Annotated in this window: 101 protein-coding genes, 2 tRNA genes, 1 pseudogene and 1 riboswitch (1 of these 105 cut by a window edge); of the genes and pseudogenes, 62 read left to right on the forward strand and 42 right to left on the reverse strand. The window is 71.8% G+C overall.

The genetic code is table 11. From position 1 onward, the window contains the following. The 5 genes from ACFZAT_RS19695 to ACFZAT_RS19715 all read right to left on the reverse strand — a co-directional run. Positions 1–996 carry the 5' portion of an FG-GAP-like repeat-containing protein gene (locus ACFZAT_RS19695; RefSeq protein WP_391265618.1) on the reverse strand. Its footprint begins 666 nt before the window's first position, so 996 of the gene's 1,662 nt are visible here — the first part of the coding sequence; the start codon lies at positions 994–996; its stop codon lies off the left edge, out of view. A 95-nt stretch (positions 997–1,091) separates the two neighbouring features. Further along, positions 1,092–2,852 carry an FG-GAP-like repeat-containing protein gene (locus tag ACFZAT_RS19700; RefSeq protein WP_391265619.1) on the reverse strand — a complete coding sequence of 587 codons (1,761 nt, stop codon included), beginning with the start codon at positions 2,850–2,852 and terminating at the stop codon, positions 1,092–1,094. A 176-nt stretch (positions 2,853–3,028) separates the two neighbouring features. After that, positions 3,029–4,771, reverse strand: a complete 1,743-nt coding sequence (locus tag ACFZAT_RS19705) for an FG-GAP-like repeat-containing protein (protein ID WP_391265495.1) — start codon at positions 4,769–4,771, stop codon at positions 3,029–3,031. Positions 4,772–4,951: 180 nt separating this feature from the next. Then, positions 4,952–5,635: a TetR family transcriptional regulator gene (locus ACFZAT_RS19710; RefSeq protein ID WP_391265496.1), complete on the reverse strand. Its 684-nt coding sequence runs from the start codon at positions 5,633–5,635 to the stop codon at positions 4,952–4,954. Next, positions 5,632–6,615, reverse strand: coding sequence for a fatty acid desaturase (locus ACFZAT_RS19715; RefSeq protein WP_391265497.1), 984 nt, complete (start codon positions 6,613–6,615; stop codon positions 5,632–5,634). The genes ACFZAT_RS19710 and ACFZAT_RS19715 overlap by 4 nt, the downstream gene beginning before the upstream one ends. A 334-nt stretch (positions 6,616–6,949) precedes the next feature. Here ACFZAT_RS19715 and ppc point away from each other — a divergent pair, with 334 nt between their 5' ends. Further along, positions 6,950–9,679 carry a phosphoenolpyruvate carboxylase gene (gene ppc / locus ACFZAT_RS19720; RefSeq protein WP_391265498.1) on the forward strand — a complete coding sequence of 910 codons (2,730 nt, stop codon included), beginning with the start codon at positions 6,950–6,952 and terminating at the stop codon, positions 9,677–9,679. Between the two features lie 95 nt (positions 9,680–9,774). On the opposite strand, the gene ACFZAT_RS19725 is transcribed toward ppc, so the two are convergent. The 7 genes from ACFZAT_RS19725 to ACFZAT_RS19755 all read right to left on the reverse strand — a co-directional run bounded on the left by ACFZAT_RS19725 (position 9,775) and on the right by ACFZAT_RS19755 (position 15,190). Beyond that, positions 9,775–10,245: a hypothetical protein gene (locus tag ACFZAT_RS19725; protein ID WP_391265499.1), complete on the reverse strand. Its 471-nt coding sequence runs from the start codon at positions 10,243–10,245 to the stop codon at positions 9,775–9,777. A gap of 54 nt (positions 10,246–10,299) precedes the next feature. Further along, positions 10,300–10,893, reverse strand: a complete 594-nt coding sequence (gene pth / locus ACFZAT_RS19730) for an aminoacyl-tRNA hydrolase (protein ID WP_391265500.1) — start codon at positions 10,891–10,893, stop codon at positions 10,300–10,302. 104 nt (positions 10,894–10,997) lie between these two features. Then, positions 10,998–11,585, reverse strand: a complete 588-nt coding sequence (locus tag ACFZAT_RS19735; protein ID WP_391265501.1) for a 50S ribosomal protein L25/general stress protein Ctc — start codon at positions 11,583–11,585, stop codon at positions 10,998–11,000. A gap of 205 nt (positions 11,586–11,790) precedes the next feature. Continuing rightward, positions 11,791–12,765 (reverse strand): ribose-phosphate diphosphokinase, encoded by a 975-nt coding sequence (locus ACFZAT_RS19740; RefSeq protein ID WP_073968578.1) that lies wholly within the window; start codon positions 12,763–12,765, stop codon positions 11,791–11,793. A 120-nt stretch (positions 12,766–12,885) separates the two neighbouring features. Then, on the reverse strand, positions 12,886–14,334 hold the full coding sequence (gene glmU / locus ACFZAT_RS19745) for a bifunctional UDP-N-acetylglucosamine diphosphorylase/glucosamine-1-phosphate N-acetyltransferase GlmU (RefSeq protein ID WP_391265502.1): 1,449 nt from the start codon (positions 14,332–14,334) through the stop codon (positions 12,886–12,888). A 107-nt stretch (positions 14,335–14,441) separates the two neighbouring features. After that, positions 14,442–14,514 (reverse strand) — tRNA-Gln (locus ACFZAT_RS19750). A gap of 7 nt (positions 14,515–14,521) precedes the next feature. Then, complete coding sequence (locus tag ACFZAT_RS19755) at positions 14,522–15,190, reverse strand: hypothetical protein (protein WP_391265503.1); 669 nt, start codon at positions 15,188–15,190, stop codon at positions 14,522–14,524. A gap of 155 nt (positions 15,191–15,345) precedes the next feature. Between ACFZAT_RS19755 and ACFZAT_RS19760 the strand changes: the two genes are divergently transcribed. Next, positions 15,346–16,665 (forward strand): histidine kinase, encoded by a 1,320-nt coding sequence (locus tag ACFZAT_RS19760; RefSeq protein ID WP_391265504.1) that lies wholly within the window; start codon positions 15,346–15,348, stop codon positions 16,663–16,665. Positions 16,666–16,718: 53 nt separating this feature from the next. Here ACFZAT_RS19760 and ACFZAT_RS19765 read toward each other — a convergent pair whose 3' ends face one another. Both ACFZAT_RS19765 and ACFZAT_RS19770 read right to left on the reverse strand, forming a co-directional pair. Next, positions 16,719–17,243 (reverse strand): SUKH-3 domain-containing protein, encoded by a 525-nt coding sequence (locus tag ACFZAT_RS19765; RefSeq protein ID WP_391265505.1) that lies wholly within the window; start codon positions 17,241–17,243, stop codon positions 16,719–16,721. Positions 17,244–17,251: 8 nt separating this feature from the next. Beyond that, positions 17,252–17,785: a YwqJ-related putative deaminase gene (locus ACFZAT_RS19770; protein WP_073968573.1), complete on the reverse strand. Its 534-nt coding sequence runs from the start codon at positions 17,783–17,785 to the stop codon at positions 17,252–17,254. 304 nt (positions 17,786–18,089) lie between these two features. On the opposite strand from ACFZAT_RS19770, the gene ACFZAT_RS19775 reads away from it, so the two are divergent. From ACFZAT_RS19775 to ACFZAT_RS19785, 3 genes are all read left to right on the forward strand, one after another. Continuing rightward, positions 18,090–19,067 carry an HNH endonuclease gene (locus tag ACFZAT_RS19775; RefSeq protein ID WP_391265506.1) on the forward strand — a complete coding sequence of 326 codons (978 nt, stop codon included), beginning with the start codon at positions 18,090–18,092 and terminating at the stop codon, positions 19,065–19,067. A 5-nt stretch (positions 19,068–19,072) separates the two neighbouring features. Next, complete coding sequence (locus ACFZAT_RS19780) at positions 19,073–21,493, forward strand: SUKH-4 family immunity protein (protein ID WP_391265507.1); 2,421 nt, start codon at positions 19,073–19,075, stop codon at positions 21,491–21,493. A gap of 196 nt (positions 21,494–21,689) precedes the next feature. Further along, complete coding sequence (locus tag ACFZAT_RS19785; protein WP_391265508.1) at positions 21,690–22,634, forward strand: cellulose-binding protein; 945 nt, start codon at positions 21,690–21,692, stop codon at positions 22,632–22,634. Between the two features lie 7 nt (positions 22,635–22,641). On the opposite strand, the gene ACFZAT_RS19790 is transcribed toward ACFZAT_RS19785, so the two are convergent. Then, a complete protein-coding gene (locus ACFZAT_RS19790; protein ID WP_391265509.1) occupies positions 22,642–23,097 on the reverse strand; it encodes a MarR family transcriptional regulator in 456 nt (151 codons plus the stop codon). Between the two features lie 149 nt (positions 23,098–23,246). Here ACFZAT_RS19790 and ACFZAT_RS19795 point away from each other — a divergent pair, with 149 nt between their 5' ends. After that, positions 23,247–24,704, forward strand: coding sequence for an MFS transporter (locus ACFZAT_RS19795; RefSeq protein ID WP_391265510.1), 1,458 nt, complete (start codon positions 23,247–23,249; stop codon positions 24,702–24,704). A gap of 18 nt (positions 24,705–24,722) precedes the next feature. On the opposite strand, the gene ACFZAT_RS19800 is transcribed toward ACFZAT_RS19795, so the two are convergent. The 3 genes from ACFZAT_RS19800 to ACFZAT_RS19810 are packed head-to-tail and all read right to left on the reverse strand — an operon-like array spanning position 24,723 to position 26,721. Continuing rightward, the gene (locus ACFZAT_RS19800; protein ID WP_391265511.1) at positions 24,723–25,592 is read right to left on the reverse strand and encodes a haloalkane dehalogenase; all 870 of its coding nucleotides are present in this window, start codon (positions 25,590–25,592) and stop codon (positions 24,723–24,725) included. A 35-nt stretch (positions 25,593–25,627) separates the two neighbouring features. Continuing rightward, positions 25,628–26,032, reverse strand: a complete 405-nt coding sequence (locus ACFZAT_RS19805) for a pyridoxamine 5'-phosphate oxidase family protein (protein WP_391265512.1) — start codon at positions 26,030–26,032, stop codon at positions 25,628–25,630. Further along, positions 26,029–26,721 (reverse strand): NAD(P)H-binding protein, encoded by a 693-nt coding sequence (locus tag ACFZAT_RS19810; RefSeq protein WP_391265513.1) that lies wholly within the window; start codon positions 26,719–26,721, stop codon positions 26,029–26,031. The genes ACFZAT_RS19805 and ACFZAT_RS19810 overlap by 4 nt, the downstream gene beginning before the upstream one ends. 75 nt (positions 26,722–26,796) lie before the next feature. On the opposite strand from ACFZAT_RS19810, the gene ACFZAT_RS19815 reads away from it, so the two are divergent. The 4 genes from ACFZAT_RS19815 to mfd all read left to right on the forward strand — a co-directional run bounded on the left by ACFZAT_RS19815 (position 26,797) and on the right by mfd (position 34,880). Then, positions 26,797–27,387: a TetR family transcriptional regulator gene (locus ACFZAT_RS19815; protein WP_391265514.1), complete on the forward strand. Its 591-nt coding sequence runs from the start codon at positions 26,797–26,799 to the stop codon at positions 27,385–27,387. Between the two features lie 360 nt (positions 27,388–27,747). After that, a complete protein-coding gene (locus ACFZAT_RS19820) occupies positions 27,748–28,536 on the forward strand; it encodes an ATP-binding cassette domain-containing protein (RefSeq protein ID WP_391265515.1) in 789 nt (262 codons plus the stop codon). Next, positions 28,533–31,112, forward strand: a complete 2,580-nt coding sequence (locus ACFZAT_RS19825; protein WP_391265516.1) for an FtsX-like permease family protein — start codon at positions 28,533–28,535, stop codon at positions 31,110–31,112. Before ACFZAT_RS19820 ends, ACFZAT_RS19825 begins: the two co-directional genes overlap by 4 nt. A gap of 237 nt (positions 31,113–31,349) precedes the next feature. Further along, complete coding sequence (gene mfd / locus ACFZAT_RS19830) at positions 31,350–34,880, forward strand: transcription-repair coupling factor (protein ID WP_391265517.1); 3,531 nt, start codon at positions 31,350–31,352, stop codon at positions 34,878–34,880. Here the strand turns inward: mfd and ACFZAT_RS19835 are convergent. Together ACFZAT_RS19835 and ACFZAT_RS19840 are read right to left on the reverse strand one after the other, a co-directional pair. Continuing rightward, positions 34,858–35,397 (reverse strand): GNAT family N-acetyltransferase, encoded by a 540-nt coding sequence (locus ACFZAT_RS19835; RefSeq protein WP_391265518.1) that lies wholly within the window; start codon positions 35,395–35,397, stop codon positions 34,858–34,860. The genes mfd and ACFZAT_RS19835 overlap by 23 nt on opposite strands. Before the next feature lie 34 nt (positions 35,398–35,431). Beyond that, positions 35,432–36,001 carry a WHG domain-containing protein gene (locus tag ACFZAT_RS19840; protein ID WP_391265519.1) on the reverse strand — a complete coding sequence of 190 codons (570 nt, stop codon included), beginning with the start codon at positions 35,999–36,001 and terminating at the stop codon, positions 35,432–35,434. 112 nt (positions 36,002–36,113) lie between these two features. Here ACFZAT_RS19840 and ACFZAT_RS19845 point away from each other — a divergent pair, with 112 nt between their 5' ends. Both ACFZAT_RS19845 and ACFZAT_RS19850 read left to right on the forward strand, forming a co-directional pair. Further along, entirely contained in the window at positions 36,114–36,980 is an 867-nt protein-coding gene (locus ACFZAT_RS19845; protein ID WP_391265520.1) for a hypothetical protein, read from the forward strand. Positions 36,981–37,132: 152 nt separating this feature from the next. Next, on the forward strand, positions 37,133–37,891 hold the full coding sequence (locus tag ACFZAT_RS19850; RefSeq protein ID WP_391265521.1) for a DUF1524 domain-containing protein: 759 nt from the start codon (positions 37,133–37,135) through the stop codon (positions 37,889–37,891). A gap of 66 nt (positions 37,892–37,957) precedes the next feature. Here ACFZAT_RS19850 and ACFZAT_RS19855 read toward each other — a convergent pair whose 3' ends face one another. Continuing rightward, positions 37,958–38,731: an SDR family oxidoreductase gene (locus tag ACFZAT_RS19855; RefSeq protein ID WP_391265522.1), complete on the reverse strand. Its 774-nt coding sequence runs from the start codon at positions 38,729–38,731 to the stop codon at positions 37,958–37,960. Positions 38,732–38,809: 78 nt separating this feature from the next. Here ACFZAT_RS19855 and ACFZAT_RS19860 point away from each other — a divergent pair, with 78 nt between their 5' ends. Next, positions 38,810–39,448, forward strand: a complete 639-nt coding sequence (locus ACFZAT_RS19860; protein ID WP_391265620.1) for a TetR family transcriptional regulator — start codon at positions 38,810–38,812, stop codon at positions 39,446–39,448. 66 nt (positions 39,449–39,514) lie between these two features. Here ACFZAT_RS19860 and ACFZAT_RS19865 read toward each other — a convergent pair whose 3' ends face one another. Further along, a complete protein-coding gene (locus ACFZAT_RS19865) occupies positions 39,515–40,393 on the reverse strand; it encodes a DUF4352 domain-containing protein (protein WP_391265523.1) in 879 nt (292 codons plus the stop codon). A gap of 219 nt (positions 40,394–40,612) precedes the next feature. On the opposite strand from ACFZAT_RS19865, the gene ACFZAT_RS19870 reads away from it, so the two are divergent. The 17 genes from ACFZAT_RS19870 to ACFZAT_RS19950 all read left to right on the forward strand — a co-directional run bounded on the left by ACFZAT_RS19870 (position 40,613) and on the right by ACFZAT_RS19950 (position 59,580). Continuing rightward, a complete protein-coding gene (locus ACFZAT_RS19870; protein ID WP_391265524.1) occupies positions 40,613–42,742 on the forward strand; it encodes an N-6 DNA methylase in 2,130 nt (709 codons plus the stop codon). 122 nt (positions 42,743–42,864) lie between these two features. Then, positions 42,865–43,458 (forward strand): hypothetical protein, encoded by a 594-nt coding sequence (locus ACFZAT_RS19875; RefSeq protein WP_391265525.1) that lies wholly within the window; start codon positions 42,865–42,867, stop codon positions 43,456–43,458. Further along, positions 43,455–44,987, forward strand: coding sequence for a protein kinase (locus ACFZAT_RS19880; RefSeq protein ID WP_391265526.1), 1,533 nt, complete (start codon positions 43,455–43,457; stop codon positions 44,985–44,987). Before ACFZAT_RS19875 ends, ACFZAT_RS19880 begins: the two co-directional genes overlap by 4 nt. Positions 44,988–45,091: 104 nt before the next feature. After that, positions 45,092–46,060 carry a glycosyltransferase gene (locus ACFZAT_RS19885; protein ID WP_391265527.1) on the forward strand — a complete coding sequence of 323 codons (969 nt, stop codon included), beginning with the start codon at positions 45,092–45,094 and terminating at the stop codon, positions 46,058–46,060. 14 nt (positions 46,061–46,074) lie between these two features. Beyond that, positions 46,075–46,440: a GtrA family protein gene (locus ACFZAT_RS19890; RefSeq protein WP_391265528.1), complete on the forward strand. Its 366-nt coding sequence runs from the start codon at positions 46,075–46,077 to the stop codon at positions 46,438–46,440. Positions 46,441–46,512: 72 nt separating this feature from the next. Beyond that, a complete protein-coding gene (locus ACFZAT_RS19895) occupies positions 46,513–46,959 on the forward strand; it encodes a hypothetical protein (protein ID WP_391265529.1) in 447 nt (148 codons plus the stop codon). Positions 46,960–47,090: 131 nt separating this feature from the next. After that, complete coding sequence (locus tag ACFZAT_RS19900; protein WP_391265530.1) at positions 47,091–47,747, forward strand: SurA N-terminal domain-containing protein; 657 nt, start codon at positions 47,091–47,093, stop codon at positions 47,745–47,747. A 33-nt stretch (positions 47,748–47,780) separates the two neighbouring features. Next, a complete protein-coding gene (locus tag ACFZAT_RS19905) occupies positions 47,781–48,755 on the forward strand; it encodes a nucleoside triphosphate pyrophosphohydrolase (RefSeq protein WP_391265531.1) in 975 nt (324 codons plus the stop codon). Positions 48,756–48,764: 9 nt separating this feature from the next. Then, the gene (locus ACFZAT_RS19910) at positions 48,765–50,135 is read left to right on the forward strand and encodes a cytochrome P450 (protein WP_391265532.1); all 1,371 of its coding nucleotides are present in this window, start codon (positions 48,765–48,767) and stop codon (positions 50,133–50,135) included. Between the two features lie 106 nt (positions 50,136–50,241). Beyond that, positions 50,242–51,291, forward strand: a complete 1,050-nt coding sequence (locus ACFZAT_RS19915) for a transglycosylase family protein (RefSeq protein ID WP_391265533.1) — start codon at positions 50,242–50,244, stop codon at positions 51,289–51,291. Between the two features lie 285 nt (positions 51,292–51,576). After that, a riboswitch (cyclic di-AMP (ydaO/yuaA leader) is annotated at positions 51,577–51,745 on the forward strand. Positions 51,746–51,749: 4 nt separating this feature from the next. After that, positions 51,750–52,460, forward strand: a complete 711-nt coding sequence (locus ACFZAT_RS19920; RefSeq protein WP_391265534.1) for a transglycosylase family protein — start codon at positions 51,750–51,752, stop codon at positions 52,458–52,460. A 299-nt stretch (positions 52,461–52,759) separates the two neighbouring features. Next, the gene (gene eno / locus ACFZAT_RS19925) at positions 52,760–54,040 is read left to right on the forward strand and encodes a phosphopyruvate hydratase (protein ID WP_018104074.1); all 1,281 of its coding nucleotides are present in this window, start codon (positions 52,760–52,762) and stop codon (positions 54,038–54,040) included. 92 nt (positions 54,041–54,132) lie between these two features. Continuing rightward, entirely contained in the window at positions 54,133–54,603 is a 471-nt protein-coding gene (locus tag ACFZAT_RS19930; protein ID WP_073864850.1) for a septum formation initiator family protein, read from the forward strand. 70 nt (positions 54,604–54,673) lie between these two features. Further along, positions 54,674–55,213, forward strand: coding sequence for a DUF501 domain-containing protein (locus ACFZAT_RS19935; protein WP_391265535.1), 540 nt, complete (start codon positions 54,674–54,676; stop codon positions 55,211–55,213). 13 nt (positions 55,214–55,226) lie between these two features. Next, entirely contained in the window at positions 55,227–56,168 is a 942-nt protein-coding gene (locus tag ACFZAT_RS19940) for an exopolyphosphatase (RefSeq protein ID WP_391265536.1), read from the forward strand. A 414-nt stretch (positions 56,169–56,582) separates the two neighbouring features. Next, entirely contained in the window at positions 56,583–57,968 is a 1,386-nt protein-coding gene (locus ACFZAT_RS19945; protein ID WP_073968545.1) for an NAD(P)/FAD-dependent oxidoreductase, read from the forward strand. Between the two features lie 307 nt (positions 57,969–58,275). Further along, positions 58,276–59,580, forward strand: a complete 1,305-nt coding sequence (locus tag ACFZAT_RS19950; RefSeq protein ID WP_391265537.1) for a class I SAM-dependent methyltransferase — start codon at positions 58,276–58,278, stop codon at positions 59,578–59,580. Positions 59,581–59,657: 77 nt separating this feature from the next. Here the strand turns inward: ACFZAT_RS19950 and ACFZAT_RS19955 are convergent, their stop codons facing one another. The 3 genes from ACFZAT_RS19955 to ACFZAT_RS19965 form a co-directional block, all read right to left on the reverse strand. Continuing rightward, positions 59,658–62,186: an FtsX-like permease family protein gene (locus ACFZAT_RS19955; RefSeq protein ID WP_391265538.1), complete on the reverse strand. Its 2,529-nt coding sequence runs from the start codon at positions 62,184–62,186 to the stop codon at positions 59,658–59,660. Between the two features lie 79 nt (positions 62,187–62,265). Beyond that, positions 62,266–63,036 (reverse strand): ABC transporter ATP-binding protein, encoded by a 771-nt coding sequence (locus ACFZAT_RS19960; RefSeq protein WP_073968542.1) that lies wholly within the window; start codon positions 63,034–63,036, stop codon positions 62,266–62,268. A gap of 208 nt (positions 63,037–63,244) precedes the next feature. Then, positions 63,245–64,273, reverse strand: coding sequence for a substrate-binding domain-containing protein (locus tag ACFZAT_RS19965; protein ID WP_391265539.1), 1,029 nt, complete (start codon positions 64,271–64,273; stop codon positions 63,245–63,247). A gap of 221 nt (positions 64,274–64,494) precedes the next feature. On the opposite strand from ACFZAT_RS19965, the gene ACFZAT_RS19970 reads away from it, so the two are divergent. From ACFZAT_RS19970 to ACFZAT_RS20015, 10 genes are all read left to right on the forward strand, one after another. Beyond that, complete coding sequence (locus tag ACFZAT_RS19970; protein ID WP_391265540.1) at positions 64,495–66,231, forward strand: ABC transporter substrate-binding protein; 1,737 nt, start codon at positions 64,495–64,497, stop codon at positions 66,229–66,231. Positions 66,232–66,363: 132 nt separating this feature from the next. Next, entirely contained in the window at positions 66,364–67,359 is a 996-nt protein-coding gene (locus ACFZAT_RS19975; RefSeq protein WP_391265541.1) for an ABC transporter permease subunit, read from the forward strand. Then, positions 67,356–68,252 (forward strand): ABC transporter permease subunit, encoded by an 897-nt coding sequence (locus ACFZAT_RS19980; RefSeq protein WP_391265542.1) that lies wholly within the window; start codon positions 67,356–67,358, stop codon positions 68,250–68,252. Before ACFZAT_RS19975 ends, ACFZAT_RS19980 begins: the two co-directional genes overlap by 4 nt. Positions 68,253–68,288: 36 nt before the next feature. Then, positions 68,289–69,230 carry an oligopeptide/dipeptide ABC transporter ATP-binding protein gene (locus tag ACFZAT_RS19985; protein WP_391265543.1) on the forward strand — a complete coding sequence of 314 codons (942 nt, stop codon included), beginning with the start codon at positions 68,289–68,291 and terminating at the stop codon, positions 69,228–69,230. Continuing rightward, positions 69,215–70,123: an ATP-binding cassette domain-containing protein gene (locus tag ACFZAT_RS19990; protein ID WP_391265544.1), complete on the forward strand. Its 909-nt coding sequence runs from the start codon at positions 69,215–69,217 to the stop codon at positions 70,121–70,123. The genes ACFZAT_RS19985 and ACFZAT_RS19990 overlap by 16 nt, the downstream gene beginning before the upstream one ends. Then, a complete protein-coding gene (locus ACFZAT_RS19995; RefSeq protein ID WP_391265545.1) occupies positions 70,120–72,543 on the forward strand; it encodes a glycoside hydrolase family 2 protein in 2,424 nt (807 codons plus the stop codon). Before ACFZAT_RS19990 ends, ACFZAT_RS19995 begins: the two co-directional genes overlap by 4 nt. Before the next feature lie 259 nt (positions 72,544–72,802). Further along, a tRNA-Leu gene (locus ACFZAT_RS20000) sits at positions 72,803–72,888 on the forward strand. Between the two features lie 230 nt (positions 72,889–73,118). After that, positions 73,119–73,724, forward strand: a complete 606-nt coding sequence (locus ACFZAT_RS20005) for a DUF664 domain-containing protein (RefSeq protein WP_391265546.1) — start codon at positions 73,119–73,121, stop codon at positions 73,722–73,724. A 113-nt stretch (positions 73,725–73,837) separates the two neighbouring features. Continuing rightward, positions 73,838–74,710 carry a Bax inhibitor-1/YccA family protein gene (locus ACFZAT_RS20010; RefSeq protein ID WP_391265547.1) on the forward strand — a complete coding sequence of 291 codons (873 nt, stop codon included), beginning with the start codon at positions 73,838–73,840 and terminating at the stop codon, positions 74,708–74,710. An 84-nt stretch (positions 74,711–74,794) separates the two neighbouring features. Next, positions 74,795–75,112 (forward strand): hypothetical protein, encoded by a 318-nt coding sequence (locus ACFZAT_RS20015; protein WP_391265548.1) that lies wholly within the window; start codon positions 74,795–74,797, stop codon positions 75,110–75,112. 77 nt (positions 75,113–75,189) lie between these two features. On the opposite strand, the gene ACFZAT_RS20020 is transcribed toward ACFZAT_RS20015, so the two are convergent. The 3 genes from ACFZAT_RS20020 to ACFZAT_RS20030 form a co-directional block, all read right to left on the reverse strand. Continuing rightward, positions 75,190–76,014: a hypothetical protein gene (locus tag ACFZAT_RS20020; RefSeq protein ID WP_391265549.1), complete on the reverse strand. Its 825-nt coding sequence runs from the start codon at positions 76,012–76,014 to the stop codon at positions 75,190–75,192. A gap of 245 nt (positions 76,015–76,259) precedes the next feature. Further along, positions 76,260–77,480 (reverse strand): acetyl-CoA C-acetyltransferase, encoded by a 1,221-nt coding sequence (locus ACFZAT_RS20025; protein WP_266534619.1) that lies wholly within the window; start codon positions 77,478–77,480, stop codon positions 76,260–76,262. Between the two features lie 215 nt (positions 77,481–77,695). Beyond that, positions 77,696–78,796 carry a GDSL-type esterase/lipase family protein gene (locus ACFZAT_RS20030; protein ID WP_391265621.1) on the reverse strand — a complete coding sequence of 367 codons (1,101 nt, stop codon included), beginning with the start codon at positions 78,794–78,796 and terminating at the stop codon, positions 77,696–77,698. Positions 78,797–78,960: 164 nt separating this feature from the next. Here ACFZAT_RS20030 and ACFZAT_RS20035 point away from each other — a divergent pair, with 164 nt between their 5' ends. After that, positions 78,961–80,367, forward strand: coding sequence for a cystathionine beta-synthase (locus ACFZAT_RS20035; protein ID WP_391265550.1), 1,407 nt, complete (start codon positions 78,961–78,963; stop codon positions 80,365–80,367). Between the two features lie 329 nt (positions 80,368–80,696). On the opposite strand, the gene ACFZAT_RS20040 is transcribed toward ACFZAT_RS20035, so the two are convergent. Beyond that, positions 80,697–81,542 carry a helix-turn-helix domain-containing protein gene (locus ACFZAT_RS20040; RefSeq protein WP_391265551.1) on the reverse strand — a complete coding sequence of 282 codons (846 nt, stop codon included), beginning with the start codon at positions 81,540–81,542 and terminating at the stop codon, positions 80,697–80,699. A 139-nt stretch (positions 81,543–81,681) separates the two neighbouring features. Here ACFZAT_RS20040 and ACFZAT_RS20045 point away from each other — a divergent pair, with 139 nt between their 5' ends. Then, positions 81,682–82,443, forward strand: coding sequence for an SDR family NAD(P)-dependent oxidoreductase (locus tag ACFZAT_RS20045; protein ID WP_391265552.1), 762 nt, complete (start codon positions 81,682–81,684; stop codon positions 82,441–82,443). 3 nt (positions 82,444–82,446) lie between these two features. Here ACFZAT_RS20045 and ACFZAT_RS20050 read toward each other — a convergent pair whose 3' ends face one another. After that, positions 82,447–82,872, reverse strand: coding sequence for a hypothetical protein (locus ACFZAT_RS20050; RefSeq protein WP_391265553.1), 426 nt, complete (start codon positions 82,870–82,872; stop codon positions 82,447–82,449). Positions 82,873–83,115: 243 nt separating this feature from the next. On the opposite strand from ACFZAT_RS20050, the gene ACFZAT_RS20055 reads away from it, so the two are divergent. The 3 genes from ACFZAT_RS20055 (at position 83,116) to ACFZAT_RS20065 (ending at position 85,335) form a co-directional block, all read left to right on the forward strand. After that, positions 83,116–83,706, forward strand: a complete 591-nt coding sequence (locus ACFZAT_RS20055; RefSeq protein WP_391265554.1) for a SigE family RNA polymerase sigma factor — start codon at positions 83,116–83,118, stop codon at positions 83,704–83,706. After that, positions 83,699–84,385, forward strand: a complete 687-nt coding sequence (locus ACFZAT_RS20060; RefSeq protein ID WP_391265555.1) for a hypothetical protein — start codon at positions 83,699–83,701, stop codon at positions 84,383–84,385. Before ACFZAT_RS20055 ends, ACFZAT_RS20060 begins: the two co-directional genes overlap by 8 nt. A gap of 104 nt (positions 84,386–84,489) precedes the next feature. Further along, positions 84,490–85,335, forward strand: coding sequence for a MurR/RpiR family transcriptional regulator (locus ACFZAT_RS20065; protein ID WP_391265556.1), 846 nt, complete (start codon positions 84,490–84,492; stop codon positions 85,333–85,335). Positions 85,336–85,386: 51 nt separating this feature from the next. Here ACFZAT_RS20065 and ACFZAT_RS20070 read toward each other — a convergent pair whose 3' ends face one another. The 4 genes from ACFZAT_RS20070 to ACFZAT_RS20085 all read right to left on the reverse strand — a co-directional run bounded on the left by ACFZAT_RS20070 (position 85,387) and on the right by ACFZAT_RS20085 (position 87,549). After that, a complete protein-coding gene (locus tag ACFZAT_RS20070) occupies positions 85,387–85,761 on the reverse strand; it encodes a hypothetical protein (RefSeq protein ID WP_391265557.1) in 375 nt (124 codons plus the stop codon). A 101-nt stretch (positions 85,762–85,862) separates the two neighbouring features. Continuing rightward, entirely contained in the window at positions 85,863–86,318 is a 456-nt protein-coding gene (locus tag ACFZAT_RS20075) for a roadblock/LC7 domain-containing protein (RefSeq protein WP_391265558.1), read from the reverse strand. Positions 86,319–86,356: 38 nt separating this feature from the next. Further along, entirely contained in the window at positions 86,357–87,145 is a 789-nt protein-coding gene (locus tag ACFZAT_RS20080) for a transcriptional regulator (RefSeq protein ID WP_391265559.1), read from the reverse strand. After that, positions 87,142–87,549 carry a hypothetical protein gene (locus tag ACFZAT_RS20085; RefSeq protein ID WP_391265560.1) on the reverse strand — a complete coding sequence of 136 codons (408 nt, stop codon included), beginning with the start codon at positions 87,547–87,549 and terminating at the stop codon, positions 87,142–87,144. The genes ACFZAT_RS20080 and ACFZAT_RS20085 overlap by 4 nt, the downstream gene beginning before the upstream one ends. A 234-nt stretch (positions 87,550–87,783) precedes the next feature. Here ACFZAT_RS20085 and hutU point away from each other — a divergent pair, with 234 nt between their 5' ends. From hutU to hutI, 4 genes are all read left to right on the forward strand, one after another. Then, entirely contained in the window at positions 87,784–89,445 is a 1,662-nt protein-coding gene (hutU, locus tag ACFZAT_RS20090) for a urocanate hydratase (protein WP_391265561.1), read from the forward strand. A 62-nt stretch (positions 89,446–89,507) separates the two neighbouring features. Continuing rightward, the gene (locus ACFZAT_RS20095; protein ID WP_391265562.1) at positions 89,508–90,770 is read left to right on the forward strand and encodes an allantoate amidohydrolase; all 1,263 of its coding nucleotides are present in this window, start codon (positions 89,508–89,510) and stop codon (positions 90,768–90,770) included. Further along, positions 90,761–92,146, forward strand: a complete 1,386-nt coding sequence (locus ACFZAT_RS20100; RefSeq protein WP_391265563.1) for a formimidoylglutamate deiminase — start codon at positions 90,761–90,763, stop codon at positions 92,144–92,146. The genes ACFZAT_RS20095 and ACFZAT_RS20100 overlap by 10 nt, the downstream gene beginning before the upstream one ends. A gap of 71 nt (positions 92,147–92,217) precedes the next feature. Continuing rightward, the gene (gene hutI / locus ACFZAT_RS20105) at positions 92,218–93,390 is read left to right on the forward strand and encodes an imidazolonepropionase (protein WP_391265564.1); all 1,173 of its coding nucleotides are present in this window, start codon (positions 92,218–92,220) and stop codon (positions 93,388–93,390) included. An 88-nt stretch (positions 93,391–93,478) separates the two neighbouring features. Here the strand turns inward: hutI and ACFZAT_RS20110 are convergent, their stop codons facing one another. After that, positions 93,479–94,375 carry a SigB/SigF/SigG family RNA polymerase sigma factor gene (locus tag ACFZAT_RS20110; RefSeq protein ID WP_391265565.1) on the reverse strand — a complete coding sequence of 299 codons (897 nt, stop codon included), beginning with the start codon at positions 94,373–94,375 and terminating at the stop codon, positions 93,479–93,481. Positions 94,376–94,662: 287 nt separating this feature from the next. Between ACFZAT_RS20110 and ACFZAT_RS20115 the strand changes: the two genes are divergently transcribed. Beyond that, positions 94,663–95,031, forward strand: a complete 369-nt coding sequence (locus ACFZAT_RS20115) for an anti-sigma factor antagonist (protein WP_391265566.1) — start codon at positions 94,663–94,665, stop codon at positions 95,029–95,031. 256 nt (positions 95,032–95,287) lie between these two features. Then, a complete protein-coding gene (locus ACFZAT_RS20120) occupies positions 95,288–95,797 on the forward strand; it encodes an ATP-binding protein (RefSeq protein WP_391265567.1) in 510 nt (169 codons plus the stop codon). Between the two features lie 90 nt (positions 95,798–95,887). Here the strand turns inward: ACFZAT_RS20120 and ACFZAT_RS20125 are convergent, their stop codons facing one another. After that, positions 95,888–97,384 (reverse strand): oligopeptide:H+ symporter, encoded by a 1,497-nt coding sequence (locus ACFZAT_RS20125; protein WP_391265568.1) that lies wholly within the window; start codon positions 97,382–97,384, stop codon positions 95,888–95,890. A 425-nt stretch (positions 97,385–97,809) separates the two neighbouring features. Here ACFZAT_RS20125 and ACFZAT_RS20130 point away from each other — a divergent pair, with 425 nt between their 5' ends. Together ACFZAT_RS20130 and ACFZAT_RS20135 are read left to right on the forward strand one after the other, a co-directional pair. Continuing rightward, positions 97,810–98,487 carry a response regulator transcription factor gene (locus tag ACFZAT_RS20130; RefSeq protein ID WP_018104033.1) on the forward strand — a complete coding sequence of 226 codons (678 nt, stop codon included), beginning with the start codon at positions 97,810–97,812 and terminating at the stop codon, positions 98,485–98,487. Between the two features lie 54 nt (positions 98,488–98,541). After that, positions 98,542–99,807, forward strand: coding sequence for an ATP-binding protein (locus ACFZAT_RS20135; protein ID WP_391265569.1), 1,266 nt, complete (start codon positions 98,542–98,544; stop codon positions 99,805–99,807). A 54-nt stretch (positions 99,808–99,861) separates the two neighbouring features. Here the strand turns inward: ACFZAT_RS20135 and ACFZAT_RS20140 are convergent, their stop codons facing one another. Continuing rightward, positions 99,862–100,398 (reverse strand): GtrA family protein, encoded by a 537-nt coding sequence (locus tag ACFZAT_RS20140; protein WP_391265571.1) that lies wholly within the window; start codon positions 100,396–100,398, stop codon positions 99,862–99,864. 97 nt (positions 100,399–100,495) lie between these two features. On the opposite strand from ACFZAT_RS20140, the gene ACFZAT_RS20145 reads away from it, so the two are divergent. From ACFZAT_RS20145 to ACFZAT_RS20155, 3 genes are read left to right on the forward strand one after another with little or no spacing between them, the layout of a single operon-like run. Then, on the forward strand, positions 100,496–101,695 hold the full coding sequence (locus ACFZAT_RS20145) for a 5-(carboxyamino)imidazole ribonucleotide synthase (RefSeq protein ID WP_391265572.1): 1,200 nt from the start codon (positions 100,496–100,498) through the stop codon (positions 101,693–101,695). Then, complete coding sequence (gene purE / locus ACFZAT_RS20150; RefSeq protein WP_018104029.1) at positions 101,692–102,225, forward strand: 5-(carboxyamino)imidazole ribonucleotide mutase; 534 nt, start codon at positions 101,692–101,694, stop codon at positions 102,223–102,225. Before ACFZAT_RS20145 ends, purE begins: the two co-directional genes overlap by 4 nt. 11 nt (positions 102,226–102,236) lie before the next feature. After that, entirely contained in the window at positions 102,237–103,433 is a 1,197-nt protein-coding gene (locus tag ACFZAT_RS20155; RefSeq protein WP_391265573.1) for a membrane dipeptidase, read from the forward strand. A 21-nt stretch (positions 103,434–103,454) separates the two neighbouring features. Here ACFZAT_RS20155 and ACFZAT_RS20160 read toward each other — a convergent pair whose 3' ends face one another. Both ACFZAT_RS20160 and ACFZAT_RS20165 read right to left on the reverse strand, forming a co-directional pair. Then, the gene (locus ACFZAT_RS20160; protein ID WP_391265574.1) at positions 103,455–103,814 is read right to left on the reverse strand and encodes a VOC family protein; all 360 of its coding nucleotides are present in this window, start codon (positions 103,812–103,814) and stop codon (positions 103,455–103,457) included. Between the two features lie 54 nt (positions 103,815–103,868). Beyond that, positions 103,869–105,212, reverse strand: a complete 1,344-nt coding sequence (locus ACFZAT_RS20165) for a nucleotide sugar dehydrogenase (protein ID WP_391265575.1) — start codon at positions 105,210–105,212, stop codon at positions 103,869–103,871. 175 nt (positions 105,213–105,387) lie between these two features. On the opposite strand from ACFZAT_RS20165, the gene ACFZAT_RS20170 reads away from it, so the two are divergent. Then, on the forward strand, positions 105,388–106,545 hold the full coding sequence (locus ACFZAT_RS20170; RefSeq protein ID WP_391265576.1) for an acyl-CoA dehydrogenase family protein: 1,158 nt from the start codon (positions 105,388–105,390) through the stop codon (positions 106,543–106,545). 134 nt (positions 106,546–106,679) lie between these two features. Further along, the gene (locus tag ACFZAT_RS20175; protein ID WP_391265577.1) at positions 106,680–108,260 is read left to right on the forward strand and encodes a protein kinase; all 1,581 of its coding nucleotides are present in this window, start codon (positions 106,680–106,682) and stop codon (positions 108,258–108,260) included. 6 nt (positions 108,261–108,266) lie between these two features. Here ACFZAT_RS20175 and ACFZAT_RS20180 read toward each other — a convergent pair whose 3' ends face one another. The 3 genes from ACFZAT_RS20180 to ACFZAT_RS20190 are packed head-to-tail and all read right to left on the reverse strand — an operon-like array spanning position 108,267 to position 110,304. Beyond that, complete coding sequence (locus ACFZAT_RS20180) at positions 108,267–108,938, reverse strand: DNA alkylation repair protein (protein ID WP_391265578.1); 672 nt, start codon at positions 108,936–108,938, stop codon at positions 108,267–108,269. Then, positions 108,935–109,435 (reverse strand): hypothetical protein, encoded by a 501-nt coding sequence (locus ACFZAT_RS20185; protein ID WP_391265579.1) that lies wholly within the window; start codon positions 109,433–109,435, stop codon positions 108,935–108,937. Before ACFZAT_RS20185 ends, ACFZAT_RS20180 begins: the two co-directional genes overlap by 4 nt. Before the next feature lie 26 nt (positions 109,436–109,461). Next, positions 109,462–110,304: a helix-turn-helix domain-containing protein gene (locus ACFZAT_RS20190; RefSeq protein ID WP_391265580.1), complete on the reverse strand. Its 843-nt coding sequence runs from the start codon at positions 110,302–110,304 to the stop codon at positions 109,462–109,464. A gap of 324 nt (positions 110,305–110,628) precedes the next feature. On the opposite strand from ACFZAT_RS20190, the pseudogene ACFZAT_RS20195 reads away from it, so the two are divergent. The 4 genes and pseudogenes from ACFZAT_RS20195 to ACFZAT_RS20210 form a co-directional block, all read left to right on the forward strand. Continuing rightward, a pseudogene (locus ACFZAT_RS20195) lies at positions 110,629–111,126 on the forward strand (DUF5753 domain-containing protein); the annotation flags it as partial. Continuing rightward, on the forward strand, positions 111,123–111,335 hold the full coding sequence (locus tag ACFZAT_RS20200) for a DUF397 domain-containing protein (protein WP_391265581.1): 213 nt from the start codon (positions 111,123–111,125) through the stop codon (positions 111,333–111,335). The pseudogene ACFZAT_RS20195 and the gene ACFZAT_RS20200, both read left to right, overlap by 4 nt. Then, the gene (locus ACFZAT_RS20205) at positions 111,332–111,790 is read left to right on the forward strand and encodes a hypothetical protein (protein WP_391265582.1); all 459 of its coding nucleotides are present in this window, start codon (positions 111,332–111,334) and stop codon (positions 111,788–111,790) included. The genes ACFZAT_RS20200 and ACFZAT_RS20205 overlap by 4 nt, the downstream gene beginning before the upstream one ends. Continuing rightward, a complete protein-coding gene (locus ACFZAT_RS20210) occupies positions 111,783–112,268 on the forward strand; it encodes a hypothetical protein (protein WP_391265583.1) in 486 nt (161 codons plus the stop codon). The genes ACFZAT_RS20205 and ACFZAT_RS20210 overlap by 8 nt, the downstream gene beginning before the upstream one ends. The last annotated feature ends 78 nt before the right edge of the window (positions 112,269–112,346 follow it).

Raw genomic sequence — 112,346 nt, forward strand, 5'->3', positions numbered from 1 at the left:
CAGGCCGCCGGCCTTGGTGCGGACCAGGACCATGTGCTTGCCCCAGTCCGGGTTGCCGCCCTCGCCGACGAACAGAGCTGCCCCGTTCCGGCCCGTGCTACTGGCCTCGCGCGCCCTGAAGGTGCCGTCGCCGATGGAGTGGTACACGTAGCTGTCGCCGTTCGGCCTGCGCGTGACGAGGTCGCCCAGGCCGTCGCCGTCGAGGTCGTCGACGCCGACGATCTGGTTGTAGACGTCCCAGCCGTAGCCGACCTTCACGCGTGCCTTGAAGGGCTTCGCCGCGTCGCCGGTGCCCGCGTAGAAGTACACGTCACCGGCGGGCGTGCGGGTGATGATGTCGCCCAGCCCGTCGCGGTTGACGTCGTTGGTGCCCACGATCTGGTCGTAGACGTTCCAGCCGTAGCCCACCTTGACGCCCGCCTTGAAGGGCGCGCTCTTCACCGAGCCGGTGGAGATGTAGACGTAGGTGTCACCGGAGGGCGTACGTGCGATCAGGTCGGCGCGGCCGTCGCCGTCCAGGTCGCCGGGGGCGACGACCTTGTTGTACTTCTGCCAGCCGTTGCCCGACCAGGTGGCGCGACCGGTGCCCTTCTCGCCCGTGCTCCGGAAGAGCGAGAGCTTGCCCGAGACCGACAGTCCCAGGATCTCCGGCTTTCCGTCGCCGTCCAGGTCGCCCGGCGTGATGATGTCCTTGAACATCTCGTGCGGGTCGGCACTGTCGATGTCGTACGGGTGTGTGCCGTACGACTTCGTCGAGGTGTAAAGGATGCCGTCCAGGTCGCGGTACAGCATGTTGCTGACACCGTCCCCGTCCAGGTCGCGCAGCGGCTTGGCCGGGACGACGGAGGACGGGGACTGCGCACCCGGCGTACCCGACGCCGGGCCATCGGCCGAGGCCGGGGCCGCCAGCAGCATGCCGGCGGTGAGAACGAGTGCGGTGCAGGCCGCTGTTCGGCTCGCGCGCTTCGGGCGCACGGCGGAACGGCCGGGTTCCACAGAATTCAAAGCCCCCCCTGGGGTGACAGCGCCCCGCCCCCGCGGGTGCGGGGACGGGGCGCGGTGAGTTGCCGCGATCACGCGGTCATACGGGCCTAGTACAGGCCGTTGTAGATGTCCCAGCCGTAGCCGATCTTGACGCGCTGGGCGATCGTGCCGGTGCCGGTGGACGAGTAGCGGTACACGTCGCCCTTGCCGTCGACGCCCACGAGGTCGGCCTTGCCGTCGCCGTCGAGGTCGCCGGGGGCGGCGAACTGCTTGTAGATGTCGTAGCCGGTGCCGATCTTGGAGCGGGCCGAGAGCGGCTTGGCGGCGTCGCCGGTGCCCTTGTAGAGGTAGAGCGTGCCGTCCGTCGCGCGGGCCACGACGTCCGCGATGCCGTCGCCGCTGAGGTCCCCGGCGCCGACGATCTTGTTGTACGTGTTGAAGCCGTAGCCGACCTTGACCTTGGCCGCGAACTTCGTACCGAGGCCGTTGCCCTTGTACAGGTACAGGTCGCCCTTGGTGTCGCGGGCCAGCACGTCGCCCTTGCCGTCACCGCTCAGGTCGCCGGGGCCGGTCAGGCTGTTGTAGACCTGCCAGCCGGAGCCGATCTCCTCGGCGCCGACCCAGAGGGTGCCGTTGTAGACCTGGAGCAGGTCGCCCCAGCCGTCGCTGTCCAGCGAGGAGGCCAGCGACAGGCTCACCTGGTTCCAGCCGGTGTCCGAGCTGTCCAGCTGACGCGGGAAGAAGTTCTGGTTGTTCCGGCTCTGGTACCAGTACAGGCTGCCGCCCGTGGTACGCGCCTCCAGCTCCTGCTTCCCGAAGGCCGGGTTGCCGCCCGCGCCGGCGATGAGCGCCGCCGCGTTCCAGCCCGTCCCGCCTTCGACGCGCGGCCTGAAGGAGCCTTCGCCCGCGGAGAAGTACGTGTAGAGCGTGCCGCCCGGCTTACGGGCGACGATGTCGCCCAGGCCGTCGCCGTCGATGTCGTCGAAGCTGATCAGCTGGTTGTAGATGTCCCAGCCGTAGCCGACCTTGACGCGCGCCTTGAAGGGCTTCGCGGCGTCGCCGGTGGCGGCGTAGAAGTAGACGTCACCCGCCGGCGTGCGGGCGATGATGTCGCCCAGGCCGTCGCCATTGAGATCGTTGGCGCCCACGATCTGGTCGTAGACGTTCCATCCGTAGCCCACCTTGACACCGGCCTTGAAGGGCGCGCTGTCCACGTTGCCGGTGGAGATGTAGACGTAGACGTCGCCGGAGGGCGTACGCGCGAGCAGGTCGCCGCGGCCGTCGCCGTCCAGGTCGCCGGGGGCGGAGACCTTGTTGTACTTCTGCCAGCCGCTGCCCGACCAGGTGACGTAGCCGGTGCCGTCCGCGCCCCAGCTCTGGTAGAGCGAGAGCGTGCCCGACGCCGACAGCGTCAGGACCTCGGCCATGCCGCCGCCGTCGAGGTCGCCCGGCGTGATGATGTCCTTGGGCGTCTCGAACTGGTCGTCGCTGTTGATCGTGTACGGGTGCGAGTCCGAGGTGCCCGTGACGGCGTACGTGGTGCCGTCCAGACCCCGGTACAGCATGTCGCCGACGCCGTCGCCGTCCAGGTCGCCGCGCGGCTCGGCCGGGACGACGGAGGACGGGGACTGCTTGCCGGGCACGGAGGCGGCGCCGGACTTCTTCTTCGCCGCGCGCTTCGGCAGGCTGAGCGTCGGCTGACCGCCGCGCTCGGCGGTGTGCTGCGCGGTGGCGCCGCTCGGGGCGGGCGCCGAGTCATCGGCCGAGGCCGGGGCCGCCAGCAGCATGCCGGCGGAGAGCACGAGTGCGGTGCAGGCCGCTATCCGGCTCGCGCGCTTCGAGCGCGCGACGGAACGGCCGGGTTCCACAGAAGTCAAAGCCCCCCCAGGGGTGAAGTGGTGGAACCGGGGCAAACGCTTTCACGGGCACGGTACGTGCAGGGTGAAGCGTTCCCGGGATGTGCCCAGACTCTACAACGCCCCGCCCCCGCGCGGGCGGGAACGGGGCGTCGTGGTCCGGCGGCCGGACCGGCCTGGGCCAGGTTCTAGTAGAGACCGTTGTAGATGTCCCAGCCGTAGCCGATCTTGACGCGCTTCTCGACCTGGCCGGTGCCGGTGGACGAGTAGCGGTACACGTCGCCCTTGCCGTCGACGCCGACCAGGTCGGCCTTGCCGTCGCCGTCCAGGTCGCCCGGGGCAGCGAACTGCTTGTACGTGTTGTAGCCGTAGCCGAGCTTGACGCGGGCCTTGAGCGGCTTGGTGGCGCTGCCCGTGCCCTTGTACAGGTACAGGTTGCCCTTGGTGTCGCGGGCCACGACGTCCGCGATGCCGTCGCCGCTGAGGTCACCGGCGCCGACGATCTTGTTGTACGTGTTGAAGCCGTAGCCGACCTTGATCCTGGCCGCGAGCTTGGTGCCGAGCCCGTTGCCCTTGAACAGGTACAGGTCGCCGGACTTGGTGCGGCCGAGCAGGTCGCCCTTGCCGTCGCCGCTCAGGTCGCCGGGGCCCACGAGGGCGGTGTAGCCGCTCCAGCCGCCGCCGAGGCTCGAACCCTGGTTGTAGAGCGTGCCGTCGTACGTCTCCAGCAGCTCGGCGTAACCGTCGTTGTCGAGCGACGACGGGAAGTTGATGCTCGCCCCGGCCCAGCCGCCGCTGTCGCTCGCCTGGATGCGGGCGCTGAGCTTCCCGTTGTTCTTCGCGTAGTACCAGTAGAGCGTGCCGCCCTTGGTACGGGTCATCAGCTCGTTCTTGCCGAAGTCCGGGTTGCCGCCCTGGCCCGCGAAGAGGGACGCGGCGTTCCAGTCGGTGCCGCCCTCCTCCCGCTTGAGGAAGGTGCCGTAGCCGGTGGACTCGTAGAAGTACAGCGTGCCGCCGGGCGTACGGGCCATCAGGTCGCCCAGGCCGTCGCCGGTGTAGTCGTCCGTGGCGATGATCTGGTTGTACGTGTCGTACCCGTACCCGGCCTTGACACGGGCCTTGTACGGCGACGAGGCCTTTCCGGTGCCCGCGTAGTAGTAGAGGTCACCGGCCGGCGTACGGGTGTAGAGGTCACCGATCCCGTCGCCGTTGACGTCGCTCGCGCCGACGATCTGGTCGTACGAGCCCCAGCCGTAGCCCACCTTGACGCCGGCCTTGAAGGGCGCCCCGCTGACGTTGCCGGTGGCCGCGTACAGGTAGATGTCGCCGGACGGCGTACGGGCGAGCAGGTCGCCGCGGCCGTCGCCGGTCAGGTCACCGGCGGCGACGACCTTGTTGTACTTCTGCCAGCCGGTCCCGGACCAGTCCGCGTAGCCGGCGGTGCTGGTGCCCAGGAGCTGGTGGATCGAGAGCTTGCCGCCCGCGGACAGGGTGAGCAGCTCGGGCGTGCCGTCGCCGTTCAGGTCGCCCGGCGTGATGACGTCCTTGAGCCGCTCCTCGTAGTCACCGGTGTTCACGGTGAACTCGTAGGAGTCCGCCCCGTTCGCCGGAATGAGGTAGTAGTGCCCGTCGATACCGCGGTACAGCGTGTCGCTGTAGCCGTCGCCGTCCACGTCGAAACGCGGCAGGGCGGGAACGACCGCCGCCTGCGCGCCTTCCACGCCCGCCGCCCGCGACTTCTTCTTCGCGGTGGGCGCGGGCAGGGTCAGCGTGGGCTGCGCGTCGAGGGCGGGGACGCGGGGCTGGGTGGCGCGGTGCGGCGCGGGCGCCGCGTCATCGGCCGAGGCCGGAGCGGCCAGCAGCATGCCGGCCGAGAGAACGAGTGCGGTGCAGGCGGCGAGCCGCCGCGCACGCTTCGAGCGTGCGGGCATGGCGCGGCCGGGTTCCACAGAAGTCAAAGCCCCCCCAGGGGTCACGTGGTGGAACCGGGAGAACGGCCTTCACAAGTGCGTCACGCGCAGGGTGAGGCATTCCCGGGATGTTCACAGACTCTACAACTGTGACTGCCGGGACTGAAGTGGTTTACCGATGAAACAAGACTGCTTCGGCTATCAGCTCTTGCGGTGCCCTATCAGCCGCGGCTTCGACTCCAGGTTCTCCAGGCCGTGCCAGGCCAGGTTCACCAGATGGGCCGCGACCTCCGCCTTCTTCGGCTTGCGCGCGTTCACCCACCACTGGCCGGTCAGCGCCACCATGCCCACCAGCGCCTGCGCGTACAGCGGGGCCAGCTTCGGATCGAAGCCCCGGGCCTTGAACTCCAGGCCGAGGATGTCCTCGACCTGGGTCGCGATGTCGCTGATCAGGGAGGCGAAGGTGCCCGTCGACTGGGCGACCGGCGAGTCCCGGACCAGGATGCGGAAGCCGTCGGTGTACGTCTCGATGTAGTCGAGGAGCGCGAACGCCGCCTGCTCCAGGAGCTCCCGGGGGTGCCCCGCGGTCAGGGCGCTGGTCACCATGTCCAGGAGCTGGCGCATCTCCCGGTCCACCACGACCGCGTACAGCCCCTCCTTGCCGCCGAAGTGTTCGTAGACGACCGGCTTCGACACCCCCGCGCGGGCCGCGATCTCCTCGACCGACGTGCCCTCGAAGCCCTTGTCGGCGAACAGGGTGCGACCGATGTCCAGCAGCTGCTCGCGGCGTTCCTTCCCGGTCATCCGCACCCGGCGGGCCCGCCGGGACGGTGCACGGGTGTTCTCGCTGCCTGCGCTGGAGTCGGTCGCCACATCGTCCATCATGCCGCGTCGGCCGCCGCGCGGTTGCGCCGGGACTCGATACGGGCCTCGTCCGGCCAGCGCACGTCGTACGCCCAGCCGGCCTGCTCGAACCAGCGGATGAGGCGCGCGCTCGAATCGATCTGACCGCGCATCACACCGTGCCGGGCGCTCGTCGGGTCCGCGTGGTGCAGGTTGTGCCAGGACTCGCCGCAGGACAGGACCGCCAGCCACCACACGTTGCCGGACTTGTCGCGGGACTTGAAGGGGCGCTTGCCCACCGCGTGGCAGATCGAGTTGATCGACCACGTCACGTGGTGCAGCAGCGCCACCCGTACCAGCGAGCCCCAGAAGAACGCCGTCGCCGCACCCCACCACGACATCGTCACCAGGCCCCCGACCAGCGGGGGGATCGCCAGCGAGATGATCGTGAAGGTCATGAAGTGACGCGAGATCCGGCGGATCGCCGGGTCCTTGACCAGGTCCGGCGCGTACTTCTGCTGCGGGGTCTGCTCCTCGTCGAACATCCATGCGATGTGGGCCCACCACAGGCCCTTCAGCAGCGCCGGCAGCGTCTCGCCGAACCGCCACGGCGAGTGCGGGTCGCCCTCCGCGTCCGAGAACCGGTGGTGCTTGCGGTGATCGGCCACCCAGCGCACCAGCGGACCCTCGACGGCCAGCGAACCGGCCACCGCCAGGGCGATGCGGAGCGGCCGCTTCGCCTTGAACGAACCGTGCGTGAAGTACCGGTGGAAGCCGATCGTGATGCCGTGGCAGCCGATGTAGTACATCGCCACCAGCAGACCCAGATCGAGCCAGCTCACACCGCGGCCCCAGGCCAGCGGCACCGCCGCCACCAGGGCCACGAACGGCAGGACGATGAACAGCAGGAGCGCGATCTGCTCGATCGACCGCTTGTTGTCCCCGCCGAGCGTGGCGGAGGGAGGAGCCGGGTCACCGGCCGCCGGGGCGGCGGCCTCGATCACATCGGGGCTGGTCTTCATGGGGAGTCCCCTGGGGGTGAGAACGGGACGGACAACCGGGTTACGCACCCGTAACCTACGGCCTCGTAAGTATGGCAGCGCGAAGGCCCGCCCACGAGAGGACGAAACACCGCGCACAGACGCGCGAATACCGGGTAGACACACACCGCGTACCCCGGCCGGGCCCCTACCCGACACGGAGGCCCGACCGGGGCGCGAACAGCACCGAAAGCACGGACACCTATCCTGGAGAGGTCGGACAGCGCGGTCCGCACCCTGCTTTCCGGGGTGGCGTCGGCATCCGCCGACCGCGGTCCCGGGTCCCGTGCACCACCACTGCAAGGAGCCGCACACTGTGAGCAGTGCCGACCAGACCCCCGCCGCCAGCCCCGAGCTGCGCGCCGACATCCGCCGCCTCGGCGACCTCCTGGGCGAGACCCTGGTACGCCAGGAGGGTCAGGAACTCCTCGACCTCGTCGAGCGCGTCCGCGCCCTGACCCGCACCGACGGCGAGGCCGCGGCCGAGCTCCTCGGCGACACCGGCCTGGAGACCGCCGCCAAGCTCGTCCGCGCCTTCTCCACCTACTTCCACCTGGCCAACGTGACCGAACAGGTCCACCGCGCCCACGAGATGCGCGACCGCCGGTCCGCCGAGGGCGGCCTCCTCGCCCGCACCGCCGACCGGCTCAAGGACGCCGACCCCGAGCACCTGCGCGCCACCGTCAAGAACCTCAACGTGCGCCCCGTCTTCACCGCGCACCCCACCGAGGCCGCCCGGCGCTCCGTCCTCAACAAGCTCCGCCGCATCGCCGCCCTCCTGGAGACCCCGGTCATCGAGGCCGACCGCCGCCGCCAGGACCTCCGGCTCGCCGAGAACATCGACCTCATCTGGCAGACCGACGAGCTCCGCGTCGTACGCCCGGAGCCCACCGACGAGGCCCGGAACGCCATCTACTACCTGGACGAGCTGCACGCCAACGCCGTCGGCGACGTCCTGGAGGACCTCGCCGCCGAACTGGAGCGCGTCGGCGTCGAACTCCCCGCCGGCACCCGCCCCCTCACCTTCGGCACCTGGATCGGCGGCGACCGCGACGGCAACCCCAACGTGACCCCGAAGGTCACCTGGGACGTCCTCATCCTCCAGCACGAGCACGGCATCACCGACGCCCTCGAACTGGTCGACCAGCTCCGCGGACTGCTCTCCAACTCCATCCGCTACACCGGCGCCACCGACGAACTCCTCGCCTCCCTCCAGGCCGACCTGGACCTCCTCCCCGAGATCAGCCCCCGCTACAAGCGGCTGAACGCCGAGGAGCCCTACCGGCTCAAGGCCACCTGCATCCGCCAGAAGCTGGTCAACACCCGCGAACGCCTCGCCTCCGGCCGCCCCCACCGCCCCGGCTGCGACTACCTCGGCACCGCAGAACTCGTCAGCGACCTCGCCCTCATCCAGGACTCGCTGCGCCGCCACAAGGCCGGCATCGTCGCCGACGGCCGCATGGACCGCACCATCCGCACGCTCTCCGCGTTCGGCCTCCAGCTCGCCACCATGGACGTCCGCGAACACGCCGACGCCCACCACCACGCCCTCGGCCAGCTCTTCGACCGGCTCGGCGAGGAATCCTGGCGCTACGCCGACATGCCCCGCGACTACCGGCAGAAGCTCCTCGCCAAGGAACTGCGCTCCCGCCGCCCCCTCGCACCCACCCCGGCACCGCTCGACGCCGCCGGCGAGAAGACCCTCGGCGTCTTCCACACCATCAAGGAAGCCTTCCAGCGCTTCGGCCCCGAGGTCATCGAGTCCTACATCATCTCGATGTGCCAGGGCGCCGACGACGTCTTCGCCGCCGCCGTCCTCGCCCGCGAGGCCGGCCTCCTCGACCTCCACGCCGGCTGGGCCCAGATCGGCATCGTCCCGCTCCTGGAGACCACCGACGAGCTCCGCGCCGCCGACGTCATCCTCGACGAGATGCTCGCCGACCCCTCCTACCGACGCCTCGTCTCCCTGCGCGGCGACGTCCAGGAGGTCATGCTCGGCTACTCCGACTCCTCCAAGTTCGGCGGCATCACCACCTCCCAGTGGGAGATCCACCGCGCCCAGCGCCGCCTGCGCGACGTCGCCCACCGCTACGGCGTACGCCTCCGCCTCTTCCACGGCCGCGGCGGCACCGTCGGCCGCGGCGGCGGCCCCTCGCACGACGCGATCCTCGCCCAGCCCTGGGGCACCCTGGAGGGCGAGATCAAGGTCACCGAGCAGGGCGAGGTCATCTCCGACAAGTACCTCATCCCCGCGCTCGCCCGGGAGAACCTGGAACTGACCGTCGCGGCCACCCTCCAGGCATCCGCCCTGCACACCGCGCCCCGCCAGTCCGACGAGGCCCTGGCCCGCTGGGACGCGGCCATGGACACCGTCTCCGACGCCGCCCACGCCGCCTACCGCAAGCTGGTCGAGGACCCCGACCTCCCGTCGTACTTCCTCGCCTCCACCCCCGTGGACCAGCTCGCCAACCTGCACCTCGGCTCGCGGCCCTCCCGCCGCCCCGGCTCCGGCGTCTCGCTCGACGGACTGCGCGCCATCCCGTGGGTCTTCGGCTGGACCCAGTCCCGCCAGATCGTCCCCGGCTGGTTCGGTGTCGGCTCCGGCCTCAAGGCCCTGCGCGAGGCCGGCCTCGACACGGTCCTGGAAGAGATGCACGAACAGTGGCACTTCTTCCGCAACTTCATCTCCAACGTCGAGATGACCCTCGCCAAGACCGACCTGCGCATCGCCCGGCACTACGTCGACACCCTCGTCCCCGACGAGCTCAAGCACGTCTTCGACGTCATCGAGGCCGAACACGCCCTCACCGTGCAGGAGGTCCTGCGCGTCACCGGCGGCGAGAAGCTGCTCGACACCAACCCGGTGCTCCAGCAGACCTTCCACATCCGCGACGCCTACCTGGACCCGATCTCCTACCTCCAGGTCTCCCTGCTCGCCCGCCAGCGCCAGGCCGCCGAAGCCGGCGAGGAGGAGGACCCGCTCCTCGCCCGCGCCCTGCTCCTCACCGTCAACGGTGTCGCCGCGGGCCTCCGCAACACCGGCTGACCCGGCACCGCACGACGACGGGGCGCGGGGAACTCCTCCCCGCGCCCCGTCGCACGTCCGGCGGCCGCCTCGCAGCGCGATCCCGCAGCGCCGCCTCACAGCGCGATGAACGCCGCCACCAGGAGCACCCCGCCCGCGATCCCGGTACCCCAGGCCGTCCGCGTCAGCCGCAGACCCCCGCCGATCACCAGGGCCGCCAGCACCAGAGCCCCGCCCAGCGGCACCCACGCGTGCAGGAACCCCGGCGCCCCCGTCCGCACCACCTGGTCCGTCCCCGGCTTCACCACCACCGGGAAACGGTCCCCCTTGCGCGCCGCCACCGAGCTGTCCACCGACACCCGCGACCGCGCCGCCGCCCCGTCCACCGGCGCGAACGACCCCGTACACACGTCGTCGCCGCACTCCGTCACCGTCATCGTCCCGTGCTCCCGGCCCTTGGCCAGCACGATGTGGTGCGCCGCGTCCCAGGACGTCAGCACACCCGCCACGAGCAATACCACGACGACGAGGCCGAGCGCCGCACCGCGGCCGTACACCAGGGCTCGGTGGGAGGGATTCCGCTTCATGGGCCCAGATCCTTGGCCAGAGCCGCACGACCGGTCAAGCCGGGCCCGTATCCCTCAGGTGTTGTACGCGGACTGAGCCCGCTCCAGCCCCTCCGCCAGCAGGCACTCCACCGCGTCCGCCGCCCGGTCCACCTCGAACGCCAGCTCCTTGCGCTCCGTGGACGAGAAGTCCTTCAGCACGAAGTCCGCGACCTGCATCCGCCCCGGCGGCCGGCCGATCCCGAACCGCACCCGGTGATAGTCCGGACCCATCGCCTTCGTCATCGACTTCAGCCCGTTGTGCCCGTTGTCCCCGCCGCCCAGCTTCAGCCGCAGCGTCCCGTAGTCGATGTCCAGCTCGTCATGGACCGCGACCACATGGTCCAGCGGCACCTTGTAGAAGTCCCGCAGCGCCGCCACCGGGCCGCCGGACAGATTCATGTACGACATCGGCTTCGCGACCACCACCCGGCGGCTCAGCGGTCCGGGCGGGCCGACCCGGCCCTCCAGCACCTGCGCCTGCGCCTTCGGGGCGCGCTTGAACTTCCCGCCGATCCGCTCGGCGAGCAGGTCGGCGACCATGAAGCCGACGTTGTGCCGGTTCGCCGCGTACTCGGGGCCGGGATTGCCCAGCCCCACGATCAGCCAGGGGTCGGTGGCGTCGGACATCGCGCGAAGTCTCCTCGTACAGGGGAAGCGGACAGAAAACGGGGCGGCGGCTCCCCTCGTGAAGGGAGACCACCGCCCCGTCAGTCAAGCAGGCGGGAGAAGGCTCAGGCCTCCTCGCCCTCCTCCTCGGCGGACTCGGCGGCCGGCTCCTCGGCCTGCGCGGCGACGACCTGGAGCACGATGGCGTCCTCGTCACCGGCGAGCACGGAGCCCTTGGGCAGCGGGATGTCCTTGGCGAGGATCGACGCACCGGCGTCCAGACCCTGCACGGAGACCGTGACGGACTCGGGGATGTGGGTGGCCTCGGCCTCGACGAGCAGGGTCGCCTGCACGTACTCCAGCAGGTTGCCGCCCGGGGCCAGGTCGCCCTCGGCGTTGACCGCGATCTCGACGTTGACCTTCTCGCCGCGCTTCACGGTCAGCAGGTCGACGTGCTCGATGTCGCCCTTGAGCGGGTTGCGCTGCACGGCCTTGGGGATGACCAGGGCGTCCTTGCCGTCGAGCTCGATGCCGATCAGGACGTTGGCGGTACGGAGCGCGAGCTGCAGCTCGTGGGCCGGAAGCGTGATGTGGACGGACTCGGCACCGTGGCCGTAGACGACCGCGGGGACCTGGCTGGCGCGACGCGCGCGACGGGCGGCACCCTTGCCGAACTCGGTACGGACCTGGGCGGCGAGCTTGATCTCGGCCATGGTGGCACTCCTCGTGGGGTGACGGAAATACGGACGGTCACCCGGCCAACACCTACTGGCCTGCTACGAAGAGCGCGCCGATAACGGATCGCCGTACATGAGTACGGCCTCCCTCGCCGAGCAACTCGCTGAGTCTACCCGGCGGGGAGGCCGCACCCCAAAGTGGATCAACGGCGGCGCATTCGCCGCCCCGGTCCTGCCGCTCCTACTGCTCCTCGAAGAGGCTCGTGACCGAGCCGTCCTCGAAGACCTCACGCACCGCGCGGGCGATCGTCGGGGCGATCGAGAGCACCTTGATCTTGTCGAGCTCCAGCTCACCCGGCGTCGGCAGGGTGTCCGTGAACACGAACTCGCTGACCTTCGAGTTCTTCAGGCGGTCCGCGGCGGGGCCCGAGAGCACACCGTGCGTCGCCGTCACTATGACGTCCTCGGCGCCGTGCGCGAACAGGGCGTCGGCGGCGGCGCAGATGGTGCCGCCGGTGTCGATCATGTCGTCGACCAGGACACAGACCCGGCCCTTCACATTGCCGACGACCTCGTGGACGGTCACCTGGTTGGCGACGTCCTTGTCACGGCGCTTGTGCACGATCGCCAGCGGGGCGTCGAGCCGGTCGCACCAGCGGTCGGCGACGCGCACGCGGCCGGCGTCCGGCGAGACGATCGTCAGCTTGGAACGGTCCACCTTGGCGCCCACGTAGTCCGCCAGGATCGGCAGCGCGAAGAGGTGGTCGACCGGGCCGTCGAAGAAGCCCTGGATCTGGTCCGTGTGCAGGTCCACGGTGAGGATGCGGTCCGCGCCCGCCGTCTTCATCAGGTCCGCGATCAGACGGGCCGAGATCGGCTCGCGGCCGCGGTGCTTCTTGTCCTGGCGGGCGTAACCGTAGAACGGCACGATCACCGTGATCGAGCGGGCCGACGCGCGCTTCAGCGCGTCGATCATGATCAGCTGCTCCATGATCCACTTGTTGATCGGAGCCGTGTGGCTCTGGATCAGGAAGCAGTCCGCGCCACGCGCCGACTCCTGGAAGCGGACGTAGATCTCACCGTTGGCGAAATCGAAGGCCTTCGTCGGCACGAGGCCGACACCCAGCTGGTGCGCGACCTCCTCGGCCAGCTCGGGGTGGGCGCGGCCGGAGAAGAGCATCAGTTTCTTCTCGCCGGTCGTCTTGATCCCGGTCACAGCACAGTCTCCTCAGACGTGTTCCTGGCGCCGCACGCAGATGTCCCGATGTGCAACGAGCCAGCCGAAATGGGGTGAGCATCTATCACGGTACGCGGTGCGCGACGCACCTGTTTCCGGTCAGCTTTCGCCGGCCGGCCTCTCCTCCGCCGCCTGAGCCGCCTGCGCGGCGGCGCTTCCCGGACGCTTGCGCGCCACCCAACCCTCGATATTCCTTTGCTGGCCCCGGGCCACGGCCAGCGAACCGGACGGTACGTCCTTCGTGATGACCGAGCCCGCGGCGGTGTAAACCCCGTCCCCGACCGTGACAGGCGCCACAAACATATTGTCCGACCCGGTACGGCAGTGCGACCCGATCGTCGTGTGGTGCTTGGCCACCCCGTCGTAGTTCACGAACACGCTCGCGGCGCCGATGTTGGTGTGGTCGCCGATGGTGGCGTCGCCCACGTACGACAGGTGCGGGACCTTGGTCCCCTCGCCGATCGTCGCGTTCTTCATCTCGACGTACGTCCCCGCCTTGGCCTTCGGGCCCAGCTTGGTGCCCGGCCGCAGGTAGGCGTACGGGCCCACCAGCGCGCCCGGGCCCACCTCGGCACCGTCCGCCACCGTGTTGTCCACCCGCGCGCCCGCGTGCACGACGGTGTCCGTCAGCCGAGAGTTCGGGCCGACCTCGGCGTCCTCCCCGAGGTGCGTGGCGCCCAGCAGTTGGGTCCCGGGGTGCACGATCGCGTCCCGCTCGAAGGTCACCGTGACGTCGATCAGCGTCGAGCCGGGGTCGACCACGGTCACACCGGCCGTCATGGCGCGCTCGAGCAGCCGCTGGTTCAGCAGCCGGCGGGCCTCCGCCAGCTGGACGCGGTTGTTGATGCCCAGGATCTCGCGGTGGTCGCCCGCCACGCAGGCGCCGACCCGGTGCCCGGCCTCGCGCAGGATCGACAGCACGTCGGTGAGGTACTCCTCGCCCTGGCTGTTGTCCGTCCGCACCTGGCCGAGCGCCTCGGCGAGGAGCTTCCCGTCGAACGCGAACACCCCGGAGTTGATCTCCCGGATCGCCCGCTGCTCGTCGCTCGCGTCCTTGTGCTCCACGATCTCGGTGACCGCGCCGGAGGCCGCGTCGCGCACGATCCGCCCGTAGCCGGTGGAGTCGGGGACCTCGGCGCTGAGCACGGTGACCGCGTTGCCGTCGGCGGTGTGCGTGGCGGCGAGGGCGCCCAGGGTCTCGCCGGACAGCAGCGGGGTGTCCCCGCACACGACGACGACGGTGCCCTCGACGGTCCCGCCCAGCTCGTCGAGCGCGACCCGCACCGCGTTCCCGGTGCCCTTCTGCTCGGCCTGGAAGGCGGTACGCACCTGCGCGTCGGCGCCGGTGAGGTGAGCGGTGACCTGCTCGTGCGCGTGGCCGACGACCACGACGAGGTGCTGGGGGTCCAGCTCGCGGGAGGCGGCGACGACATGACCGACGAGCGAGCGCCCGGAGATCTCGTGCAGAACCTTGGGGGTCTTCGACTTCATGCGGGTGCCCTCACCCGCTGCGAGGACGACGACGGCTGCCGGGCGTACGGAGCTCACGGATAGGCCCTTCGGCTTCGGGTGGTGGACATCCGCAGGATACCGGGGGGCGTCCGCCCGGACATGGGCACGGGCCCCGACCTAGGTGGTCGGGGCCCGTGGTGTTGCTCCGCCGCTAGGACTCGAACCTAGACCGAACATCTCCAAAGGATGCCGTGCTGCCAATTACACTACGGCGGAACACGCGTCAGCTGGGCAAGGAATGGCCCTGCACCAAAACGCTGCCGCCTACTATGCCGCACCACCAGCCCTCGATGCGACGGTAGAGCTCGGCGCTCTGGCGAACTTGGATCACGAGGCAGCCTCGGTAGTTCTCCCCGACGTTCTTGCGGTTGGTCTTGGGGTTGTGCTTCTTCAGTGTTGTCTTGCCGAACTTGGAGACGTCAGTGCAAGTGAGGTCGGCCCAGTAGTTCTCGGCGGCGACGTCGGCCGATTCGTGGATCATCAAGTGGAACCGAAGGTTGTCGGGGCTGACGCCGACCAGGGCAAGCCATGCCAGGAAGATCTGGATCATGGCGGGATCGCTGTTCACGAAGGTAACCCGTTCGCGGCGCGCGTGGGGCTTGTCCTTGGTTCCCTCCGCCCAGTACAGCCCGACGCCCAGCAGGAACAGCTCGCGCTCGGTGAGGGCGCCGATCCGCAGTTCCCGCGCCCTCGCCCGCAGGTCGTCCTTCGCGCGTGGGCGCTTCGTCCACTCCGGCGGGGGCTCGCCCTGCAGCAGGCGGTTGAGGATGTCGTTGTTGTCGACGTGCAGCCGGTCCCGGATCTGGCGGCGGCTCAAGCCCTCCCGTCGTAACGCGACCGCGCGCTCGCGCGGGCCCTCGAAATCCGCGTACTTGCTCGTGATTTCCGTCATGTGCCAAGCGTTGTCCGGAATCCGGACGTCCGGGTCGAATGGGCGGTCCTTCCGTTATTTCGAGCGGTTGTCCACCATTTGGTCACCGGTCGAACGTACGACGTGCTGTGCAGGTCACCCGAAAATGGGATGCGACCGCCCGTACGCTGGATGCCATGACCGCAACGGGGGAAGACCGGGAAGCGGCGGGTCCGACCACCCGTGGCTACTGGTGGTGGGAACGGCGACGGAGTGTCGCGCTGGATGTGGGGCTCGCGCTCGTTTCGGCGGCGGAGTGCGGGCTCGAAGGGGTGGACTTCGCGGGGGACACCGGGCTGCCGGTGCCCTTCGGGGTGGTGTTCGGGCTGATCGCGGGGGCCGTGCTCCTGGTGCGGCGGCGGTGGCCGATCGCCGTGGTGCTGGTCTCGATCGCGACGACGCCCGCCGAGATGGGCTTCCTGATGGGCCTCGTCGGCCTGTACACGCTGGCCGCGTCCGAGGTGCCCCGGCGGATCACCGCGGTGCTGATGAGCATGTCCCTGGTGGGGACGTTCATCGTGACGTACGTACGGCTGCGCCAGGGCGTGAACGAGAACGCCGACTTCGGGCCCGGCGACTGGTACGTGCCCATGCTCTCCCTCTTCATGGCCGTCGGGCTGACCGCCCCGCCCGTGCTGTTCGGGCTGTACATAGGGGCGCGGCGCCGGCTGATGGAGAGCCTGCGGGAGCGCGCGGACTCGCTGGAGCGGGAGCTGTCGCTGCTCGCCGACCGGGCCGAGGAGCGGGCCGAGTGGGCCCGTACGGAGGAGCGGACCCGGATCGCCCGCGAGATGCACGACGTGGTCGCCCACCGGGTGAGCCTGATGGTCGTGCACGCGGCGGCGCTCCAGGCCGTGGCGCCCAAGGATCCCGCGAAGGCGGTGCGCAACGCGGCCCTCGTCGGCGACATGGGGCGCCAGGCGCTCACCGAGCTCCGCGAGATGCTGGGCGTCCTGCGCGCCGGTGATCCGGCGCCGGCCCGGTTGGAGCAGGTGCCGCTGGCCTCCGTGGGCCGGGCGGCGCAGGCCGCGGCGGAGGACGGGCCCCGGCTCGACGAGGTGGAGGCGCTGGTCGGCCAGTCCCGGGCGGCGGGCATGACCGTGGAGCTGTCGGTCGAGGGCTCCGCCCGCGCGTACGCGCCCGAGGTGGAACAGACGGCGTACCGGGTGGTGCAGGAGGCCCTGACCAACGTCCACAAGCACGCGGCGGGCGCGAAGACGTGGGTGCGGCTGGCGCACCGGGGCGCCGAGGTCGCCATGCAGGTGGAGAACGGCCCCACGGACGCGGCGACGGCCGACGCGGGCCTGCCCAGCGGCGGCAACGGCCTGGTGGGCATGCGGGAACGCGTCCTGGGCCTGGGCGGCGTCTTCGTCTCGGGCCCGACGGACGCGGGCGGTTTCCGCGTCTCGGCGGTCCTGCCGGACGGCGGCGGCATGTCCAGCCCGTCCGGCGTTTGAGGACGGACCCCTGGCGGTGGTGGCCCCGCACCCGCCGCGCCGGAGCCCCGCGCTCAGCCCGAAACCAGCCGCTCCGGCTGCAACCCCGTCACCAGCGTCGCCAGCGCCGTGTCGATGTCCTGGCCGAGGTACCAGTCCCCGGTGTGGTCGATGGAGTACACCCGCCCCGCCAGGTCGATCGCCAGGACGGCCTGCCCGTCCCCCTCCTCGCCGAGCGGCGCGACCTCGGTCGCCAGCGCGCGGCCGAGGTCGCCCAGGGTGCGGGCGAGGTGGAGCCCGCTCAGCGGGTCGATGCGGACGGCCGGCGGCGCGATCTGGCGCCCCGGCGCCGTGGCGGTGATGTGCAGGCCCCCGAACTCCGCCCACGCCTCGACCGCGGCCGGGAAGACCGCGTGCTGGTGCCCGGCGGGCGACGCGTGCGAGCGCAGGGCGTCGGCCCACTCCTCGGCCTGGCGGATGTCCCAGCGGCCGGGCGTCCAGCCGGCGGCGCGCAGGGCGGCGTCGACGGCGACGGGGAAGCGGGTGGCGGACTGGCGGTCGGGGCCGGACTGCCGGGGCAGGTCGGTGCGGTCGTGCATGGGCGCGGTCAGCTCTTCTCTGCGGTGGTGGCCGCGCCGCTCGCGGTGAGGTCGACCGGGCGTACGCCGAAGTGGGCGAGCATGACGGCGCAGGAGCGGCAGGGTGCCGCGTAACTGCCGTGCAGCGGGTCGCCGTCCTCGCGGATGCGGCGGGCGGTGAGCCGGGCGTGCTTGAGGGCGCGGCGGGCCTCGCCGTTGGTGAGCGGCTTGCGCTGGGCGCGCTTGGAGCGCCCGGCCTCGGCGGCGGTGAGATGACGGGAGAGGAGTATGGCCTCGGGGCAGCGGCCGGTGAACCGTTCGCGCTGCGCGCTGGGGAGGGTGTCCAGGAAGTCCTGGACGAGGTGGTGCAGGACCGGCGGCTGGTCGCCCTTGCCGGCGGTGCAGGTGAGTGTTTCGCCGCGCACGGACAGGGCGGCGGCGACGGCGGGCAGGATGCCGTCGCGGCGCTGGCCGAGCCGGGGCGCGGGGCCCTTCTCGGTGCTGCTCCAGCTGAGTCGCGGGTCCCCGGTCGTGACGGTCTGTGCCGAGTGTGCGGTGTGCATGGTGCTGTGTCCCTCCCGTGCCCGCAGCGGCCGCTGCTTGGTGTGCACGCCCCCGTGTATGCGGGTGACAGCCTGCCAAATGTGTCGGGTCCTGTGAAAGCTGGGTCGCTGAAACGTGTCTGCGTGTCGCGGTTCGGTGGCGCTCCCGTCGCTCGTCCGTCACCCGGTTGTGACGTTTGGTAACGGCTGTGGCCCGGGGATGACGGGGCCGGTCCCCGTACGGGTGACACCGCTTAGGCTGTGCCTGGACCGCCTCCTGGGCAGGTCGGTCCTCATCAGCCAGACGCAGCAGGGGGCAACCGCCATGACGACAGGTCGGCTCGGGCAGCAAGCCGCGCCACCGAACGCGGCCTACGCCGGGCAGCTCGTGCATTTCCCGGACCCGGTCCGGGCGTCCCGTCACCCCAGAGGGGTGCGGATGGACGAGAACGGCTGTCCGGACTTCTCGCCGTACGCGCGCGCCGCCGCGGAGATCGCGGAGCCTCCGCAGGGTTTCGGTGTGGACGAGCTGCGGCTGACGGACTACGTGTCCGCGAACGCGGCGCTGGCCGAGGCCGGGCACGAGCTGTGGGACACGATTCCGCCGGTCGCGACGCCGCACGGCTGGACCTGGCACCACGTGCCGGGCGGCCGTCGGATGGAGCTGATCCCGGTCGAGGTGAAGGCGCTGCTGCGCCACCACGGCGGGCTGGCGTCCACGGAGGTCGACCAGGACAAGCGGGGCACCCGCCCGCTCCAGGAGACGCGCCCCGCGCACTTCCGGCTGCCCAAGGGCGCCGTTGCGGTGACGGAGCAGCAGATCCTGGGCGTGGAGGAGGACCTGGGCTACCGGCTGCCGGGGGCGTACCGCTCGTTCCTGAAGGCGGCGGGCGGTTCGGCCCCGGCGGGTACGGCGCTCGACGCGGAGCTGGGTCTCCTGATCGACCAGCCGTTCTTCACGGTGCGCGAGGAGGCCGCCGTGAACGACCTGGTGTACGTCAACAAGTGCCTGCGCGACCACCTGACGAAGGACTACCTCGGCGTGGCCTTCGTGCAGGGCGGTCTGCTCGCGGTGAAGGTGCGCGGCGCGGCCCTGGGTTCGGTGTGGTTCTGCGCGTACGACGACGCCCGGGACCGTGACGGCTGGACGGTGCAGGAGCGGGTGGACCGGCTGCTGCTGCCGTGCGGTGAGGACTTCGACGCGTTCCTCCAGCGGCTGGCGGGCAATCCGCCGGAGCTGGAGACGGTGGCGAACCTGATGGTGGACGGCGGCTTCGCGCAGGCCGTCCCGGTGGAGGGGTGAGCGCGATGGTGACCTTCGCTCAGGCGCAGGAGCGCGCTGAGGAATGGGTGAACGGCGATGTTCCGGCGTACCAGCACCGTGAGGTGCGCGTACGTGAATTCGAACTCGGATTCGTGGTGTGGGCCGAGGACCGCCAGGACGGACCGGTGTCCGACGGTGGCCGGCAGCGGCTGGTGATCGCGCGGGACAGCGGCGAGGCGACGCTGTGGCCCGGGCTGCCGGTCGGTGAGGTGATCCGGCGGTACGAGGAGGAGTACGGCTCGCAGGAAGTGGAGCCGGCCGCCCCCGCGCCGCCCGAGCGGGTGGACCTGAATCAGACGTCGTTCCTGTTGAGCCCGCCGGAGTGGCTTCAGGAGGCGGCGGACAAGCTGGGCATCCCGGACCGGCGTGCGGAGCGGGACGACACCCCGCCGCCGGCCCCGGAGACGCCGTCGTCCTTCCCGCCGCCGGCCCCGATCCCGTCGCCCTCGACGCCTTCGCAGGGCGGTTCGGTGGCGTACGAGCCGACCGCTTCGGACGGCGTACCGGCGTCCTCGCTCCAGCCGCCGGTCGGGGCCACGCCGTGGGCGGGCACCGATGTGAACGCGGACTCGGACGACGCGGAGGTGGCACTTCCGGCGACGGTGTTCGCGCCGCCGCTGTCGGGCGCCGATGACGAGGAGGAGCTGCCCCCGGTCGTTCCGGCGGACGCGCCGACGGCGCTGATGTCGGGCGGCAGCGCGCTCCCGAAGACCGCGATCGCGCCGAGCCTGGGCGGCGAGCGTCCGCCGGTGCCGGGTCCGCCCGTTCCCGGGACCTCCGTGCCCGGTCCGCCGGTGCCGGGGCAGCACACGCCGCCTCCCGCCCAGCACACGCCTCCGCCGGCCCAGCACACCCCGCCCCCCGGGGCCGGGGACATCGCCGACGCCGCGACGAGCAAGGCTGCCCTTCCGCCGCGTGCCTCGCGGGGGACCACGCCTCCGCCGCCGCCCGGTGCCCCCGGCACCCCGGGTGCCCGGCCGGGCGCGCCGGTGCCGCCGCCGTCGGGCCCGGGTGCGCCCGGCGCGCCCGCGGGCGGCTACGTGCCGACGCAGCTCGTCTCCCAGCTGGGCCCGCCCGGCGCCCCGCAGCCGCCCGGTCCGCCGACGCCGCCGCCCGCCGGTGGCGGGGTGCACCAGGCGGCCACGATGTTCGCCGACCCGTCGTCCGGCGCGGGCGTCCCGCAGCCCCCCGGCCCGCCGGGTGTGCCGGGCGCCCCCCAGCCGCCCGGTCCGCCCGGAGTCCCCGGTGCGCCCGTGGGGCAGCAGCCTCCTCCGCCGCCGGGTGCGACGCCTCCGCCCGGCCCGGGCGGGGTGCACCACGCGGCGACGATGCTCGCGGGGCCGGCGCAGACCGGTCCGGGGGCGCCGCAGCCGCCGGGTCCGCCGGTGGGTGCGCCGCCCGCGTACGGCTATCCGCAGACGCCGCCCGGTCAGCCGACCGTGGGTCCGGGCTACCAGGCGGTGCTGCGCTTCCGGGCGCCGGACGGCAGCGAGCAGCAGCTGATCCGCCGCTCGGCGCCGGGCACCCCGCACCCGGAGTGGCAGATGCTGCACGAGCTGCGGGCGATGAACGTACCGCCGCAGCAGGTGATCGAGCTGCACACGGAGCTGGAGTCCTGTGAGCTGCCCGGTGGCTACTGCGCCCGGATGATCCGGGAGACCTGGCCGCAGGTGCGGATCACCTCCGTCGCCCCGTACGGCACGGACCATGCGAGCCGGCAGCAGGGCATGCAGCATCTGCTGACGCACCAGGGCGAGCTGCACCAGGTGGCGGACGGCCCCGCGCGGCCCGCGCCGGTGCGGGCGCCGCTGCCGCAGATGCAGCCCGCGCCGCCGGTGCCGCCGGAGGCGCTGGCCGAGGAGATGATGCAGACCTTCGGTCCGCAGGGTGTCCTCCGCTTCGACCAGCGCGCGGTGTCCCGTCAGGGCGTGCCGGAGATCGTGGCGCGGACCCTGGTGTGGGCGGGTCTGCCCGCCGACTTCGGGCCGTTCTTCTGGGCGCAGCCGGGCCAGCCGGTGGTGCCGACGCTGGCGGAGCTGGCGGCCCAGCGGCAGGTGCAGCCCGCGTCCGACGCGGGGTCGTATCTGGTGATGGGCTCGGACTTCGGCCGGGCGATCTGCGTCCAGTACGGCACCGCGCACATCGTGGCGGTGCCGGTGGAGGCGGGTCCGGGCGGTGCGCCGGTGCCGCCGCAGTTCGTGAACACGGGGCTGCCGGAGTTCGTGCGGTGCATGGCGCTGCTGGGCCGGATGTGGCGGCTGCGGTACGGGCTGAACCCGGAGCAGGCGGGCCGCTGGACGGTGGACTTCCAGGCGCAGCTGGTGGCGCTGGACGCGGCGGCGCTGTCGTCGCCGGAGAGCTGGTGGTCGGTGCTGCTGGAACAGATGTGGGACGGGCTGATCTGACCGTTCCGGGTGCGGGGCGTGGTGCCCGGCCCCTTTCGGGGGGCCGGGCACCACGCCTTTGCCGTATGTGATGCCGGTCGCTTCCGTCCGGAAAGCGCCGCATTGATTCGGACTTCCCGACCAATTGCCGCATCCTTGGCGTCATGCTCGATGGCCGGAGCATCGCAGCCGGGATGATCGGAAAGAGGCGTCAGGGATGAGTTCTGCACCGGGGTCCGCGTACGGGTTCGTCGGTGTACGGGGTCGTGGGTACCGCCCGGAGCAGGTGGACCGGGCGGTGGCGGACCTGTCCGCGGAGCGCGACGAGGCCGTGGCGCGGGTGGCCCGGCTGACGGGGCTCGCGGAGGAGCTGGCGGCGGAGTCGGCCCGGCTCGACGAGGCCGTGGCGCGGCTGGCCCCGCCGGACTACACGCCGCTGGGGGAGCGGGCGCAGCGGATCCTGGCGCTGGCGGAGGAGGAGGCCGGGGCGCTCCAGGGCGCGGCGCGCGAGGAGGCGCAGGCGCTCCGGGACGAGGCGGACGCGGCGGCCCGGGCCCTGCGGGACGCGGCGCGCACGGACGCGGAGGCGGTCCGGGCGGCGGCGGAGAGCGCGGCCGGTGAGCTGGTGGCGGCGGCGGAGACGGCGGCCGGTGAGGTGCTGGAGGCGGCGCGTACGGAGGCGGCGCGGCTGCGCGAGGAGGCGGAGTCCGCGATGGCGGCGACCCGCACCCGCACCGCGAGCGTGCTGGCGCACCAGGAGCAGGAGCACGCCGAGCGGCACAAGGCGGCGGAGCGGGAGCTCGCGGACGCCGAGGCGGCGCAGGCCGCTGAGCACGCCGGGCTGATGGAGCGCGCCGAGGCGGAGCTGGCCGCCGCGGGCCGGGCCCGGGCGGAGGCGGAGGAGGCGGCGCGGCACGGCCAGGAGGACGCGGAGGCGCGGGCGGCCGAGCTGATCGCGCGGGCGCGGGTGCGCGAGGAGCGGGTGGTGCGGGAGACCGAGCGCATCCTGCGGGAGCACGAGGAGGGCCGCGAGGAGGTCCAGGCCCACATGGCCCACGTACGGAGTTCGCTCGCGGCGCTGACGGGCCGGGTGTCCCCGGCGGCGGAGCCCGCGCGGGAGGACGCGCCGCAGGTGCCCGCACAGGAGCGGGCGCGCGGCTGACGGCCCCTCAGGGCCGGGGCCAGGGGCGGCACGAGAGCTGTTCGATGCTGCTGTTGAAGCGTTTGAGGTAGCCGGCGAAGGCCGCGATGTCCTCGTCGGGCCAGTCGTGCATGACCTGGTCCAGGGAGCGCACGACGCGTTCGCGCTCCGCGTCCAGCAGCCGGGCGCCCTCGTCGGTGATGCGGAATTTGCGGGCCATGCCGCCGTCCGGGTCCGGGATGCGTTCGGCGAGCCCGGCGCGGGCCACGGCGGCGGTCTGGCGGTTGAGGGTGGAGGCGTCGAGGCCGAAGGCGTCGCTGAGTTCGCCGTTGGACATGGGGCCCTGGACGCGCAGCCGGCTCAGCAGGATGTACGCGCTGCGGTCGAGCAGGGCGTATTTGTGGCGTCCGCCGCGGTGGTCGGCGAGGCTGTGGCGGCCGAGCAGCATCTGCTCGTACTCCACCTCTTCCGTGGGCCTGGGCATGGCGACGGCCTCCTGCTTCTGCTGCTCGTGGGCGGCGGCTCATTCTCGCATGCAGTGTGTACGTGGCACATAATGTGTATGACACATCGGGCATGTACGATGCATGTCGCTGTCCCGGCAGGCGGGACCACGCCCCAAGGAGCCCCCTCATGGATGCCCCCCAGCCGTCGGCGAGGACAGGCGCCGTCGTCGCCACCCTGGCCTTCGCCGGCACCGTGGCAGCGGTCATGCAGACGCTGGTCACGCCCCTCATCGCGGAACTGCCCACGATCCTGGACACCTCGTCCTCCAACGCGGCCTGGGTCATCACCGTGACCCTGCTGGTCTCCGCGGTGTGCGTGCCGGTCTCCGGCCGGCTCGGCGACCTGCTCGGCAAGCGGCGGATGCTGCTCGCCTGCTCGGTACCGCTGATCGCGGGCTCGGTGGTCTGCGCGCTCTCCTCCTCCGTCGTCCCGATGATCGTCGGGCGCGGGCTCCAGGGCATGGGCATGGGCATGGTCCCGCTCGGGATCGCCCTGCTGCGCGACGTGGTGCCGCCGGAGAAGATGAGCTCGTCCATCGCCCTGGTCAGCGCCTCGCTCGGGATCGGCGGCGCGCTCGGCCTGCCGATCGCCTCGGCGGTCGCGCAGTACGCCAGCTGGCGCGTGCTGTTCTGGGGCTCGGCCGTGCTGGCCGTCGCGATCTGCGCACTGATCTGGGCCCTGATCCCGGACGTCCCGGCGGGCGCCAAGGGGCAGCGCTTCGACGTGCCCGGTGCGCTCGGCCTCGCGGCCGGCCTGGTCTGCCTGCTCCTCGCCGTGTCGAAGGGCGCCGACTGGGGCTGGGCCTCCGGGACGACCATCGGCCTGTTCGCCGCCGCCGTCGTGATCCTCCTCGCCTGGGGCCTCTGGGAGCTGCGCACCACGGACCCGCTGGTCGACCTGCGCACCACCGCCCGCCCCCGGGTGCTCATCACCAACATCGCGTCGCTCTTCGTCGGCTTCGGCATGTACGCCGGCATGCTGATCGCGCCGCAGCTGCTCCAATTCCCCGAGGCCACCGGCTACGGGCTCGGCCAGACGATGCTCCAGGCCGGTCTGTGGATGGCCCCCGGCGGCATCATGATGATGGTCGTCTCCCCGTTCGGTGGGAAGCTCACCGACGCCCGCGGCCCGAAGTTCACCCTGATCTCCGGTGTCCTCGTCATCGCCGCCGCCTACGGCCTCGGCATCCTGCTGATGGGCTCCGCCTGGGGTCTGATGCTCTTCCTCATGGTCAGCAGCAGCGGCGTCGGCCTCGCGTACGGGGCGATGCCCGCCCTCATCATGAGCGCCGTCCCGGCCTCCGAGACCGCCGCCGCGAACGGCTTCAACACCCTGATGCGCGCCCTCGGCACCTCGGTCGGCGCCGCCGTGATCGGCGCGGTCCTCGCCCAGATGACCACCGAGGCGGGCGGCTACACCTTCACCTCCGAGTCCGGCTTCCGCACGGGCCTGCTCCTGGGCTGCGGTGTCGCACTGGTCGCCGTCGCGATCTCCGCCTTCATCCCGGCGGTACGGGGCTCCGCCGCGTCCTCCGGCACGGCGGACACCCCGGCCGCCCCGGAGACGGCGGCGGCCAAGGGCTGAACCGCTCCCGGACCGGCCTCAGGTCCCCAGGCCGTGGCGCGTCGCCCACCCGGAGATCGCCGAGGCCAGCTCCTGCGGCCGGTCCTCCGGGGAGTGGTGACCGGCGAGGCCGCCCCGGAAGACCTCCAGCCCCGCGATGTTCGCCTCGCACCAGGCCACGGTCGCCGCGTCGGTCATGGCGCCCGGGCCCGGTTCGAACGCGGCCAGCAGTTTGGGCACTTCGGGGCTCGCGGCCAGCCAGGCGTCGTAGCGCTCCACGCGGGCCACGACGTCGGCCGGCTCGCCGTCCAGCGGCATCATCCGCGTCCACGCCAGGATGGGCCGGCGGCTCTCCGGGGCCGGGAAGGGGCGGCGGTAGGCGTCGAGGTCGGCGGGGTCGAGCGGGGTGGCGAGCGTGCCCGGCAGCCCCTCGATGAACCCGTTCTGGTCCAGGATCATGCGCTCGCCCACTCCGGGCGTCCGGAGCAGGGTGAACAGCTCGCGTCCGGCGGGCGGGAACTCGTCGCCGTACAGCGGCTTGACGATCGTCTCCGTGAAGGCGAGCCCCTGGACGGTTCCGGGGCGGCGGGCGGCCCGGTCGAAGGCGAGCGCGCCACCCCAGTCGTGGCCGATCAGCACGGCCTCGGCCAGGCCGAGCGCGTCGAACCAGGCGTCCAGGTGCCGGGCGTGGTCCTCGAAGGAGTAGGCGAGCCGGGGCTTGCCGGAGTCGCCCATGCCGATGAGATCGGGAGCGAGCAGCCGGCGGCCGGGCGCGGCCACCCCCGGCAGGATGTTGCGCCAGAGGTGCGAGGAGGTGGGGTTGCCGTGCAGGAAGACGAACGGCAGGCCGCCGGGGTCGCCGGACTCACGGTAGTGGACGGTGGTGCCGAGGACGGGAACGGTGGGCATGACGCTGTCTCACATCGCTTTCTGGTGGGTGGACTTCATACGTTGAGGTGCAGGGCCCGTTCGACGGTGATCTCGACGACCGCCAGGTCCGGCACCTCGGGCGGGGCCGCCCCGTAGCGGGCGGTGTAGCGGCGTACCGCCTCCGCCAGGCGTACGGCGTCGTCGGTCACCGAGGCTCTGCCTTCGAGGGTGATCCAGCGGAAGCCGTCGGCCTGGCAGAGCGCGACCCGGGCCGCCGGACCGCCCGCCGACACATGGCGTGCCTTGCGGGCGGAGGCCCTGGTGGCCACCCGGGCGAGGCCGGTGGCCGGGTCGAAGGTGAAGCGGACCGGGGCCACGTGCGGGGTGCCGTCGGGGCGCAGTGTGGTGAGGGTGGCGGTGAGCGGGAGGGCGAGGAACGCGAGGGCGGCGGCGGTGAGCCGGGGGCGTTCCCGGCTCACTTCTTCCTCACGCCCTCGTTCCAGATCAGCTTGGCGACGTTCGGCTTCACGGCGGTCGTGACGACGCCCATCGCCGTACGCACATGGCGTCGTTCCTCCAGCTCGCGCAGCATGCTCGCGGCGAGGTCGGAGCGGGCGGTGAAGACGCCGTCGGCGCTGGAGGGGGCGGTGAGGTAGTCGGTGACGACGGGGTGCTCGAAGAGGCCCGAGGGGCGCACCAGGGTCCAGTCGAGGGCCGTGCGGCCGACGATGTTTTCCATGCGGCGCATGTCCGCGTGCAGGGTGCGGCCCAGGCGCCGGTTGACCAGCGGGTCGAGCACGTGGTTGAAGAAGTGCGCCCCGGTGGGCCGCCAACGCGGGTCGGCGATGCTGGAGCTGACGACCAGCAGCCGCCCCACGCCGTGCCGGCTCATGGCCCGGGTGATGGCCGAGGCGCTCTGCGAGTACAGGGTGACGGGCTGCTTGCTGAAGCGGGCGCCGAGTGCGGACAGGACGGCGTCCGCCCCCTCGACCGCGGCGTCCACGGCCGCCGGGTCGGTGGCGTCGGCGACGGCCGGGGTGACCCCGGGGCGGGCCGGCAGCGAACCGGGGCGGCGGATGACGGCGGTGACCTGGTGACCGGCGGCGACCGCCTGCTCGGTGAGGTGGCGTCCGGTCGGGCCGGTGGCGCCGAACAGGGTGATGCGCATGGTGGGGGCTGCTTCCTTCGGGATGCGGTGGGAACGCCTTGACTGTGCGGATCACGCCACGCAGGCTCAACGCTGATGAATAACGCCCCGGCCGCCCCCGCCCGGCCCCGAGGCCGCCCCCGGGGCAATCCGCCGATCCGTGAATCGCTCGTGGTGGCGGCGCGTGAACTGTTCCTGGAACGCGGCTACCGGGCGACCACACTGCGCGCCGTGGCCGGGGCGGCCGGGGTGGACCCGGCTCTGATCGCGTATCACTTCGGGTCCAAGAAGGGCCTGTTCGCGGACGTGATGCAGTTCCAGTGCGCGCGTGCGCTGTCGGTGGACGAGGTGCTGGGCGGTGATCCGGTCACCCTGCCGGGGCGGCTGATCGACGCGGTGACGGACCTGTGGGAGGACGCCGACTTCCGGCGCCTGTCGACCCGGGGCGAGACCGCCGCCGAGGTCGTCCGCGAATACCTGGAACAGGAGCTGCTGGGGCCGCTCGTTGAATTTCTCGGCGGCCCGGACGCGACCGCCCGCGCCACCGCCGTCGTGACCGTGCTCGGCGGGATCATCTACACCCGCTATCTGAACCCGCTGCCCACCCCGGCCGCCCTCACCCCGGCCGAGACCCGCGCCGCCCTCACCCCGGCCATCCGCGCGGCACTCGCGCCCCGGCGGCGCTAGGGGGTGTCTTGCCCGCCCAGAGGCGGGGACCCCTGGGTGCAGTCCCTGAGACCGGGGTCCACCCGGGGGTCCAGGCCCCTAGGGGGAGCTCCGTACAGCGGGCCAGGGGCCGTTCCTCCCGCTGGAGGACGTGCGGGGGCGGGGTCTCTCCGTAGCGTGGTCGTCGTACCGCAGACGTAGCGCACACGCACCGCATACGCATCGCACACGCGCCGCCGAAAGGGCGGACCGGAGGGAACGGGGTGGGGAAAACCCCACCGGAAGACTGCGCTGGGCACCAGCGCGCCGGACCCCCTCCCCCCAGCAGACTTCACCGCAGACGGCGACGGGTCCGTCGCCGACCGACATAGGAGAAAAACCGTGACAACGGCTGTAACCATTCCCAGGCACGGGGGCACTGGAGGGCGTACGGCCGTGGCTGCGCGGGCGCGGCAGGTCGTCAAGGCGTACGGGAGCGGAGAGACCCGGGTCGTCGCGCTCGACCATGTCGACGTGGACATCGCCCGCGGGCAGTTCACCGCGATCATGGGCCCGTCCGGCTCCGGCAAGTCGACGCTGATGCACTGCCTGGCCGGCCTCGACACCGTGACGTCCGGCCAGATCCACGTCGCCGACACCGAGATCACCGGGCTCAGGGACAAGAAGCTCACCCAGCTCCGGCGCGACCGCATCGGGTTCATCTTCCAGGCGTTCAACCTGCTGCCGACGCTGAACGCGCTGGAGAACATCACGCTGCCGATGGACATCGCCGGCCGCAAGCCCGACGCCGCCTGGCTGAACCAGGTCGTGGAGACCGTCGGCCTGGCCGGCCGCCTCAAGCACCGGCCGACCCAGCTCTCCGGCGGCCAGCAGCAGCGCGTCGCGGTGGCGCGGGCCCTCGCCGCCAAGCCGGAGATCATCTTCGGCGACGAGCCGACCGGGAACCTGGACTCCCGGGCCGGGGCCGAGGTCCTGAGCTTCCTGCGCCGGTCCGTGGACGAGCTGGGCCAGACCATCGTCATGGTCACCCACGACCCGGTCGCCGCCTCCTACGCGGACCGCGTCCTCTACCTCGCCGACGGGCGCATCGTGGACGAGATGCACAACCCCACCGCCGACCAGGTGCTGGACCGCATGAAGGACTTCGACGCGCGCGGGCGGACGTCATGACCGTGTGGAAGACCTCGATGCGCAACTTCCTCGCGCACAAGGGACGCATGGCGCTCTCCGCCGTCGCCGTCCTGCTCTCGGTGGCGTTCGTCTGTGGCACGCTCGTCTTCACCGACACGATGAACGCCACGTTCGACAAGCTCTTCGCCGCCACCTCCGCCGATGTCACCGTGAGCCCGAAGAACGCCAAGGCCGACGACATCCCCAAGGACGGCAAGCCGGAGTCGCTGCCGGCGTCCGTTCTCGCGCGGGTCGCGAAGGCCGACGGGGTGAGGAAGGCCGAGGGCGGCGTCTCCAGCGCGGCCGTCACCGTCGTCGACAGCCACAACAAGAACATGGGCTCCGAGACCGGCGCCCCCACCATCGCCGGCAACTGGACGCAGAACGACCTGCGGTCCATGGAGATCACCTCGGGCCACGCCCCGCGCGGCCCGACCGAGGTCATGGTCGACGCCGACACCGCGGAGAAGCACCACCTCAAGATCGGTGACGAGCTGCGCACCATCGCGGCCACCGGCGACATCACCGGGAAGATCAGCGGCATCGCCACCTTCAAGGTGACCAACCCCGGTGCGGCGATCGTCTACCTCGACACCGCCACCGCCCAGCGCGCGCTGCTCGGCGCCCCCGACGCCTTCACGCACCTCTCCGTCACCGCCGCACCCGGCGTCAGCGACACCCGGCTGAAGCAGAACGTCGCCGAGGCGCTCGGCGGCTCGGCCGCGTACAAGCTCCAGACCCAGCAGGAGGCCGCGGCGGCGAGCAAGGACTCCATGGGGTCGTTCCTCGACGTCATGAAGTACGCGATGCTCGGCTTCGCCGGGATCGCCTTCCTCGTCGGCATCTTCCTGATCGTCAACACCTTCTCGATGCTGGTCGCCCAGCGCACCCGTGAGATCGGCCTGATGCGGGCCATCGGTTCCAGCCGCAAGCAGGTCAACCGCTCGGTGCTGCTGGAAGCGGTGCTCCTGGGCATCGTCGGATCGATCCTCGGCGTCGGTGCCGGGGTCGGGCTCGCCGTCGGGCTCATGAAGGTCATGGGCGCCATCGGCATGGAGCTGTCCACCGACGACCTCACCATCGCCTGGACCACCCCGGTGACCGGCCTCGCGCTCGGCATCGTCGTCACCGTCCTCGCCGCGTACGTCCCGGCCCGCCGGGCGGGCAAGGTCTCGCCGATGGCCGCCCTGCGCGACGCCGGGACCCCGGCGGACGCCAGGTCGGGCTGGGTCAGGGCCGGTCTCGGCCTCGTCCTCACCGGTGCCGGCGCGGCCGCGCTGTGGTGGACGACCCGGGTCGACGAGGCGAGCGACGGTTCCGCCTTCCTCGGGCTCGGCGTGGTCCTCACCCTGATCGGCTTCATCGTCATCGGCCCGCTGCTCGCCGGAGTCGTCGTACGGGCGCTGAGCGCCGTGCTCCTGCGGTTCTTCGGCCCGGTCGGCCGGCTCGCCGAGCGCAACGCGCTGCGCAACCCGCGCCGCACCGGCGCGACCGGGGCGGCCCTGATGATCGGCCTGGCCCTGGTGGCCTGCCTGTCCGTGGTCGGTTCCTCGATGGTCGCCTCGGCCACGGACGAGCTCGACAAGTCGGTGGGGGCGGACTTCATCGTGCAGTCGGGCAGCGGCCAGCCGATCGTCCCGCAGGCCGCCGAGGCACTGGCCGCCGCACCCGGCATCGAGCACCTCACGCACTACCGGGTCCTGGACGCCAGGCTCACCACCCCGGACGGCGTGACGAAGAAGCAGGAGGTCACGGCGGCCGACCCGAGCTACCAGCAGGACGTCCGGCGCGAGGTCCTCTCCGGTGAGCTGGCGAAGGCGTACGGCGAGAACGCCATGTCGGTGGGCGAGGACTACGCCACCGCGCACCGCGTCAAGGTCGGTGACACGATCACCGTCGCGTTCGCGGGCGGCGACACGGCGAAGCTGAAGGTCGCCGCGGTCACCTCGGACGAGACGTCGCTCGACCAGGGCGCGATGTACATGAACACCTCGACCGCCCAGCGCTACGTCCCCGCCGCCAAGATGCCGCAGAACATGCTCATGTTCGCCAAGGCGAAGGACGGCGAGGAGAAGGCGGCCTACGCGGCGCTCAAGGACTCGCTCGCGAAGTACCCGACGTACAAGGTCCAGAACCAGGCCGACTTCAAGGAGGACCTGAAGGACCAGATCGGCCAGCTCCTGAACGTCGTCTACGGCCTGCTCGCCCTGGCGATCATCGTCGCGGTGCTCGGTGTGGTGAACACCCTGGCCCTGTCGGTGGTCGAACGGACCCGCGAGATCGGCCTGATGCGCGCCATCGGCCTCTCCCGCCGCCAGATGCGCCGGATGATCCGGCTGGAGTCCGTGGTCATCGCCCTCTTCGGCGCCCTGCTCGGCCTCGGCCTGGGAATGGGCTGGGGCACCTCGGCCCAGAAGCTGCTGGCCCTGGAGGGCCTGGGAGTCCTGGACATCCCGTGGCCGACGATCATCACGGTGTTCGTCGCCTCCGCCTTCGTCGGACTGTTCGCCGCCCTGGTCCCGGCGTTCCGGGCGGGCCGGATGAACGTCCTGAACGCGATCGCCACGGACGGGTGAGACACCCTGACGCGACCGGCCCCGGCCCGCTCCTCGGAGCGCGCCGGGGCCGCTGCGTATGCGGTACGCGTGTGGCTTATGGGACCCCTGTCGCGCAGCGGCCGCCTCCCCCGAGTCGTACGCTAGTAACCCCCGGCCCGTCACACGTGTCGGGCCCTTCGCGTTGCCCCCGGGGCAGCGCGCCCTGGCGGCAGCCGGCCGTCAGAGCCCTTCTCCTCACCCGGACGGAAGCCCTTCATGAGCCTGAACGGTCTGCTGGATGTCGTCGTACGTGATCCGGCGCTCGACGAAGCGGTGAAGGCCGCCGGTGACGGCCACCGGATGCACATCGACCTGGTGGGCCCGCCCGCCGCGCGGCCCTTCGCCGTCGCCGCGCTGGCCCGGGACGCCGGGCGGACGGTCCTCGCGGTCACCGCGACCGGCCGGGAGGCGGAGGACCTGGCGGCCGCGCTGCGCACCATGCTGCCGCCGGACACGATCGCGGAGTTCCCGTCCTGGGAGACCCTGCCGCACGAGCGCCTCTCGCCCCGCTCCGACACTGTGGGTCGCCGGCTCGCCGTGCTGCGGCGCCTCGCGCACCCGAGCGACGACGACCCGGAGACCGGGCCGGTCTCGGTCGTCGTCGCGCCGATCCGGTCCGTGCTCCAGCCGCAGGTCAAGGGGCTCGCGGACCTGGAGCCGGTCGCGCTGCGCACCGGGCAGAGCGCCGACCTCGGCGAGACCGTGGAAGCCCTGGCGGCAGCCGCGTACGCCCGGGTCGAACTGGTCGAGAAGCGCGGCGAGTTCGCGGTGCGCGGCGGCATCCTCGACGTGTTCCCGCCCACCGAGGAGCACCCGCTCCGGGTGGAGTTCTGGGGCGACGACGTCGAGGAGATCCGGTACTTCAAGATCGCGGACCAGCGGTCCCTGGAGGTCGCCGAGCACGGCCTGTGGGCGCCGCCCTGCCGTGAGCTGCTGCTGACGGACGAGGTCCGCGAGCGGGCCGCCGCGCTCGCCGAGGCCCACCCCGAGCTGGGCGAACTCCTCCACAAGATCGCCGAGGGCATCGCGGTGGAGGGCATGGAATCCCTCGCCCCGGTCCTCGTGGACGACATGGAGCTGCTGCTCGACGTGCTGCCCAAGGGCGCGATGGCCGTCGTCTGCGACCCCGAGCGGGTCCGGACCCGGGCCGCGGACCTGGTCGCGACCAGCCAGGAGTTCCTGCAGGCGTCCTGGGCGGCGTCGGCGGGCGGCGGCGAGGCCCCGATCGACGTCGGCGCGGCCTCCCTGCGGGGCATCGCGGACGTCCGCGAGCGGGCCCGTGAGCTGGACATGATGTGGTGGTCGATCTCCCCGTTCGCGGCCGACGCCGAGCTGGACGAGGACACGCTGCCGCTGGGCATGCAGGCGCCCGAGATGTACCGGGGGGACACCGCGCGGGCGTTCGCCGACACGAAGGGCCGACTGGCCGACGGCTGGCGCACGGTGTACGTCACGGAGGGCCAGGGGCTCGCCTCGCGTACGGTCGAGATGCTGGGTGGCGAGGGGATCGCGGCCCGGCTCGACCCGGACCTGGACGAGATCTCCCCGTCGGTGGTCCACGTCTCGTGCGGGGCCATCGACCACGGCTTCGTCCACCCCGGCCTGAAGCTGGCCGTGCTCACGGAGACCGACCTCACCGGGCAGCGCACCGCCACCAAGGACCTGGGCCGGATGCCGGTGCGGCGGCGCAAGACGATCGACCCGCTGACGCTGGAGACCGGCGACTACATCGTGCACGAGCAGCACGGCGTGGGCCGCTACATCGAGATGGTGCAGCGCACGGTGCAGGGGGCGACGCGCGAGTACCTGCTCGTCGAGTACGCCCCCGCCAAGCGCGGGCAGCCCGGCGACCGGCTGTACATCCCGACCGACCAGCTGGAGCAGGTCACCAAGTACGTCGGCGGCGAGGCCCCCACCCTGCACCGGCTGGGCGGCGCCGACTGGACGAAGACGAAGGCGCGCGCCAAGAAGGCGGTCAAGGAGATCGCCGCCGACCTGATCAAGCTGTACTCGGCCCGGATGGCGGCCCCCGGCCACACCTTCGGCCCGGACACCCCCTGGCAGCGCGAACTGGAGGACGCGTTCCCGTACGCCGAGACGCCCGACCAGCTGACGACGATCGCCGAAGTCAAGGAGGACATGGAGAAGTCGGTCCCGATGGACCGGTTGATCTGCGGCGACGTGGGGTACGGCAAGACGGAGATCGCGGTCCGCGCCGCGTTCAAGGCGGTGCAGGACGGGAAGCAGGTCGCCGTCCTCGTCCCCACCACGCTGCTCGTGCAGCAGCACTACGGCACGTTCACCGAGCGCTATTCCCAGTTCCCCGTCAACGTACGCGCGCTGAGCCGCTTCCAGTCCGAGGCCGAGTCCAAGGCGACGCTGGCCGGGCTGAAGGACGGTGCCGTCGACCTGGTCATCGGCACCCACCGCCTGTTCTCCTCGGAGACGAAGTTCAAGGACCTGGGCCTCGTCATCGTGGACGAGGAGCAGCGGTTCGGCGTCGAGCACAAGGAGCAGCTGAAGAAGCTCCGCGCCAACGTGGACGTGCTGACCATGTCCGCGACGCCCATTCCCCGTACGCTCGAAATGGCGGTCACCGGCATCCGCGAGATGTCGACCATCACCACCCCGCCCGAGGAGCGCCACCCGGTCCTGACCTTCGTCGGACCGTACGAGGAGAAGCAGATCGGCGCCGCGATCCGGCGCGAACTGCTGCGTGAGGGCCAGGCGTTCTACATCCACAACCGGGTCGAGTCCATCGACCGGGCGGCGGCGCGGCTGCGCGAGATCGTGCCCGAGGCGCGGATCGCCACGGCGCACGGCCAGATGTCCGAACAGGCCCTGGAGCAGGTCGTGGTGGACTTCTGGGAGAAGAAGTTCGACGTGCTGGTCTCCACGACGATCGTGGAGTCGGGCATCGACATCTCCAACGCGAACACGCTGATCGTGGAGCGCGGCGACAACTTCGGCCTCTCCCAGCTGCACCAGCTGCGCGGACGCGTCGGCCGGGGCCGCGACCGGGGTTACGCGTACTTCCTGTACCCGCCGGAGAAGCCCCTGACGGAGACCGCCCACGAGCGCCTGGCGACGATCGCCCAGCACACCGAGATGGGCGCCGGCATGTACGTGGCCATGAAGGACCTGGAGATCCGCGGCGCGGGCAACCTCCTGGGCGGCGAGCAGTCCGGCCACATCGCGGGCGTCGGCTTCGACCTGTACGTGCGCATGGTGGGTGAGGCGGTCGCCGACTACCGGGCGTCCCTGGAGGGCGGCGTGGAGGAGGAACCGCCGCTGGAGGTCAAGATCGAGCTCCCGGTCGACGCGCACGTCCCGCACGACTACGCCCCCGGCGAGCGGCTGCGCCTCCAGGCGTACCGCTCGATCGCCTCGGCGTCCTCGGAGGACGACATCAAGGCGGTCCGCGAGGAGCTGACCGACCGCTACGGCAAGCTCCCGGAGCCGGTCGAGAACCTCCTCCTGGTAGCGGGCCTGCGCATGCTGGCCCGCGCCTGCGGGGTCGGCGACATCGTCCTCCAGGGCCCGAACATCCGCTTCGCCCCGGTGGAGCTGCGCGAGTCGCAGGAGCTGCGCCTGAAGCGGCTGTACCCGAAGACGGTCATCAAGCCGGCGGTCCACCAGATCCTGGTCCCGCGCCCGACGACGGGCAAGATCGGCGGCAAGCCGGTGGTGGGCCGCGAACTGCTGGCGTGGACGGGGGAGTTCCTTACGACGATCCTGGGGTCGTGAGGGCCTGAGCGCCGGGCGGGCGCGGGCGGGCCAGGTACAGCAGCTCGCCGCGCTCGTCGGCGCGGGTGTGGGCGTGGACCAGGCCGAGCCGGGCCGCGACGGCGAGCGAGGCGGCGTTGCGCGGGCGGATCGTGGCCCACACTCGTGGTATGCCGACGGCGTCGCACTCGGCGAGCACCGCCCGGGCGGCCTCGGCGGCGAGCCCCCGCCCCTGGTGCGAGCGGCGGATCTCGTAGCCGATCTCCGGTCCGGCGCGCCCGGTCCGCCCGGCGAAGACCCCGCAGTTGCCCACGAGCGGACCCCCGCCCCGCAACCACACCCCGTACCAGACGAGTCCGGTCTCGGCGTGGAACGCGTTCCGGCGCCCGATCCACTCCTCGGTACGAGCGAGCGAGGCGACGGGCCCGGTGCCGATGGTGTGGGTCTCCGGGTCACTGAAGAGCTCGTGCAGGGCGGGAGCGTCCTCCGGCCGGAGGCGCCGGAGGACCAGCCGGGGCGTGTGGAGGGTGTCGCGCATGGGGGCTCCGGGGTGGGGTGGGGGCCTCATGGTGTCACCCGGGCGTTTCCTCCGCGCTGAACAGCAATCGGGCGACGAGGCGGAACACCTCCTCCGGGTCGCGGTCGCCCATCGCGTCGTCCAGGTTGCCGCTCAGCAGGAGCGTGGCGAAGCCGTGGGCGAGGGACCAGGCGGCCATGCCTGCCAGGCGGGGGTCGTCCGTGGGGGGCAGGCCGGCGACGCCCGCGCGCAGTTCCGTCGTCGCGCGGGCCTTCGCCGCCAGCAGGTCCGGGTCGTCCGTGCGGTAGAGGTCCGGCTGGAACATCACCTGGAAGTGCGCGGGGTGCGCCCGCGCGAAGCGTACGTACGCCACGCCCCGCTCCCGGAGGCCCGGGGCCGCCGCCAGGGCGTCCGCGAACAGGGTGTACCCCTCTGCGGCGATCGCGGTGAGCAGGCCCGTGCGGTCCTTGAAGTGGTGGGCGGGGGCGGCGTGGGAGACGCCTGCCCGGCGGGCCAGGTCGCGCAGGCTGAGGGCGGCGGGGCCCTCGGTGCGGATGACGTCGAGGGCGGCGGTGAGGACGGCCCGCCGCAGGTCGCCGTGGTGGTAGGCGCGGTCGCTGGTCATGGACAGCAGGTTACGTGGGATCTAGTCGTTGACAAGTTCGCGGATCGCGCGCACTCTTGTGATCTAGGCAGTGGCTAGATGGCCGGTGCGTGGCGTGGCGGAAGGTGTGGACATGTCCGAGGAGCTGGGGCGCGTACGGCAACTGTGGCACCTGCTGGAGCCCGTGCATGCCGTTCTCTATTACGCGCCGGAGGCGTTCGAGGAGGCCGCCGCGCTCGGGTACGCCGTCGACGAGCGGTGGCCGAGTTACTTCGCCTGGCGGGCGGCGCCGCTGGGCGCGGTGGGGGCGGACCGGGTCGGGGAGGCGTTCTACAGCTTCAGCCCGCGCATGGTCGGCGCGTACGTCCCCGCCGTCTGGTCGGTCGCCTCGCCGGACGCGGTGCTGGCCGCGCGGGGGCGGGCCGTCGACCGTACGTACCAGGCGCTCCTGGGGGACGGGACCGCCGCGCCGGACACCGCCGAGGCCGCCGCGCTGCTGCGGCTCGTCGCGGAGGCGGCCGACACGGCGGACCGGCCGATGGCCGCCGCGAACGCAGCGCTGCCCTGGCCCGACGCCCCCCACCTCGCCCTGTGGCACGCGGCGACCGTCCTGCGCGAACACCGGGGCGACGGCCACCTCGCGGCGCTGGCTGACGTGGAGCTGGATCCGGTCGAGGCGCTGGTGTCCTTCGCGGCGATCGGGGCCGCCCGGCCCGAGGTCTTCGGCAGCCGGGGGTGGGGTGACGAGGAGTGGCAGGCGGCGCGCGAACGGCTGGAGAAGCGGGGGCTGGTGGCCGCCGACGGCACGGCGACCGAAGCCGGCCGGGCGCTGCGGGCCGAGGTCGAGCGGCGTACGGACGAGGCGGCGGCGGGGCCGTGGCGGGTGCTCACGGACACGGAGCGGGAACGGCTGGTCGGACTGCTGGGCCCGCTGTGGGTGGCGGCGATCGGGTCGGGGCTGCTGCCGCCCGAGAACACGCTGGGGATCGGGAAGGTGTGAGGGGGCGCCAGCCGTGGCCCGGCCCCACGCGGGAACGGGTCGCAGCCATGAAATCCTCCTCGCGGGGAAGACGTTCGTAGAATTCCCTGGTTGGTTCGGCTTTCTCACCGTCAGGACGGCTACGAGTGATATCTCCCCGCGTGTGTCGAGTGATGGTCCCCGCCCTGGCCGCCACGGCCGTGCTGGCGCTGAGCGGCTGCGACCCCGACCAACTGCCCAAGGACATCGACACCACCACCGGCGGCGGCGCGGACGGCGGCGGCCAGTCCGCCACCGGCTTCGGTGCCAGCCCGCTGACGAACGACGACGGTACGAAGCCGGGCCTCGCCCCCCTCACCTCGGACAAGGACCGGGCGGCGGCGCGGAAGATCATCGAGAAGGTCGCCACCAAGGGGCGCGGCCCCAAGACCGGTTACGAGCGGGACAAGTTCGGGTACGCGTGGAAGGACTCGGTGGACGACGTCCCCCTGTCCCACAACGGCTGCGACACCCGCAACGACCTGCTCGCCCGGGACGGCAAGGACGTCGAGCTGCGCTCCGGTTCGAAGTGCGTGGTCGTCTCCATGACGCTCAAGGACCCGTACACCGGCAAGACCATCGAGTGGCGCAAGCAGCAGGCGACCAAGGTCCAGATCGACCACGTGATGCCGCTGTCGTACGACTGGCAGATGGGCGCCGCCCACTGGAACGAGTCCAAGCGCCAGCAGATCGCCAACGACCCGCTCAACCTGATCCCCGTCGACGGCCCGGCCAACGGCTCCAAGAGCGACGGCGGCCCCGCGACCTGGCTCCCCCCGTACAAGCCGGTCCGCTGCGCGTACGTGCTCCGCTTCGCGCAGGTCTCGCTGAAGTACGACCTGCCGGTGACGAGCGCGGACAAGGACATGATGCTGAAGCAGTGCGGCGGCTGACGCGGTGTCGGTCACGAGGGGCGGCGGGCCCGGCTCGCCGCCCCTTCGCATGCCCCGCACGTCCCCTCAGAGCCCCGAGCCCCCCGTCGCGTCGATCACCGTGCCCGTCACCCAGCGGGAGTCGTCCGAGGCGAGGAACGCCACGATGTCCGCGACGTCCTCCGGCTGTCCGACGCGGCCCAGGGCGGCCAGGGACGCGGACCGGGCCTGCGCCTCCGCGTCGCCGCGCAGCCAGTCCGCGTTGATGTCGGTGTCGATGATGCCGGGGGCCACCGAGTTGACCGTGATGCCGCGCGGCCCCAGCTCCTTGGCGAGGGTCAGCGTGAAGTTGTCCAGGGCGCCCTTCGTCGCGCTGTAGGCGATGATGTTCGGCATCGCGATCCGGGCCGCGCCGCTGGATATGTTGATGACCCGGCCGCCGTCGCGGAGCCGGCCGAGCCCGTGGCGGACGATGAAGAACGGTGCCCGCACGTTGACGGCGAAGACCGCGTCGAACGCCTCCTCGGTGAGCGAGGACAGCTCGGAGTAGAGCCCGGCGCCCGCGTTGTTCACGATGATGTCCACCCCGCCGCCGGGCACGTGCGCGGTGATCCGTTCGTCGAACGCCTCCCACAGCGCGGCCGCGTCCCCATGGGCGCCCAGCTCGGCGCGGAGGGCGAACGCCGTGCCGCCGTTCTTCCGGATGACCTCCACGACCTCGTCGGCCGCCGCCGCGTCCCGGGCGTAGGCGACGGCGACGACGGCGCCCTCGCGCCCCAGCCGTTCCGCGATGCCCCTGCCGATACCCCGGCTGCCGCCGGTGACCAGTGCGACCTTGCCCTCAAGTGCGTGCGCAGACATGACTGTTGCCCCTCCATGATTTGTTGAGTGATCGTTCCAGAAAGAACGTAGCACGACTTCTTGAGCGGGCGCTCTAGAATGTGGGGCATGGGTGAGACAGGTGCGGTGCGCGGACGGCCGCGCTCCTTCGACCGGGACGCCGCGCTCGCGGCGGCCGTCCGGCTGTTCTGGGAGCGGGGCTACGGGGCGACCTCGATCGGTGAGCTGACGGAGGCGATGGGCATCCGGCCCGCGAGCCTCTACGCCGCATTCGGCGACAAGCGGTCGCTCTTCGAGGAGGCGATCGCCGCGTACGGGAGGACGCCCGTCGGGACCTTCATGCGCGACGCCCTGGAGCAGGAGCCCACGGCCTACCGCGCGTTCGCGCGACTCCTGCGCGAGGCCGCCCGGATCTACGCGGACCCCTCGCACCCGGCCGGCTGCATGGTGATCACGGGGGCCGTGAACGTCACCCCGCAGGACGCCGGGGTGGCCGACCGCCTGAGGTCCGTGCGCAACTCCAACGTCACGGCCTGGGAGGGCCGGCTGCGGGATGCGCAGCGCACGGGCGAACTGCCGGAGCGGGTGAACCCCCGGGTCCTCGCCGGGTACTTCGCCACGGTCGTCCAGGGCATGTCGCAGCGCTCCTGCGACGGGGCGGGCCCGGAGGAGCTGGCCGAGATCGCCGAACTGGCGCTGGCCGCCTGGCCGGGCGGGCGCCAGGCCGACACCCCCTAGGACTGAGCCGACGCGGAAAGCCCGCCCCGGAGGGCGGGTTCCACGGATGCCGGGGGTGCCGCGCGGTCAGAGCTTCAGGTCCCACTGCGTCGAGTCGTACGTGAAGCCGGGGCTCACCTCGACGGTGAGGTTCTTGGCGTCGGCCGGTGCGTCGAACGCGTAGAGCACCGTGACCTTCTTGCCCGGCAGGATCGTGCCGGTGAAGCCCGAGCCGACCTTGTCGTCGAAGATCTGCTCCGCGTCGACCCCGTCCTTCCCGGCCCGTCCCTCGACGGTGACCAGCGCGGAGTCGAACTTCTCCTTGCCGGCGTTCTCGATCACGACGGCCACCTGGTACGCCTTGTTGCCCTTGGTGTGACCGGCCGCGAACTCACCGGGGGAGTACTTCGTCGCGTCGCCGACCGTGACCGTCAGGTCGTCGTCGTACACGATCGCGTCACCGGCCTCCAGCGCCTCACCGGTGGGCTTCTCCTCCTTGCCGGCCTTGTCGTCGCCGGACTTCTCCTTCTCCGCGCCCTTGCCGGCGTCCCCGCCCGGCTTCGGCTTCGCGGACGCCTTCGTGTCCGACACCGCGGCGTTCAGGTCGTCCACCGCGTCGTCCACCGCCTTGAAGGTGATCACCGCGCCGACCACCGACATGATCAGCGCGATCAGCGCGAGGACCGTGCCGAACGTCGCCATGCCCTTGTTCGTCGCCTCGCCCCTCTTGGCGCGGCCCCGGCCGACGAGCCCCAGGATCAGCGCGATCGTCCCGAGGATGCCCGCCAGCCAGAAGAGGAACGGGATGAGGCCGGACACCGCGCCGATGAGCCCGAGGATCAGGGCGGCGATGCCCAGCCCGTTGCGCGCGGGGCGCAGGCCGGGCGCGTGAGCGGGGCCGTAGGGCTGCTGCGGCTGGGGGTGCGGGGGCTGCGGGGACTGAGGCGGCTGCGTGAACTGGGACATGGCTGTGCCCTTCGGCAAGTACGGGATGAGTGGTGAGCGGATCCACCTGACGCCGCTCGTTCAGCGACGGGTCAATCACAGCATCATCTGTGAACCGAGTCAACACAGTTCACGCGGAACGGGTTTGTGCACGCCGTGAATCGGCGGCGAGTGCGTCGCTGTGTACGGGTCGGTATGCTCGCCCCGACCCGCCAGCGGTACAGCACAGGGAGACAGCACGTGCCGGAGAACGCGACAGAGGTGACCGCCGCCGGAATCGCCCGCCTGGCGGGCGTGGGGCGCGCCGCCGTCAGCAACTGGCGCCGCCGGCACGCCGACTTCCCCCAGCCCGTGGGCGGCACCGAGACCAGCCCGTCCTTCGCGCTGCCCGAGGTCGAACGGTGGCTGCGCGACCAGGGCAAGCTGGTCGAGGTCCCCCTCCGCGAACGCGTCTGGCAGCAGCTGGCCGGCCATCCGGCGGGCCCCGTCACCGCCCTCGTCCACGCCGGCTGCGCCCTGCTCCTGGTGAACCGCAGCCCCGCCGCCTGGCGGGAGATCACCGGTGTGTCCGACGAGCGGATGGCCGGGGTGCTCTCCCTCGCCCTGGACGACGCCCTCGCCGCCCGCTTCGGGCCCGCCGGGAACGGGCGCGCCGTCCGCACCCCGGACCGCGCCGAGCTCCTGCCGTCCGTGCCGCTGCTGCGCGGCGCCGCCGAGCTGGCCGCCGGGACCGGCGCCGGGGAGGCCTACGAATTCCTGCTCGGCCGTCAGCTCGACGCCAACCCGCGCCAGTACACGCTGACCCCGCCCGGTCTCGCCGAACTGATGGCGGAGCTGGCCGGCACCGGTGGCTCCGGGGTGCGCACGGTGCTCGACCCGGCGGCGGGCACCGGCGCCCTGCTGATGGCTGCCCTCGGTCCGGCGGACGCCCCGGGAGGCCCCGGTGCCGCAAGCCGCCCCGCCGCCCTCCACGCCCAGGAGAGCGACCCCGGCCTCGCCGCCGTCACCGCGCTCCGCCTCGCCCTGCGCACCGCGGACGCACCGCGCACCGCCCCGCGAGGCCGCACGCTCGACGTGCGCACCGGGGACACCCTGCGCGCCGACGCCTTCCCGGGCCTGGCCGCTGACGCGGTGCTCTGCCACCCCCCGTTCAACGAGCGCAACTGGGGCCACGACGAACTCGCCTACGACCCCCGCTGGGAGTACGGCTTCCCCGCCCGCACCGAGTCCGAACTCGCCTGGGTGCAGCACGCGCTGGCCCGGCTGCGCGACGGCGGCACCGCCGTCCTCCTGATGCCGCCCGCCGCCGCGTCCCGCCGCTCCGGCCGCCGCATCCGCGCCGACCTCCTGCGCCGGGGCGCCCTGCGCGCCGTCATCGCGCTCCCGGCCGGCGCCGCACCCCCGTACGGCATCCCGCTCCACCTGTGGGTGCTCCGCAGGCCCGGCGCCGAGCCGCAGCCCAACCCCGAACTGCTGCTGGTCGACACCGCCGAGCCCGCCGAGCAGCCCACCGGCGGCGGCCGGGACCGCCTCGACCTGACCGCCCTGCGCCACGCGGTGCTCGACGCCTGGCACGCGTACGAGGGGCAGCACCCGCCCCCCACGGCACCGCACTCCGCCGCCGCCCGCACCCTCCCCGTCATCGAACTCCTCGACGACGACGTAGACCTCGCCCCCGCCCGCCACCTCCCGTCCCCCGCCGCCACCGGCGGACCCGCCGAGCTGGCCGGCGTACACGAGCGGCTGACCACGACCCTGGGCCTCGCCACCCGCCTCACCCCGCCGCCCCCCGCCCCCACCGCACCCGCGCACCGCCCGCTCACCACCCTCGGCGAACTCGCCCGCGCCGGGGCCCTCCAGCTCCGCCACGGAGGCGCGGGCACCGGGACCGGCCCCGTCCTCACCGAGCACGACGTGCTGGGCGGCACCCCGCCCTCCGGCGCCCCGGCCACCGGCGGCGCCCCCGAGGAGCCCGTCCTCGTCGAGGCGGGCGACGTCGTCGTGCCCGTGCTCGGCGGAGTCACCGTCGTCCGCGTCGTGGACGAGGCCACCGCGGGCGCCGCGCTCGGCCGCAACCTCCAACTGCTGCGCCCCGACCCGGCCGTGCTCGACCCCTGGTTCCTCGCCGGATTCCTGCGCGGCACCACCAACAACCGGCAGGCCAGCAGCCACGCCTCCACCGCGACCCGGCTCGACGCCCGCCGCCTCCAACTCCCGCGCCTGCCGCTGGCGGAGCAGCGGCGCTACGGCGAACGGTTCCGCGCGCTCGCCGCGTTCGAGGACGCGCTGCGGCTCGCCGGACGGCTCGGCGGACAGCTCGTCCAGGGCCTGTACGACGGTCTGACGGACGGTACGGTCACACCCGAGTGACCGGAACCACAACGGTTCCGCACAACCCCGGGCCCTCTGTCGGTGTCGCCCCTTACGCTCGGATCCGCACGCACGCCCGTGTGCGCGCGGACGTTTCACGACCAGGCAATCCAGGAGCAGCCATGTACGCCCCGGGTCTTCCGCCCACGGCGCCGCGCCGAGTCCCCGGCAGGGCCTGGATCGTCTCCATGCGCGTGCTGTTCACCCTGCTCGCCGTCTGCTCCTTGGGCTTTCTGCTGTGGGCGCCGCTGCTCAGGCTGGCGTTCGTCCGCCGCCGTGCCCTCGACTGGTGGACGGCGGGCGCCGGCTTCGTGTTCAGCTGCGTGGTGATCGCCGTGCTCGGCAGGAACGAGCCGGACGTGGAGGCGGACGGCATCGACAACGTGTTCATAGCGCTGCAGCTCCTGGTCCTCGCGGCCGTCTGCGTCTACTACCTCGTCGCCGACGTGCGTTTCTACGCGCGCCTGGCCGGGAAGGGCGCCGGACATCCCCACCAGGGGGCCGGCTACGCCTATGTCACCACCGTGCCCACACCGCCGTACGGGCAGCCGCAGCCCTACCCGCCGCACCCCGGGCAGCAGCAGCCCTACCCGCTTCCCCTCACCCGCTGTCCCCAGCCGGAGGACGCCCGCCCCGCCCCGCCCCAGCGCATCGACCAGGTCCGCGCCGAGCTGGACGAGCTGAGCGACTACCTCCGCAAGGAGGAGGGCCGGTGAGCGGTCGCCTCATCGGCGGACGGTACGAGCTGGCCACGATCCTCGGCCAGGGCGGCATGGGCCAGGTCTGGACGGCCTACGACCAGCGCCTCGACCGCCGGGTCGCCGTCAAGCTGCTGCGTCCCGACCGGGTCACCGGCCCCATCGGCAGCGAGGCCGCCGACGAACTGCGCCGCCGCTTCGTCCGCGAGTGCCGGGTCACCGCACAGGTGGACCACCCGGGCCTGGTCACCGTGCACGACGCCGGCAGCGACGGCGACGACCTCTTCCTCGTCATGCAGTACGTGGAAGGCGCCGACCTCGGTGACCACCTCGCCGAGCAGGACCCCTACCCCTGGCCCTGGGCCGTCGCGGTGGCCGCGCAGCTGTGCGCCGTCCTCAGCGCCGTGCACGCCGTGCCGATCGTCCACCGCGACCTCAAGCCCCGTAACGTGATGGTCCGTCCGGACGGCACCGTCCTCGTCCTCGACCTCGGCGTCGCCTCCGTCCTCGACACCGACACCACCCGCCTCACGCACACCGGCTCGCCCATCGGCTCCCCGGCCTACATGGCCCCCGAGCAGGCGATGGGCGGCGCGGTCGGCCCGTACACCGACCTCTACGCCCTCGGTGTCCTCCTGCACGAACTGCTCAGCGGTGATGTGCCGTTCGCCGGGTCCACCGCCCTCGGCGTGCTGCACCGGCACCTGTACGAGCCGCCGCTGCCGGTCCGCCAGATCCGGCCCGACATCCCCCAGGCGCTGGAGACGCTCGTGCTGCGCCTGCTCGCCAAGGACCCGCAGCACCGCCCGGCCAGCGCCCAGGAGGTGTACGAACACCTCGCCCCGCTGCTGCCCGCGCGCGGCTCCCGGCCGCCCGCCGGGCCGCTCGACCCCACCCGCCCGTTCCTGCGCCCGCACGCCCCCTGGCCCGACCGCGCCACCGTCCCGCCGCCGGCCATGCCCGCGACACCGCCCGCCCGGACGGACGTCGCCGCCGCCGTGGACGAGGTCAAGCGGCTCCTCGGCGAGGGCCGCATCACCCAGGCCGTGGACATGCTCGGCGGGCTCCTCCCGGTCGCCGCCGAACAGCACGGCTCCGGCTCCCCGGTGGTCCGCATCCTGCGCAAGCAGTACGCGGCGACCCTCATGGACGACGGCCAGTACCGCCGCGCCCTGCCCGAACTGCGCCGCCTCGCCGACGACCGGGCCGCCGAGGCGGGCCCCGCCGACCCGCAGACCCTCGGCTACCGCTGCGACGTCGCCCAGTGCCTGGAACAGCTCGGCGAACCGGCCGCCGCGCTCGCGGAGTACCGCGCCGTGCTCCCGTACTACGAGAACCAGTACGCCACGGGCAACGACCCGGCACGCTCGTACGAGATCCGCCACCGCATCGGACAGCTGCTCCTCGCGCTCGGCGACCACGCGAACGCGCGCGCCCAGCTCCAGTCCCTGCTGTACGACACCGAGCGCACCTACGGCCCGCACCACCCGCTGCCCGTCGAGCTGCGCCGACAGCTGGAGCGTCAGATGGAGGTCCGGGGCGGTTGAGGACGCGCGCCCCGGGGAACGCGTCCGGGGCCGTTCACCCGATGGCCGCCCACCGGCCACGCCGGGCTCCGGAAGGCGACACATCGACCGGTTGATGTACATGGGTGCTGATCTCGCTGGTGGTGCCTTGTTTCAACGAGGAAGAGATCCTCGAACGCTTCCATGAACGCGTCACGGACGAAATGTCCCGCCTTGGGCACGCGTTCGAGGTCGTGTACATCGATGACGGAAGCGCGGACCGGACCCTGCCCCTCATCCAGGAGCTGGCCACCGCCGACGCGCGCGTCCGGTACGTCTCCTTCAGCCGCAACTTCGGCAAGGAGGCGGCCATGCTGGCCGGTCTCCAGCACGCCGGGGGGGACGCCGTCGTCCTCATGGACGCCGACCTCCAGCACCCGCCGGAACTGGTCGGCCGCATGCTCCAGGAGCACGCCCGGGGCCACGACCAGGTCATCGCCCGCCGCACCCGCGCCGGCGACCGCGTCACCCGCACCCTCACCGCACGCGCCTACTACTGGCTGATCAACCGCCTCGTCGACGTCGAACTGGTCGACGGTGTCGGAGACTTCCGGCTGCTGTCCCGCCGCGCCGCCGACGCCGTGCTCTCCCTCACCGAGTACAACCGCTTCTCCAAGGGCCTCTTCGCCTGGGTCGGCTTCCCCACCACGACATTCAGTTACGAGAACGCCGTAAGGGAACAGGGCCGCTCCGCCTGGACCTTCGGCAAGCTCCTCAACTACGGCCTGGACGGGCTGCTCTCCTTCAACAACAAGCCCCTGCGCGCCGCCCTCTACCTCGGCCTGCTCCTCACCTCCGTCGCCCTCGCCTACGCCGCCTGGATCGTCGGAGTCGCCCTCGTGCGCGGTGTCGACACCCCTGGCTACGTCACCCTGCTCGTCGTCGTCACCGCGCTCGCCGGCGTCCAGATGATCCTCGCCGGGGTCGTCGGCGAATACGTCGGGCGCATCTACTACGAGGTCAAGCGCCGCCCGCACTTCCTGGTCAAGGCCGGCAACACCCGGACCCGGGAAACCGCCGCCGAGCCGGAGCCCCGGGAGTCCGTACGCCGATGAAGGCCGCCGCACAAATGGCACGTTTCGCCCTCGTGGGTGTGGTGAACACCGGCACGTACTACTGCCTCTACCTGCTCCTGCTGCACTGGCTGCCGTACATCGCCGCGCATGTGCTCGCCTTCGCGCTCAGCATGACCGGCTCGTTCTTCCTGAACTCGTACTTCACCTACCGCACCCGGCCCACCTGGCGGAAGTTCCTGCTCTTCCCGCTCACCAACGCGGCGAACTTCGTCATCACCACCGGCGGCGTCTACCTCCTGGTCGGCCTGGCCGGATTCAGCGACCGCTGGGCCCCGCTGGTGGCCGCCGCGGCCGCCATCCCCATCACCTTCGTGGTCTCGCGCACGATCATGCTGCGGCCGGAAGGCCGGGCCGTGTAGGACACAATGTCCCCGGCCGGCGGGAGGGCCGTCCTCCCGCCGCCTTGATCGCACGAGTCACCGAGGGGTGTTGTGAACGGAAGACGGAGCCGGGCGCTGCTGAAGGCCGTGACGCCGATGCTGGAGCCCGGGGAACAGGTCATGGCGCTGTCCCTGGTGAACCTGAGCGAGATATCGGTCAAGCGGAACCTGGCGGTGGGCGTCGCCGCGGCGGTACTGAGCGGCGGGACGATGATCGCGGCGGCGAGCCCCCAGCCGATCTACCTGGCGGCCAGCCGAGAGAGGCTCTTCCTCTTCGTCGCCAACCCGGCCTTCGCCAAGCCGGACCGGCACCTGGCCACGTTCCCGCTCCAGGGACTCACGCGTACCGAGATCAAGAACCGGGTCCTGAAGAAGTCCTTCGACCTGGTCGACGAGTCCACGGGGAGCGCGCTGCGCCTCTTCTTCCCCGCCCTGGTCAGGAACAACGGCCTGGACATCGTGGCCGGACTCGTCCCCGTCGCGCGGGCCACCGTCTGAGCCGGGACGGCCCGCATCCCCAACTCCTCCCGAATCGTTGGTCGAATCAGTGGCCCGGACCCGTTCCACTCCCTAACATCGATCACCGCAAGGCTTTGTGCACCGCCGCACAATCTCCTCGGGAGGCTCCTTTGCACCGCCGCCGTCGCACCGCGCTCACCGTCTCCGCCGCGCTGCTCGCCGCAGCGCCGCTCCTCTCCGCCTGTGGCAGCCAGGCACACCCCGGCGCCGCGGCCGTAGTCGGCGGCGACCGGATCACGGTGTCCACCGTGCAGGCGCAGGTGGCCGACGTGCGCGAGGCGCAGGGCTCGTCCCCGCAGTCCGCCCAGCTCACCGACCAGTCCGGCCAGCTGGCCCGCGCCAAGCTGCACGGGCTGATCCTGGACCGCGTCCTCGACCGGGCCGCGGCGGACGCGGGTGTCACGGTGAGCCGTGCGGAGATCCAGCAGATGCGCCAGTCGGCCGCCGCGCAGTACAGCGGCGAGAAGGGCCTCCAGCAGGCCGTCCTCCAGGAGCGCTGGCTCGCCCCGGGCCAGATCGACGCCTTCCTGCGCGAGCAGATCCAGATCACCAAGCTCGGCCAGGCCCTCGGCGCCGACCCGTCCACACCCGAGGGCACCAAGGCCATCGGCGACGCGCTCACCAAGGCGTCCAAGGCGCTGAACGTCGACGTCAACCCCCGCTACGGCTCCTGGGACAACCAGCAGATCCAGCTGGGCGACTACAAGGCCCCGTGGATCTCCCAGGTCACCAAGCCCGCCCAGGCGGCCGCCGAGGCCGGGGCCTGAGCCCCCTGTGACGGCCGGGGTAGATTCGGTGGTGTGAACGCTGAAGACCCCGGCCGCATCGTCCTGCTCACCGTCAGCCACCGGGTCGCACCCGGACTGCTGTCCTGGCCCGCCTGGCAGGCGCTGCACGGCGCCGACGAGGTGCGCTGCAGCGAGCCGGAGCAGCCGCAGCTGCCGTATCTGAGCGAGGCCGGCGTCACCGTCACCCCGGGCGTCCCCGACGCCCAGGAGCTCGTGGACGCCTGCGCGGGCGGCCGGACCGTGGTCGTCCTCACCGGCGGCGCGGGCAACCAGCCGCTCACCGACGGCCTGGCCCGGCTGGCCGGCTCCGGACGGGTGCGGATGCCCGACCTGGAGCTGCTGCCCGGTTCGTACGACCTGCCGGGCGCCCGGCTCATCGACCTCGTCCAGGTCATGGACCGCATCCGCGTCGAGTGCCCCTGGACCTCGCAGAAGACCCACGAGGGCCTCGCCAAGTACGCCATCGAGGAGGCGTACGAACTGGTCGAGGCGATCGAGAACGGCGACCGCGAGGAACTGCGCGAGGAGCTGGGGGACGTACTGCTCCAGGTGGTCTTCCACGCGCGCATCGCGGAGGAAGGCCTTCCGGGAAGTGGTGAGGAGCCGTTCTCCGTGGACGACGTGGCCGGCACGCTCATCGAGAAGCTGATCCACCGCCACCCGCACGTCTTCGGCGACGAGACCGCCGAGACCCCGGAGGACGTCCACGCGCACTGGCTGCGCACCAAGGCCATCGAGAAGCAGCGTGAATCGGTCACCGACGGGGTACCGCTCGGCCAGCCCGCCCTGGCGCTCGCCGCGAAGCTCGCCGGCCGGGTCCGTACCGCCGGACTCGACGTGCCGCTCCCCGAGGGCGAGGACATCGGCTACCGCCTCCTCGCCCTCGCCGCGCGGGCCCAGGAGGAAGGCATCGACCCGGAGGCCGCGCTGCGGGCCGCGGGACGGGCGTACCGGGACGCGATCCGGACGGCGGAAGGCACCGGATAACGTCGGGGAGTGAACGACAGCCCCGCCGACAGCCCCGCCGACCGCTCGGCCGAGGTCCCCGCCGAAGCCGCGTCCCTACCCGCCGGCTGCCCCGCCCACACCTCGTCCGCCGCCGTACCGCCCGCGCCCGAGCTCTTCACCTGGGAGTTCGCCACCGATCCGTACCCCGCGTACGCCTGGCTGCGCGAGCACAGTCCCGTGCACCGCACCACGCTGCCCAGCGGGGTCGAGGCGTGGCTCGTCACCCGGTACGCGGACGCCCGGCAGGCCCTCGCCGACCCCCGGCTGTCCAAGAACCCGGCGCATCACGCCGAGCCCGCGCACGCCAAGGGGAAGACCGGCATCCCCGGGGAGCGCAAGGCCGAGCTGATGACGCATCTGCTCAACATCGACCCGCCGGACCACACCCGGCTGCGCCGCCTGGTCTCCAAGGCGTTCACGCCCCGGCGCATCGCGCAGTTCGCGCCCCGGGTGCAGGAGCTGACGGACCGGCTCATCGACGGGTTCGTGGAGAAGGGGGAGGCCGACCTGATCCACGAGTTCGCCTTCCCGCTCCCCATCTACGCGATCTGCGACCTGCTCGGCGTGCCCCGCGAGGACCAGGACGACTTCCGGGACTGGGCGGGCATGATGATCCGGCACGGCGGGGGGCCGCGCGGCGGGGTCGCCCGGTCCGTGAAGAAGATGCGGGCCTATCTGCTCGAACTGATCCACCGCAAGCGCGAGGACCTGGGCGACGACCTGATCTCCGGGCTGATCCGGGCGAGCGACCACGGCGAGCACCTGACCGAGAACGAGGCCGCCGCGATGGCCTTCATCCTGCTCTTCGCCGGTTTTGAAACGACCGTGAACCTGATCGGCAATGGCGTCCACACCCTGCTGAACCACCCCGCCGAGCGCGAGCGGCTGCAACGCGCGCTGGCGGCCGGTGACACCGAGCTGCTGGCCACCGGGGTCGAGGAACTGCTGCGCTACGACGGCCCGGTGGAGCTCGCCACCTGGCGGTTCGCCACCGAGCCGCTGACCATCGGAGGGCAGCGCGTCGAGGAGGGCGATCCGGTGCTCGTGGTGCTCGCGGCGGCCGACCGGGACCCCGAGCGGTTCGACGGACCGGACACCCTGGACCTCTCGCGGAGCGACAATCAGCACCTCGGCTACGGCCACGGCATTCATTACTGTCTGGGAGCGCCGCTCGCCCGGCTGGAGGGACAGGCCGCGCTCGCCACCCTGCTGACACGCCTCCCGGACCTGCGACTTGCGGGGGAATCGGGCGATTTGCGGTGGCGCGGCGGACTCATCATGCGCGGACTGCGCACCCTGCCGGTGGAATTCACGCCGGGGGCGCGCACCGGCGAAAGTGACACTCTGTCAACTCTGTGACTTTCGCGTGATCTCTACTGCATCGACTTGTGACTCACGTTCGAGTTTCGCTAGGTTCACCGTTCGACTCACCAGTCGCTTGTCAGTCACACGGAAGGCATCTCCCATGGGCTCCGCGAACGGCAGACACCGCCGCCCTCGTCAGGCACCCGCCATCGTGGTCGCCGCAGGCGTCACCGGCTCGGCCATCGCCATCCCGCTGCTCGGCGCGGCAAGCGCACACGCCGCGGACACCGCGACCTGGGACCGGGTGGCCGACTGCGAGAGCGGCGGGATGTGGAGCGCCGACCTCGGCAACGGCTCCTACGGCGGTCTCCAGTTCACGCCGGAGCTGTGGAAGGCGTACGGCGGCGAGGCCTACGCGGAGCGCGCCGACCTCGCCAGCCGCTCGCAGCAGATCGCGGTGGCGGAGCGGGTCCTGGCCGCCAAGGGCCCCAAGGCGTGGCCCAGCTGTGCGGTGATCTCCGGGCTCACCAAGGCCGCGGGCTCGGCGGACGTGGACCCCGGCGACGCGGAGGCGGACGAGCCCGCCCGGAGCGCCGACTCGGGCCTCGACGCCGGTCTCGGCGCCGACCCGGATGACGACGCGTCCTCGGGCTCGTCGGCCACCCCCTCGGGCGAGGCGTCCGGCGCGGCCACCACGGACCGGAAGGCCGGCAAGAGCTCCGGCAAGCACGCGGGCAAGAGCGCCGAGGAGAAGGCCGACGCCTCCGCCTCCCCGTCCGCCGACCCCTCGGGCGCCCCGTCCCCCTCCGCCGACCCGTCCACCACGCCCCCGGCCGACCCCTCCGCGGACCCCTCGGCGGGCGCGACGGACGACGCGCGGGCGAACGGCGGCAAGCACCGGGGTGCCCCGGCCGCCGACGACGCCGCCGGGACGGCCGACGGGCGCGACGCGGGCCGGCACGCCTCGCGGGGTGACGGTGACGCACGCGGCAGCGCCACGCGGCCGGCTGACGGCACGTACACCGTGCGGCCGGGCGACAACCTCTGGGCCATCGCCGACGCGCAGGACCTGCCCGGTGGCTGGCCCGGGCTGTACGAGGCGAACAAGGCCGAGGTGGGCTCCGATCCGGACCTCATCCTGCCCGGCCAGAACCTCGATCTGGGCCTGGGGGACCAGGCCCCGGAGAAGGCCGCCGAGAGCGCCGGATGAGCCGTTAGAGCCCCTTGTGCTTTGGGTGGTTTAAGAGGCCCATGTCCCACTTTTGACCGAGTGAGACATGGGTCTCTTTGTGTGAACTCACGCTGCTTGTCCGGGAGGTCCCGCCGCATCCGTTCCGACCTGCACAAATGAGGGTTCTTCGGATGCTCTTACGGGATGATTATCCGGTATGTCCTTCTTTGAATATGACCGGTGGGTGTGATTACGGTCGGAACCGCTCGCACCGCGGGCCCCGTCGACCGTCACGCCGAATCCTGCCGTCGGTCGAAGGGAACAGACGCGAAAGCGCCGTAGGCAGGAGCGGGGGACCCAGGTAGGCGCTGGGCCCGGTCGTCGGGAGACGGATCGGGGCCGGCTAGGGGTGAAGTCGCGCCAGGAGCGCGGCCGGGCAACTCACTTGGCCCGAACCCGACAGCTCACCTCGCAGGCGTCGGTGAGGAGAAGACTCGATGCTGCTCAACCGCAAGGGCAACAAGCACCGCCGCCCCTCCAAGGCCGTCCGTGTCGCGACGCTCGCCGGTGTCGCCGGTGCCGCCGTCGCCGTGCCGCTGATGGGCGCGACCAACGCCTCCGCCGCCTCCGTCGCCACGTGGGACGCCGTCGCCCAGTGCGAGTCCGGCGGCAACTGGTCGATCAACACCGGTAACGGCTACTACGGCGGTCTGCAGTTCTCCCAGTCCAGCTGGGCCGCCGCCGGCGGCACGCAGTACGCGCCCCGCGCCGACCTGGCCACCAAGGCCCAGCAGATCGCCACCGCCGAGAAGCTCCTCGACATGCAGGGCCCGGGCGCCTGGTCCTGCGCCGGTGCCGGCAACCTGACCAACGACGGTGTCGACCCGGGCGTCGACACCGGCTCCGGTGCCGCCAAGCAGGAGGCCGCCCCGAAGAAGGCCGAGCGCACCGAGGCCCCGGCCACCAACCGCTCCGACCGCTCGGACGCTCCGAAGAAGTCCGCGAAGAAGACGGTCACCACCCCCACCGGCAAGAAGGTCGCCAAGGGTGACGGCGAGTACAAGGTCGTCGCCGGTGACACGCTGAGCAAGATCGCCGCCGACCGCCACGTCAAGGGCGGCTGGGCGCAGCTCTTCAAGCTGAACAAGGACATCGTCGAGGACGCCGACCTGATCTACCCGGGTCAGCAGCTCCACCTCACGAAGTAACCGCGATCCCTCCTCGCTGATCGCTCAGGCCGCCCCGGCCCGGCACGCACTCTCCCCCCGTGTGTGCCGGGCCGGGGCACGCCGCGTCCAGGGCGTCCGCAGCTCGTGCACCGTTCAACTGTTGTAGTTACCGACCAGTAAATATTTGGCGTTACGCCCCGGTATGCCCGCCCTTGGGTCCTTTTTCGTCCCAGGGGACGGGCGGTCGGCCGACGCAGACCGCCGGGCCGGTTAGGCTCTTGTCGCAAGGCCAAAGTGACCCTGCACAACCAGCGTCATATCCCAGAAGGAGATGCCTCGTGCCGTCCATCGACGTCGTCGTAGCCCGGGAAATCCTCGACTCCCGGGGCAACCCCACGGTCGAGGTCGAGGTCGGCCTCGACGACGGCAGCACCGGTCGTGCTGCCGTGCCGTCCGGCGCCTCCACCGGCGCGTTCGAGGCCATTGAGCTTCGCGACGGCGACCCCAACCGCTACCAGGGCAAGGGCGTCGAGAAGGCCGTCCTGGCCGTCATCGAGCAGATCGGCCCGGAGCTCGTCGGCTACGACGCCACCGAGCAGCGCCTCATCGACCAGGCGATGTTCGACCTGGACGCCACGGAGAACAAGGGCTCGCTCGGCGCCAACGCCATCCTGGGCGTCTCCCTCGCCGTCGCCCACGCCGCCTCCGAGGCCAGCGACCTCCCGCTCTTCCGCTACCTCGGCGGCCCGAACGCGCACCTGCTGCCCGTTCCGATGATGAACATCCTGAACGGCGGCTCGCACGCCGACTCCAACGTGGACATCCAGGAGTTCATGATCGCGCCGATCGGCGCCGAGTCCTTCTCCGAGGCGCTGCGCTGGGGCGCCGAGGTCTACCACACGCTGAAGAAGGTCCTGAAGACCAAGGGCCTCTCCACCGGCCTCGGTGACGAGGGCGGCTTCGCGCCGAACCTGGAGTCCAACCGCGCCGCCCTCGACCTCATCATCGAGGCCATCAAGGAGGCCGGTTACGCCCCGGGCAAGGACATCGCGCTCGCGCTCGACGTCGCCGCCTCGGAGTTCTACAAGGACGGCTCGTACGAGTTCGAGGGCAAGTCCCGCTCGGCCGCCGAGATGACCGAGTACTACGAGGAGCTCGTCTCCGCGTACCCGCTGGTCTCCATCGAGGACCCGCTGTACGAGGACGACTGGGCCGGCTGGAAGGTCATCACCGACAAGCTGGGCGCCAAGGTCCAGATCGTCGGCGACGACCTCTTCGTCACCAACCCGGAGCGCCTGGCCCGCGGCATCGAGGAGGGCTCCGCCAACGCCCTGCTCGTCAAGGTCAACCAGATCGGTTCGCTGACCGAGACCCTGGACGCCGTCGAGCTGGCCCAGCGCAACGGCTTCAAGTGCATGATGTCGCACCGTTCGGGCGAGACCGAGGACGTCACCATCGCCGACCTCGCCGTCGCCGTGAACTGCGGTCAGATCAAGACCGGCGCCCCGGCTCGCTCGGACCGCGTCGCCAAGTACAACCAGCTGCTGCGCATCGAGGAGATCCTCGACGACGCCGCGGTGTACGCGGGCCGCTCGGCGTTCCCGCGCTTCAAGGGCTGACGCCCACCGCGGGTACCCCCCGCCTCCGTCCGTCCCCGCGCCCGGTCACGTACCGTGTGCGGGGACGGACGTCGTAATGGGGAGGCGGGAACATGGCCGTGAAGGACCGGGACCGGTTCTCCACCGCGACCCGGCTGCGGCTGCTCGGAGAGCAGACCGCCGCCCGCGTCTACCGGTCCCAGAACCGGCGTCAGGCCCGCCGCTCCCGGCTCACCGGCCGGGCCGCCTTCCTGGCCCTGGTCGTCTGTTCCCTGGTCGTCGCCCTCGCGTATCCGATGCGGCAGTACGTGTCGCAGCGCGACGAGATCGCCGACCAGCGCAGGCTGGCCCGCGAGGCCGAGGCGCGCACCGAGGAGCTGCGGGACCAGAAGGCCCGGCTCCAGGACGACGCGTACATCAAGCGGCTGGCCCGCGAGCACCTGCACTACGTTCTTCCCGGGGAGACCGGCTACACCGTGGTCGACCCCGACGCGGTCAAGGAGCGCAACGGGAAGCCGGCCGAGACGGACCGGCCCTGGCACTCCAACCTGTGGGACGGCGTGGACAGCGCCGACCGCGGCTGACGGCCGTCCCCACCCCCGTACCTCTGCAGAACCCGCGGTTCGAGCAGTCCGATCAGCACCCTAGGCAGGCATGGAAACGCCCCCTCCCCAGACCGAGCCCACCGTCCCCACCGAGGCGGACATCGCCGCGTTCCGGCAGCAGTTGGGCCGCCCGCCGCGCGGGCTGCGCGCCATCGCGCACCGCTGCCCGTGCGGCAACCCGGACGTGGTCGAGACGCAGCCCCGGCTGGAGGACGGCACGCCGTTCCCGACGACGTACTACCTGACGTGCCCGCGTGCCGCGTCCGCGATCGGCACGCTGGAGGCGAACGGGGTCATGAAGGAGATGACCGAGCGCCTGGGCAAGGACCCGGAGCTCGCGGCGGCGTACCGGGCGGCGCACGAGGACTACATCGCGCGGCGCGACGCCATCGAGGTCCTGGAGGGCTTCCCGAGCGCCGGCGGCATGCCGGACCGGGTGAAGTGCCTGCACGTGCTCGTCGGGCACTCGCTGGCGGCCGGTCCCGGCGTCAATCCGCTGGGCGACGAGGCGATCGCGATGCTCCCGGAGTGGTGGCGCAAGGGCCCGTGCGTGTCGCCGTGCGGCGAGCAGGGTACGGACGAGGGCTGAGGGGGCGGCAGACATGACGCGCGTGGCCGCCATCGACTGCGGCACCAACTCGATCCGCCTGCTGGTCGCGGACGCCGACCCGGTCACCGGGGAGCTCGTCGAGTACGCCCGGCGCATGGAGATCGTCCGGCTGGGGCAGGGCGTCGACCGCACCGGCCGGCTCGCCCCCGAGGCGCTGGAGCGGACGTTCGCCGCCTGCCGGACGTACGCGGCGGTGATCGAGGAGCACGGCGCCGAGAGGATCCGCTTCGTCGCCACCTCCGCCTCCCGGGACGCCGAGAACCGGGACGACTTCGTGCGCGGGGTGCGGGACATCCTGGGCGTCGAGCCGGAGGTGATCAGCGGGGACCAGGAGGCCGCGTTCTCGTTCACCGGGGCGACCAAGGAGCTGACCGGGCGCGACGACCTCGCGAAGCCGTATCTGGTCGTGGACATCGGCGGCGGCTCCACGGAGTTCGTCGTGGGCGACGACCGGGTGAGCGCCGCGCGGTCCGTGGACATCGGCTGCGTACGGCTGACCGAGCGTCACCTCGTGCGTGAGGGCGTGGTCGGCGACCCCCCGTCGCCCGAGGGGGCCGAGGCGATCCGCGCCGACGTGGCCGCCGCGCTGGACCTGGCGGAGGAGACCGTGCCGATCGGCTCGGCGGCGACGCTGGTGGGCCTCGCGGGGACGGTCACCACAGTGGCCGCGATCGCGCTGGGCCTGGAGGAGTACGACTCCGCGGCGATCCACCACTCCCGCGTCTCCCTGGAGCAGGTCCGGGAGATCACCGCGCGGCTGCTGGCCTCGACCCATGCGGAGCGCGCGGCGATCGGCGCGATGCACCCGGGCCGGGTCGACGTCATCCCGTCCGGTGCGCTGATCCTCCAGGCCGTGATGGAGCGGACCGGGGCGCGCGAGATCGTGGTGAGCGAACACGACATTCTTGACGGAATCGCCTTTTCGCTGGCGTGAGCCGGGTGCTCATACGTCGTCCCGCCCGCACTGTTGAGTGGGCGGGACGTGCCTGGTGGGGCGCCTTCCGGGGCGCCTCGCCACCAACTTCGTGAACTTCTTCACAAGGAATTGCCCGCCCCGGGCCCCTCTTCTGCTCCGGATGGGTCGCGCAGGGGGTGAGCGGGGTCACTCGGGGGCCGGACCGAAGGGTTCCGGGAGTGTTACGCCCGGGTGTACCGGGAAGGCCCTTCGCCCGGGGTCGAGGGTCAAGGGCCAGCTCGCAGGCGGTGAACAACGTTCACCACTGTAACGGGGTTCCCGGTGCGGGTCATGACCTGGGTCACGGTGGCGGCGAACTATAGCAGAGGGTGGCCACAACCTTGTGAAGGGGCTCACGAGCATGCCCCCCGAGTGGGGTGGATACTCGATGGCATGAGCACCACGGAGCGTCCCAGGATCCTCGTAGTAGGCGGTGGGTACGTAGGTCTGTACGCAGCTCGGCGCATCCTCAAGAAGATGCGCTACGGCGAGGCGACCGTCACGGTCGTCGACCCCCGGTCGTACATGACCTATCAGCCCTTCCTCCCCGAAGCTGCCGCCGGCAGCATCTCCCCCCGGCATGTCGTCGTCCCGCTGCGGCGCGTCCTGCCCAAGGCCGAGGTGCTCACCGGGCGGGTCACCACCATTGACCAGGACCGCAAGGTCGCCACGGTCGCGCCGCTGGTCGGCGAGGCCTACGAGCTGCCCTTCGACTACCTGGTCATCGCGCTCGGCGCGGTCTCCCGCACCTTCCCGATCCCCGGCCTCGCCGAGCAGGGCATCGGCATGAAGGGCATCGAGGAGGCCATCGGGCTGCGCAACCACGTTCTGGAGCAGCTGGACAAGGCCGACTCCACGACGGACGAGGACGTCCGCCGCCGGGCCCTCACCTTCGTCTTCGTGGGCGGCGGGTTCGCCGGTGCGGAGACCATCGGTGAGGTCGAGGACATGGCCCGCGACGCGGCCAAGTACTACACCAACGTGAAGCGCGAGGACATGCGCTTCATCCTGGTCGACGCCGCCGACAAGATCCTCCCCGAGGTCGGCCCGAAGCTCGGGACCTGGGGCCGCGAGCACCTGGAGTCCCGTGGCGTCGAGGTCTTCCTCTCGACCTCCATGGACTCCTGCGTCGACGGCCACGTGGTGCTGAAGAACGGCCTCGAGGTCGACTCCAACACCATCGTGTGGACCGCCGGTGTGAAGCCGAACCCGGCGCTGGCCCGCTTCGGCCTGCCGCTCGGCCCCCGCGGTCACGTGGACACCACCGAGAAGCTCCAGGTGCAGGGCACCGATTACATCTGGGCCGCGGGCGACAACGCCCAGGTCCCGGACATGGTCGGCCGCAAGGCGGGCAACCCCAACGCCTGGTGCCCGCCGAACGCCCAGCACGCGCTGCGCCAGGCCAAGGTCCTCGGCGACAACGTGATCTCCGGGATGCGCGGCTTCCCGCAGGCCGACTACAGCCACGCCAACAAGGGCGCGGTCGCCGGTCTGGGCCTGCACAAGGGCGTGGCGATGATCGTCATGGGCAAGATGAAGATCAAGCTCAAGGGCCGTCTCGCCTGGTACATGCACCGCGGCTACCACGGTCTGGCGATGCCGACCTGGAACCGCAAGATCCGGATCTTCGCCGACTGGACCCTCGCGATGTTCCTCAAGCGCGAGGTCGTCTCCCTGGGTGCCATGGAGACGCCGCGCGAGGAGTTCTACGAGGCCGCCAAGCCGGCCCCCGCGCCGGCCGCCGCCAAGCCCGTGGGCGAGAAGGCCAAGGCCTCCTAGCTCCGCCGGGCCGTAACGGCCGCAGTACGACGCCCGAAGGGGCCGTCCGCCATCCGTGGTGCGGACGGCCCCTTCGGCGTATCCGGGTACGAGGAGAGGGGGGTGCGGCACGGGCCGCACCCCCGGCGGATGCGTGTGTCGTGCACGCATTTTGCCGTTCCCTTGCCCGGTAGCGGGATGGCCGGGCCGCCGCAGACTGTTGTGGGGGATGTACCACGCCGAGGCGCCCCGGGTGCCGGGGCGTGGTCCGGGACATGTGTGGGCATGTCCGGTCACGTCGGGAAACACCGTCACGGAGGTGTGCGCCATGGCAGACGCCGCATTGCGGCTGACCGCTCTCGCCCAGCAGTTGCTGGGCCAACCCCTACCGGTCCGCGTCCGGGCCTGGGACGGCAGCGAAGCCGGACCGCCCGGGGCCCCCGTCCTCGTCATCAGGAACCGCCGGGCCCTGCGCCGGCTGCTGTGGAAGCCGGGCGAACTCGGTCTGGCCCGCGCCTGGGTGGCCGGCGAGCTGGACATCGAGGGCGACCTCTACGAAGCCCTGGACCTGATGGCCGGGCTCATCTGGGAGCGCACCTCCGACGCGCCGGGCGGCCTCCAGGCCCTGCGCGACCCGAAGTCGCGCGCCGCCGCCGCGGACCTGCTGAAGCTCTCCGGCCCCTGGCTGCCGCCCGCCCCGCCGCCCGAGGAGGTGCGCCGCCGCAGCGGTCCCCTGCACACCAGACGCCGCGACAAGGAGGCCATCAGCCACCACTACGACGTGGGCAACGACTTCTACGAACTGGTCCTCGGGCCGTCCATGGTCTACTCCTGCGCCTACTGGGAGGACGCCGGGACCCTGGAGAGCGCCCAGCGCGACAAGCTCGACCTCGTCTGCCGCAAACTGGCCCTCAAGGAGGGCGACCGCCTGCTGGACGTCGGCTGCGGCTGGGGCTCCATGGCCATCCACGCCGCCCGCGAGTACGGCGCCCGCGTCACCGGCGTCACCCTCTCCACCGAACAGGCCGCCTACGCACGCAAGCGCATCGCCGACGAGGGCCTGACCGACCGCGTGGAGATCCGGGTCCAGGACTACCGGGACGTCCGCGACGGGCCCTACGACGCCATCTCGTCCATCGGCATGGCGGAGCACGTCGGCTCCGTCCGCTACCGGGAGTACGCCGACGACCTCTTCGCCCTCCTCAAGCCCGGCGGACGCCTCCTCAACCACCAGATCGGGCGCCGGCCGGAGAAGGACGAGTCGGCGTACGAGATCGACTCGTTCATCGACGCCTATGTCTTCCCGGACGGGGAACTGGCCCCGGTCGGCCGGACCCTCGCCATCCTGGAGGAGGCCGGCTTCGAGGCCCGGGACGTCGAGGCGCTGCGCGAGCACTACGCGCTGACCCTGCGCCAGTGGGTCGCCAACCTGGAGCGGGGCTGGGGGAGCGCCGTGAAGATGGTCTCGCCCGGCCGGGCCCGCGTCTGGCGGCTCTACATGGCCGCGTCCGCGCTCTCCTTCGAGCGCAACAAGATCGGGGTCAACCAGATCCTGGCGGTGCGCCCGGAGACGGACGGCGCCTCGCGCATGCCGCTGCGCGCCCGCGACTGGAAGGCCGACGCGACCGCCTGAGGGACGTGGAGCACGGGAGTACGCGCGGAAGGGGCCGGTGTCCGCGGACACCGGCCCCTTCCCTCGCAACGCTCCCGCTACTCGGTCTTGATGGCCGTCAGCATGTTGAGTTTCGCGGCGCTGCGGGCGGGCCACAGGGCGGCGAGCACGCCGACCAGGCCTGCCAGGAGCAGGAAGACCGCGATCCGGCCCCACGGGACGACCAGCACGTACTGCGGGATGCTCTCGGCGACGGTCTGCCCGATCGCCCAGCCGAGGAACAGCCCCAGCCCGATCCCGACGAGCGCGCCGAACAGCGAGATCACCACCGCCTCCAGGCGGATCATCCGCTTCACCCGGCGCCGGTCCAGGCCGATCGCCCGCAGCATGCCGATCTCCTGCTGGCGCTCGAACACCGACATGGCCAGAGTGTTGACGACCCCGAGCACCGCGATGATCAGGGCCATGCCGAGCAGGCCGTACATGATGTTCATCGCGAGGTTGACGCCGCCGCCGAACATGTCCCGGATGTCCTGACGGTCCATGATGCTCATGCCCGGGTTGTCGCCCAGCGCGTCCACCAGCGCCTGCTCGTTGGCCGCACTCGCGCCGCCGTCGGTCTTCACCCAGACCTCCTGGATGTCGCCCTTGCCCTCGTGCGGGGCGACGGTGGCGCGGGGGATCAGGACCGGCGAGAGGAACTCGTTGTCCTTGTAGAGCGCGCCGACCTTCAGCGTCTCCTTCTTCTTGTCGTTGTACGTGACCGCGACGGTGTCCCCGGGCTTCCAGCCGTGTGTCCTCGCGGTCTTCTCGGCGACCGCGATCTGCCCCTTCTCCAGGGTGTCCAGGGAGCCCGCGACGGTGTCGACGGTGAGCACCTGCTGCACGTCGCCCGGCGTGACGCCGGAGGCCGAGACGCCCTGCCCGCCGATCGTCAGCCAGACGCCCTGCTGGGGCGAGGCGGCGGTGACGCCCTTCGCCTTCTCCAGAGCGGTCAGCGCCGACTCGTCGAGCGCTTCACCGCTGGCCATCGAGACCATGTAGTCGGCCTTGATGTTGTCCGTGGTCACCGTGTCGACCGCCCGGCCGAGGGTGACGCCGAGGACCGAGATCCCGGTGACGAGGGTGAGGCCGATCGCCAGCGCGGACGCGGTGGCACCGGTGCGCCGGGGGTTGCGGACGGCGTTCTGAGCGGCCAGCTTGCCGGAGACCCCGAACAGCCGCCGCAGCAGCGGGTGCACCAGGGCGATCACCGGGCGGGACAGCAGCGGGATGAGGACGATGACGCCGATCAGGGCGAGGAAGGTGCCGCCCGCGATGAGCAGCTGCCCGTCCGACCCGGCCTTGGCCGCGCCGCCGACGATCGCCGCCGTGCCCAGCAGCGTGATGATCCCGCCGATGGTGTTGCGCACGACGAGGGACTTGACCGTGGCCACCGCGTGCGCGCTGTTCATCGCGGCGACCGGCGGGATCTTCGCGGCCCGGCGGGCGGGCAGCCAGGCGGCGAGCACGGTGATCAGGACGCCCACGGCGAACGCGGCGATCACCGTGACCGGGGCGATCACCAGCGGACCGGCCGGGATCTTGCCGCCGAGCAGGCTCATCGCGGAGCGCAGCCCGGTCGCGAGGCCGAGGCCCACCGCGAAGCCGACGACGGAGGCGATGAGACCGACCACGGCCGCTTCCAGGAGCACCGAGCGCTTGACCTGGCGGCGGGACGCGCCGACGGCACGCATCAGGGCCAGTTCCTTGGTGCGCTGGGCGACCAGCATGGTGAAGGTGTTGGCGATCAGGAAGATGCCGACGAAGAGGGCGACCCCGGCGAAGGCGAGCAGCAGCTTGTTGAGGTCGCTGAGCCCCGCCTCGATGTCATCGGCCTGCTCGTCGGCGCGCGCCTGGCCGGTCTTGGCCTCGGCGTCCTTCGGCAGCAGCGGCTTCACGGCCGTCAGCAGCTTCTGGTCGGAGGCGCCGGGCGCGGCGGCGACGGAGACGTTCTTGAACTCGCCGGGGCGCAGGAACAGCTTCTGCGCGACCGGGGTGTCGAACAGGACCAGGCTGCCTCCGGCGTTGACCGCACCGTCCTCGGTGGTGAAGACCCCGGACAGGGTGTACTCCTTCACCGGCCCGTTGGTCGCGACGCGGACCGTGTCGCCGACCTGGTACTTCCCCTTTTCCGCGGTGTCGCGGTCGAGCGCGACGGCGCCGGGCTCGGTGGGACCCGTGCCCCCGGTGAAGGTGTACGCGGGGTCCTTGCCGTCCTTGCCGGGGGCGAAGTTGGAGCCGGTGTTGGACCAGCCGTTGCCGATGAGCTTGCCGTCGGGGTCGGCGACCCCGGCGAAGCCGTCGACCCGGCCGGTGACGGACGCGACGCCGTCCAGGGCCCGGATCTTCTCCAGGGTGGCCTCGCCGACGGCGGGGGTCTCCTTGTCGCGCTGGTCGGCCTGGGTGGTGACCGCGACGGCGACGTCGTCGTAGCTCTTCGCCGACTGGTTGCGGAAGGCGTTGCCGAGGGTGTCGGTGAAGACCAGGGTGCCGGAGACGAAGGCCACGCCGAGCATCACGGCGAGGATCGTCATCAGCAGTCTGGCCTTGTGCGCGAGCACATTGCGCAGGGCGGTACGGAACATGTCTGTCAGTCCTGGGTGTCTGCCGGCCCGGGGAGCCAGGAGCCGGAGTAAGGGGTACGGAGCGCCGGAACGGGCCGGCTCAGCTGGTGCGGCCCTTGGCGTCGAACGCCTTCATCCGGTCCAGCACCCCGTCGGCCGTGGGGTGGATCATCTGGTCGACGATCGCCCCGTCCGCCAGGAAGATGACGCGGTCCGCGTAGGAGGCGGCGACCGGGTCGTGGGTCACCATGACCACGGTCTGGCCCAGTTCGCGCACGGAGTTGCGGAGGAAGCCCAGGACCTCGGCGCCGGAGCGGGAGTCGAGGTTGCCGGTCGGCTCGTCCCCGAAGATGATCTCGGGCTGGGAGGCCAGGGCGCGGGCCACCGCCACGCGCTGCTGCTGGCCGCCGGAGAGCTCGGTGGGGCGGTGCTTCAGCCGGTCGGAGAGACCCACCATGTCGATGACCCGGTGCAGCCACTCCTGGTTCGGCTTGCGTCCCGCGATGTCCATCGGGAGCGTGATGTTCTCCAGGGCGGTGAGCGTCGGCAGCAGGTTGAACGCCTGGAAGATGAAACCGATCTTGTCCCGGCGCAGCTGGGTGAGCTGCTTGTCCTTGAGCGCGCCCAGCTCCGTCTCGCCGATGCGCACCGAACCGCTGCTGAAGCTGTCGAGACCGGCCACGCAGTGCATCAGCGTGGACTTGCCGGAGCCCGACGGGCCCATGATCGCGGTGAACTCGCCCTGCGGGAAGTCCACGGTGACCCGGTCGAGAGCGGTCACCCGGGTCTCGCCCTCGCCGTAGACCTTGGACAGTTCCGTGGCGCGGGCGGCCACCGCGGTGGCGCGGTGAGCGGTGGACATGGTGGTCACAGCAGACTCCAGGGTGGGGTGCGTACGGGACGGGACCCGCCCGGCGGCCCGCCGCGTCGGCGAGGGCCCCGGGTCAGGGGTACCGCTCCATCGTCCCCGCCGGACGGGCCCCGGTCGTCACTCCCGGTGCCCGTTCCCGGGGCCCTCTTGAGTCGCATGACCCGCCCGCCGGCGTCCTCCTCGGGTATGACATACCCCTCCGGGCGGTCTAGGGGGTCTGATTCGGAGCCCCCGTCGACCCGCGCGGCACCAGGCGGGCCGTCCTGTCCTCGCAGCCCTCCGCGCCACCGTCCGTGACCAGGGACAGCAGGGTCCGGGCCGCGAGGCTCCCGTACGCCGGGATGTCGCGGCTCAGCGCGGTGAGCGGCGGGCGGACGACCCGGGACAGCTGGGAGTCGTCCCAGGCGACGAGTGAGAGGTCGCCCGGCACGTCGAGGCCCATCTCCTGGGCGACCGAGAGCCCGGCGACGGCCATGATGTCGTTGTCGTACACGATCGCGGTGGGCCGGCCGGGCGGGCTGACCAGGCGGCGCGTGGCGTGGGCCCCGTCGTCGCCGGAGTAGCCCGTGTGCACGATGACCGGCTCGCCCAGGCCCAGTTCGGCGCAGACCTCGCGCTGGGCCCGGTCGCGCAGGGCGGTGTGATTCAGCTCCGGCATCCCGGCGACCCGGGCGACCGAGCGGTGGCCGAGGGCGGCGAGATACGCGAAGGTGTCGCGGAGCGCCGCCGCGTCGTCGGACCACACGGCGGGCAGCGGGCCGGCCGCCGTGGGGTGGCCGATCGCCACGGCGGGCAGCCCGAGTCCGGCGACGCCCTCGATGCGGGGGTCGGCGCCGCGCAGATCGGTGAGGAAGACCCCGTCCACCCGGCCCTCGCCCCACCACCGGCGGTAGACCTCCAGTTCCTGGGCCGGGTCCGTGACGACTTGGAGGAGCAGGGCGCAGCCGCGCGGCGAGAGCTCGGACTCGATGCCGCTGATCAGCTCCATGAAGAACGGCTCCACGCCGAGCAGCCGGGCGGGCCGGGGCAGTGCGAGGCCCACCGCGTCGGCCCTGGCCCGGGTGAGGGCGCGGGCCGCGCTGTTGGGGCGCCAGCCGATCTCCTGCGCGATGGCCTTGATGGCGGACCTGGTCGCGGGGGAGACGCCCGGCCGGTCGTTCAGCGCGTAGGACACGGCGACCTTGGACACCCCGGCGCGGGCCGCGATGTCGGCGATCGTGGGGCGGTGCTTGGGCATGTGACCTCGCTTAACCGGTTCGTTCGGCGCGCACATCCTAGCTGCGGCCACGGCTGCGAGCGGGCCCCTTCCCTGTCGGCGAGCGGTCGAACCCTTTGTGCCGTACAGCGAATGGGAGCGCTCCCGCACCCTTGACAGGGACATGAAGCAGCCTTAGCTTCACGGCACTTACCCGGTTCAGTAACTCCGCTCGGCAGGGACGGCGGGGAGAAGGAGGGACGATGGGCACGGGATTCCGGGGCCGGATCGCGGCCACGCTCACCGTGATCGCACTCGCCGCCACCGCGTGCACGGGGGGCGGCTCATCGGGCGGCTCGGGCGGTTCCGGCGGAGGTGGGGGAGGCGGCGCCCTTCCCCGTAACGAGACGCTCTACACCACCGGCACCCAGTGGGGGCCGCCCGCCAACTACAACCCGCTGCACAACTGGGACCACGCCACCGGCACCAAGGGCCTCGTCTACGAGACGCTGTTCCACTTCGACCCCGACGCGGGCAAGCTCACGCCCTGGCTCGCCGAGTCGGGCAGCTGGACCGGGGACAAGACCTACGAGGTCAAGCTGCGCCCCGGCATCAAGTGGTCCGACGGCAAGCCCCTCACCGCGAAGGACGTCGCCTACTCCTACGGGATCGGGAAGATCGAGGCGTCCGCCTTCCACAGCCTGTGGAGCTGGCTCTCCGGCGCCGAGGCGGTGGACGCCACCACCGTCCGCTTCACCTTCAAGGAGGCCCGCTACCAGGAGTGGGACTTCACGCTCTACGGGCAGCCCGTCGTTCCCGAGCACATCTGGGGCAAACGCTCCGAGAAGGAGATCCTGGACGGCGTCAACGACAAGCCCGTCGGCACCGGCGCGTACACGCTGAAGAGCCACACCCAGGACCGCGTCGTCTGGCAGCGGCGCGACGACTGGTGGGGCGTGAAGGCCCTGTCCATGAAGCCCGCGCCCCGGTACATCGTGGACGTCTCCAACCCCAGCAACGAGGTCGTCATCGGCCAGCTCGGCCAGAACCAGCTGGACCTGAGCAACAACTTCCTGCCCGGCGCCGCCTCCCTGGTCAAGAGCAAGAAGGTCGTCTCGTACTACGACGAGCCGCCCTACATGCTCTCCGCCAACACCGCCTGGCTGGTGCCCAACACCACCAAGAAGCCGATGGACGACGCCGCCTTCCGCCGCGCGCTCGCCGCGTCCGTCGACACCGGGAAGATCGTCAAGGGCGTGTACGGGGGCCTGGTCAAGGGGGCCGACCCGACCGGACTGCTCCCGCAGTGGGACGCATACATCGACAAGGGCCTCGTCGCGAGCGAGGGCTTCACCTTCGACACCGCCAAGGCCAAGCAGATCCTCGCGGACGCCGGCTACAAGGACACCGACGGCGACGGCCTGGTGGAGAACAAGGACGGCTCGAAACTCAGCCTGAAGCTGGCCGTGCCCACCGGCTGGACCGACTGGATGGAGGCCGCCAAGGTCATCGCCTCGTCCGCCAAGGCCGCCGGCATCAGGATCACCACCGAGTTCCCCGACGCCAACGCCCTCAACGAACAGCGCGGCAAGGGCGCTTTCGACCTCGTCGTCAACAACGAGCGCCAGCTCTCCAGCACCCCGTGGACGTACTACGAGTACATGTTCCAGCTGCCCGTCCAGAAGCAGCAGAACACCGTCAACTTCGGCCGCTACGAGAACGAGGACGCCTGGAAGCTCGTCCAGCGGCTCGGCGCGGTCAAGACCGACGACACCGAGGGCATGAAGAAGGTCATTTCGAAGATCCAGGACATCCAGCTGAAGGAGATGCCCGTCATCCCCCTCTGGTACAACGGCCTGTGGGCGCAGTCCACCACCGGCACCTGGACCAACTGGCCGTCGGACGCGCCCGGAGCGCCCAAGTACGCCCCCGCGATGTGGCGCAACTGGCTGGAGATGGGCGGCTTCGAAGCGCTCACCCAGCTGAAGCCCGCCAAGTGACACGGCAGTTCTGAGAGCGGCCGGCCCCGGGGCTCTTCCCCCGGCCGGCCGCTCCCCATCCACGACCGCCCCGCCGTGTGCGCGCCGTCCTGACCGCCGACCGCACGGCGGGGCTCTCTCCGGGGAGCCCTCTTGCGCCGCTACTTCGCCCGCAAACTACTCATCTACGCGCTGACCTTCGTCGTCGCCGTCACCGTCAACTGGATGATCCCGCGCTTCATGCCCGGCGACCCGGTCGCCGCCATGGTGGCCCGGGCCCGGGTCTCGCAGCCCGAGGCCGTCGAGGCCATGCGCGCCTACTACAACAACCTCTTCGGCTTCGACGAACCCGTCTGGCAGCAGTACCTGCACTTCTGGAGCGCCCTCCTCCAGGGCGACTTCGGCCTTTCCATCTGGGTGTTCCCCAAACCCGTCGCCGACGTCCTGCTCGACGCACTCCCGTACACGCTCGGGCTGATGATCCCGGCCATCCTGCTCAGCTGGTTCGTCGGGAACTGGGCCGGGGCGCTCGCCGCCCGCCGCAAGGTGCTCGACAACACCGTGCTCCCGGCCGGCTATCTGCTCACCGCCATGCCCTACATGTGGATCGCCGTCATCCTCGCCTGGGCGCTCGGCTCCAAGGCGGGCTGGTTCCCGCTCTCCGGCGGCTACAGCCTCGACATCCAGCCCACCTGGTCCCTCGCCTTCGCGGCGGACCTGTTCCAGCACTGGGTGCTGCCGTTCCTGTCGCTCTTCCTGGTCGCGCTCGGCGGCTGGGCCATCGGCATGCGCAACATGATCATCTACGAGCTGGAGTCGGACTACTCCAACTACCTCTCGGCGCTCGGCGCACCCCAGCGCCTCATCCGCCGCTACGCCTTCCGCAACGCCGTCCTGCCCCAGATCACCGGACTCGCCCTCCAGTTGGGCGTCCTGGTCGCCGGAGCGCTGGTCACCGAGATCGTCTTCGCGTACCCGGGACTCGGCTCGCTCATTCTCGCCGCGATCCAGAACCAGGACTTCTTCCTGCTCCAGGGCGCGTTCCTGTTCATCGTCATCGGCGTCCTGATCGCCAACTTCCTCATCGACATCGTGTACGTCGTGGTCGACCCCCGCACCCGCACCGGCATGGCAGGAGGCCAGTCATGAGCACCGTGCCCGAACCGGCCGCCGAGCCCGCCGCGCCCGCCGCCCGTCCCGGCCGCGAGACGCTGCATTACGCCGTCCGCAACCCCAAGCTGCTCATCGGGTTCACCGTCGTCGTGCTGCTCCTGCTCGTCGGCATCATCGGCCCGCCGCTCCTCGACAGCGCCGACCCCAACGAATACGTCGGCCCGCAGGCCGCCCCGCCCGACTCCACGTACTGGATGGGCACCACCACCTTCGGACAGGACGTCTACGCCCAGTTCGTGCACGGGCTGCGTTCGACGTTCCTGGTCGGCGTCGTCGGCGGGGCCATCGCCGCCGCCATCGCCATGCTCGTCGGCTTCCTGGCCGGCTACCGAGGGGGTGCCGTGGACGAGATCCTCAACATGCTCACCAACGTCGTCCTGGTGCTGCCCGCGCTCGCGGTGCTGCTCATCATCAACGCGTACCTCGGGGTCCGCTCGGTGCCCGTGCAGGGCCTGTTCATCGGGCTCACCTCCTGGCCGTGGGCGGCCCGGGCCATCCGGGCGCAGACCTTCTCGCTCCGCACCCGCGAGTTCGTGGACCTCGCCCGGCTCAGCGGCAGCGGCACCTGGCGGATCATCTTCCGCGAGATCGCGCCCAACATGAGCTCGTACCTCTTCATGATGTTCATCCTGCTGTTCGGCGGCTCGGTCCTGATCGCCTCCTCGCTCGACTTCATCGGACTCGGCCCCACCGAGGGCGTCTCGCTCGGGCTGATGCTCCAGAGCGCCCAGCAGTGGAGCGCCCTGCAACTCGGCATGTGGTGGTGGTTCGTTCCGCCCGGCGCCGGGATCACCGCGATCGTCGGAGCGCTGTACGTCGCCAACGTGGGCCTCGACGAGGTCTTCAACCCCAAGCTGCGGGAGGCCTGACCATGACCGCGACCGCTTCGAGGGAGGTCTGAGCGCATGACCCTGACCGTGACCGACCTCCGGGTCCACTACCGCACGCTGCGTGGTGAGGTGCGGGCCCTGGACGGCGTCTCCTTCGACCTCGCCGACGGGGAGATCCTGGGCCTCGCCGGCGAGTCCGGCTGCGGCAAGAGCACGCTCGGCAAGTCGCTGATCCGCCTCGACGGCCGGATGCGCCACGCGGGCGGCACTGTCACGCTGGACGGCGACGACGTGCCCGTGGCCGACGACCGGGCGATGAACGCCTTCCGCTTCCACCGGATCTCGCTCGTCCCGCAGTACTCCATGAGCGCCCTGAACCCGACCCGCCGCATCGGCCGCATGATCCGCGAGCTGCTCGCGTCGCGCGGCGCGAGCGTGGACACCGCCGAACTGCACCGCAGGCTCGACCTGGTGGGCCTGGACCACGACGTCCTGGACCGCTACCCGATCGAGCTGTCCGGCGGCATGAAACAGCGCACCGTCATGGTGATCTCCACCCTGCTCGACCCGTCCGTCCTCATCGCCGACGAGGTCACCTCGGCGCTCGATGTCTCCACCCAGCGCGCCGTCGTCGGCGCGCTCACCGGACTGCGCGACAAGGGCCTGGTAACCAGCATGATCTTCGTGACCCACGACCTCGGGCTCACCTCGCACATCGCGGACTCGATCATGGTCATGTACGCGGGCAAGCTCGCCGAGAAGGCGCCCACGAAGACCCTGACGACCGCGCCCCGCCACCCGTACACCAAGCTGCTGCTCGGCGCGCTCCCCGAGGTCGGGGCCCGGCACGCCGACCGGCCTCTCACGGGCATCGCGGGCGCCCCGCCTTCCCTGCTCGACCCTCCGGCCGGCTGCCGCTTCCGCGACCGCTGCCCCGTCGCGGACGAGCGCTGCGCCGAGGAGCCCCCGGTGATCGAGATCGCCCCCCGCCACTCCGTCGCATGCTGGAAGGCCTGATGCTGACCCTCGACCACGTCACCAAGACCTACCGGGCCGGGGCGTTCGGCGGCGGCTCCGTCACCGCCGTCGACCGGGTCTCCTTCACGGCCGCGCCCGGCGAGGTCGTCTCCCTCATCGGCGAGAGCGGCAGCGGCAAGTCCACGATCGGCCGCATGATCCTCGGCCTCACCGGTGTCAGCTCCGGCACCCTCACCCTGGACGGGCAGCGGGTGCGGCCCGGCAAGGACTTCTACCGCCGCGTCCAGGGCGTCTTCCAGGACCCCTTCTCCTGCTACAACCCCGTCTTCCGCGCCGACCGCGTCTTCGACCTGGTCCGCCGCGCCTACCACCCGGGCGTCCGCGACGCGGAGTGGGCCGACCGCGTCGAGAGGGCGGTACGCGATGTGCGCCTGGACCCCGCACAGGTCCTCGGCCGCTACCCGCACCAGCTCAGCGGCGGCCAGCTGCAACGCCTGCTCATCGCCCGCGCCCTCCTGCTCGACCTGAGCTTCCTGGTCGCCGACGAGATCACCAGCATGCTCGACGCCTCCACCCGCATCGACGTCCTCAACCTCCTCGCCGGGCTCAAGGAACGCGGCCTCGGCGTCCTCTACATCACGCACGACCTCGCGCTCGGCACGTACCTGGCGGAGAAGACGGTGGTGCTGCGCCGGGGCCGGGTGGTCGAACGCGGCGACACCCAGAAGGTCTTCGGCAATCCCCTCCACCCGTACACCCGCACCCTGCTCGCCGCCGTGCCCCGCCTCGACCAGCCCTGGGACCCTCCGGAGCCGGTACGGTCGTGCGCCTTCCACGACGGGGGCGGCGGCACCGCCGACCTGTACGAGACCGAGCCGGACCACTTCGTCGCCTGCGCCCAGCTCCCCGACTGCGGAAGGACCCCCGCGTGACCCCTCGCCACCTGCCCCTGCACGACGGCTGGACGCTCCACCCGGCCGGACCCGTGCCCTCCGGGCTCCCCACAGGAGGCGTTCCCGACGGCATCCCCGCCACCGTCCCCGGCTGCGTCCACACGGACCTGCTGGCCGCCGGGCTCATCGAGGATCCGTACCTGGACGACAACGAGAGCCGGCTCGGCTGGATCGGCCGCACCGACTGGACGTACCGCACCACCTTCGACTGGACGCCGGACGGCCACGACCACGCAGCCCTGTGCTTCGACGGCCTCGACACGGTCGCGACGGTCGTACTCAACGGCACGGAGATCGGCCGGACGGCGAATCAGCACCGTTCGTACCGCTTTCCCGTGCGTGAGGTGTTGCGCGAGGGCGGAAATGCCCTCGACGTAACGTTCACCGCGCCCTATACCTACGCCGAGGAACTGCGCGACCGCCTCGGCGACCGCCCCGGCGCCTACGCGGAGCCGTACGCCTTCATCCGCAAGATGGCCTGCAACTTCGGCTGGGACTGGGGCCCGACGCTGGTCACGTCCGGCATCTGGCGCCCGGTCGCGCTGGAGACGTGGAGCGGTCCGCGCATCGCGTCCGTGAAGCTGCTGCCCGACCTGGACCCGGAGGGCGTGCCGTTCCTGACCGCCGAGGTGGAGATCGAGCACGACGGCCTCGAAGCGGTCTCGGGCTCGGTCAAGGTCATCGGCGCGGGGAGCGTCTTCGTCCTCACGGAGGACGAGCACCGCGTCTCCGTCGGCCTCTCCGTCCCGCAGGCCGAGCGCTGGTGGCCGCACAGCCACGGTGCGCAGCCGCTGTACGAGGTGGAGGTCCGCGTCGGCGACCACGTCCGGCACCTCCGCACCGGGTTCCGGGCCGTCACGCTCGAACAGGAGGCGTTCCGCGTCTCCGTGAACGGCGAGGCGGTGTTCGTACGCGGGGTGAACTGGATCCCCGAGGACTGCTTCCCGTCCCGCCTGACCCGGCAGCAGCTCTCCGACCGCCTCGACCAGGCCGTCGCCGCCCACGTCAACCTGGTCCGGGTGTGGGGCGGCGGGCTCTACGAGAGCGACGACTTCTACGCACTGTGCGACGAGAAGGGGCTCCTGGTCTGGCAGGACTTCCCGTTCGCCTGCGCCGCCTATCCGGAGGAGCAGCCGCTGTGGGACGAGGTGGCGGCCGAGGCACGCGAGAACGTCGTCCGGCTGGCCCCGCACCCTTCCCTGGTCCTGTGGTGCGGAAACAACGAGAACCTGGAGGGCCACGCCGACTGGGGCTGGCAGAAGGAACTCGGCGACCGCACGTGGGGCCACGGCTACTACCACCGGCTGCTGCCCGGGATCGTCGCCGAGACCGACCCGACCCGCCCCTACTGGCCGGGATCGCCGTACTCCGGCAGCCCCGACGCCCACCCGCAGGACCCGGAGCGCGGCACGATCCACATCTGGGACGTGTGGAACCGCGCCGACTACCGGGCCTACGCCGACCGTGTGCCGCGCTTCGTCGCGGAGTTCGGCTTCCAGGGCCCGCCCGCGTACGCCACACTCCGCCGCGCGGTCAGCGGCCCGCTCACCCCCGACGCACCGCTCCTGGCGCACCACCAGAAGGCCGAGGACGGCGACGCGAAGCTGCTGCGCGGCCTGGGCGACCATCTGCCGCGTCCTGGCTCCGACTTCGACGACTGGCACTGGCTCACCCAGCTCAACCAGGCCCGCGCCGTCGCGTTCGGCATCCGCCACTTCCGCTCCCACGCCCCGTACTGCATGGGCACGATCGTCTGGCAGCTCAACGACTGCTGGCCGGTCGTCTCCTGGTCGGCGGTCGACGGCGACGGCCGCCGCAAGCCGCTCTGGCACGCGCTGCGTTCGGTGTACGAGGACCGCCTGATCGCCGTCCGCGACGGCTCGGCCCACCTGGTCAACGACACGCCGGCCCCTTGGGAGGGCACCCTCCGCCTCACCCGGCACGCCCTGGACGGAACGGTCCTCGCCGAGGAGAGCGTGCCGGTGACCACGGCCCCGCGCGCGACGACACGCGTCCCGCTGCCCGCCGCGCTCGCGACGCCCGGCGACCCGGCCGGCGAACTCCTGTCCGCGCGCCTGGACGGCACCAGGACCCTGTACTTCTACGCGGAGGACCCGGCGCTCGCCCTGCCGCCGGCGCGCTACGGGGTGACGGTGACGGCGGAGGAGGGCGCCCGGACCCCCGCGTACCGCGTCGAGATCACGGCGGAGACCCTCCTGCGCGACCTCTGCCTCTTCCCCGACCGCCTCCACCCGGACGCCGAGGCCGACACCATGCTCCTCACGCTCCTCCCCGGCGAGAGCACCACGATCCGGGTCACGGGCGCGGTGCTGGAGGACCCCTCCGCGCTGGCGAGCCGCCCGGTACTGCGGTGCGTGAACGACCGCATCGCAACCTGAAATCAGCCACGAGGTGGCGCGCCCCTGGCGATCGGTGGCGCGCCCCTGGCGAATCGACTGTGTCGGTGCGGCGACTTTCCGTCAATTCGCCCGGCACCCCTGCGCTGCCGCCATCTTGCCCGGGCATGTGGGTATGCCTCCGACGTGCACTGACGGGGACTCAAGAGATCGATAAATAAGACAACATCGAGCCACTGTTCGGCTGATCCGACCGAGCCCCCCGGATAGGGTCATGTGCCAACGCGGAGCCGCGCGCCAAGCCCGGATGGTGGAATGCAGACACGGCGAGCTTAAACCTCGCTGCCCCTCGGGGGCGTACCGGTTCGAGTCCGGTTCCGGGCACCATCGCGTACCACGTCCCAAGCCACCAGGTACCCGGAACGATCACCTCCGAACCGTGGGAATGGCGGTGTTCGCAACCGAAGCCCCGGCAAATTGGTGACCAGGGCCGGACCCAGTAGGTGCGTGGCGGGGAGGAACAGCAGAACCACTGCGGCGTTCATCGGCGGGCGGCGGGAGTCCACGGGCTGAGAAACGTGGTGGGTTCCGGGCCGTCCGAACGGCACCTTGGGCGCATGACGGATACCGATCAGTTCAAACGCGACCTGCGGCTCTATCTCCAGGACGCCCGCGACACCTTTCTCTGGAAGCTCGACGGGCTGTCCGCATACGACATGCGCCGCCCTCTCACCCCCACCGGCACCAATCTGCTCGGGCTCGTCAAGCATGTGACGGGGGCCGAGGCGTTCTACCTCGGGACCGCCTTCGGGCGGCCCGTCGACGCGCCGGGACTGTGGATCACCGGGGACGCCGAGCCGAACGCCGATCTGTGGGCCACGCCCGACGAGTCCCGGGAGGAGGTCGTCGGGCGGTACCGCAGTGTGTGGGCGCACTCCGACGCGACCGTAGAGGCCTTCGGGCTGGACGCGATCGGGGTCCTCCCGGGGGAGGACGGGCAGGACGGGCCCGCCCTGTCGCTGCACCGCGTCCTCGTCCACCTCGTCGCCGAGACCCACCGCCATGCCGGGCACGCCGACCTCGTCCGGGAGCTGATCGACGGGGCGACCGGGCTGCGGCGGGGCAGCGAGGACACGGCGCCCGGTGACGAGGCATGGTGGCGCCGCCACCGGGAAAGGGTGGAGAGCGCGGCCCGGGAGGCGGGCGGACGTACCGCAGGGTGACCGCGCACGGCCGGTCCGCTCGGGGAAAGATCCTCCTTCGGCACTAGGCCGATTGCTTTGCCTACCCATTACTCTTGTGGGAAGGCCACGCTGGGTGGCCATGGAGGAGTGAGATGAGGAGCAGCAACCCGGTCTTCTCGCGACGGGGCTTCAGCCGCGACAACGGTTACGCGGGCTTCAACGCGGCGCCGCAGGCCGGGGCCCCCGCCGCGGGTGCCAACCCGTACGCACAGGGCACCGCCCCGAACCCGTACGCGACGAACCCCTACGCCCCCACGGGCGCCCCCGCGCCCGCCCGTACCGGCGCGATGACGATCGACGACGTCGTCACCCGCACGGCGATGACGCTGGGCACGGTCGTGCTCGGTGCCGCGCTCGCCTGGGCGCTGCTGCCGGTGGACGAGGACAACCTCAACAAGTCGTACGGCATCGCCATCGGCGCGGCGATCATCGCGTTCGTGCTGTCGCTCGTCCAGTCGTTCAAGCGCAAGCCCGTCCCCGCGCTGATCCTCGCGTATGCCGCCTTCGAGGGCGTTTTCCTCGGCGTCATCTCCAGCGCGGTCAGCACGTACATCGGGCCGGGCGTCGTGATGCAGGCGGTGATGGGCACCATGTGTGTCTTCGCCGGTGTGCTGCTCGCGTACAAGATGCGCTGGATCCGCGTCACCCGCCGGTTCTACGGCTTCGTGATGGCCGCCGCCATGGGCTTCCTGCTCCTGATGGTCGTCAACCTGCTGTTCGCGGCCTTCGGCGGCGGTGACGGCCTCGGCTTCCGCAGTGGTGGCCTCGGCATCCTCTTCGGTGTCATCGGCATCATCCTCGGCGCCTGCTTCCTGGCCCTCGACTTCAAGCAGGTCGAGGACGGCATCGCGTACGGCGCTCCGCGCGAGGAGTCCTGGCTGGCCGCCTTCGGCCTCACCATGACCCTGGTGTGGATCTACCTGGAGATGCTGCGCCTGCTCTCCATCCTCAGCGGCGACGACTGATCGCCCGGCGCACGCGTCAGCGGCCCGCGGTCTCCCTCCGGAGGCCGCGGGCCGCTGCCGTGCGTACGGCGATAGGGTCGCGGGGTGCTCGATACGACCCCCCTGATCATCGCCGTGGACCGATTCGCCGACCGGCTGCGCGCCGCCCCGCAGAGCAGGCTCCAGCGGAGAGCGGCGGCCCAGGGCCTCGCCGCCGCGCGTGAGCTGTCGGCGCGGGCCCAGCGCACCGAGGAGCCGGGCCGGGAGCCCAGGGTCATGCCGGACGCCGGGGTCTTCGCGGTCGGCGACCAGCTCGCCGTCGCCGGCCGGGACCTGGCCGTGGCACTGGAAACGGCCCCGTCCGAAGAGCTGGACGAGGCCGTGCGATGCGTCGAAGAAGCGGCCGCGCGGGCCTTCACGTAGGGCGCGCGGCGCGTGGGGAGGCGGCAGCCTCCCGTAAAGCCGGGACCGTGGATCCGGGGACCGGCGTCGTAGCGTGCTCAGAAGCTCGCTATGACGCGGTCGGCGAGTATGTACACGTTCTCCTTGCCGCACGAGAACGTCAGGGCGTACGCCCCCGACACTCCGGAGCCGCCCAGCAGCACCGGGTGCTCGCCGGCGCGCAGCGACTCGGCCAGGCGCTCGGCCGTCTCGCGGTGGCCGGGGGTCATACAGAGCGTCGTACCGTCGGCGAACACGTACACGTCGAGCGTGCCGAGCGGGCCCGGGCGCACGTCGGCCAGCTCGGTGCGGCTGTCCGCCAGCTCCTCCAGGCGGTTCACCGTGCGCTCGTGGTCGGTGACGACGGGCGTCTGCACGGGGACGAAGTCGGGGTGCGAGGGGTGGCGGCGGCGGGCCGCGGCCAGCTCGGGGGAGTCCTCGGCGAACTCCGTCTCCGGCAGCTCCGCCAGCCCGGTCAGCTCGTCCAGAGCCTCGGCGGCGTCGAGATCCATCGCGTCCAGACCGGCGAAATCACTCTGGCGCGGCATGAAGAACGGAGCGTCCTCGCCCAGACCGGCCAGCCCACCCAGCAGCGACGGGGCGTCGGCGGCGTCGCGCGCCTCCTGCGAGGCCCAGAACGCGCGGGCCTCGGCCAGCTCCCGCTCGCGCTCCTCGGCCAGCGCCTCGGCGACGGCCGCGCGTATTTCTTCGGCGGAAGTGGTGTCGTTGCGGGTCTGAGGGGGTACAGCGGCTGTACGGGCGTGACCGTCGGCCAGCTCCTTCCGGAGCGCCGAGACCTGCCTGCGCAGTCCGTGAGCGGCGTGCAGAGCAGCGGCGCCCACAGCCGTGGCAGCGGCGGTGGTCAGCAACAGGGCAATAGGCATGGCGCTCACTGACATACTCCCGGTTTCAATCGATCCCCCGACTTCCTACATCAGCTTGTGCCCTGACGGCACCATGTGTCAGTGCATTACGTCACGAAATGGACAGGACTTTGGGCCCTGTGTAAACCGCTGGTGTAGGTGTGACCTGCGCAAACGACTCTCCCCCAGGAGATAGATCACATCCTGGGGGAGATTCGGTCACGGTCGGGGCTCGGTGGCCCGCAGGGCCCCGGAACCCGCCCTGATCAGCTCAGACGCTCGATGACCATGGCCATGCCCTGGCCGCCGCCGACGCACATGGTCTCCAGGCCGAACTGCTTGTCGTGGAACTGGAGGCTGTTGATCAGCGTGCCGGTGATCCGCGCGCCGGTCATGCCGAAGGGGTGGCCGACGGCGATGGCGCCACCGTTGACGTTGACCTTCTCCAGCGGCAGGCCGAGGTCGCGGTAGGAGGGGATGACCTGGGCGGCGAACGCCTCGTTGATCTCGGCGAGGTCGATGTCGCCGACGGTCAGCCCGGCCCGCTTCAGCGCCTGCTTGCTGGCCTCGACCGGGCCGTAGCCCATGATCTCGGGGGAGAGGCCGGAGACGCCGGTGGAGACGATCCGGGCGAGCGGGGTCAGGCCCAGCTCGCGCGCCTTGGTGTCGGACATGATCACGAGCGCGGCGGCGCCGTCGTTGAGCGGGCAGCAGTTGCCCGCCGTGACCAGGCCGTCCGGCCGGAAGACCGGCTTCAGGCCCTGGACGCCCTCCAGCGTGACGCCCGCGCGCGGGCCGTCGTCCTTGGCGACGACCGTGCCGTCCGGCGTGGTCACCGGGGTGATCTCGCGCTCCCAGAAGCCGTTCTTCAGGGCCTCCTCGGCGAGGTTCTGCGACCGTACGCCGAACTCGTCCATGTCCTGACGCGTCACGCCCTTGAGCCGGGCCAGGTTCTCCGCGGTCTGGCCCATCGAGATGTAGGCGTCCGGGACCAGGCCGTCCTCGCGCGGGTCGTGCCAGCTGGCACCGGACTCCTCGGCGCGGGCCGCGGTACGGGCCTCGGCCTCCGCGAAGAGCGGGTTGTGCGTGTCCGGCAGGCTGTCCGAGTTGCCCTTGGCGAAGCGGGAGACCATCTCGACACCGGCCGAGATGAAGACGTCGCCCTCGCCGGCCTTGATGGCGTGCAGGGCCATGCGGCTGGTCTGCAGCGAGGACGAGCAGTAGCGGGTGACCGTACAGCCGGGAAGGTGGTCCATTCCCATCTGCACGGCGATGATGCGGCCCAGGTTGTTGCCCTGCTCGCCGCCGGGCAGACCGCAGCCGAGCATCAGGTCGTCGATGTCCTTCGGGTCCAGCTCGGGGACCTTGGCCAGCGCGGTCTGGATGATCGTCGCGGTCAGGTCGTCCGCGCGCAGGTCCTTGAGCGAACCCTTGAAGGCCCGGCCGATGGGCGAACGGGCGGCAGAGACGATCACGGCTTCGGGCATCACGCGGCTCCATGGGGGCTGAGGGCGGACAGGCTGCCTGAGAAATCCGGCAGACCCGGCGGTACGGCACGACTGCTCTGGAAATTACCCGGACGTAGCGCCCGGGTCACCCGACCCGGCGTGTGATGCGGACCTCTTTTCTAAGCGAGCGCTCAGTCAATGGCCTCTTCCGGGAGCGCCCGCTCGGCCGGCGGCTCCCCATCCGGGCCGCCCGGTCAGTCGGCGGTCCCCTTCCCGGGCCGCCCGCTCGGCCGGCGGACCCACGCGTGTCTCGGCGAACCGTTCGCGTCCGTGTCCGGCCAGTGGTCGAGGCGGGTCGAGCCCCCGGGCTCCGGGTGCGGATGCGGATGCGGATGCGGCTCGGTGGCGGCGGGCAGGCGCCGCCGCCTGCGGTGCTTGAGCAGGGCCCAGGGCGCCCGGGCCCCCGTGACCTCCGTACCGGCCTCCTTGGCCGCCTGGGAGGCCGCCTTGGCCACCGGCAGCATGTCCTCGCGCCGGGCGCCGTCCAGCCGGTCGGACTCCGGCCACAGACCGAGCACCGCGCACAGCGTCGGCAGCACCGCCATGGACGCGGTCGCGTACCCCTCGGCCGACGGATGGTAGTTGTCCGGGCCGAACAGCTCCCGCGGGTTCTCCTCGAACTCCGGGCCCAGCAGGTCGCCCAGCGACACCGTGCGCCCGCCCTGCTCCACCGTGCCGATCGTCTGCGCCGCGGCCAGCTGCCGGCTCACCCGCCGGGCCAGCCATCGCAGCGGCTGGTACACCGGCTCGATCGTGCCCAGGTCCGGACAGGTCCCGACGACGACCTCCGCCCCGGCCGTCCGCAGCCTGCGCACCGCCGTCGTCAGGCAGCGCACCGACTGGGTCGCGGGCATCCGGTGCGTCACATCGTTCGCCCCGATCATGATCACGCACACGTCCGGCGTCCGCGCCGGGTCCGCGAGGATCAGCGAGACCTGCCGCTCCAGATCGTCCGACCGGGCACCCGGCAGCGCGACATTGCGCAGATCCACCGGCCGCTCGGACACCGCCGCCAGCCCCGAGGCCAGCAGCGCCCCCGGGGTCTGCCCGGCCCGCCGCACCCCCTGCCCGGCCGCCGTGGAGTCCCCGAGCAGCCCGAGGCGCAACGGCTCCGCCGGGCCCGTGAACGCCACTCCGTACCGGCCGTCCGCGCTCGGCGGAACCGGGGCGATGCCGCCGCCCACCTGCCGCTTCGCCAGCTGGACCTCCGCCAGCAGGATGCCCACCGCCGCGGCGCCCAGCAGCCCGATGCTGCCCCCGCCGTAGGCCGCGCCCGCCGCGATCCGCCGTGCCACTCTCGCCGTCGACACAGTCCGGTCCACCTCCTCGTCCCACGTACCGCAGTAGAGCCGTACACAGAGCTACCTGCCCGCTACCAACCGTCGTTCAATCGCGCCGCCCAATCTCGCGTCCGTACGCATACGCTTGCCGGACCATCTCGGAGACCCCGGAGTACACGGTGCAATTCCACGATTCGATGATCAGTCTCGTAGGCAATACCCCGCTGGTGAGGCTGCGCAGTGTCACGGCCGGCATCCAGGCGACGGTCCTGGCCAAGGTCGAGTACTTCAACCCCGGCGGGTCGGTCAAGGACCGCATCGCCCTGCGCATGATCGAGGCCGCCGAACAGAGCGGTGAGCTGCAGCCCGGCGGCACCATCGTCGAGCCGACGAGCGGCAACACGGGCGTGGGCCTGGCGATCGTCGCCCAGCAGAAGGGGTACAAGTGCGTCTTCGTCTGCCCGGACAAGGTGTCCACGGACAAGATCAACGTACTGCGCGCCTACGGAGCCGAGGTCGTCGTCTGCCCGACGGCGGTCGACCCCGAGCACCCCGACTCGTACTACAACGTCTCCGACCGGCTGGTCCGTGAGACGCCGGGCGCCTGGAAGCCCGACCAGTACTCCAACCCCAACAACCCGCGCTCCCACTACGAGACCACCGGTCCCGAGCTGTGGGAGCAGACGGAGGGGAAGATCACCCACTTCGTGGCGGGCGTCGGCACCGGCGGCACGATCAGCGGCACCGGCCGCTATCTGAAGGAGGCCAGCGGCGGCAGGGTCAAGGTCGTCGGCGCCGACCCGGAGGGCTCGGTCTACTCCGGCGGCTCCGGCCGGCCGTATCTCGTGGAGGGCGTCGGCGAGGACTTCTGGCCCTCCGCGTACGACCGTGAGGTCACCGACGAGATCGTCGCCGTGTCCGACAAGGACTCCTTCCAGATGACCCGCCGGCTCGCCAAGGAGGAGGGGCTGCTCGTCGGCGGCTCCTGCGGCATGGCGGTCGTGGGCGCCCTGGAGGTCGCGAAACGGCTCGGGCCCGAGGACGTGGTCGTCGTCCTGCTCCCGGACAGCGGGCGCGGCTATCTGTCCAAGATCTTCAACGACGAGTGGATGGCGGACTACGGCTTCCTGGAGGACACCGGGCCCTCGGCGCGGGTCGCGGACGTCCTGAACCACAAGGAGGGGCCGATCCCCACCCTCGTCCACATGCACCCGGAGGAGACGGTCGGCGAGGCGATCGACGTGCTGCGCGAGTACGGCGTCTCGCAGATGCCGATCGTGAAGCCGGGCGCGGGCCACCCGGACGTGATGGCCGCCGAGGTCATCGGCTCGGTCGTGGAGCGCGAGCTGCTGAACGCGCTGTTCGCCCAGCGCGCCTCGCTCAACGACCCGCTGGAGAAGCACATGTCGGCGCCGCTGCCGCAGGTCGGCTCCGGCGAGCCGGTCGAGGACCTGATGGCGGTGCTCGGCGGCGCCGGCGCGGCGGACGCGGCGATCGTGCTGGTGGAGGGCAAGCCGAAGGGCGTCGTCAGCCGCCAGGACCTGCTGGCCTACCTGGCGAAGGACGCCCCGGCCACCGCGAAGTAGGCACACGGACGCGCGCTTCGCGAAAACGGTACGTGCGTGTCACGTGCACGCAGCACCGGCTTAACACGGCTCGGGCACATTGGTGGATGTCGGCAGGGAGACCCGCCGGCACCGGAACGGCGACAACGGATTACGGAGCGGCTCCCGGACCTCCACCGTCGCCCGGACGCGTCACCCGGCCCTGACCCGGACCGCGTCCCTCGCGGGGACCGCCGTCGTCCCGCCCCCTGGGAAACCGGGGGTGCGGCGGTCCCCGCGACTACCGCTCTACGCGCGCAGCTCTTCCACCGGTACCTATGGGCGCGGTTCCGGCGCGCTTCCATCAGTACTTACGCGCGCAGCTCCGGCGCGTTCTCCCCGGCCGCCCAGCTCGCCAGCAGGGCGATGCGCTCCGCGGTCTCCGAGCCCGGCTCCGGGGTGTAGACGACCAGCGAGAGATCCGGCTCACCGGGCACCGCCAGCGTCTCGTACGGCAGTGTCAGCGAGCCCACCACGGGGTGGGCCATCCGCTTCACGCCGTAGGTCTTCGCCTTCACCTGGTGGTCCGCCCACAAACGCCGGAAGTCCTCGCTCTTCAGCGACAACTCACCCACCAGCGCCGCGAGCTCCTTGTCGTCCGGATGCAGCCCCGCGTCCAGCCTCAGGTACGCGACCGTCTCCGCCGCCACCGCCGGCCAGTCCGGGTACAGCTCGCGCGCCCCCGCGGCCAGGAACGCCTGGCGCGGCATGTTCCGCTCCGCGTCCGGCATCCGGGAGAAGCCGGAGAGGGCGTCCCCCAGCGCGTTCCACGCCAGCACGTCCATCCGGCGGCCCAGCACGAACGCGGGCGCCCGGTCGAACATGTCGAGCAGCAGCCGAAGCCCCGGGCGCACCCGGCGCACCGAAGGGTCCGGCGCCTTGCGGGCCTTGGGGCGCGCCACCGTCCGCAGGTACGCGTGCTCCGTCCCGTCGAGCCGGAGCACCCGGGCTATCGCGTCGAGCACCGCGTCCGAGACGCTGGGCCCGCGCCCCTGCTCCAGCCGGATGTAGTAGTCGACGCTCACCCCGGCGAGCTGCGCCACCTCCTCGCGCCGCAGCCCCGGCACCCGCCTGCGGCCGTACGAGTTGAGCCCCACGTCCTCCGGGCGGATGCGGGCACGCCGTGAGCGCAGGAAGTCACCGAGTTCACCGTCCATGCCCCCGATCGTAGGAGAACGGTCTCCGCCCAGCCTGGTACTGGCAGACCCAGGAACAACGCATACCTGGGTGGGCGGCCCGGCCCGGCGCAGAGTGGTGCTCGGCCCGAACACCGGACATCACACCAGGGAGCACCCCATGCAGTACGAGAACCTCGCCGACCGCACCGCCGTCATCACCGGAGCCGCCAGCGGCATGGGCGCGGCCACCGCCCGGCTGCTCGCCGCGCAGGGCGTACGGGTGGCGCTGCTGGCCCGCCGCGCGGAGCGGCTGGAGGAGCTGGCCGCGAAGATCACCGCGGACGGCGGTCAGGCCCTCGCCGTCGCCGCCGACGTCACCGACCAGGCGTCCGTGGACGCGGCGGCGGACCGGGTGCACGCCGCGTTCGGCCGGGTGGACCTGGTCGTCAACGCGGCCGGGGTGATGCTGCCGAACCCCGTGGACGCGGGGCGCGCCGACGAGTGGCAGCGGATGCTCGACACCAATGTGGCCGGTGCGCTGCGCGTCATCCGGGCCTTCACCGCGGACCTGGTGGCGGCCGCCGCCGAGGGCCGCACCGCCGACCTGGTCAACATCTCCTCGATCGGCGCGCACATCACGTTCCCCAACTACGCGGTCTACGGCGCCACGAAGGCCGCGCTCAGCTATCTGTCGGCCTCGCTGCGCACCGAACTCGGGCCGCGCGACGTCCGCGTCACCAACATCGAGCCGGGCCTCACCGACTCGGAGCTGGCCGGGCACGTCGACAACGCGGAGCTCAGCGGCCAGCTGGACGGCATGTTCGAGGCGCTGGGCGGCCTCTCGTCCGAGGAGATCGCCGACCTCATCGCTTACACCACGAGCCGCGCGCGCCACATCAACCTGCGTCAGCTCATCGTGCTGCCGACCCGTCAGGCGTGAGGCTCAGTCCTCCCAGTCGGAGGCCGTCCGCCGCTCCTCGCGGCCCCGGAACAGCTGCCTGCCGTGACCGGCCTGGAAGGCGTTGACACCCACGATCCCGAGCCAGGCCACGACGAGCCCGCCGATGCCGGCGTTCGCGACGCCGATCGCGGACAGCGGGACGGCCAGGACCAGGGAGACGATGCCGAAGCCGTAGCGCTCGCCGAAGTGCCCGGGCGGGCGCTCCGGGATGCGCGCGCCCCGCGCGACAGCGGTCCGCTCCTCGGCGAGATGCCGCCGGACCCTGCGGTCGAGCGTGGCGTCGAGCCGTTGTTCCACCTTCTCCAGGAACGACTCGGCGAGCGCGGAATCGTAGTCGGCCCCCAGCTCGCTGCGGGCCTGCAAAGTCGCCTTGAGCTCCCTGTCGAGCTCCGTGTCGGGTGCGTCCATGGTTCTCACGGTACGGAGCGGAGGCGGCCGGGGCAGTGGGGCTAGCCCCCCGGTTTCGGGGCCGTTCCGAGGGTCGCGCCCGGGGCGTTCGTGGTCCGTTCCCGGGCGTTCGTGGGCCGTTCCGGGGTTCGTGAAAGTCGTCGGTAACATCCGCCGCCGCCCGGGCGTGTAACTGGACAGAGGCACAACACAGGCTGTGGCAGAAGCAGGACCGGGGCAGGGCGAGAAGACAGGCGGGGGGCCATGACGGCAGGCAGTGAGGAAGTGGAGGCGTTCGACGCGTTCTACGCGGCGACCGCCAAACGCCTGGTCGCCACGGTGTACGCGATGACGGGCGATCTGGGGGAGGCGGAGGACGCGGTGCAGGAGGCGTATGTGCGTGCCTGGCAGCGGTGGGACAAGGTGTCCGGCTCCGGCGACCCGCTCCCGTGGGTGCGGACTGTGGCGGTGCGGCTGTCGATCAGCACCTGGCGCCGGACGCGCGGCAGATTGCGGGCGCACTTCCGGCACGGGGTGCCCGCCGATGTGCCCGGTCTCTCCGAGGACCGGGTGGCGCTGATGGGCGCGCTGGAGGAGCTGAACCGGGACCAGCGGCAGGCGGTGGTGCTGCACCACATGCTCGGCCTGCCCGTGGAGGAGGTGGCCCGGGAGACGGGGGCGTCGAACGGCGCGGTACGGACCCGGCTGCACCGGGCCCGCAGAATCCTCGGCGAACGGCTGGCCGACACCCCTGCGGTGACGGGGCGACAGGTGACACGGAATGCGGCGGCGGGGCGGACCGCGGCGGCGGGGCGGGCTGAGGCGGAGCGGAAGGGGCGGGTGCGGCATGGCTGAGGTCGAGGACCTGATCGAGGACGTCGCCATACGGCTTCCCGACGCCGGGGACATCCGGGCCCGGGGGCAGCGGCGACGCAACCGCGCCCGCGCGGTCCGGGGCGGCGCGGCGGGCGCGGTCGTCCTGGCGGCGGCCGGGGCGTGGGGCCTGCTCCTCCCGGCGGACGGCCCCGAGGCCCGGCAGACGGTCGCCACCACGACGGCCAATCCCTTCAAGGTGGACGGGGTGGTGGTGATGCGCCCGGCCGACGAGCTCCCGGGGTACGCGACCTGGCACTGGAAAGAGAGCACGAGCCTCCCGAAGGGCACCGGACCGAGCAGCGACGCGCTGCCCCAGGTGGGGCTCGACGGCGCCTGCCCCGCCTCCTTCGTCCCGGCGGTCGAGCCGAGCCAGCAGCGGTACTCCGTGTTCTACACGGGCAGCGACCACGCCCTGGCCCAGCACCGGGTCGTCGCGTACGAGGCGAACGCGACCGCCCGGTCCCAGGTGACGGCGCTGCGCGGGGCGATGACCCGGTGCGGGCTGCACTCCGCGACGCCGACCGCACGGGAGAAGGAGGAGGGCGGCGCGGTGTGGTCCGGCACGGTGGACGACGGCCGGACGCTCCGGGTCACCGTCCGGCGGTGGGAGTCCTGGGTGTCGGTCGAGGAGGTTCTGCGGGGGCAGCCCGCCGGCTGACCCGCCCGGCTCGCCCGGCTGCATATGGACATGCAGACACCTTGCTGGCTGAATGGATTCGTCGGCGCCGGGCCGCGGCGCGGCGGATCTACCGAGGGGACAGGATGAGCGGGAGCAGCCCGGCCGCGCGGTTGCAGGAGCTGTTCGAGGGGCGTCGGCTCACGCCCACGCAGCGGCGCATCGCGCACTCGATGGTGCGCAGGGCCGGAGACGCCCCGTTCCTCTCCAGCGTCGAGCTGGCCGAGCTGGCCGGGGTCAGCCAGCCCTCCGTCACCCGGTTCGCCGTCGCGCTCGGCTTCGACGGCTACCCGGCGCTGCGCAAGCACCTGCGCGAGGTCGCCCCGGCGGGGGCGGAGGCGGCTGAGGGCGACGAGACGTACAACGAGTACCAGCAGGCGGTGCTCGGGGAGATCGAGAACCTGCGCCACCTGGCGGAACTCCTCGCCGATCCGGACCCCGTCGAGCGGGCGGGCCGGCTGCTCGCCGCGTCCCGTCCGCTGCCGGTGCTCGGGCTGCGCGCGGCGTCCTCGCAGGCGCGCGGGTTCGGGTACTTCGCGGCGAAGGTGCATCCGGACGTGCGGGTGCTCGACGAGGGCGGCAGCATGCTGCACGACCGGATCGACGCCGCCCGGCGGGCCGGGGCGACCGCGCTGATCTGCTTCGCGCTGCCCCGTCACCCGCGCGAAGTCGTGGACGCCCTGGCGTACGCGCGGGGCCGGGGGCTCACCGTGGTGTCGGTGGCCGACTCCGCGTTCGCGCCGGTGGCCCGGCACAGCGACCTGCTCATCCCGGCCGCCGTGGGCACCGGTCTCGCCTTCGACACCGCCTGCGCCCCGATGCTCCTGGGCCGGGTCCTCCTGGAGGCCATGTGCGACGCCCTGCCCGACGCCCAGGCCCGCCTGGAGGAGTTCGACACGGGGGCGGCGGCGCGGGGGCTGTTCGTGGAGTGACCCGGGGCGGGGTGCGGGCCGCGGGCGGTCCGCACCCCCGGAGCCGCCCGGTCAGACCTCCAGCTCCGCCTCGATCCTCTTCAGCTGGTGGCGGGCCATCGCCAGGTTCGCGCGGCTGCCGTCCAGGACCAGGTAGAGGAACAGGCCGTTGTTGCCGCGGGTCTTGAGGAGGCGGATCAGGTGGTACTGGGTGCCCAGGGTGATCAGGATGTCCTCGATCTCGTCCTTGATGCCCAGGTGCTCCATGGTGCGGAGCTTGGCGCGGACGACGTCGGTGTTGCCGGCCGCCGCGACCTCCAGGTTGAACTCCTTGCCGCCGCCGAGGGTGCCCAGCGCCATGCCGCTCGTGTAGTCGACGAGGGCGACACCGGTGGTGCCCTCGATGGACGACATCGCTTCCTTCAGTGACGCTTCGGTGTTCGCCATGAGTGGTGCTCCCTATTCTCTGACCGGCCACTGCGGCCGGTTCCGTTGCGTGGTGCGGGGTGGTGCCAGTGGCTCCGGTGGTGCCCGTGGTGCCGGTGGGCTCAGGTCGGGCGTTGCGGGAGGACGCCCGGCTGCTGCGGGGCGCGGGGCGCGGGGGCCGGCTGCGGGGCCCGGGCCAGGGCGCGGTCGATCAGTTCGCCGATCCGGGAGCCGGCGCGGCGGCCCTCAAGATGGAGCCGGCCGACGTTGATCCGGTCCTCGGCGAGCAGGGTCAGGACGGCCTGGGAGCCTGCCGCGTAGGTCGCGATGTAGCCCGTCTCGCCGCGCACGAGGAGCTCTCGGAAGCCCTTCCGCCCGGTCGCCTCGGTCATCCGGATCGCGACGCCGAGCGCGGCGGCGGTGAGTGCGGCGACCCCCTCGGCCTCCACGCCCGGGGTGTCGTGCGCCAGGACGAGCCCGTCGGTGCTGGCCGCCAGGGCGCCGGAGAGGAGCGGGACCCGTGCCCGTAACCGCTGGAGCTCGGCGAGGACGTCCTGCGCTTCGGCTTCGGGCACCATCAGCTGTCTCCTTCCGGCACGCTGTCTGAGCGCGCGTATCACAGGGCCTCCAATGCGTCTCGGAGCCGGCGCAGCAGGGCGACGTCGGGGTCGGCCGTGACCTCGGGAAACGCGATCCGGCCCGGCTCCGGGGCACCCGGGGCGGCCGACGGGACCGGCTCGACCAGACCGGCTGCCGCGAGCCGCCGCAGGTCGACCAGCACGTGGAACGCGGACCTGCCGAGCTCCTGCGCGATGCCGGTGGCCGTACGCACTCCGTCCACGCGCTCCAGCACGCGGCGCCGGCCCACCGGCACGGGCGCGTCGGACGGCAGGCCGGTCCGTCGCAGCGGGGCGGTGTCCACCGCGGAGTCCGGCCAGATCCGGTCCAGCAGTTCGCGGCGCCGCAGGGTCTCGCGCTGCACGGCGTCCACCGGGACCGGCCGCACGGTGCCGATCCAGTGCGCGACCCCGTACCGGAAGCGCGCGGGGGTCCGGGTCGGCGCGAGGGCGAAGAACGCCGCGTCGTACAGGGCGCCGAGATGGCACAGCTCCAGCGCTCCGCCCGGCACCCGGCCGCTGTCCACGAGATGCCGGCCGACCCGCTGCCCCGCCCCCGCCTCGGCCACCGCGTCCCACCAGCCCTCGCGGCGCAGCGCACCGCCCCGGGTCAGCAGGACGTCGATCCCGGGCGTCGCCGGGGACTCGGCGTGGACGACCTCGCCGTCGGCGAGGTACAGCGTGCCCCGGTCGCGCATCAGGGCTCCGGTGGCCCGTTCGGCGGCGAGCCGCTGGAGCATCGGGGAGAGCACGGGGGCGGCCGCCTCGTCCGCGAGGGCGGCGGTCATGCGAGGACCAGCCGCTCGGCGATCTCGCCGAGGCGTATCCGGGCGAGCGCGAGGTTGCCCTCGGCGCGGTCCAGCCACAGGTGGAGGAAGACGCTGCTGTCGAAGTCCGTCTCCACGAACCGGAGGATGTGGTACCCGGCGGCGGTGGTGACGATGACGTCCTCGACCGGGGGAGCGCTCCCCGCCCCGCCCGCGGCCGGCTCCGGCGAGCCGAGGGCGAAGGCGGGCTGTTCGGCCGCCATCCGGGCCACCTCCGCCGTCTCCGCCGCCGTCGCCTCGTGATCGCCGTTGGGCGAGTCGCCGACGGTGCCGAGGGCCAGACCGCTCGTCCAGTCGACAACGGCGGCGCCCCTGGCACCGGGCAGTCTCATGACGTCGAGCAGGCACTCGTCGATTCCGGGCACGCGGATTCCCCTCCGACACGGCGTTCGGCTGTGACCCTGAGGTTACGCATCGTGCTCTCTCCTGGTGGAGGTTCTGGCATTTTCCATCGGTACATGCGGGTGGTTGGTGGAGAATGCCCCGCCGCGCGCGGCTTCTGACGTGCCGCTGAACCCCTGCGGCCCCGCCTGTTGACTGGAGCTATTCATCCGATCAAGATGTGAATAGAAAATTCACAGTCGCGAGGAGGCACCGCCATGTCAGGACCCCGCCCCGTACGGGCGCCGCGCGGTACGGAACTGACCGCCCTGGGATGGCAGCAGGAAGCCGCCCTGCGGATGCTCCAGAACAACCTCGACCCCGAGGTCGCCGAGCACCCCGACAAGCTCGTCGTCTACGGCGGCACCGGCAAGGCGGCCCGTGACTGGCGCTCCTTCGACGCGATGGTCCGTACGCTGCGCACGCTCAAGCAGGACGAGACGATGCTCGTCCAGTCCGGGCGGCCGGTCGGCGTCATGCAGACGCACGAGTGGGCGCCGCGCGTCCTGATCGCCAACTCCAACCTGGTCGGCGACTGGGCGAACTGGGAGGAGTTCCGCCGCCTGGAGGCGCTCGGGCTCACCATGTACGGCCAGATGACCGCCGGTTCCTGGATCTACATCGGCACCCAGGGCATCCTCCAGGGCACGTACGAGACCTTCGCCGCCGTCGCCGCGAAGAAGTTCGGCGGCTCGCTCGCCGGCACGATCACCCTGACCGCCGGGCTCGGCGGGATGGGCGGCGCCCAGCCGCTCGCCGTGACCATGAACGACGGCGTCGCGATCTGCGTCGACTGCGACCCGCGCGCCATCGAGCGCCGCATCGAGCACCGCTACCTGGATGTGAAGGCCGATTCCCCGGAGCACGCGCTCCAGCTCGCCGTCGAGGCCCGCGACGCCCGCCGTCCGCTCTCGATCGGACTCCTCGGCAACGCGGCGGAGCTGCTGCCCCGGATGCTCGCCGAGGGCGCCCCCATCGACATCGTCACCGACCAGACCAGCGCGCACGACCCGCTGGCCTACCTCCCGGTCGGCGTCGACTTCGACGACATGGCCTCGTACGCCGCCGAGAAGCCCGCCGACTTCACCAGCCGCGCCCGCGAGTCGATGGCCCGGCACGTCGAGGCGATGGTGGGCTTCATGGACGCCGGTGCGGAGGTCTTCGACTACGGCAACTCGATCCGGGGCGAGGCCCAGCTCGCCGGGTACGAGCGCGCCTTCGACTTCCCCGGCTTCGTCCCCGCCTACATCCGGCCGCTGTTCTGCGAGGGGAAGGGCCCGTTCCGCTGGGCCGCGCTGTCCGGCGAGGCGTCCGACATCCACAAGACGGACAAGGCGCTGCTCGAACTCTTCCCGGAGAACGAGTCCCTGCACCGCTGGATCAGGATGGCCGGCGAGCGCGTCCACTTCCAGGGCCTGCCCGCCCGCATCTGCTGGCTCGGCTACGGCGAACGCGACCGGGCCGGCGAGCGCTTCAACGACATGGTGGCGAGCGGCGAGCTCGCGGCGCCGCTGGCGATCGGGCGCGACCACCTGGACTGCGGGTCCGTGGCCTCCCCGTACCGCGAGACCGAGGCCATGCTCGACGGCTCCGACGCGATCGCCGACTGGCCGCTGCTGAACGCCATGGTCAACGTGGCGTCCGGCGCGTCCTGGGTCTCCCTCCACCACGGCGGCGGCGTCGGCATGGGCCGGTCCATCCACGCCGGACAGGTGACCGTCGCCGACGGCACGCCGCTGGCCGGCGAGAAGATCCGGCGGGTCCTGACGAACGACCCGGGCATGGGGGTGATCCGGCACGTGGTCGCCGGGTACGACATCGCGGACGCGGTGGCTTCGGACAAGGGTGTGCGGGTGCCTATGCGGGAGGGCGACGCGTGACCGGCCCGGATGCGCCGGAGGGCGGTGCGGGGCCTTCCCGGGGTGCGGGTTCCGTTGCGCCCATGCGTTCCGCCCTGCGGAACGCCTGCCCACCACAGGCATCCTTCCAGGCCATGTGGGCCGAGCTTGCGCCCATCGGGCGGCACACCGGCAGCGGGGGATACCGGCGGTACGCGTGGACCGGAGCCGATGCCGATTGCCGGGACTGGTTCCGGGCGCAGGCCGAGGCGCGGGGGCTGGCCGTCGAGACCGACCGGAACGGCAACCAGTGGGCGTGGCTCGGCGACCCGCTCGCCGGGGACGCCGTCGTCACCGGGTCGCACCTCGACTCCGTCCCCGACGGCGGCGCCTTCGACGGCCCGCTCGGCGTCGTCTCCTCGTTCGCCGCGCTCGATGAACTCCGCCGCAGGGGAGTGGAGTTCACCAAGCCGCTGGCCATCACCAACTTCGGTGACGAGGAGGGCGCCCGGTTCGGCCTCGCCTGCGTCGGCTCCCGGCTCGCCGCCGGGCAGCTGACCGCCGAGGCCGCGCACCGGCTGCGCGACGCGGACGGCGTCACCCTCCCGCAGGCCATGGCCGCCGCCGGGTACGACCCCGACGCCATCGGCCCCGACCCCGAACGGCTCGCCCGCGTCGGCGCGTTCGTGGAGCTCCACGTCGAGCAGGGCCGCGCCCTCGACCTCACCGGCGACCCCGTCGGCATCGCCTCCGCGATCTGGCCGCACGGGCGCTGGCGGTTCGACTTCCGGGGCGAGGCCAACCACGCGGGCACCACCCGGCTCGCCGACCGCCGGGACCCGATGCTCACGTACGCCGAGACCGTCATCGCCGCCCGGCGGGAGGCGGAACTCGCGGGCGCCCTCGCCACCTTCGGCAAGGTCGCCGTGGAGCCCAACGGGGTCAACGCGATCCCGTCCCTCGTGCGCGGCTGGCTCGACTCGCGCGCCGCCGACCAGGACACCCTGGACACGGTCGTCGCCGCCGTCGAGCGCGCCGCCCGGGAGCACGCGGAGCGGGCCGGCATCGACCTCGACGTCGTCCGCGAGTCGTTCACGCCCGTGGTCGAGTTCGGGCACGCCCTGCGCGACGAGCTGTCCACCCTGCTCAAGGGCTCCGCCCGCGGCACCGGCCGCCCGGTCCCCGTGCTCGGCACCGGCGCCGGACACGACGCGGGTATTTTGTCCGCTTCGGTCCCGACCGCCATGCTGTTCGTACGGAACCCGACCGGGATCTCGCACTCGCCGGCCGAACACGCCGCCGAGGACGACTGCGTGGCCGGGGTCACCGCACTCGCCGACGTACTGGAAGGTCTCGCGTGCCGCTGACGACGGAGGCGACGGGCACACCCGTCACCGAGACGTACTGGCTGTCCCACGCCTGGCTCGGCACCCATGTCGAGCCGGACGTCGCCCTGGACGTGTCCGACGGGCGCATCGCCCGCGTACGCACCGGAGTGGACGCGGCCCCGCCCGGCGCCACCGCGCTGCGCGGGCTCACCCTGCCCGGCCTGGCCAACACCCACTCGCACGCCTTCCACCGCGCCCTGCGCTCCACGGTCCAGGTCGGCTCGGGCACCTTCTGGACCTGGCGCGAGACCATGTACCAGGTGGCGTCCCGGCTCACGCCCGACAGCTATTACGCGCTCGCCCGTGCCGTGTACGCGGAGATGGCCCTCGCCGGCGTGACGGCGGTCGGCGAATTCCACTATCTGCACCACGCGCCGGGCGGCACGCCCTACGACAACCCCAACGCCATGGGCGAGGCCCTGATCGCGGCTGCCCGCGCGGCCGGCATCCGGATCACCCTGCTCGACACCGCCTACCTCTCCGCCGGATTCGGCTCCGGGCCCGACGACTACCGCGAACCCGACCGCCACCAGGCGCGCTTCAGCGACGGGACCGCCGACGCCTGGGCCGAACGCGCCGCCCTCCTCAAGGGCGACGACCACACGGTCATCGGCGCCGCCGTCCACTCCGTGCGGGCGGTCCCGGCCGGGCAGCTCTCCACCGTCGCCCGCTGGGCCGAGGAGCGGCAGGCCCCCCTGCACGTCCACCTCTCCGAGCAGACCGGCGAGAACGACGCCTGCCTCGCCGCCCACGGACGCACCCCGGCCAGGCTCCTCGCCGACCACGGCGTCCTCGGACTCCGTACCACCGGCGTCCACAACACCCACCTCACCGACGAGGACATCGCCCTCATCGGCTCGACGGGCACCGGCACCTGCATGTGCCCGACCACCGAACGGGACCTCGCCGACGGCATCGGCCCCGCGGCCGCCCTCCAGGACGCCGGCTCCCCGCTCTCGCTCGGCAGCGACAGCCACGCGGTGATCGACCTCTTCGAGGAGGCCCGCGCGATGGAGCTCAACGAGCGCCTGCGCACCCGCAGGCGCGGCCACTGGACGGCCGCCGCCCTGCTGCGCGCCGCCTCCGCCGACGGCCACGCCGCGCTCGGCCGGCCGGACGCGGGCGTCCTCGAACCGGGCGCCCCCGCCGACCTGGTGACCATCGCGCTCGACTCCGTCAGGACGGCGGGACCGGTGCCACGACTGGCAGCGGAGACCGCCGTATTCGCCGCCTCCGCAGCGGACGTCCGCCACACCGTGGTGGCGGGGCGCCACCTCGTACGCGACGGACGGCACACGCTGGTGGACGACGTCCCGCACGCACTGTCCCAGGCCATCGGCGCGCTGCGGCCCTGAGCGGCAGGACACCCCCTGGCGGCCACCCGGCGGCCACCCCCCGGCTCCCACGCAAGGAGAGCAGCCCCCCGATGACGACGACCGCCATCACCCACATCTCCGCACTGGTCACCAACGACCCCTCCCTCGGTGACGAGTCCCCCCTCGGACTGATCCAGGACGCCGCCGTCGTCATCGAGGGCGACCGCGTCGTCTGGACCGGTGCGTCCAGCAAAGCACCCGCCACCGACAACGCCGTCGACGCGGGCGGCCGGGCCGTCTTCCCCGGCTTCGTGGACTCGCACTCGCACCTGGTCTTCGCGGGCGACCGCACCCAGGAGTTCAACGCCCGGATGTCCGGCCGGGCCTACAGCGCGGGCGGCATCCGCACCACCGTCGCCGCCACCCGCGCCGCCACCGACGAACAGCTCTCCGCCAACGTCGCCCGCTACCTCGCCGAGGCGCTGCGTCAGGGCACCACCACCTTCGAGACCAAGTCCGGCTACGGCCTCACCGTCGAGGACGAGGCCCGCGCCCTGCGCGTCGCCGCCCGCCACACCGACGAGGTCACCTTCCTCGGCGCGCACATCGTCTCCCCGGACTACGCCGACGACCCCGCCGGATACGTGGACCTGGTCACCGGACCGATGCTCGACGCCTGCGCCCCGTACGCCCGCTGGATCGACGTCTTCTGCGAGCGCGGTGCCTTCGACGGCGACCAGGCGCGGGCGATCCTCACCGCCGGCCGCGCCCGGGGCCTGCACCCCCGGGTCCACGCCAACCAGCTCGGCCACGGCCCCGGCGTCCAGCTGGCCGTGGAGCTGGACGCCGCGTCCGCCGACCACTGCACCCACCTCACCGACGCGGACGTCGACGCCCTCGCCCAGTCGGACACCGTCGCGACGCTGCTGCCCGGCGCCGAGTTCTCCACCCGCGCCCCCTGGCCGGACGCCCGCCGGCTGCTCGACGCGGGCGCCACCGTCGCCCTGTCCACGGACTGCAACCCGGGCTCCTCGTTCACCTCGTCCCTGCCGTTCTGCATCGCCCTCGCCGTACGGGACATGGGCATGACGCCGGACGAGGCCCTCTGGGCCGCCACGGCGGGCGGTGCGGCGGCCCTGCGGCGCGAGGACGTCGGCCGCCTCGCCCCGGGCGCCCGCGCCGACCTGGTGATCCTGGACGCGCCCAGCCACGTCCACCTCGCGTACCGGCCGGGCGTGCCCCTCGTCCACGAGGTGTGGCGGGCGGGCGCACGCGTGGTCTGAGCCGGGCGGCGCCCCGGAACGCGGAAGGACCTGCCCCGTCGGGGGCAGGTCCTTTCCGGCTGTCCGCGCACCGGGCGCGGGAGACGGCTCACTCGTCCAGCGTCAGACCCTTGCGGAGCTTGACCAGGGTGCGCGAGAGCAGTCTCGACACGTGCATCTGGGAGATGCCCAGCTCCTCGCCGATCTCCGACTGCGTCATGTTGGCGACGAACCGGAGCGAGAGGATCTGGCGGTCGCGGCCCGGCAGCGAGGCGATGAGCGGCTTCAGGGACTCGACGTACTCGATGCCTTCGAGTCCGTGGTCCTCGTAGCCGATCCGGTCGGCCAGCGCGCCCTCGTGCTCGTCCTCCTCGGGCTTGGCGTCGAGCGAGCTCGCGGTGTACGCGTTGCTCGCGGCCATGCCCTCCACGACCTCGTCACGGGTGAGGCCGAGGCGGTCGGCGAGCTCGCCCACGGTGGGCGCCCGGTCGAGCTGCTGGGCGAGCTCGTCGCCCGCCTTGGCCAGGTCGAGCCGCAGCTCCTGCAGGCGGCGCGGGACGCGCACGAACCAGCTGGTGTCGCGGAAGAAACGCTTGATCTCGCCGACGATGGTCGGCATCGCGAAGGTCGGGAACTCGACGCCCCGGCTGAGCTCGAAGCGGTCGATCGCCTTGATCAGGCCGATCGTGCCGACCTGGACGATGTCCTCCATCGGCTCGCTGCGGGAGCGGAAGCGGGACGCGGCGAACTTGACCAGGGCCAGGTTCAGCTCGACGAGGGTGTTGCGTACGTAGGAGTACTCCGGCGTGCCCTCTTCGAGGGTCTCCAGCCGGGTGAAGAGCGTCTTCGACAGGGCCCTGGCGTCCACAGCCCCCACCTCGGTGTAGGGCGGGATCTCGGGAAGTCCTTCGAGTCCGTCGAGCGCTTCGGTGTGTGATTCGGTCTGTCCCTGGGGACATGCCGACGGCGCGTTGGGGGTACGCGGTACGTCGAGCCGGGGTGACATGTGGTCTCCTCCATCGTTCTCGGCATATGGCTGCCGATGCCCATACGTGTTCCTGCGGTGAAGCGGCGCCTCCGAAGCCGGTCGCGTTTTTTGGGGTCCCCCTACCCTTACCCGCTCCCCCTGACTCGGTACAACCTCCAAATACCCCTTTATGTCCGCTTTGTTGAGGTCTCTGGCTTCCCCGTGGCGCAGGGAACGCGTACTGTTCCGAGAACATCAGTGACAGCTGGACACGCATCCGCACGTGCGGTGATGCGGACAGTGACGAGCGGTGAAGAGGGACGGGCATGGACCGCGGGACGGTCGGCAGTGCGAACCGGGGTCGGCTTCAGGTCGAGGTCCGGACCGAGGGGCGCAGCGAGGTGGTGACGCCCGTGGGTGAGCTCGATCACCACACGGCGGATCTGCTGCGCGAGCCGCTGGAGAGCGCGGTCGACCAGGGGCGTGCGCGCCTGGTGGTCGACTGCTCGCGACTCGACTTCTGTGATTCCACCGGGCTGAACGTGCTGCTCGGTGCCCGCCTCAAGGCGGAGGCAGCCGGGGGAGGGGTTCATTTGGCCGCGATGCAGCCCGTGGTGGCGCGGGTCTTCGAGATCACGGGGGCCGAGGCGGTATTCACCGTCCACGCGTCCCTCGACGAGGCCCTGGAGACCTGACCGGGCCGCGCCCGGTGACCCCCGGCGGCCTCGTCCGTCGTGTGAGTTACGCGATCCGCGAAGCGCTGAGGGGTGTCGTCGCGGTTCGGCCGGGCAGGAGATCTTCCGGCGAGCCCGGGCGGCCTGGCCCTCAGTGCCTGTGCGGTTCCTGTATCAGTGTCCGTATCGGTATGCGCGTCGGTATGTGTAGTCGTAACTGTTCAATGATTCTTATCTGTCCAATGGCGACATGGTGAATCGGTGAGGTGAAGCGCTGATGAGCACCACCCGGCAGCATCCGCCGGGCGACCTCGGCCGCGAGCCGGAGGGCGCGGGCGTTTCCTCCGCCGAGCCCGTCCGGCCCGCCGAGGCCGCCGAGCGGCAGTGGCGCACGCTGTCGTTGCGGGAGGCCACCGGCATCGTGCCGACGGCCCGTGATTTCGCCCGCGAGGCGCTCCGCGACTGGGGCTGGCTCCCCGCGGACGGCGCAGACCGCCGCGCCGCCGCGGAGGACGTCCTGCTGGTCGTCTCCGAGCTGGTCACCAACGCGTGCCTGCACGCGGGCGGCCCCGACGAGCTCAGGATCGCCCGCAGCGCCAAGGCGCTCCGCGTGGAGGTCGCCGACAGCGGTGCGGGCCAGCCCCAGCCCCGCACCCCGCACCGGGCCGGGCGGCCCGGCGGCCACGGCATGTTCATCGTGCAGCGGCTCTGCCTGGACTGGGGAGTCGAACGGGTGCCGGGCGAGCCCGGCAAGACCGTATGGGCGGAGCTGGCCGCTCCGGCGTAACGGCGTCCCGAGGCCCGAGGCGTACGGAAGGGGCCCCGCACCGGCGAATCGGTGCGGGGCCCCTTCCCGTTTTCCGTACGGGATACGGAATCAGTGCACGTCGCCCATGTGCTGGGCGACCTTCTTGCGATACATCCAGATGCCCACACCGGCGATGAGGGCGAGGATCACCTCGAAGACGACGGACCCCGTGGTGTTCAGGTCGACGCCGACGGGCGGGGCCGTGAGCAGCCCGGTCAGCGAGTCGCCGGCGGTCACGGCGAGGAACCACACGCCCATCATCTGCGAGCTGTACTTCGCCGGGGCCATCTTCGTGGTGACCGACAGGCCGACCGGCGAGAGGCACAGCTCCGCGACGGTCTGGATGAAGTAGATCGCCACCAGCCACATCGGGCTGACCTTGCCCCCGTTGGCGGCGGTGTCGATCAGCGGGATCAGGAAGACCGCGAAGGAGATGCCGATCAGCACGAGGCTGGAGGCGAACTTGACGGCGGTGCTCGGCTCCTTGCCGCGCTTGTTCAGCCACAGCCAGCCCGAGGCGACCACGGGGGCGATCGCCATGATGAAGATCGGGTTCAGCGACTGGTACCAGGACGTCGGGAAGTCGAAGCCCAGCAGGTGGTTCGTGGTCGAGTTCTCACCGAAGATCGACAGGGTCGAGCCGTTCTGGTCGTAGATCATCCAGAAGACGGCGGCGACCACGAAGAACCAGATGTAGCCCGACAGCTTGGACTGCTCGGTCGCCGTCAGCTCCTTGTCGCGCCGCATGCGCGCCAGGACCGCGACCGGGATGACCAGGCCGGCGATGCTCAGCGGCACCGTGGACCAGTCGGCGAAGTTGCCGGTGACGGCCATCAGGCCGTAGACGACGGCCGCGACGATCAGCCAGATCAGGCCCTTGCGCAGGGCGGACTGCTTCTCCTGCTCGGTGGCGGGCGTCGACACGACGTCGCTCTGCGGGCTCAGGTGGCGGGTGCCGAGCATGAACTGGGCGAGGCCCAGGGCCATGCCGAGCGCCGCGAGCGCGAAGCCGAAGTGCCAGTTGACGTTCTCGCCGACGGTGCCGATCGACAGCGGGGCGAGGAAGGCGCCCACGTTGATGCCGATGTAGAAGAGCGTGAAGCCTCCGTCGCGGCGCGGGTCCTCCGGGCCGTCGTAGAGGTGGCCGACCATCGTGGAGATGTTGGCCTTCAGCAGCCCGGAACCGAGCGCCACGAGCACCAGGCCCGCGAAGAAGGTCACCGAGTTCGGCACGGCGAGCGTGATGTGGCCGAGGATGACGACGGCGCCGCCGATGGCGACCGTCTTGCGCGGCCCCCAGAAGCGGTCGGCCATCCAGCCGCCGGGCATGGCCAGCAGGTAGACCATCGCCATGTAGACCGAGTAGATCGCGGTCGCCGTGGTGGCGTTCATGTGCATGCCGCCGGGCGCGATCAGGTACAGCGGGAGCAGTGCCTTCATGCCGTAGAAGCTGTATCGCTCCCACATCTCGGTCATGAAGAGCGTGGCCAGGCCCCGGGGGTGGCCGAAGAAGGTCTTCTCGCCACCAGCGGTGCTCGACGGGTCCTTCGTCAGGCTGGACGCCATGATCGATCCTTGTGTGCTCGGGACGCGGCGCCTCGACGAAGCGGGTACGCGCCCGGTGGGGGGAGGCCGGCACCGCCACGGGTACGCCCTTCCGCGACGGGATCCACACCCGGAGCGCCTTCATCGGCGGTCCGGGCCCGGCCCGCAGGTCATTCACTGAAACTTCCGGGCCGGCGGGTACCGGCCCCGCACACAAAAGAGACCCTTGGCGCTCATAGCTGCCCAAAGGTCCTTGAGTAGTGCAATAGGCGTTGAGACACCATACGACACGACAGCGCCCGATATGAAAGGACTTGAGACATGGATCACAGGTCCAGGCGCAACCACACTCGCATATTCGAAGGTCCTACCGGTAACGGCGCCCAGTCCCGCAGGGCTCTCGGATCGCCTCCCTAGCTGTCCACCGCGCGGACTACCATCAGTGCATGACCCGTGTACTGCTCGCCGAGGACGACGCATCCATCTCGGAGCCGCTGGCCCGCGCCCTGCGGCGGGAGGGTTACGAGGTCGAGGTGCGGGAAGACGGACCGACCGCGCTCGACGCCGGACTCCAGGGCGGCATCGACCTGGTCGTGCTCGACCTGGGGCTGCCCGGGATGGACGGCCTCGAAGTCGCCCGCCGGCTGCGTGCCGAGGGTCACACCGTGCCGGTCCTGGTCCTCACCGCCCGCGCGGACGAGGTGGACACGGTCGTCGGGCTCGACGCGGGCGCCGACGATTACGTCACCAAGCCCTTCCGCCTCGCCGAGCTCCTCGCCCGGGTCCGGGCCCTGCTGCGGCGCGGCGCCACCGAGCCCGCCCCCCAGCCCGCCACGCACGGCGTCCGCATCGACGTGGAATCGCACCGGGCCTGGATGGGCGAGGAGGAATTGCAGCTCACCGCGAAGGAGTTCGACCTCCTCCGGGTCCTCGTCCGGGACGCGGGCCGGGTCGTCACCCGCGACCAGTTGATGCGCGAGGTCTGGGACACCACGTGGTGGTCGTCCACCAAGACGCTCGACATGCACATCTCCTGGCTCCGCAAGAAGCTCGGCGACGACGCGGCGAACCCGCGCTACATCGCCACGGTCCGGGGCGTCGGCTTCCGCTTCGAGAAGAGCTAGGGGCTGTAGCGTCCCTGCTGTCCGACCCGAGCCGACCGACGTACAGAAGCGGGCATGCGCCGACGACTGATCAACTCGACCCTCGCCGTCGTGCTCGTGGTGATCGCCGTCTTCGGCGTCTCCCTCGTCATCGTCGAGACCCGCACCATCAGCAGCAGCGCCCAGGAGAGCGTCGACTCCGAGGCGCTGCGGCTGATCAGCGTCATCGAGAGCCGGCTCCTGGGCTCCGAGCGGATCAACCCCTCGGTGCTGGCCGAGCAGATCGACGACAAGCGCTATGCCCTGGTGAAGATGCCCGGCCGCGCCCCCATCGAGGTCGGCCGGCGCCCCGACGGCAGTGTGATCACCGCCACGGAGACGGGCGAGCACGGCGAGACGGTCACCGTCGAGGAGTCCCGCTCCGCCGTCACCCGCGAGGTCGGCCGCACTCTGATGATCATCGGCGCGGTGGCGCTGCTGGCCATCGTCTCCGCAGTCCTGCTCGCCGTACGCCAGGCCGACAAGCTGGCCTCGCCGCTCACCGACCTCGCGGAGACCGCCGAACGCCTGGGCTCCGGCGACCCCCGCCCGCGCCACAAGCGGTACGGAGTGCCCGAGCTGGACCGTGTCGCCGATGTCCTGGACTCCTCCGCCGAGCGGATCGCCCGGATGCTCACCGCCGAACGCCGGCTCGCCGCGGACGCCTCCCATCAGCTGCGTACGCCGCTCACGGCCCTGTCCATGCGGATCGAGGAGATCTCGCTGACCGACGACCCGGAGACCGTGAAGGAGGAAGCGCACATCGCACTCGCCCAGGTCGAACGGCTCACGGACGTGGTGGAGCGGCTGCTGACCAATGCCCGGGACCCCCGGACCGGATCGGCGGTCGTCTTCGACCTGGACGAGGTCGTCAAGCAGCAGATCGAGGAGTGGCGCCCGGCCTACCGGGGCGAGGGGCGCGCCATCGTCTGCTCCGGCAAGCAGGGACTGAGTGCCGTCGGCACCCCGGGCGCGGTCGCCCAGGTCCTGGCCGCGCTGATCGAGAACTCCCTGATGCACGGCGGCGGTACGGTCGCGCTGCGCACGAGGGTCACCGGCAACCAGGCGGTCATCGAGGTCACGGACGAGGGCCCCGGCGTCCCGGCGGACCTGGGCGCCCGGATCTTCGAGCGGACCATCAGCGGCCGCAACTCCACGGGCATCGGCCTCGCGGTCGCCCGCGACCTCGCCGAGGCGGACGGCGGCCGCCTGGAACTCCTCCAGCAGCAGCCCCCGGTCTTCGCCCTCTTCCTGAGCCGCATGGCCCAGCCACGGGAAGAACCGGAACGCCCGGTGCGGTGAGGGTCGAGCCCGTCCGGCGACTGAGGACGAAGCGCCTGCCCGGACGCCCCGGGCCTACCGGCGAGCCGAGTCCGCCTCGTCCCGCACCGCGGGCACCCGCACCGCGGGCGCCGGCACCGTCACAAGGCCCCCTTTGTCGGCAACGCCCTCCGAAGGCGCGGGCAGAGCCTTGAAGACCCACGTCCGGTACGACCAGAAGCGGAACAGCGTCGCGACGCCGATCCCGACGATCTTGAAGACGTTGCTCTGGACCGGGGTGTCCCAGCCGAACCCGTACGTCGCCACGTACAGCACACCGGTCTCGATCACCGCGCCTACCGCGCTGAACAGCAGGAACAGCGTCAGCTCACGGGTGCGGCCGGTCTTGTCGCGGTCGCGGTACGTCCAGTAGCGGAAGCCCACGTAATTGCAGAGGATCGCGACGAACGTGGCGAGCAGTCCGGCCCGTACGGTCGGGATGTCGGTGTACCGCCACAGCAGGTTGGACACGGCGATGTTCACGACCAGGCCGACCGCGCCGACCACGCCGAACTTGGCGACCTCCCGGGCCAGCAGCTCCAGCCGGGCCCGCAGTGCGCCTCGCTCGCTCATGTGATCGCTCAGTCCGTCCGTAGGTCCCGCTCCGTGTTCCGTCAACCCGGCCATGCTAACCAGGACACCCGCCGGACGCCTGTGCGTAAAGGAACGCGTGCGGCGGGCCCCGCCCCCGCCCACGGGGGCGGACGGGCGGTGCGGATACCCTGGGAGCGTGACGTTCCCGGTAGTCGGCATGGTCGGTGGCGGTCAGCTCGCCCGTATGACCCACGAGGCGGGCATCCCCCTCGGCATCAAGTTCAAGCTCCTCAGCGACACCGCTCAGGACTCCGCGGCCCAGGTGGCGGGTGAGGTCGTCGTAGGCGACTACCGCGACCTGGAGACGCTGCGGGCCTTCGCGCGCGGCTGTGACGTGATCACCTTCGATCACGAGCACGTGCCCACCGAGCATCTGCGGGCCCTGGAGGCGGACGGCATCCCCGTGCGCCCCGGCCCCGACGCCCTGGTGCACGCCCAGGACAAGGGGGTGATGCGCGCGAAGCTCACCGAGATCGGCGCGCCCTGCCCCCGCCACCGCATCGTGAAGGACCCGGCCGACGTCGCGGCCTTCGCCGAGGAGGGCGGTGGCTTCCCGGTCGTCCTCAAGACCGTGCGCGGCGGCTACGACGGCAAGGGCGTCTGGGTGGTCCGCTCCGAGGCGGACGCGGCAGAGCCGTTCCGGGCCAGTGTCCCGGTGCTCGCCGAGGAGAAGGTCGACTTCGTACGGGAGCTGGCGGCCAACATCGTCCGCTCGCCGCACGGCCAGGCCGTGGCCTACCCGGTCGTCGAGTCCATTCAGGTGGACGGCGTCTGCGACACGGTGATCGCCCCGGCCCCCGAGCTGGACGAGGCGCTGGCGGGCGAGGCCCAGCAGCTCGCACTGCGCATCGCCTCCGAGCTGGGCGTGGTCGGCCACCTCGCGGTGGAGCTGTTCGAGACCCGCGACGGCCGCATCCTGGTCAACGAGCTGGCCATGCGCCCGCACAACTCCGGGCACTGGACCATGGACGGCGCGATCACCTCGCAGTTCGCCAACCACGTCCGGGCGGTCCTCGACCTCCCCCTCGGCGACCCGCGCCCCCGCGCCCCCTGGACGGTCATGTGCAACGTCCTCGGCGGCGACTTCCCGGACATGTACCAGGGCTACCTGCACTGCATGGCGCGCGACCCGCAGCTCAAGATCCACATGTACGGCAAGGACGTGAAGCCCGGCCGCAAGGTCGGACACGTCAACACCTACGGCGACGATCTGGCGGACGTGCGCGAGCGCGCCCGGCACGCGGCCGACTACCTGCGAGGAACGATCACCGAATGACTTCCCCCGCCTCCGCCGCACCGGTCGTCGGCATCGTCATGGGCTCGGACTCCGACTGGCCCGTGATGGAAGCGGCGGCCAAGGCCCTGGACGAGTTCGGCATCCCGTACGAGGTCGACGTCGTCTCCGCCCACCGCATGCCCCGCGAGATGATCGCGTACGGCGAGAACGCGGCGGGCCGCGGCCTCAAGGCGATCATCGCGGGCGCGGGCGGCGCCGCCCACCTGCCCGGCATGCTCGCCTCGGTCACCCCGCTGCCCGTCATCGGCGTCCCGGTCCCGCTGAAGTACCTGGACGGCATGGACAGCCTGATGTCCATCGTCCAGATGCCGGCCGGCATCCCCGTCGCCACGGTCTCCATCGCCGGCGCGCGCAACGCCGGGCTGCTGGCCGTCCGCGTCCTGGCCGCCGCCGACCCCGAGCTCCAGGGCCGGATGACGGAGTTCCTGGGTGACCTCAACGACCAGGCGACCGAGAAGGGCAAGCGGCTGCGGCAGAAGGCGGCGGGCGCGGAGTCCTTCGGCTTCTGAAAGCAGGCACCATGACGGACCGACTGGACCAGGCCCGGGAACTCCTCGCCGAGTACCCCGTGGTCGACGGACACAACGACCTGCCCTGGGCGCTGCGCGAGCAGGTCCATTACGACCTGGCCGTACGCGACATCGCCACCGACCAGTCGGCCCATCTGCACACCGACATCCCCCGGCTGCGGGCCGGGGGCGTCGGAGCCCAGTTCTGGTCCGTCTACGTGCGCTCCGACCTCGCGGGCGACGCCGCCGTCAGCGCGACCCTGGAACAGATCGACGTCGTCGCCGAACTCCTGGAGCGCTACCCGGCCGACCTCCGGCGCGCCCTGACCGCCGACGACATGGAGGCGGCCCGCGCCGAGGGCCGGATCGCCTCGCTGATGGGGGCCGAGGGCGGCCACTCCATCGACAACTCGCTGGGCACCCTGCGCGGACTGCACGCCCTGGGCGTCCGCTACATGACGCTCACCCACAACGACAACATCGCCTGGGCGGACTCCGCGACCGACGAGCCCGGCGTGGGCGGCCTCTCGCCGTTCGGCCACGAGGTCGTCCGCGAGATGAACCGCACCGGCATGCTCGTCGACCTCTCGCACGTCGCGGCGACGACCATGCGGGACGCGCTCGCCACCTCCGTCGCGCCGGTGATGTTCTCGCACTCCTCGTCCCGCGCCGTCTGCGACCACCCGCGCAACATCCCCGACGACGTCCTCGCGCAGCTCCCGGCCAACGGCGGCATCGCCATGGCCACCTTCGTGCCGAAGTTCGTCCTGCCCGACGCCGTCGCCTGGACGCAGGCCGCCGACGAGAACCTGCGCGCGCACGGGCTCCACCACCTGGACACCACCGAGCACGCGATGAAGCTGCACGCCGCGTTCGAGGCGGCGCACCCGCGCCCCGTCGCGACCGTGGCCACCATCGCCGACCACCTCGACCACATGCGCGAGGTCGCGGGCGTCGACCACATCGGCATCGGCGGCGACTACGACGGCACCGCGTTCCTCCCGCAGGGCCTGGAGAGCGTCGCCGGCTACCCGAACCTGATCGCGGAGCTGCTGGGCCGGGGCTGGTCCGCCGCCGACCTGGCCAGGCTCACCTGGCGGAACGCCGTACGGGTGCTGCGCGACGCCGAGGACGTGGCGCGGGACCTGCGCGCCCGGCGCGGCCCGTCGCACGCCACGATCGAAGAGCTGGACGCCCCGGCGGCCTGAGCCACCGGGACGCCCGCCCGATCAGCAGGCGCAGAGGCAGAACGGGTGCCCCGCCGGGTCCGCGTACACCCGGAAGGTGCGCTCCCGGTCGTCCGCCTCCAGCACCGTCGCGCCCAGCGCCAGCACCTCCCGCTCCGCCGCGTCCAGATCGTCCACGGTCAGATCCAGGTGGAACTGCTGCGAGGCGTCGGCGCTCGGCCACTTCGGCGGTACGAAGCCGGGCGCGGCCTGGAAGGCGAGCGGGGCGCCCGCGCCGCCCTTGAGGTCCACCCAGTCCTCCTGCTGCTCGACCGTGCCGCCGATCAGCGCCGCGTAGAAGTTCGCCAGGGCGACGGGGTCGGGGCAGTCCAGGACGACGGCACCCACTGCGGCCAGAGCCATGTTGCTTCCTCCTCGGGCAGACTTCGGACAGGCCGTACCAGTGTGCCCCGGAGGTCAGGCCGTCGGGCGGCCCATCGCGCGGAAGGTCCAGCCGGCCTCGCGCCACGCGGCCGGGTCGAGCGCGTTGCGTCCGTCGAGGATGATCCGGTGGCCCGCGACCGCGCCCAGCGCCTCCGCGTCCAGGTCGCGGAACTCGCGCCACTCCGTCAGGTGCAGCACGACGTCCGCGCCGCGCACCGCGTCGAGCGCGCTCTCCGCGTAACCGAGGGTCGGGAAGACGCGGCGGGCGTTCTCCATGCCCTTCGGGTCGAAGACGGTGACCTGACCGCCCTGGAGGTGGATCTGGCCGGCCACGTTGAGCGCGGGGGAGTCGCGTACGTCGTCCGAGTCCGGCTTGAACGTGGCGCCCAGCACGGCGACCCGCTTGCCGAGGAAGGAGCCGCCGCCCACGGCCTCGCGGGCCAGCTCGACCATGTGGCCCCGGCGGCGCATGTTGATCGAGTCGACCTCGCGGAGGAAGGTGAGCGCCTGGTCGGCGCCCAGCTCGCCGGCGCGGGCCATGAAGGCGCGGATGTCCTTGGGCAGGCAGCCGCCGCCGAAGCCGATCCCGGCCCGCAGGAACTTCTTGCCGATGCGCTCGTCGTGGCCGATGGCCTCGGCCAGCTTCGCGACGTCGCCGTCGGCGGCCTCGCAGACCTCGGCCATGGCGTTGATGAACGAGATCTTGGTCGCCAGGAAGGAGTTGGCGGCCGTCTTCACCAGCTCGGCGGTCGGGTAGTCCGTCACGACGAACGGGGAGCCCTCGCCGACCGGGACGGCGTACACCTCGCGCAGTACCTTCTCGGCCCGCTCGCTCGTCACACCGACGACGATCCGGTCCGGGTGCAGGGTGTCGTCCACCGCGAAGCCCTCGCGCAGGAACTCCGGATTCCAGGCCAGCTCGGCGTCGGCGCCCACGGGGGCCAGCTCCGCGAGGCGGGCGGCGAGGCGGGCTGCGGAGCCGACGGGCACGGTGGACTTGCCGACGACGAGGGCGGGGCGGGTGAGCAGCGGCGCCAGCGAGTCGAAGGCGCTGTCGACGTAGGACATGTCACACGCGTACTCGCCGTGCTTCTGCGGGGTGTTCGTGCAGACGAAATGGACGTCGCCGAACTCGGCGACCTCCTCCCAGGAGGTGGTGAACCGCAGCCGCCCGGTGGCGCCCTCGATGCCCGCGACGTGCCGCTGGAGCATCTCCTCCAGGCCCGGCTCGTACATCGGGACCCGGCCGGCGGACAGCATCTCGATCTTCTCGGGCACGATGTCGAGGCCCAGGACCTCGAAGCCGAGCTCCGCCATGGCCGCGGCGTGCGTGGCGCCCAGATAGCCGGTGCCGATCACGGTGATCCTGAGGGCCATGAAGTGCTCCTGTGAGATGCGGACAGAGATGCGGTGCACGAGCATAGTCCCGCCCGTGAAACCTCCCATTTCCGGCTGTCGCGCAGCTCACGGCCCGAGCGCGTATGCCGGGGGCGGGTCGAACGCCTAAAATTGGGTTACTTAACGGTAGTTAGCACCCTGGGGAGTGAGCGTCTTGGCGGGTTCGACCGATTTCGACCTGTACCGTCCGGCTGAGGAGCACGACATGCTCCGTGAGACGGTGCGTGCGCTCGCCGAGGCGAAGATCGCCCCGTTCGCGGCCGCGGTCGACGAGGAGGCCCGCTTCCCGCAGGAGGCGCTGGACGCCCTCACCGCCGCCGATCTGCACGCGGTCCACGTACCGGAGGAGTACGGAGGCGCCGGCGCCGACGCGCTCGCCACGGTCATCGTGATCGAGGAGGTGGCCCGCGCCTGCGTGTCCTCCTCCCTGATCCCCGCCGTGAACAAGCTCGGCTCGCTCCCGGTCGTCCTGTCCGGCTCCGAGGCCCTGAAGAAGAAGTACCTGGGCCCGCTGGCCAAGGGCGACGGCATGTTCTCGTACTGCCTCTCCGAGCCGGACGCGGGCTCCGACGCGGCCGGCATGAAGACCCGCGCCGTGCGCGACGGCGACTTCTGGGTCCTCAACGGCGTGAAGCGCTGGATCACCAACGCGGGCGTCTCCGAGTACTACACGGTCATGGCCGTCACGGACCCGGAGAAGCGCTCCAAGGGCATCTCGGCCTTCGTCGTCGAGAAGTCCGACGAGGGCGTCTCCTTCGGCGCTCCCGAGAAGAAGCTCGGCATCAAGGGCTCCCCGACCCGCGAGGTCTACTTCGACAACGTCCGCATCCCCGCCGACCGCATGATCGGCGAGGAGGGCACCGGCTTCGCCACCGCGATGAAGACCCTGGACCACACCCGCATCACCATCGCGGCCCAGGCCCTCGGCGTCGCCCAGGGCGCGCTGGACTACGCCAAGGGCTACGTCCAGGAGCGCAAGCAGTTCGGCAAGCCGATCGCGGACTTCCAGGGCGTCCAGTTCATGCTCGCCGACATGGCCATGAAGCTGGAGGCCGCCCGCCAGCTGACGTACTCGGCCGCCGCCAAGTCCGAGCGCGTCGACGCCGACCTCACGTTCTTCGGCGCCGCCGCCAAGTGCTTCGCCTCGGACGTCGCCATGGAGATCACCACGGACGCGGTCCAGCTCCTCGGCGGCTACGGCTACACGCGGGACTACCCGGTGGAGCGCATGATGCGCGACGCCAAGATCACCCAGATCTACGAGGGCACCAACCAGGTCCAGCGCATCGTGATGGCGCGCAACCTGCCGTAACGGGACGTTTTACGAGCGCACAGCCCCCGGCCGCGATGCCGGGGGCTGTCGCATGCCTGCGGTGATCAACCGCGTGTCAAGCCGTTGCTAGGCTGCGGGCGTTGGCCAGGGCATCACAGTGGGGGAGCGGGCCGTTGGACGCGACGGATGTCTTCGAGCCGCTTCAGGCGAACGACCCGGCCGAGGTGGCCGGCTACCGGCTCGCCGCCCGGCTCGGCGCGGGAGGCATGGGCCGGGTCTACCTCTCGCACACCGCGGACGGCCGGGCCGTGGCCATCAAGGTCGTACGCCCGGAGCTGGCGGACGATCCGGACTTCCGGCGGCGGTTCGGCCGGGAGGTCCGGGCGGCCCGGCGGGTGCGCGGCGCGTACACGGCCGAGCTGATCGACGCCGACCCGGAGGCCGCGACGCCCTGGCTGGCCACGCTGTACGTGCCCGGGCCCTCCCTCACCCAGGCCGTGGCCCGGCGCGGCCCGCTCCCGGTGCCCGCGCTGCTGTGGCTGATGGCGGGCATGGCCGAGGCGCTCCGGGCCATCCACGCCGAAGGCATCGTCCACCGTGACCTGAAGCCGTCCAACGTGCTGCTCGCCTCCGACGGGCCGCGCGTGATCGACTTCGGCATCGCGCTGGCCGTCGACGGGACCTCGTACACCACGACGGGGCACCCGATCGGCACCCCCGCGTACATGGCCCCCGAGCAGGCGTCCGGGGAGGGGGCCACGGCGGCGAGCGATGTCTTCGCCCTGGCCCAGACGGCGGCGTACGCGGCGCTGGGCAAGCCGCTCTACGGTGACGGACCCGGCGTCTACGTGCTGTACCGGATCATCCATTCCGAGCCCGACCTGACCCTGCTGCCCGAGCCCCTGCGGCCGCTCCTCGCCCGCTGCCTGGCCGCGGACCCGGCCGAGCGGCCCGACCCGGCGGAGATCGCGGAGTGGTGCCGGCAGCGGCTGGGCGCGGAGGCCGACGCGGAGACTGCGCCCGCCGTGTGGGGCGAGATCGGCGGCCCGGAGACCGAGGTCCCGGCCCCGGTGCCCGAGCCCACCCCGGTGCGGACGGATCCCTGGGCCGGGCCTCCGCCCGCACCGGTCGAGCGCGGGGCGCGCAGGCGGCTCGTCGCACTGGTGTCGGCCGTCGGCGTGGTGAGCGCGCTGCTGGTCCTCGGGCTGGCCTGGCGGGCGATGGGGCCGATGGGCGGGGGAGAGCACCGGGCCGACGTCAAGGCGTCGGAGTCGGCCACTCCCTCGTCGGGGGTGCGGAAGACGGCGCCGGAGTCGGCGGGCAGGGTCGCCGACGCGCTGACCGAGCCGAGCGCGTCTCCCTCGCCCCGTGAGCCGCAGGCGGAGCCGTACGCCCAGGTCACGGTGGACACGAAGCGCTCGGTGAATCTCGCGAATCCGTACAAGGAGTTGAACGGAGACGAGGGCGATATCCGCTTCAGCTGCAAGTCGGTCGGCTGCGAACTGAACAGCGACACGAGCGTGTTCGTGGCGATGCCCGGCAAACCGGGCGCCACGCTCGACGAGTGCCGTCTGTTTCTCAACCACAGCAAGAGTCACAACCTGCCGCTGGCCACCTCGGCGAACGGCAGCGAAATCTGCGTCAAGAACGCCTCGGGGGACATCGCGCTGTTCGTGATCGCGACGAAGTCGACCGCGATGCCCGGCGTCGCCTTCGTCCTGGGTGACGTCACCGTCTGGCGCAACGCGGCCTAGCGTTCCCTACGCCTCGCCCTTGCGCCGCACCATCTCCCCGATCCACACCGGCGCGTACGGCGAGGTGCAGCCCCGGGGCGTCGGGTAGTCCTTGAGCACGCCCAGCCGCTCCCCGATGTCCAGCGCACGGGCGCGGTGCTCCGGGTGTTCGATGCCGATCTGGGCGAGGCAGGTGTTCATCGCCCACTGGAGCCGGTCCGGGGCGTCACGCATCTCCGCCTCGATGACATCGAGCAGCGCGCCCAGGTCCAGCCCGTCGGGCCGCTTCACGACCCGGTCGGCGGTCAGCGCCCACCCGGCGCTCGCGACGACCGGATCGGGGTCCTCCGTCCAGGCGAGGCGCAGCTCCTCCGCGTGCGGGCTCTTCTTCACCACGTAGCCCACGAGCCAGTCGTGCACCTTCGGCGCCCGCGCCTCGCGCAGCATGCGGTCCAGCTCGCCTTGCGTGTACGCCTTCGGCCGGCAGACCAGCAAGGCGACGAGCCGCGCGGCGGTGTCGTCGGTCTCCCACAGGTCGACGGCCAGCTCCTGCCGCTTCCCCAGCCGCTTGGCGACGGCGCGCAGCTTGCTGAGGTTCACCCCGTGGTCGTCCCCGTGCCGCGCGTTGACGGCGCGGGCCTTGGGATCGTCCAGGGCGGCGAGCTCGGCCAGGACGTCGGTGGCGGTTGTTTCCGTCATGCGGTGCGGAAGACTTCCTCGGCCGAGGAAGCCGTCGCGGCCCGCTGGAGCCATGCGTGCAGGAGCCGCGGGTCGGTGCAGGTGGTGATCTTCTCGCGGTCCGCGTCGGTGAGGGAGATGCCCCGTACCCCGAGAAGCAGGAGGAGACCTTCCGCCCGGCCCTCGTCCCGGATCTCCTCCGACATGGCGGACTTGTGGAAAGAGGTGTCCACGGCCACCAGGTTCCTCCACTGTTGTGCGACCGGACGACTGCCCAGGCCCTGAGCGGTGAGCTCGACGATGGGGTCGGTGATGTTCTCGGGCGCGTCCCGCAGTGCTGCGGGCAGCGTTTCCAGTATGGCACCGACGTCGGGATTGTCGGCATGTGTGATGGCCGCGAGGGTGGCGAGTGATACGGGCGGAGGGATATCGGCACCGAGCGCCTCGGACACCCGGGAGAAGAGCCCCGGGTACTCCTGGAAGATGCGGTGCATCGCCTCGTGGGGTGAGCTGACCATGCGGGTCCGTTCGGTGGTCTGGCGGTTCAGGGTCTACAGCAGTCGCGGCACTGGCCCGGTTCCGGGGCGCGGAAGGCTCGGTTGCAGTCGTCGCAGTTCTGGAGGGGGATGACGGTGGGCGGGGCGGACGGGGCCGGGAGTGGGGGTGGCAGGAGGGCCGTGATCCGGTGGCGGAGGAGTCGGGCCGGGTGGGCGAGGGGCGCCGGGAGGTCCGTGGTGAGGGCCCGGCGGATGGCGTCGGGGTGCGCGTCCCGTTCGAGCCAGGCGGCGACCCCCGGTGCGAGGGTGGCGATGTCCGCCTCGGAGAGCGTCAGCACGGGTGCGTGGCGGCGGAGGTCGGCGAGAAGCAGGGCGGCGCTCCGATGGAGCGGCTTCGGGGTGGGGTGCGGCCGGGGCGGGGGTGCCGGGGCGGCGGTGCGGTCGTCCGGCACGGCCGGCGGCGGAGTCGTGGCGCGCGGGGCGGCGTACGGCTCCCGGGGCGCCGGGGGCGTCGCGTACGGCCGGTTGTGCGACTCCGTACGCGTGCGTACGCGGCCGTCCCGCAGGCGTACGCGGATGCGGCGCAGGTAGCCCGCCGCCTCCAGCTCGCGCAGCGCGGCGGCGATCCGCATCTCGCTCTCCGGGAAGCGCGCGGCGAGCACCTTGACGCCGATCTTCGCGCCCTCGGGCAGTGACTGGATGTGGACGGCGAGCCCGATCGCGAGGAGGGAAAGGTCTCCGTGCTGCGCGAGGTGGTTGCCGATGACCGTGAAGCCGGACGTGTGGCGGGAGTTGACGTGGATGACACCGGAGGTCGGTGTGACGTCGTGGGGAGTGCCGGGGGAACCGGGCGGGGCGCACGAGGGCGCGATAGCCTGCTGGGCAGTCATCGGGAAGCTCGTTTCTTCCTCGGTGGTCAGGCCTCGGCAGGGATTGCAGTCCCGGTCGGGGCCGACTCGTGTCTGGGGGTTGTTTCCGCGAGCATATGCCCGACAACCGACCCTAAATCCAGCTCAGTTGGCATTTGTCACCCGCGCGAGTGATCAGCGTTCGTACCGGGTTCGGGTGGGGTGGGGTTGGGTTCTTTCCCAGGGTTCTTTCAAAGCAATTGACGTCGTGGCGCACCGGGTCGCGGGATTCCGCGATCCGGTGGACCGCGACGCGGAATCCCGCGACCCGGTGGACCGCGACTGCTTGACGACCTCTTGGGCGCGCACGGCATTCACGGCCTCTTGCAGACGGAGGGGCACGCTCGTGCGCTCCTGGAGACCCGGCAGCCGTCCTGTTCGCCCGACGAGGTGGAGCGCGGGGTCGCGGCCCGAATGGCACGACGCGCGATTTTCGAGCGCACACCGGCCCCGACGCTCAGTTTTGTTCTGGAAGAGGCTGCACTGCGTCGGTCCATCGGCGGAAGGGCCGAGTGGCGACGGCAGTTGGAGCACCTGCTCGTCATCGCACAGCTGAGGAACGTGTCCCTGCGGATCATGCCGCTCAATTGCGAGACTCACCCTGGACTGGACGGTGGGATCGAGGTGCTGAAGTTCGGGGACGGCACGGCTGTCGGTCGTTCGTGGGGTGCGTTCAACGTACGCCCGGTCACCGACCCGAAGCAGCTCCGGATCCTGGAACTGAGGTATGGGATGATCCGGGCCCAGGCCCTCACGCCGGCGGAGTCACTGGCCTTCATCAAGCAAGTGCTGGGAGAGACATGATCGACAAACCCTCCACCGGGGACGTTCCTGCGACGAGTTGGTTCAAGAGCAGCTTCAGCGACAGCAGCAGTGGCAACAACTGCGTCGAGGTTGCCGCCGCCCCCGGCGCCGTCCTCGTTCGGGACTCCAAGGACGTCCACCGTCCCCACCTCGCGCCGACACCGCGTGCCTGGGCCGCCTTCGTCACCTACGCGGCCCACGCCGCATGACGCACCCCCACCTGCCCACCACCGAGGCCGCCGTCACGGCCGTGCGGGAAGTCGCCAAGGCGTACAACCTGGCGCTGACGGTCACCGATGACATCGGAGCCGACCAGACCTCGCGGCGGGAGTCCGCCGGGGCGTTCGCCGTGGTGGACGCGGACGGGTCGCTGCCGCACGAGGCGTTCGTCGAACTGGGCGGGGCCCCGGCCGTCACCGTGCAGGTCTTCCCGGAGGACGACGCGCGGATCACCGTCGACGGGGTGGTCTTCGAGGACGTGCCCCGGAACTCCGTGCCCGCGTTCCTGCGGTCCGTGTACGGCGGGATGGCGTACGTGAAGGGCCGGTTCTTCCCGCCGGGGCAGTGGCTCGTCGTGCCGTTGCCCGGGGACGAGACGTACAAGGAGCTGGTGCCGCGCGCCATGCTCAGCCCCTGGCTGTCCCGTAACTTCCGCAGTGCCTGAGGGCCCCGAGGACATCGGGCCCCTCGTCCGGCTCTTCGACGCGCTCGGGGCCGAGGACGCCGAGGGATGGGCCGAGTCCGAGGCCGAGGAGGGGCTGCCGCAGCTGGCCCGGTTCCGGTTCCTGCGGATGGTGTGGCAGGACATCGACGCCTGGAGCACCACCGCGTCCGACTGGGTCGCCGCCTACCGCCGGACGGGCGCGGCCGGTGGCGCCGTCGAGCGCGCCGTACGCCTCGGGCTCACCCCCGAAGAGCTGGGCGAGATCGCCCGCGAGGTGGCCAGGGAGACCGCGTTCGCCCTGCTCCAGGGGCTGGACGACCCGGCGCGGGGCGACGAGCCGGAAGAAGTGGCGGGGCGGCTGCCCGGGTGGTCCCTCGCGGAGCTGTCCGCGCGCGCCGAGCCCACCGGACGCGTCCTCGGCGCCCTGCACGAGGACCTGAACGAGGCGGAACCGCAGAGCCCGACCAGTCGTATCTGAAGGAGACGGAACCACCGACCCCGACCCGCCGTGCCGGAGGAGACGGAACCGCAGACACCGACCAGCCGTACCGGAGGA

The sequence above is a fragment of the Streptomyces sp. NPDC008163 genome (assembly GCF_042956885.1).
Lineage (GTDB): Bacteria > Actinomycetota > Actinomycetes > Streptomycetales > Streptomycetaceae > Streptomyces > Streptomyces drozdowiczii_A.

Bases quoted from the DNA above. Each gene is read 5' to 3' on its own strand.
- ACFZAT_RS19735 (WP_391265501.1), bottom strand. From the start codon at position 11,585: ATGGCCGAGATCAAGCTCGCCGCCCAGGTCCGTACCGAGTTCGGCAAG.
- ACFZAT_RS19815 (WP_391265514.1), top strand. From the start codon at position 26,797: ATGAATAACGCCCCGGCCGCCCCCGCCCGGCCCCGAGGCCGCCCCCGG.
- ACFZAT_RS19790 (WP_391265509.1), bottom strand. From the start codon at position 23,097: ATGCCCAGGCCCACGGAAGAGGTGGAGTACGAGCAGATGCTGCTCGGC.
- ACFZAT_RS20120 (WP_391265567.1), top strand. From the start codon at position 95,288: ATGAGCACCACCCGGCAGCATCCGCCGGGCGACCTCGGCCGCGAGCCG.
- ACFZAT_RS19970 (WP_391265540.1), top strand. From the start codon at position 64,495: ATGGGCACGGGATTCCGGGGCCGGATCGCGGCCACGCTCACCGTGATC.
- ACFZAT_RS20050 (WP_391265553.1), bottom strand. From the start codon at position 82,872: ATGGACGCACCCGACACGGAGCTCGACAGGGAGCTCAAGGCGACTTTG.
- ACFZAT_RS20135 (WP_391265569.1), top strand. From the start codon at position 98,542: ATGCGCCGACGACTGATCAACTCGACCCTCGCCGTCGTGCTCGTGGTG.
- ACFZAT_RS20180 (WP_391265578.1), bottom strand. From the start codon at position 108,938: ATGACGGAAACAACCGCCACCGACGTCCTGGCCGAGCTCGCCGCCCTG.
- ACFZAT_RS19785 (WP_391265508.1), top strand. From the start codon at position 21,690: ATGAGTTCTGCACCGGGGTCCGCGTACGGGTTCGTCGGTGTACGGGGT.
- mfd (WP_391265517.1), top strand. From the start codon at position 31,350: ATGAGCCTGAACGGTCTGCTGGATGTCGTCGTACGTGATCCGGCGCTC.
- ACFZAT_RS20205 (WP_391265582.1), top strand. From the start codon at position 111,332: ATGACGCACCCCCACCTGCCCACCACCGAGGCCGCCGTCACGGCCGTG.
- ACFZAT_RS19875 (WP_391265525.1), top strand. From the start codon at position 42,865: ATGTACGCCCCGGGTCTTCCGCCCACGGCGCCGCGCCGAGTCCCCGGC.
- ACFZAT_RS19965 (WP_391265539.1), bottom strand. From the start codon at position 64,273: ATGCCCAAGCACCGCCCCACGATCGCCGACATCGCGGCCCGCGCCGGG.
- ACFZAT_RS20080 (WP_391265559.1), bottom strand. From the start codon at position 87,145: ATGACCGCCGCCCTCGCGGACGAGGCGGCCGCCCCCGTGCTCTCCCCG.
- ACFZAT_RS19795 (WP_391265510.1), top strand. From the start codon at position 23,247: ATGGATGCCCCCCAGCCGTCGGCGAGGACAGGCGCCGTCGTCGCCACC.
- ACFZAT_RS19765 (WP_391265505.1), bottom strand. From the start codon at position 17,243: ATGCACGACCGCACCGACCTGCCCCGGCAGTCCGGCCCCGACCGCCAG.
- ACFZAT_RS19990 (WP_391265544.1), top strand. From the start codon at position 69,215: ATGCTGGAAGGCCTGATGCTGACCCTCGACCACGTCACCAAGACCTAC.
- ACFZAT_RS19920 (WP_391265534.1), top strand. From the start codon at position 51,750: ATGCTGCTCAACCGCAAGGGCAACAAGCACCGCCGCCCCTCCAAGGCC.
- ACFZAT_RS20190 (WP_391265580.1), bottom strand. From the start codon at position 110,304: ATGACTGCCCAGCAGGCTATCGCGCCCTCGTGCGCCCCGCCCGGTTCC.
- ACFZAT_RS20185 (WP_391265579.1), bottom strand. From the start codon at position 109,435: ATGGTCAGCTCACCCCACGAGGCGATGCACCGCATCTTCCAGGAGTAC.
- ACFZAT_RS19950 (WP_391265537.1), top strand. From the start codon at position 58,276: ATGGCAGACGCCGCATTGCGGCTGACCGCTCTCGCCCAGCAGTTGCTG.
- ACFZAT_RS20040 (WP_391265551.1), bottom strand. From the start codon at position 81,542: ATGGACGGTGAACTCGGTGACTTCCTGCGCTCACGGCGTGCCCGCATC.
- ACFZAT_RS20005 (WP_391265546.1), top strand. From the start codon at position 73,119: ATGACGGATACCGATCAGTTCAAACGCGACCTGCGGCTCTATCTCCAG.
- ACFZAT_RS20060 (WP_391265555.1), top strand. From the start codon at position 83,699: ATGGCTGAGGTCGAGGACCTGATCGAGGACGTCGCCATACGGCTTCCC.
- ACFZAT_RS19775 (WP_391265506.1), top strand. From the start codon at position 18,090: ATGACGACAGGTCGGCTCGGGCAGCAAGCCGCGCCACCGAACGCGGCC.
- ACFZAT_RS19980 (WP_391265542.1), top strand. From the start codon at position 67,356: ATGAGCACCGTGCCCGAACCGGCCGCCGAGCCCGCCGCGCCCGCCGCC.
- ACFZAT_RS19810 (WP_391265513.1), bottom strand. From the start codon at position 26,721: ATGCGCATCACCCTGTTCGGCGCCACCGGCCCGACCGGACGCCACCTC.
- hutI (WP_391265564.1), top strand. From the start codon at position 92,218: ATGACGACGACCGCCATCACCCACATCTCCGCACTGGTCACCAACGAC.
- ACFZAT_RS19915 (WP_391265533.1), top strand. From the start codon at position 50,242: ATGGGCTCCGCGAACGGCAGACACCGCCGCCCTCGTCAGGCACCCGCC.
- ACFZAT_RS19855 (WP_391265522.1), bottom strand. From the start codon at position 38,731: ATGTCTGCGCACGCACTTGAGGGCAAGGTCGCACTGGTCACCGGCGGC.
- ACFZAT_RS19955 (WP_391265538.1), bottom strand. From the start codon at position 62,186: ATGTTCCGTACCGCCCTGCGCAATGTGCTCGCGCACAAGGCCAGACTG.
- ACFZAT_RS20130 (WP_018104033.1), top strand. From the start codon at position 97,810: ATGACCCGTGTACTGCTCGCCGAGGACGACGCATCCATCTCGGAGCCG.
- ACFZAT_RS20070 (WP_391265557.1), bottom strand. From the start codon at position 85,761: ATGGCGAACACCGAAGCGTCACTGAAGGAAGCGATGTCGTCCATCGAG.
- ACFZAT_RS19850 (WP_391265521.1), top strand. From the start codon at position 37,133: ATGGTCCCCGCCCTGGCCGCCACGGCCGTGCTGGCGCTGAGCGGCTGC.
- ACFZAT_RS19865 (WP_391265523.1), bottom strand. From the start codon at position 40,393: ATGTCCCAGTTCACGCAGCCGCCTCAGTCCCCGCAGCCCCCGCACCCC.
- ACFZAT_RS20155 (WP_391265573.1), top strand. From the start codon at position 102,237: ATGACGGACCGACTGGACCAGGCCCGGGAACTCCTCGCCGAGTACCCC.
- ACFZAT_RS19860 (WP_391265620.1), top strand. From the start codon at position 38,810: ATGTGGGGCATGGGTGAGACAGGTGCGGTGCGCGGACGGCCGCGCTCC.
- ACFZAT_RS19940 (WP_391265536.1), top strand. From the start codon at position 55,227: ATGACGCGCGTGGCCGCCATCGACTGCGGCACCAACTCGATCCGCCTG.
- ACFZAT_RS19835 (WP_391265518.1), bottom strand. From the start codon at position 35,397: ATGCGCGACACCCTCCACACGCCCCGGCTGGTCCTCCGGCGCCTCCGG.
- ACFZAT_RS19710 (WP_391265496.1), bottom strand. From the start codon at position 5,635: ATGATGGACGATGTGGCGACCGACTCCAGCGCAGGCAGCGAGAACACC.
- ACFZAT_RS20115 (WP_391265566.1), top strand. From the start codon at position 94,663: ATGGACCGCGGGACGGTCGGCAGTGCGAACCGGGGTCGGCTTCAGGTC.
- ACFZAT_RS19840 (WP_391265519.1), bottom strand. From the start codon at position 36,001: ATGACCAGCGACCGCGCCTACCACCACGGCGACCTGCGGCGGGCCGTC.
- ACFZAT_RS19770 (WP_073968573.1), bottom strand. From the start codon at position 17,785: ATGCACACCGCACACTCGGCACAGACCGTCACGACCGGGGACCCGCGA.
- ACFZAT_RS20095 (WP_391265562.1), top strand. From the start codon at position 89,508: ATGCGTTCCGCCCTGCGGAACGCCTGCCCACCACAGGCATCCTTCCAG.
- ACFZAT_RS20125 (WP_391265568.1), bottom strand. From the start codon at position 97,384: ATGGCGTCCAGCCTGACGAAGGACCCGTCGAGCACCGCTGGTGGCGAG.
- ACFZAT_RS20075 (WP_391265558.1), bottom strand. From the start codon at position 86,318: ATGGTGCCCGAAGCCGAAGCGCAGGACGTCCTCGCCGAGCTCCAGCGG.
- ACFZAT_RS20020 (WP_391265549.1), bottom strand. From the start codon at position 76,014: ATGCCTATTGCCCTGTTGCTGACCACCGCCGCTGCCACGGCTGTGGGC.
- ACFZAT_RS20160 (WP_391265574.1), bottom strand. From the start codon at position 103,814: ATGGCTCTGGCCGCAGTGGGTGCCGTCGTCCTGGACTGCCCCGACCCC.
- ACFZAT_RS20025 (WP_266534619.1), bottom strand. From the start codon at position 77,480: ATGCCCGAAGCCGTGATCGTCTCTGCCGCCCGTTCGCCCATCGGCCGG.
- ACFZAT_RS20110 (WP_391265565.1), bottom strand. From the start codon at position 94,375: ATGTCACCCCGGCTCGACGTACCGCGTACCCCCAACGCGCCGTCGGCA.
- ACFZAT_RS20165 (WP_391265575.1), bottom strand. From the start codon at position 105,212: ATGGCCCTCAGGATCACCGTGATCGGCACCGGCTATCTGGGCGCCACG.
- ACFZAT_RS19825 (WP_391265516.1), top strand. From the start codon at position 28,533: ATGACCGTGTGGAAGACCTCGATGCGCAACTTCCTCGCGCACAAGGGA.
- ACFZAT_RS20065 (WP_391265556.1), top strand. From the start codon at position 84,490: ATGAGCGGGAGCAGCCCGGCCGCGCGGTTGCAGGAGCTGTTCGAGGGG.
- ACFZAT_RS20055 (WP_391265554.1), top strand. From the start codon at position 83,116: ATGACGGCAGGCAGTGAGGAAGTGGAGGCGTTCGACGCGTTCTACGCG.
- ACFZAT_RS19930 (WP_073864850.1), top strand. From the start codon at position 54,133: ATGGCCGTGAAGGACCGGGACCGGTTCTCCACCGCGACCCGGCTGCGG.
- ACFZAT_RS20045 (WP_391265552.1), top strand. From the start codon at position 81,682: ATGCAGTACGAGAACCTCGCCGACCGCACCGCCGTCATCACCGGAGCC.
- ACFZAT_RS19705 (WP_391265495.1), bottom strand. From the start codon at position 4,771: ATGCCCGCACGCTCGAAGCGTGCGCGGCGGCTCGCCGCCTGCACCGCA.
- ACFZAT_RS19985 (WP_391265543.1), top strand. From the start codon at position 68,289: ATGACCCTGACCGTGACCGACCTCCGGGTCCACTACCGCACGCTGCGT.
- ACFZAT_RS19845 (WP_391265520.1), top strand. From the start codon at position 36,114: ATGTCCGAGGAGCTGGGGCGCGTACGGCAACTGTGGCACCTGCTGGAG.
- purE (WP_018104029.1), top strand. From the start codon at position 101,692: ATGACTTCCCCCGCCTCCGCCGCACCGGTCGTCGGCATCGTCATGGGC.
- pth (WP_391265500.1), bottom strand. From the start codon at position 10,893: ATGTCCGACGCCACCGACCCCTGGCTGATCGTGGGGCTGGGCAATCCC.
- ACFZAT_RS19715 (WP_391265497.1), bottom strand. From the start codon at position 6,615: ATGAAGACCAGCCCCGATGTGATCGAGGCCGCCGCCCCGGCGGCCGGT.
- hutU (WP_391265561.1), top strand. From the start codon at position 87,784: ATGTCAGGACCCCGCCCCGTACGGGCGCCGCGCGGTACGGAACTGACC.
- ACFZAT_RS19755 (WP_391265503.1), bottom strand. From the start codon at position 15,190: ATGACGGAAATCACGAGCAAGTACGCGGATTTCGAGGGCCCGCGCGAG.
- ACFZAT_RS19725 (WP_391265499.1), bottom strand. From the start codon at position 10,245: ATGAAGCGGAATCCCTCCCACCGAGCCCTGGTGTACGGCCGCGGTGCG.
- ACFZAT_RS20140 (WP_391265571.1), bottom strand. From the start codon at position 100,398: ATGAGCGAGCGAGGCGCACTGCGGGCCCGGCTGGAGCTGCTGGCCCGG.
- ACFZAT_RS19800 (WP_391265511.1), bottom strand. From the start codon at position 25,592: ATGCCCACCGTTCCCGTCCTCGGCACCACCGTCCACTACCGTGAGTCC.
- ACFZAT_RS20200 (WP_391265581.1), top strand. From the start codon at position 111,123: ATGATCGACAAACCCTCCACCGGGGACGTTCCTGCGACGAGTTGGTTC.
- ACFZAT_RS19890 (WP_391265528.1), top strand. From the start codon at position 46,075: ATGGCACGTTTCGCCCTCGTGGGTGTGGTGAACACCGGCACGTACTAC.
- ACFZAT_RS19780 (WP_391265507.1), top strand. From the start codon at position 19,073: ATGGTGACCTTCGCTCAGGCGCAGGAGCGCGCTGAGGAATGGGTGAAC.
- ACFZAT_RS19935 (WP_391265535.1), top strand. From the start codon at position 54,674: ATGGAAACGCCCCCTCCCCAGACCGAGCCCACCGTCCCCACCGAGGCG.
- ACFZAT_RS20010 (WP_391265547.1), top strand. From the start codon at position 73,838: ATGAGGAGCAGCAACCCGGTCTTCTCGCGACGGGGCTTCAGCCGCGAC.
- ACFZAT_RS19760 (WP_391265504.1), top strand. From the start codon at position 15,346: ATGACCGCAACGGGGGAAGACCGGGAAGCGGCGGGTCCGACCACCCGT.
- ACFZAT_RS19945 (WP_073968545.1), top strand. From the start codon at position 56,583: ATGAGCACCACGGAGCGTCCCAGGATCCTCGTAGTAGGCGGTGGGTAC.